The 115,343-nt window shown below is 51.3% G+C and carries 115 protein-coding genes and 3 tRNA genes (1 of these 118 running past the window's edge); 40 read left to right on the top strand and 78 right to left on the bottom strand.

Annotated elements, in window-relative coordinates:
• On the bottom strand, positions 1-1,999 hold a 1,999-nt coding region (locus tag EDM56_RS12925), incomplete at its 3' end, for an Ig-like domain-containing protein (protein WP_246009377.1).
• 460 nt (positions 2,000-2,459) lie between these two features.
• Between EDM56_RS12925 and EDM56_RS12930 the strand changes: the two genes are divergently transcribed.
• Both EDM56_RS12930 and EDM56_RS12935 read left to right on the top strand, forming a co-directional pair.
• Positions 2,460-3,026 carry a phosphatidylglycerophosphatase A family protein gene (locus EDM56_RS12930; RefSeq protein WP_122918343.1) on the top strand — a complete coding sequence of 189 codons (567 nt, stop codon included), beginning with the start codon at positions 2,460-2,462 and terminating at the stop codon, positions 3,024-3,026.
• A 121-nt stretch (positions 3,027-3,147) separates the two neighbouring features.
• Positions 3,148-3,223: transfer RNA gene (locus EDM56_RS12935), tRNA-Val, on the top strand.
• A gap of 126 nt (positions 3,224-3,349) precedes the next feature.
• On the opposite strand, the gene EDM56_RS12940 is transcribed toward EDM56_RS12935, so the two are convergent.
• Positions 3,350-4,936, bottom strand: coding sequence for an alpha/beta hydrolase (locus tag EDM56_RS12940; protein ID WP_122918344.1), 1,587 nt, complete (start codon positions 4,934-4,936; stop codon positions 3,350-3,352).
• Between the two features lie 177 nt (positions 4,937-5,113).
• On the opposite strand from EDM56_RS12940, the gene EDM56_RS12945 reads away from it, so the two are divergent.
• The 4 genes from EDM56_RS12945 (at position 5,114) to EDM56_RS12960 (ending at position 8,530) form a co-directional block, all read left to right on the top strand.
• A complete protein-coding gene (locus tag EDM56_RS12945) occupies positions 5,114-5,374 on the top strand; it encodes a hypothetical protein (RefSeq protein WP_122918345.1) in 261 nt (86 codons plus the stop codon).
• 35 nt (positions 5,375-5,409) lie between these two features.
• On the top strand, positions 5,410-6,099 hold the full coding sequence (locus tag EDM56_RS12950; protein ID WP_122918346.1) for a YidC/Oxa1 family membrane protein insertase: 690 nt from the start codon (positions 5,410-5,412) through the stop codon (positions 6,097-6,099).
• A 124-nt stretch (positions 6,100-6,223) separates the two neighbouring features.
• On the top strand, positions 6,224-7,462 hold the full coding sequence (locus tag EDM56_RS12955; protein WP_122918347.1) for a site-specific DNA-methyltransferase: 1,239 nt from the start codon (positions 6,224-6,226) through the stop codon (positions 7,460-7,462).
• Between the two features lie 177 nt (positions 7,463-7,639).
• Complete coding sequence (locus EDM56_RS12960; protein WP_122918348.1) at positions 7,640-8,530, top strand: NAD-dependent epimerase/dehydratase family protein; 891 nt, start codon at positions 7,640-7,642, stop codon at positions 8,528-8,530.
• On the opposite strand, the gene EDM56_RS12965 is transcribed toward EDM56_RS12960, so the two are convergent.
• The 6 genes from EDM56_RS12965 to EDM56_RS12990 form a co-directional block, all read right to left on the bottom strand.
• The gene (locus EDM56_RS12965; protein ID WP_122918349.1) at positions 8,527-9,399 is read right to left on the bottom strand and encodes an MBL fold metallo-hydrolase; all 873 of its coding nucleotides are present in this window, start codon (positions 9,397-9,399) and stop codon (positions 8,527-8,529) included. The genes EDM56_RS12960 and EDM56_RS12965 overlap by 4 nt on opposite strands.
• Positions 9,400-9,556: 157 nt before the next feature.
• Positions 9,557-11,089 carry an acyl-CoA carboxylase subunit beta gene (locus EDM56_RS12970; protein ID WP_122918350.1) on the bottom strand — a complete coding sequence of 511 codons (1,533 nt, stop codon included), beginning with the start codon at positions 11,087-11,089 and terminating at the stop codon, positions 9,557-9,559.
• Between the two features lie 60 nt (positions 11,090-11,149).
• The gene (locus EDM56_RS12975) at positions 11,150-11,929 is read right to left on the bottom strand and encodes an enoyl-CoA hydratase (protein WP_122918351.1); all 780 of its coding nucleotides are present in this window, start codon (positions 11,927-11,929) and stop codon (positions 11,150-11,152) included.
• A 21-nt stretch (positions 11,930-11,950) separates the two neighbouring features.
• Positions 11,951-12,859 (bottom strand): hydroxymethylglutaryl-CoA lyase, encoded by a 909-nt coding sequence (locus EDM56_RS12980; protein WP_122918352.1) that lies wholly within the window; start codon positions 12,857-12,859, stop codon positions 11,951-11,953.
• Positions 12,860-12,889: 30 nt separating this feature from the next.
• Complete coding sequence (locus EDM56_RS12985) at positions 12,890-13,099, bottom strand: acetyl-CoA carboxylase biotin carboxyl carrier protein subunit (RefSeq protein WP_122918353.1); 210 nt, start codon at positions 13,097-13,099, stop codon at positions 12,890-12,892.
• 220 nt (positions 13,100-13,319) lie between these two features.
• Positions 13,320-14,249, bottom strand: coding sequence for a DMT family transporter (locus tag EDM56_RS12990; protein WP_342772389.1), 930 nt, complete (start codon positions 14,247-14,249; stop codon positions 13,320-13,322).
• A gap of 165 nt (positions 14,250-14,414) precedes the next feature.
• Between EDM56_RS12990 and EDM56_RS12995 the strand changes: the two genes are divergently transcribed.
• Positions 14,415-14,491: transfer RNA gene (locus tag EDM56_RS12995), tRNA-Ile, on the top strand.
• A gap of 25 nt (positions 14,492-14,516) precedes the next feature.
• Positions 14,517-14,592 (top strand) — tRNA-Val (locus tag EDM56_RS13000).
• Positions 14,593-14,724: 132 nt separating this feature from the next.
• On the opposite strand, the gene EDM56_RS13005 is transcribed toward EDM56_RS13000, so the two are convergent.
• The 5 genes from EDM56_RS13005 to EDM56_RS13025 are packed head-to-tail and all read right to left on the bottom strand — an operon-like array spanning position 14,725 to position 17,033.
• A complete protein-coding gene (locus EDM56_RS13005) occupies positions 14,725-15,024 on the bottom strand; it encodes a spore coat protein (RefSeq protein WP_122918354.1) in 300 nt (99 codons plus the stop codon).
• Positions 15,021-15,230 carry a hypothetical protein gene (locus EDM56_RS13010; protein ID WP_122918355.1) on the bottom strand — a complete coding sequence of 70 codons (210 nt, stop codon included), beginning with the start codon at positions 15,228-15,230 and terminating at the stop codon, positions 15,021-15,023. The genes EDM56_RS13005 and EDM56_RS13010 overlap by 4 nt, the downstream gene beginning before the upstream one ends.
• 21 nt (positions 15,231-15,251) lie before the next feature.
• A complete protein-coding gene (locus EDM56_RS13015; RefSeq protein WP_122918356.1) occupies positions 15,252-16,388 on the bottom strand; it encodes a zinc-dependent alcohol dehydrogenase in 1,137 nt (378 codons plus the stop codon).
• 18 nt (positions 16,389-16,406) lie between these two features.
• Complete coding sequence (locus EDM56_RS13020; protein ID WP_122918357.1) at positions 16,407-16,775, bottom strand: spore coat protein; 369 nt, start codon at positions 16,773-16,775, stop codon at positions 16,407-16,409.
• A gap of 12 nt (positions 16,776-16,787) precedes the next feature.
• Positions 16,788-17,033: a spore gernimation protein GerQ gene (locus EDM56_RS13025; protein WP_122918358.1), complete on the bottom strand. Its 246-nt coding sequence runs from the start codon at positions 17,031-17,033 to the stop codon at positions 16,788-16,790.
• Positions 17,034-17,319: 286 nt separating this feature from the next.
• Here EDM56_RS13025 and EDM56_RS13030 point away from each other — a divergent pair, with 286 nt between their 5' ends.
• Both EDM56_RS13030 and shc read left to right on the top strand, forming a co-directional pair.
• Positions 17,320-18,252, top strand: a complete 933-nt coding sequence (locus EDM56_RS13030; RefSeq protein ID WP_122918359.1) for a manganese-dependent inorganic pyrophosphatase — start codon at positions 17,320-17,322, stop codon at positions 18,250-18,252.
• A 191-nt stretch (positions 18,253-18,443) separates the two neighbouring features.
• Entirely contained in the window at positions 18,444-20,300 is a 1,857-nt protein-coding gene (shc, locus tag EDM56_RS13035; RefSeq protein WP_122918360.1) for a squalene--hopene cyclase, read from the top strand.
• Positions 20,301-20,379: 79 nt separating this feature from the next.
• Here the strand turns inward: shc and EDM56_RS13040 are convergent, their stop codons facing one another.
• The 12 genes from EDM56_RS13040 to EDM56_RS13095 all read right to left on the bottom strand — a co-directional run bounded on the left by EDM56_RS13040 (position 20,380) and on the right by EDM56_RS13095 (position 30,870).
• Positions 20,380-21,108, bottom strand: coding sequence for a TasA family protein (locus tag EDM56_RS13040; RefSeq protein ID WP_122918361.1), 729 nt, complete (start codon positions 21,106-21,108; stop codon positions 20,380-20,382).
• 140 nt (positions 21,109-21,248) lie between these two features.
• Positions 21,249-21,986: a TasA family protein gene (locus tag EDM56_RS13045; RefSeq protein ID WP_122918362.1), complete on the bottom strand. Its 738-nt coding sequence runs from the start codon at positions 21,984-21,986 to the stop codon at positions 21,249-21,251.
• A gap of 111 nt (positions 21,987-22,097) precedes the next feature.
• A complete protein-coding gene (gene sipW, locus EDM56_RS13050; protein WP_122918363.1) occupies positions 22,098-22,640 on the bottom strand; it encodes a signal peptidase I SipW in 543 nt (180 codons plus the stop codon).
• A 2-nt stretch (positions 22,641-22,642) separates the two neighbouring features.
• Positions 22,643-23,194 (bottom strand): signal peptidase I, encoded by a 552-nt coding sequence (locus EDM56_RS13055; protein WP_122918364.1) that lies wholly within the window; start codon positions 23,192-23,194, stop codon positions 22,643-22,645.
• A gap of 337 nt (positions 23,195-23,531) precedes the next feature.
• Positions 23,532-24,584 carry a hypothetical protein gene (locus EDM56_RS13060; protein ID WP_122918365.1) on the bottom strand — a complete coding sequence of 351 codons (1,053 nt, stop codon included), beginning with the start codon at positions 24,582-24,584 and terminating at the stop codon, positions 23,532-23,534.
• A 12-nt stretch (positions 24,585-24,596) separates the two neighbouring features.
• Complete coding sequence (locus tag EDM56_RS13065) at positions 24,597-25,220, bottom strand: hypothetical protein (protein WP_122918366.1); 624 nt, start codon at positions 25,218-25,220, stop codon at positions 24,597-24,599.
• Positions 25,221-25,232: 12 nt separating this feature from the next.
• The gene (locus EDM56_RS13070; RefSeq protein ID WP_122918367.1) at positions 25,233-26,510 is read right to left on the bottom strand and encodes a TasA family protein; all 1,278 of its coding nucleotides are present in this window, start codon (positions 26,508-26,510) and stop codon (positions 25,233-25,235) included.
• Positions 26,507-27,028, bottom strand: a complete 522-nt coding sequence (locus EDM56_RS13075) for a signal peptidase I (protein ID WP_183192420.1) — start codon at positions 27,026-27,028, stop codon at positions 26,507-26,509. Before EDM56_RS13075 ends, EDM56_RS13070 begins: the two co-directional genes overlap by 4 nt.
• A 53-nt stretch (positions 27,029-27,081) precedes the next feature.
• Positions 27,082-27,480: a hypothetical protein gene (locus EDM56_RS13080; protein ID WP_122918369.1), complete on the bottom strand. Its 399-nt coding sequence runs from the start codon at positions 27,478-27,480 to the stop codon at positions 27,082-27,084.
• Between the two features lie 6 nt (positions 27,481-27,486).
• Positions 27,487-28,671, bottom strand: a complete 1,185-nt coding sequence (locus tag EDM56_RS13085; protein WP_122918370.1) for an HD-GYP domain-containing protein — start codon at positions 28,669-28,671, stop codon at positions 27,487-27,489.
• Positions 28,668-29,306: a response regulator gene (locus EDM56_RS13090; RefSeq protein WP_122918371.1), complete on the bottom strand. Its 639-nt coding sequence runs from the start codon at positions 29,304-29,306 to the stop codon at positions 28,668-28,670. The genes EDM56_RS13085 and EDM56_RS13090 overlap by 4 nt, the downstream gene beginning before the upstream one ends.
• Positions 29,299-30,870: a sensor histidine kinase gene (locus tag EDM56_RS13095; protein ID WP_183192421.1), complete on the bottom strand. Its 1,572-nt coding sequence runs from the start codon at positions 30,868-30,870 to the stop codon at positions 29,299-29,301. The genes EDM56_RS13090 and EDM56_RS13095 overlap by 8 nt, the downstream gene beginning before the upstream one ends.
• Positions 30,871-31,628: 758 nt before the next feature.
• Here EDM56_RS13095 and EDM56_RS13100 point away from each other — a divergent pair.
• From EDM56_RS13100 to EDM56_RS13115, 4 genes are all read left to right on the top strand, one after another.
• The gene (locus tag EDM56_RS13100; protein ID WP_122918373.1) at positions 31,629-32,138 is read left to right on the top strand and encodes a 2'-5' RNA ligase family protein; all 510 of its coding nucleotides are present in this window, start codon (positions 31,629-31,631) and stop codon (positions 32,136-32,138) included.
• A 6-nt stretch (positions 32,139-32,144) separates the two neighbouring features.
• Complete coding sequence (locus tag EDM56_RS13105) at positions 32,145-32,591, top strand: GNAT family N-acetyltransferase (RefSeq protein WP_122918374.1); 447 nt, start codon at positions 32,145-32,147, stop codon at positions 32,589-32,591.
• A gap of 149 nt (positions 32,592-32,740) precedes the next feature.
• A complete protein-coding gene (locus EDM56_RS13110; protein ID WP_122918375.1) occupies positions 32,741-33,049 on the top strand; it encodes an ArsR/SmtB family transcription factor in 309 nt (102 codons plus the stop codon).
• 18 nt (positions 33,050-33,067) lie between these two features.
• Positions 33,068-34,024 (top strand): cation diffusion facilitator family transporter, encoded by a 957-nt coding sequence (locus EDM56_RS13115; protein WP_122918442.1) that lies wholly within the window; start codon positions 33,068-33,070, stop codon positions 34,022-34,024.
• Positions 34,025-34,275: 251 nt separating this feature from the next.
• Here the strand turns inward: EDM56_RS13115 and EDM56_RS13120 are convergent, their stop codons facing one another.
• Positions 34,276-35,124, bottom strand: coding sequence for a PHP domain-containing protein (locus tag EDM56_RS13120; RefSeq protein ID WP_122918376.1), 849 nt, complete (start codon positions 35,122-35,124; stop codon positions 34,276-34,278).
• A gap of 105 nt (positions 35,125-35,229) precedes the next feature.
• Here EDM56_RS13120 and EDM56_RS13125 point away from each other — a divergent pair, with 105 nt between their 5' ends.
• Complete coding sequence (locus EDM56_RS13125; RefSeq protein ID WP_122918377.1) at positions 35,230-35,577, top strand: hypothetical protein; 348 nt, start codon at positions 35,230-35,232, stop codon at positions 35,575-35,577.
• On the opposite strand, the gene EDM56_RS13130 is transcribed toward EDM56_RS13125, so the two are convergent.
• Entirely contained in the window at positions 35,548-36,462 is a 915-nt protein-coding gene (locus EDM56_RS13130; RefSeq protein ID WP_246009369.1) for an MBL fold metallo-hydrolase, read from the bottom strand. The genes EDM56_RS13125 and EDM56_RS13130 overlap by 30 nt on opposite strands.
• A gap of 290 nt (positions 36,463-36,752) precedes the next feature.
• Here EDM56_RS13130 and EDM56_RS13135 point away from each other — a divergent pair, with 290 nt between their 5' ends.
• The 3 genes from EDM56_RS13135 to abc-f all read left to right on the top strand — a co-directional run bounded on the left by EDM56_RS13135 (position 36,753) and on the right by abc-f (position 42,557).
• A complete protein-coding gene (locus tag EDM56_RS13135) occupies positions 36,753-38,111 on the top strand; it encodes a hemolysin family protein (protein WP_122918378.1) in 1,359 nt (452 codons plus the stop codon).
• A 162-nt stretch (positions 38,112-38,273) separates the two neighbouring features.
• Positions 38,274-40,472, top strand: a complete 2,199-nt coding sequence (locus EDM56_RS13140; protein ID WP_122918379.1) for a UvrD-helicase domain-containing protein — start codon at positions 38,274-38,276, stop codon at positions 40,470-40,472.
• Between the two features lie 435 nt (positions 40,473-40,907).
• Positions 40,908-42,557 (top strand): ribosomal protection-like ABC-F family protein, encoded by a 1,650-nt coding sequence (gene abc-f / locus EDM56_RS13145; protein ID WP_122918380.1) that lies wholly within the window; start codon positions 40,908-40,910, stop codon positions 42,555-42,557.
• A gap of 121 nt (positions 42,558-42,678) precedes the next feature.
• On the opposite strand, the gene fabI is transcribed toward abc-f, so the two are convergent.
• The 3 genes from fabI to EDM56_RS13155 all read right to left on the bottom strand — a co-directional run bounded on the left by fabI (position 42,679) and on the right by EDM56_RS13155 (position 44,470).
• Entirely contained in the window at positions 42,679-43,455 is a 777-nt protein-coding gene (gene fabI / locus EDM56_RS13150; protein ID WP_122918444.1) for an enoyl-ACP reductase FabI, read from the bottom strand.
• 99 nt (positions 43,456-43,554) lie between these two features.
• Positions 43,555-43,677, bottom strand: coding sequence for a hypothetical protein (locus EDM56_RS32085; RefSeq protein ID WP_281274956.1), 123 nt, complete (start codon positions 43,675-43,677; stop codon positions 43,555-43,557).
• A 67-nt stretch (positions 43,678-43,744) separates the two neighbouring features.
• A complete protein-coding gene (locus tag EDM56_RS13155) occupies positions 43,745-44,470 on the bottom strand; it encodes a ZIP family metal transporter (RefSeq protein ID WP_122918381.1) in 726 nt (241 codons plus the stop codon).
• A 163-nt stretch (positions 44,471-44,633) separates the two neighbouring features.
• Between EDM56_RS13155 and EDM56_RS13160 the strand changes: the two genes are divergently transcribed.
• Both EDM56_RS13160 and EDM56_RS13165 read left to right on the top strand, forming a co-directional pair.
• The gene (locus tag EDM56_RS13160) at positions 44,634-45,290 is read left to right on the top strand and encodes a metallophosphoesterase family protein (protein WP_122918382.1); all 657 of its coding nucleotides are present in this window, start codon (positions 44,634-44,636) and stop codon (positions 45,288-45,290) included.
• 117 nt (positions 45,291-45,407) lie between these two features.
• On the top strand, positions 45,408-46,040 hold the full coding sequence (locus tag EDM56_RS13165; protein WP_122918383.1) for a MerR family transcriptional regulator: 633 nt from the start codon (positions 45,408-45,410) through the stop codon (positions 46,038-46,040).
• Between the two features lie 127 nt (positions 46,041-46,167).
• Here the strand turns inward: EDM56_RS13165 and EDM56_RS13170 are convergent, their stop codons facing one another.
• On the bottom strand, positions 46,168-46,875 hold the full coding sequence (locus EDM56_RS13170; RefSeq protein ID WP_122918384.1) for a TerC family protein: 708 nt from the start codon (positions 46,873-46,875) through the stop codon (positions 46,168-46,170).
• A gap of 329 nt (positions 46,876-47,204) precedes the next feature.
• Between EDM56_RS13170 and EDM56_RS13175 the strand changes: the two genes are divergently transcribed.
• Positions 47,205-47,720 carry an ADP-heptose synthase gene (locus tag EDM56_RS13175; protein WP_122918385.1) on the top strand — a complete coding sequence of 172 codons (516 nt, stop codon included), beginning with the start codon at positions 47,205-47,207 and terminating at the stop codon, positions 47,718-47,720.
• 284 nt (positions 47,721-48,004) lie between these two features.
• Here the strand turns inward: EDM56_RS13175 and EDM56_RS13180 are convergent, their stop codons facing one another.
• Positions 48,005-49,249, bottom strand: coding sequence for an MFS transporter (locus tag EDM56_RS13180; RefSeq protein ID WP_122918386.1), 1,245 nt, complete (start codon positions 49,247-49,249; stop codon positions 48,005-48,007).
• A 435-nt stretch (positions 49,250-49,684) separates the two neighbouring features.
• On the opposite strand from EDM56_RS13180, the gene pdxR reads away from it, so the two are divergent.
• The 5 genes from pdxR (at position 49,685) to EDM56_RS13205 (ending at position 54,192) form a co-directional block, all read left to right on the top strand.
• The gene (gene pdxR, locus EDM56_RS13185; protein ID WP_122918387.1) at positions 49,685-51,112 is read left to right on the top strand and encodes a MocR-like pyridoxine biosynthesis transcription factor PdxR; all 1,428 of its coding nucleotides are present in this window, start codon (positions 49,685-49,687) and stop codon (positions 51,110-51,112) included.
• Positions 51,109-51,858, top strand: a complete 750-nt coding sequence (locus EDM56_RS13190) for an AzlC family ABC transporter permease (RefSeq protein WP_246009370.1) — start codon at positions 51,109-51,111, stop codon at positions 51,856-51,858. The genes pdxR and EDM56_RS13190 overlap by 4 nt, the downstream gene beginning before the upstream one ends.
• On the top strand, positions 51,855-52,187 hold the full coding sequence (locus EDM56_RS13195) for an AzlD domain-containing protein (RefSeq protein WP_183192422.1): 333 nt from the start codon (positions 51,855-51,857) through the stop codon (positions 52,185-52,187). Before EDM56_RS13190 ends, EDM56_RS13195 begins: the two co-directional genes overlap by 4 nt.
• 65 nt (positions 52,188-52,252) lie before the next feature.
• A complete protein-coding gene (locus tag EDM56_RS13200) occupies positions 52,253-52,741 on the top strand; it encodes a chemotaxis protein CheW (RefSeq protein ID WP_122918388.1) in 489 nt (162 codons plus the stop codon).
• A gap of 143 nt (positions 52,742-52,884) precedes the next feature.
• The gene (locus tag EDM56_RS13205) at positions 52,885-54,192 is read left to right on the top strand and encodes an NCS2 family permease (protein ID WP_425456309.1); all 1,308 of its coding nucleotides are present in this window, start codon (positions 52,885-52,887) and stop codon (positions 54,190-54,192) included.
• Positions 54,193-54,238: 46 nt separating this feature from the next.
• Here the strand turns inward: EDM56_RS13205 and EDM56_RS13210 are convergent, their stop codons facing one another.
• The 7 genes from EDM56_RS13210 to EDM56_RS13240 all read right to left on the bottom strand — a co-directional run bounded on the left by EDM56_RS13210 (position 54,239) and on the right by EDM56_RS13240 (position 60,608).
• Entirely contained in the window at positions 54,239-54,907 is a 669-nt protein-coding gene (locus EDM56_RS13210; RefSeq protein WP_122918389.1) for a hypothetical protein, read from the bottom strand.
• Between the two features lie 121 nt (positions 54,908-55,028).
• Complete coding sequence (gene thpR / locus EDM56_RS13215; protein WP_122918390.1) at positions 55,029-55,601, bottom strand: RNA 2',3'-cyclic phosphodiesterase; 573 nt, start codon at positions 55,599-55,601, stop codon at positions 55,029-55,031.
• 86 nt (positions 55,602-55,687) lie between these two features.
• Positions 55,688-56,743, bottom strand: a complete 1,056-nt coding sequence (locus tag EDM56_RS13220; protein ID WP_122918391.1) for a hypothetical protein — start codon at positions 56,741-56,743, stop codon at positions 55,688-55,690.
• Positions 56,740-57,543: a 5'/3'-nucleotidase SurE gene (gene surE / locus EDM56_RS13225; RefSeq protein WP_122918392.1), complete on the bottom strand. Its 804-nt coding sequence runs from the start codon at positions 57,541-57,543 to the stop codon at positions 56,740-56,742. Before surE ends, EDM56_RS13220 begins: the two co-directional genes overlap by 4 nt.
• Before the next feature lie 182 nt (positions 57,544-57,725).
• The gene (locus EDM56_RS13230; RefSeq protein WP_122918393.1) at positions 57,726-58,670 is read right to left on the bottom strand and encodes a S8 family peptidase; all 945 of its coding nucleotides are present in this window, start codon (positions 58,668-58,670) and stop codon (positions 57,726-57,728) included.
• 80 nt (positions 58,671-58,750) lie between these two features.
• Positions 58,751-59,173: a tellurite resistance TerB family protein gene (locus EDM56_RS13235; RefSeq protein ID WP_281274957.1), complete on the bottom strand. Its 423-nt coding sequence runs from the start codon at positions 59,171-59,173 to the stop codon at positions 58,751-58,753.
• 115 nt (positions 59,174-59,288) lie between these two features.
• A complete protein-coding gene (locus EDM56_RS13240) occupies positions 59,289-60,608 on the bottom strand; it encodes a hemolysin family protein (protein WP_122918395.1) in 1,320 nt (439 codons plus the stop codon).
• Between the two features lie 478 nt (positions 60,609-61,086).
• Between EDM56_RS13240 and EDM56_RS13245 the strand changes: the two genes are divergently transcribed.
• The 3 genes from EDM56_RS13245 (at position 61,087) to EDM56_RS13255 (ending at position 64,817) form a co-directional block, all read left to right on the top strand.
• Positions 61,087-62,754 carry a DNA repair helicase XPB gene (locus tag EDM56_RS13245; protein ID WP_122918396.1) on the top strand — a complete coding sequence of 556 codons (1,668 nt, stop codon included), beginning with the start codon at positions 61,087-61,089 and terminating at the stop codon, positions 62,752-62,754.
• Positions 62,755-62,806: 52 nt separating this feature from the next.
• Positions 62,807-63,376, top strand: coding sequence for an RNA polymerase sigma factor (locus EDM56_RS13250; RefSeq protein ID WP_122918397.1), 570 nt, complete (start codon positions 62,807-62,809; stop codon positions 63,374-63,376).
• Between the two features lie 112 nt (positions 63,377-63,488).
• Complete coding sequence (locus tag EDM56_RS13255; protein WP_148040387.1) at positions 63,489-64,817, top strand: hypothetical protein; 1,329 nt, start codon at positions 63,489-63,491, stop codon at positions 64,815-64,817.
• A gap of 59 nt (positions 64,818-64,876) precedes the next feature.
• On the opposite strand, the gene EDM56_RS13260 is transcribed toward EDM56_RS13255, so the two are convergent.
• The 3 genes from EDM56_RS13260 to EDM56_RS13270 form a co-directional block, all read right to left on the bottom strand.
• A complete protein-coding gene (locus tag EDM56_RS13260; RefSeq protein ID WP_122918399.1) occupies positions 64,877-66,166 on the bottom strand; it encodes an amidohydrolase in 1,290 nt (429 codons plus the stop codon).
• A gap of 247 nt (positions 66,167-66,413) precedes the next feature.
• On the bottom strand, positions 66,414-67,409 hold the full coding sequence (locus EDM56_RS13265; protein WP_122918400.1) for an ABC transporter permease: 996 nt from the start codon (positions 67,407-67,409) through the stop codon (positions 66,414-66,416).
• Positions 67,409-68,266, bottom strand: coding sequence for an ABC transporter ATP-binding protein (locus EDM56_RS13270; protein ID WP_246009378.1), 858 nt, complete (start codon positions 68,264-68,266; stop codon positions 67,409-67,411). The genes EDM56_RS13265 and EDM56_RS13270 overlap by 1 nt, the downstream gene beginning before the upstream one ends.
• Positions 68,267-68,480: 214 nt before the next feature.
• Here EDM56_RS13270 and EDM56_RS13275 point away from each other — a divergent pair, with 214 nt between their 5' ends.
• Positions 68,481-69,284, top strand: coding sequence for a GDSL-type esterase/lipase family protein (locus tag EDM56_RS13275; protein WP_122918401.1), 804 nt, complete (start codon positions 68,481-68,483; stop codon positions 69,282-69,284).
• Here the strand turns inward: EDM56_RS13275 and EDM56_RS13280 are convergent.
• Positions 69,242-70,468: an MDR family MFS transporter gene (locus EDM56_RS13280; protein WP_122918402.1), complete on the bottom strand. Its 1,227-nt coding sequence runs from the start codon at positions 70,466-70,468 to the stop codon at positions 69,242-69,244. The two genes, EDM56_RS13275 and EDM56_RS13280, sit on opposite strands and share 43 nt — an antisense overlap.
• Before the next feature lie 272 nt (positions 70,469-70,740).
• Between EDM56_RS13280 and EDM56_RS13285 the strand changes: the two genes are divergently transcribed.
• Positions 70,741-71,718, top strand: a complete 978-nt coding sequence (locus EDM56_RS13285) for a ketoacyl-ACP synthase III (RefSeq protein WP_122918403.1) — start codon at positions 70,741-70,743, stop codon at positions 71,716-71,718.
• A gap of 86 nt (positions 71,719-71,804) precedes the next feature.
• Here the strand turns inward: EDM56_RS13285 and EDM56_RS13290 are convergent, their stop codons facing one another.
• Together EDM56_RS13290 and EDM56_RS13295 are read right to left on the bottom strand one after the other, a co-directional pair.
• A complete protein-coding gene (locus tag EDM56_RS13290; protein ID WP_246009372.1) occupies positions 71,805-72,650 on the bottom strand; it encodes a YtnP family quorum-quenching lactonase in 846 nt (281 codons plus the stop codon).
• Between the two features lie 61 nt (positions 72,651-72,711).
• Complete coding sequence (locus EDM56_RS13295) at positions 72,712-73,005, bottom strand: hypothetical protein (RefSeq protein ID WP_122918404.1); 294 nt, start codon at positions 73,003-73,005, stop codon at positions 72,712-72,714.
• Positions 73,006-73,208: 203 nt separating this feature from the next.
• Between EDM56_RS13295 and EDM56_RS13300 the strand changes: the two genes are divergently transcribed.
• On the top strand, positions 73,209-77,480 hold the full coding sequence (locus EDM56_RS13300) for a GGDEF domain-containing protein (protein ID WP_183192423.1): 4,272 nt from the start codon (positions 73,209-73,211) through the stop codon (positions 77,478-77,480).
• 29 nt (positions 77,481-77,509) lie between these two features.
• On the opposite strand, the gene EDM56_RS13305 is transcribed toward EDM56_RS13300, so the two are convergent.
• From EDM56_RS13305 to EDM56_RS13350, 11 genes are all read right to left on the bottom strand, one after another.
• Entirely contained in the window at positions 77,510-78,550 is a 1,041-nt protein-coding gene (locus EDM56_RS13305) for a homoserine dehydrogenase (protein WP_122918406.1), read from the bottom strand.
• Between the two features lie 12 nt (positions 78,551-78,562).
• Entirely contained in the window at positions 78,563-79,030 is a 468-nt protein-coding gene (locus EDM56_RS13310; protein ID WP_122918407.1) for a hypothetical protein, read from the bottom strand.
• Positions 79,031-79,319: 289 nt separating this feature from the next.
• Positions 79,320-79,628 (bottom strand): hypothetical protein, encoded by a 309-nt coding sequence (locus EDM56_RS13315; RefSeq protein WP_122918408.1) that lies wholly within the window; start codon positions 79,626-79,628, stop codon positions 79,320-79,322.
• 505 nt (positions 79,629-80,133) lie between these two features.
• Positions 80,134-81,726: an LCP family protein gene (locus tag EDM56_RS13320; protein WP_246009373.1), complete on the bottom strand. Its 1,593-nt coding sequence runs from the start codon at positions 81,724-81,726 to the stop codon at positions 80,134-80,136.
• Positions 81,727-81,991: 265 nt separating this feature from the next.
• A complete protein-coding gene (locus EDM56_RS13325; RefSeq protein WP_122918409.1) occupies positions 81,992-83,434 on the bottom strand; it encodes an LCP family protein in 1,443 nt (480 codons plus the stop codon).
• A 127-nt stretch (positions 83,435-83,561) separates the two neighbouring features.
• Positions 83,562-83,699, bottom strand: a complete 138-nt coding sequence (locus EDM56_RS31485; RefSeq protein ID WP_183192424.1) for a hypothetical protein — start codon at positions 83,697-83,699, stop codon at positions 83,562-83,564.
• A gap of 104 nt (positions 83,700-83,803) precedes the next feature.
• Entirely contained in the window at positions 83,804-84,598 is a 795-nt protein-coding gene (locus EDM56_RS13330; RefSeq protein ID WP_122918410.1) for a TatD family hydrolase, read from the bottom strand.
• Positions 84,595-85,392, bottom strand: coding sequence for an ABC transporter ATP-binding protein (locus EDM56_RS13335; protein ID WP_246009374.1), 798 nt, complete (start codon positions 85,390-85,392; stop codon positions 84,595-84,597). The genes EDM56_RS13330 and EDM56_RS13335 overlap by 4 nt, the downstream gene beginning before the upstream one ends.
• Positions 85,373-86,152, bottom strand: a complete 780-nt coding sequence (locus EDM56_RS13340) for an ABC transporter permease (protein ID WP_246009375.1) — start codon at positions 86,150-86,152, stop codon at positions 85,373-85,375. Before EDM56_RS13340 ends, EDM56_RS13335 begins: the two co-directional genes overlap by 20 nt.
• On the bottom strand, positions 86,149-86,439 hold the full coding sequence (locus EDM56_RS13345) for a thiamine-binding protein (protein ID WP_122918411.1): 291 nt from the start codon (positions 86,437-86,439) through the stop codon (positions 86,149-86,151). The genes EDM56_RS13340 and EDM56_RS13345 overlap by 4 nt, the downstream gene beginning before the upstream one ends.
• Positions 86,440-86,462: 23 nt before the next feature.
• Positions 86,463-87,494, bottom strand: a complete 1,032-nt coding sequence (locus EDM56_RS13350; protein WP_122918452.1) for an ABC transporter substrate-binding protein — start codon at positions 87,492-87,494, stop codon at positions 86,463-86,465.
• 367 nt (positions 87,495-87,861) lie between these two features.
• Between EDM56_RS13350 and EDM56_RS13355 the strand changes: the two genes are divergently transcribed.
• Entirely contained in the window at positions 87,862-88,959 is a 1,098-nt protein-coding gene (locus EDM56_RS13355; RefSeq protein ID WP_122918412.1) for a YheC/YheD family endospore coat-associated protein, read from the top strand.
• A 242-nt stretch (positions 88,960-89,201) separates the two neighbouring features.
• Positions 89,202-90,104: a C40 family peptidase gene (locus tag EDM56_RS13360; RefSeq protein ID WP_122918413.1), complete on the top strand. Its 903-nt coding sequence runs from the start codon at positions 89,202-89,204 to the stop codon at positions 90,102-90,104.
• Between the two features lie 186 nt (positions 90,105-90,290).
• Here EDM56_RS13360 and EDM56_RS13365 read toward each other — a convergent pair whose 3' ends face one another.
• The 6 genes from EDM56_RS13365 to EDM56_RS13390 form a co-directional block, all read right to left on the bottom strand.
• A complete protein-coding gene (locus tag EDM56_RS13365; protein ID WP_122918414.1) occupies positions 90,291-92,321 on the bottom strand; it encodes an SEC-C metal-binding domain-containing protein in 2,031 nt (676 codons plus the stop codon).
• A gap of 142 nt (positions 92,322-92,463) precedes the next feature.
• Positions 92,464-92,706, bottom strand: coding sequence for a hypothetical protein (locus EDM56_RS13370; RefSeq protein ID WP_246009376.1), 243 nt, complete (start codon positions 92,704-92,706; stop codon positions 92,464-92,466).
• 14 nt (positions 92,707-92,720) lie between these two features.
• Positions 92,721-93,890, bottom strand: coding sequence for a hypothetical protein (locus EDM56_RS13375; protein WP_122918416.1), 1,170 nt, complete (start codon positions 93,888-93,890; stop codon positions 92,721-92,723).
• Between the two features lie 119 nt (positions 93,891-94,009).
• Entirely contained in the window at positions 94,010-94,951 is a 942-nt protein-coding gene (locus EDM56_RS13380) for a 3'-5' exoribonuclease YhaM family protein (protein WP_122918417.1), read from the bottom strand.
• Between the two features lie 12 nt (positions 94,952-94,963).
• Complete coding sequence (locus EDM56_RS13385) at positions 94,964-95,476, bottom strand: YkvA family protein (protein WP_122918418.1); 513 nt, start codon at positions 95,474-95,476, stop codon at positions 94,964-94,966.
• A gap of 24 nt (positions 95,477-95,500) precedes the next feature.
• On the bottom strand, positions 95,501-96,118 hold the full coding sequence (locus EDM56_RS13390) for a DedA family protein (protein WP_122918419.1): 618 nt from the start codon (positions 96,116-96,118) through the stop codon (positions 95,501-95,503).
• A gap of 153 nt (positions 96,119-96,271) precedes the next feature.
• On the opposite strand from EDM56_RS13390, the gene EDM56_RS13395 reads away from it, so the two are divergent.
• Positions 96,272-96,751, top strand: coding sequence for a DUF2062 domain-containing protein (locus tag EDM56_RS13395; RefSeq protein WP_122918420.1), 480 nt, complete (start codon positions 96,272-96,274; stop codon positions 96,749-96,751).
• 84 nt (positions 96,752-96,835) lie between these two features.
• On the opposite strand, the gene EDM56_RS13400 is transcribed toward EDM56_RS13395, so the two are convergent.
• On the bottom strand, positions 96,836-97,054 hold the full coding sequence (locus EDM56_RS13400; protein ID WP_122918421.1) for a hypothetical protein: 219 nt from the start codon (positions 97,052-97,054) through the stop codon (positions 96,836-96,838).
• A 164-nt stretch (positions 97,055-97,218) separates the two neighbouring features.
• Here EDM56_RS13400 and map point away from each other — a divergent pair, with 164 nt between their 5' ends.
• Together map and EDM56_RS13410 are read left to right on the top strand one after the other, a co-directional pair.
• Positions 97,219-97,962, top strand: a complete 744-nt coding sequence (gene map, locus EDM56_RS13405; protein ID WP_122918422.1) for a type I methionyl aminopeptidase — start codon at positions 97,219-97,221, stop codon at positions 97,960-97,962.
• A 23-nt stretch (positions 97,963-97,985) separates the two neighbouring features.
• Positions 97,986-98,447: a DinB family protein gene (locus tag EDM56_RS13410; protein WP_122918423.1), complete on the top strand. Its 462-nt coding sequence runs from the start codon at positions 97,986-97,988 to the stop codon at positions 98,445-98,447.
• A 55-nt stretch (positions 98,448-98,502) separates the two neighbouring features.
• Here the strand turns inward: EDM56_RS13410 and EDM56_RS31490 are convergent, their stop codons facing one another.
• The 9 genes from EDM56_RS31490 to EDM56_RS13450 all read right to left on the bottom strand — a co-directional run bounded on the left by EDM56_RS31490 (position 98,503) and on the right by EDM56_RS13450 (position 105,256).
• On the bottom strand, positions 98,503-98,673 hold the full coding sequence (locus tag EDM56_RS31490) for a hypothetical protein (RefSeq protein WP_183192425.1): 171 nt from the start codon (positions 98,671-98,673) through the stop codon (positions 98,503-98,505).
• Positions 98,674-98,804: 131 nt separating this feature from the next.
• The gene (locus EDM56_RS13415; protein ID WP_122918424.1) at positions 98,805-99,137 is read right to left on the bottom strand and encodes a PspC domain-containing protein; all 333 of its coding nucleotides are present in this window, start codon (positions 99,135-99,137) and stop codon (positions 98,805-98,807) included.
• Positions 99,138-99,397: 260 nt separating this feature from the next.
• Positions 99,398-100,012, bottom strand: coding sequence for a flavin reductase family protein (locus EDM56_RS13420; protein ID WP_122918425.1), 615 nt, complete (start codon positions 100,010-100,012; stop codon positions 99,398-99,400).
• Between the two features lie 27 nt (positions 100,013-100,039).
• On the bottom strand, positions 100,040-101,203 hold the full coding sequence (locus EDM56_RS13425) for a homogentisate 1,2-dioxygenase (protein ID WP_122918426.1): 1,164 nt from the start codon (positions 101,201-101,203) through the stop codon (positions 100,040-100,042).
• 27 nt (positions 101,204-101,230) lie between these two features.
• A complete protein-coding gene (locus tag EDM56_RS13430; RefSeq protein WP_122918427.1) occupies positions 101,231-102,166 on the bottom strand; it encodes a fumarylacetoacetate hydrolase family protein in 936 nt (311 codons plus the stop codon).
• A gap of 53 nt (positions 102,167-102,219) precedes the next feature.
• Positions 102,220-103,101: an RluA family pseudouridine synthase gene (locus EDM56_RS13435; RefSeq protein WP_122918428.1), complete on the bottom strand. Its 882-nt coding sequence runs from the start codon at positions 103,099-103,101 to the stop codon at positions 102,220-102,222.
• 146 nt (positions 103,102-103,247) lie between these two features.
• Complete coding sequence (tpx, locus tag EDM56_RS13440; protein ID WP_122918429.1) at positions 103,248-103,769, bottom strand: thiol peroxidase; 522 nt, start codon at positions 103,767-103,769, stop codon at positions 103,248-103,250.
• Positions 103,770-103,838: 69 nt separating this feature from the next.
• Positions 103,839-104,354, bottom strand: a complete 516-nt coding sequence (locus EDM56_RS13445) for a hypothetical protein (protein WP_122918430.1) — start codon at positions 104,352-104,354, stop codon at positions 103,839-103,841.
• An 86-nt stretch (positions 104,355-104,440) separates the two neighbouring features.
• Positions 104,441-105,256, bottom strand: a complete 816-nt coding sequence (locus tag EDM56_RS13450; protein ID WP_122918431.1) for a lipid II flippase family protein — start codon at positions 105,254-105,256, stop codon at positions 104,441-104,443.
• Positions 105,257-105,503: 247 nt separating this feature from the next.
• On the opposite strand from EDM56_RS13450, the gene pyc reads away from it, so the two are divergent.
• Together pyc and fliD are read left to right on the top strand one after the other, a co-directional pair.
• Positions 105,504-108,950 carry a pyruvate carboxylase gene (pyc, locus tag EDM56_RS13455; RefSeq protein ID WP_122918432.1) on the top strand — a complete coding sequence of 1,149 codons (3,447 nt, stop codon included), beginning with the start codon at positions 105,504-105,506 and terminating at the stop codon, positions 108,948-108,950.
• Positions 108,951-109,103: 153 nt separating this feature from the next.
• Complete coding sequence (gene fliD, locus EDM56_RS13460) at positions 109,104-110,363, top strand: flagellar filament capping protein FliD (RefSeq protein ID WP_122918433.1); 1,260 nt, start codon at positions 109,104-109,106, stop codon at positions 110,361-110,363.
• 52 nt (positions 110,364-110,415) lie between these two features.
• Here the strand turns inward: fliD and ytfJ are convergent, their stop codons facing one another.
• From ytfJ to EDM56_RS13490, 6 genes are all read right to left on the bottom strand, one after another.
• Positions 110,416-110,907, bottom strand: coding sequence for a GerW family sporulation protein (gene ytfJ / locus EDM56_RS13465; protein ID WP_122918434.1), 492 nt, complete (start codon positions 110,905-110,907; stop codon positions 110,416-110,418).
• Between the two features lie 109 nt (positions 110,908-111,016).
• Complete coding sequence (locus tag EDM56_RS13470) at positions 111,017-111,685, bottom strand: DUF2953 domain-containing protein (protein ID WP_122918435.1); 669 nt, start codon at positions 111,683-111,685, stop codon at positions 111,017-111,019.
• A gap of 184 nt (positions 111,686-111,869) precedes the next feature.
• Positions 111,870-112,070: an alpha/beta-type small acid-soluble spore protein gene (locus EDM56_RS13475; RefSeq protein ID WP_122918436.1), complete on the bottom strand. Its 201-nt coding sequence runs from the start codon at positions 112,068-112,070 to the stop codon at positions 111,870-111,872.
• A gap of 69 nt (positions 112,071-112,139) precedes the next feature.
• Complete coding sequence (locus EDM56_RS13480; RefSeq protein WP_122918437.1) at positions 112,140-113,318, bottom strand: MGDG synthase family glycosyltransferase; 1,179 nt, start codon at positions 113,316-113,318, stop codon at positions 112,140-112,142.
• An 18-nt stretch (positions 113,319-113,336) separates the two neighbouring features.
• Positions 113,337-113,897: a YkoP family protein gene (locus EDM56_RS13485; protein ID WP_122918438.1), complete on the bottom strand. Its 561-nt coding sequence runs from the start codon at positions 113,895-113,897 to the stop codon at positions 113,337-113,339.
• A gap of 75 nt (positions 113,898-113,972) precedes the next feature.
• The gene (locus EDM56_RS13490) at positions 113,973-114,632 is read right to left on the bottom strand and encodes a TerC family protein (RefSeq protein ID WP_122918439.1); all 660 of its coding nucleotides are present in this window, start codon (positions 114,630-114,632) and stop codon (positions 113,973-113,975) included.
• Between the two features lie 173 nt (positions 114,633-114,805).
• Here EDM56_RS13490 and EDM56_RS13495 point away from each other — a divergent pair, with 173 nt between their 5' ends.
• Positions 114,806-115,343: the beginning of a sensor histidine kinase gene (locus EDM56_RS13495; protein ID WP_122918440.1), read on the top strand. Its footprint extends 611 nt past the window's final position; 538 of the gene's 1,149 nt are visible here — the first part of the coding sequence; it begins with the start codon at positions 114,806-114,808; its stop codon lies off the right edge, out of view.

Raw genomic sequence — 115,343 nt, forward strand, 5'->3', positions numbered from 1 at the left:
AAGTTCCTGGCGTTGCTGCAATGGTCGCTGCCGCTGCTGCATCATTGAAGTCAATTGCTACGTTTCCTGTGCTTACATTTGCCGTTGCTCCAGTTACTTTAGCTTGCGCTACCGTAACGCTCACATTGGTATCATCAGCATTTTCATGATCCGTAGCTTGACCTGTTAAGGTTACTGTAATGTGGGTTGCATCCACGTAAGTTACTGTGTAATCCATTCCACTTGGCAAGCCCGTTACTGTCACGTCACTTTTCGCTATATCCGCTGCAAATGTACCGTTCGTAGCAGTTACCGTAATCACTCCGGACGTTAAGCTTCCGTCGTTGGCTCCCGCTTCCGTTAAAGTTCCTGGCGTTGCTGCAATGGTCGCTGCTGTAGGCACTGGAACCACAACCGCATCCGCAAACACAATCCCAAAACTACCCGCAGTCAAATTCTCCTTAGCACCTTCAACTTTACCCTTCGCCACCGTCACAGACAAACCGCTCACGCTATTCGCCGCTTCATGCTTCACCGCACGACCAGTAAACGAAATCCCCAGCTGCGTATCACTAATACGGGCAACACTTACGCCCAATCCCGCCGGCAAGTTGCTAACAGTCACATCAGCCGCCGAAATATCGCTCGCAAACTTCCCATTCACCAGCGTCACGACCTGCGTACCTGCCACACTACCATCATTCGCAGATGATTCACTCAATGTAGACGCACTGAGAGAAATCTCCGGTTTTGCCGCTACAACCGTTACTTCAATGTTCGCGCTCACTTTATCAATCGTCGCAGTGATTTTCGCTTTCCCTGCACCTACCGCTTTCACAGAACCATCTTTATCGACAGTCACGACTTTGCTGTCATCCGATTTCCACGTTACTTTTTTGCCTGCGATTTGGTTGCCTTCTTCATCCTTTGCTACTGCGGACAATTTCAGCTCCGCATCATCCGAAGAATTAACCGCCAACTCGGCGTCAGCCGACAGGTTGATCAGCTCGATCTCTTTGACTTGCGCATCTTTTTTCGCGATGGTGAACGCATCAGCAAAAACTTGTTCCTTCTCATAAGTTACCCCGATGACAACCTCTTGCTTTTCTTTCGTCGCCGCGATCTCTTTGAACGTGAACACGGCTGTTTTGGATTCTTTATTCCAGGTAAAGCCGGTCGCACGCAGTGTCGTTGCTTTTTTGCCATTGATTTCGCGGGTCAAGGTGAAATCTTTCAGCTTTGGCTCTGCTTTCGGAGCTGTATTAAACACAGCTGTAATGGAGCCATTAGTAGCGCTCACGGAAGAAACGCCAGGCGCATCCGCTTTAACTGTCACTTTGAACGTCGCTTTGACGTCGCCATAAGATGCGGTGATCGTGGTGGAGCCTTCAGCTACCGCTGTTACTACCCCCGAGCGATCCACGCTAGCGATGGCTTTGTCGGCTGTTTCCCATTTCACGCGCTTGCCGGTGACGACGTTTCCGTCTTCGTCTTTGGCAACAGCCGTGAGCGTCAGTTCAGCATCGGTCTTGGAATCGAGGATCAAAATGGAGTCTGCTGCATTCGCACTGATCTCCAGCTTGTCCACGTCTGCTCCTTTTGCTGCGATGGTGAATGGCTTCGCGCTCAATTTCGAGCCTTGATATTCTGCATTCACGATGACAGTTTGCTTAGCGGATGTCGCGCTGATCGCTTTAAATGTAAAGAATGCGGTTTTTGTTTTCGCATCCCAAACCATGTCCGTCGCTTTCAAAGCGGAAGCGGACTTACCGTTGATTTGGCGGGTGAATTTGAAATCTTCCAATTTTGGAGCTTTTGTCGGAAGTGCAGACAAACCGACAGCAATCGTGCCGTTTCCTGCATCAATGGTTTTGATTGTGACAGCTGCTGCTTGTGCCTTATACGAAACGGTTTGTGATAGTGCACCCACCGGATTTGCAAATGCTTGTGGTGTTACCGAGAGCAGCATGCTTGAGGAGAGCAATACTGTGAAAATCTTTTTTGCGCCTTTACCTTTCATTACCAATTCGATTCACATCCTAATTGTATAGTTCGACTCGACATTGCAAAGTTACACAACGCTGTCGTAGTTTGTCAGTCATCTCGAATCATTCTAGCAAAACGACCATTACAGGATCATTACAATCTTCCTACTACTTTTTATTTACAGCGTACATTCACCCGCAAAAACCAAGGAAATATGAACTACCTAAAAAGGGGTATACGATTTTCAAGCTGTTACAAACCAGGAAGATCGAATCAAACAAAAACGTTCACAAACCGCATAAGAATGCGATTATATGCACATTCCCTAATGAATAAACAGAACCAAATCCACAAGGCTACGGCCCGAATATTTCCCACCTCGTAGTCCCTCTTCACGCTTTCTAAAATCGTCAAAAAGTTGTCGCAATTCATTAGTGGTGTGATACTATATAGAAGCACAACTGCACTCTCGGTGGAAGGGGTTGTCATATACGATGAGCAAACAAGTGCACAGCAGAGAAGTCCGAAAAGCTGCATTGGAGCGGTTGGCCGAGCGCGGGGTAACCGTTCAGGATATTGCCGAAATCGTCTTTTTGATGCAGTCGCCTTACCATCCCCAGCTGACAATGGAACCGTGCATTGCAAGCGTCCATGCTGTTTTGGAGAAAAGGGAAATCCAACATGCCATCCTGGTTGGCGTTGAACTTGATATATTGGCGGAAAAAGGGTTGCTGTCAGAACCGCTGCAATCGATTATCGCCTCGGATGAAGGGCTGTTCGGATGCGACGAAACGCTTGCCATCGGTTCGGTTTTTGGTTATGGCAGCATCGCCGTGACGACATTCGGTCATCTGGACAAGCAAAAAATCGGTATCATCCGCAAGCTCGATAACAAAGCGTCTGGCCGTGTTCATACCTTCCTCGATGACTTGGTGGCAAGCGTGGCAGCGAATGCGTCGAGTCGCATGGCGCACCGCCTCCGCGATGAGCAGGAAGCGGAAATGGACGCTAAGGCACAAGCCCAGCAGACTCTTGATAATACCGATGAGCAAGCCGGATAATTCGATAACCTATAGGCTTTTCTAGCAAAAATGCCAAACTTTTTCGCTACAAGTGAAAAAGTTTGGCATTTCCCTCTTGATTTCTCTCTTAAAATCGTATATAGTAATACTTGTAAGAAATGATCCGGTAGCTCAGTTGGGAGAGCACCATCTTGACAGGGTGGGGGTCGCTGGTTCGAACCCAGTCCGGATCACCATAACAACGATTTCGAAACCTTCGGTCGATGACTCGAGGTTTTTTTATTTTTGTTTATCTCCTTATCCCCATACACACAAAAAAAACAAGCCGTCCACACACGACGTCTTGTTTTTTTGTGTTGCGGCTACAAATCCAATCGCTTCTGCATCAGCCTTTGCTTTGATTCGAGCACATCATCATAGGGCCGCAGCTTCAAAGAAGCCTCAATGAACTGCAGCGCCCGTTTGTAATCGTTATTTCGCTGACAAAAGTCCATCCCCCACTGGGCAAGCGACACGAGTTCGTCCTCCAGCTTCTCGCGATATGCCAGCATCCAGTCACTGTAGAAGCCGGGAATCAGCGTCTCCGGCAGCCGGCTGTAAATCCCCTCGATCAACGCCAAACGGGTGATCTCATCCGTTTCATGCAGCGTGCGCTCAATCTCTTCCCAAAGCAAAATGAGGTCGCATTGGATAATGCCTGTCAACTGGATCAATTCACGATTGATTTGCAGCAATTCGCTATTCTGCTTGGATGCACCGAGCAATTTTTTCAAATGATTCAGCGCCACACGCAAATTGTTTTGGGCTTTATCCAAATCGGCAGTCGGCCAATACAGATCATATAGCTGCTCCCGTGTCACGGATGGATGAAAGACCAGGTACACCAGCAGATCTTTGGCATTGCGCTGATTCCACGCGCCCGTCAACAGCTCCCCGTTCAATTCCACCTGGAAGCCCCGCAATACATTGACGACCAGCTTGTTCGATGATTCAAGCTTATGAATCCCAAGCTGAAACATCTGCAAAAACTCTTCCCGAATCTCTGGCAGCACATCCGGTGCGTTTTCTTTCAGGAATCGACTTTCCCTTGGGTACTGGGTAATGAACAGATCGATCCATTCCGCTACCACGCCTGGCTGATCCATCTGCACGGCGTTAGACGCATTCGGCACGACGCGAAGACGCGAAAATTGAAAAAACAACGTCCCCACCGTATACAGATTTAACGGATAAATCAAATCGAGCTCACCGGATAAAAGCAGTACCGGCAACTCCAACTGCTGAATCTGCTTAAGCAGGGTCGCATTCGTAATTTCTTCCGAGAGCAAATCGATAAATTGGAAATACGTGCCATGGTTCGTTTTTGCATATGATTGGCGAAGCTTATCCAGCTTCTCTTGTGTTAACGGATGGCAGATTTGTTTCGCTAACGCACTTCCAAGCTCTTGCATGTTGCCGTTCACGCAAAAACTTCTGCGATACCGATAAAAATTGTCGATCAGCGATGGCGGGTAATAGAGCGGCGTCGAGATCAAATGCAATGTTTTGACCCGTTTCGGCTGCCTTGTCGCATACTTCATTGCCACGAATCCGCCAAAACCATGACCGATCAAATGAAACTCCTTCACTCCAACCACATCTACCAAAACATCGAGATCGTCACATAACGTCGCAAGCTGGATCTCTTCAGAACCATGACCGCTTCCTCCATGGCCCCGCAGGTCGAATTGCAAAACGTTGTAATGGTAAACCAAAAACGGGGTCAAATCTTCCCAACAGGACATATCCATCCCCATCCCATGAATCAGGACGATAGTCCCACCATTTCCCATCACTTTTATGCTTTCTCTATATTTATAATGGATTTTAATCCCATTTCTTACTAAATACATTACCACTGGTCCACCTTTTATAAGTAATTGGTAATACGTAATAAGTAGTACTACCATACCATAAAATGAAAAGAAAATAAGCAATATTTTACCTATCAAACCAATTTAAACAGCGTGGCGATTACTTGCAATTACTAGACATCATCACTCTTTCGCTACATATATTTCAGTATCTACTCTTTTTGTGGTATCGTTACAGGTAGTTAACTAGACTTCACACAGGAGGTGACGGACGTGGAATTTCCTTTGGACGTGTCCCTCTTGCTGCTTGCACTCGGGCTCTCCGGCTATTTGGTCGCACATTTGTTTTGCGCACACGAAGTGCCCAATCACCTTGCCGCTTGCTGGATTTACCCGGTTCACGAGCGCATGCCGACCATTCCGCTAATCCGGTTCACATCCAGTCCGAAGATGCTGAGGGTCAGACGCAAGCTTCCGTTGCAAAAGGCCAGCCGATCCACCGATGAAGAACGCTCCCTCTTTTGTATGACATAAGATCTACTTTTTTCATACAAGGAGGACAATACCATATGCAAGCATTCGTTCAACCGATCGTGACTCTGCTCGCTTCCCTTTTGACCGCCATTTTCTCCTTTGCGCAAGATTGGGGGATCGCCATCATTCTGCTGACCTTGCTGGTACGCAGTTTGCTTTTTCCGCTTAATTTGCGCAACGCACGCCAGCAGGTACTGCAATCCTTGGTTCAACCCAAGCTCAAGCAACTGCGGGAGGAACATAAGGAAGACCAGGCTAAACTAATGCAGGAAACGATGACGCTCTATAAAACAGCAGGCATCAAGCCGCTTTCCACCATTGCCACGTCTTTTCTGCAAATGCCGATCTTCGTAGCAATGTATGGCTTGTTTTTGTCCCACGGTGCGGCCATGTCTTCTTCCTTGATCCCATGGGTCGTCACATTTGCCCAAAATGACGCATGGCATATTTTACCTACGCTCGCAGCAGGGCTTACCTTCATTACCAGCATGATCCCGCTCACCAGCGAAATGATCACGCAAGCCCCGCTTGGGCAAAGAATCGGCATGTCAATGATCATGGTTGTCGTGTTTATCATGATTCTTTGGAAAGCTCCCGTTGCTCTCGGGCTGTATTGGATGACAGGGTCCTTGTTTGGCCTATTGGAACGCGGCTTCTACCGTACAAGCATAGGCAAAAAACTACTGCTCCGCGGAAAACCGCAGTTGCTCGCCCGTTCGGAATAACCACCTACACATTTACTAAAGCTCCCTTGCCATTGTGAGGGGGGCTTTTTTCATTTTATCATATTTTTCCAAATAAAAATCCGGTATACTAAAATGGCAACAACTTCCATATACGAGGTGAGCTATGGACCCTTTGACGCGCTTGGAACTGATCTGGCCTGGCAAACGTTCCAATCACTCTGCTGCATTTCCCAGACTTACTGCTGACGCTTCTCGCTCCTATCATTCTCCCCATTCGGAACATCGCACGGCATCCTATGACAACCATCTGATTTTCGGCGAGAACTTGCTTGCCTTGCAGTCTCTTAAGGAGCAGTATGAAGAACGTTTCACATGCATTTATATCGATCCCCCCTATAATACCGGACAAGTTTTCGACCAATACGACGACGGGCTTGACCACGGCAGCTGGCTTTCATTTATGAAGGAGAGACTTCATTTGTTTCACCAGCTGCTGAAGGAAGATGGGACACTTTGGATCTCCATCGACGACGATGAGTCCCATTATTTGAAGGTCGTGTGCGATGAAATTTTCGGCCGGCACAATTTCGTCAGCAATATTGTGTGGATCAAGAAATCGTCGCCGTCTAATGATGCGAGATGGATTTCCGATACGCACGACCATATTCTGGTGTATGCCAAGGACAAAACGCTTTGGCGTCCAAACAAGCTGCCGCGCACACAGGAGCAAAATAAAATCTACAAGCACAGCGACGAATATGACGGGGTAGATGCCCAAGGAGTCTTTTATGGACGCGGGCCGTGGTTTCCAGGAGACATGACGGTGAAGACCATCAGTGAAAGCGCGCTGTATCCGATCACCACCCCATCGGGAAGAAAGGTGCGGCCTGCCGCTGGGCGGGCTTGGGTGTACACTGAGGAACGGTTTCGGGAATTGGTGGCGGATCACCGGATCACGTTTGGAAAGAGCGGCAACAACAAGCCCTGCATCAAACGCTTCCTTACAGAAATCGAGGAGAAGGGCGTCGTGCCGCGCTCGGTGTGGCATTATTCCGAGGTCGGCGAAAATCGCAACGCGCGCCAAGAAGTCAAAAAGCTGAATGCGACAAATCCGTTTGCCACCCCTAAACCCGAAAAGCTGATCAAACGGATTTTGGAGATTGCGACCAAGGAAGGCGACTATGTGCTTGATGCATTCGCAGGATCGGGTACGACAGGGGCCGTGGCACACAAAATGAGGCGCAACTGGGTCATGATTGAGCGTGGCGAGCATTGCCATACGCATATTTGGACGCGGATGAAAAAAGTAATCGACGGTGAGGACAACGGTGGAATCACCAAGGAAGTGGCTTGGTCAGGCGGTGGCGGCTTTTCGTATCATGTGGTGAAGGAAACCAACTGACACCGCCTTTCCCAGTTACATCAAGCTTTTGGGTGAATAAAAATAACTTTCCGCCACCTGGCAGAAGGCTTTTCTCTGTCTGACCTTTATGTTTTGAATAAATATCCTTGATAGAACAATTTTTATTTAATAAAATATTTTTAATAGATACATAATTTCAAAGGAGACGATTCGACGATGAGATCTGCTCTTGTTTTGGGAGGTACACAATTTTTTGGCAAGCGTTTGGTTCAGCTGCTGCTCGATGCGGGCGTTGAGGTGACAATCGGGACGCGTGGAAAAACCGCGGATCCATTCGGCGACCGTGTCCAGCGGCTGGTCTTAGACCGAGAAGATGCAGAATCGATGGAGTCGGCCGTCGAAGGTAAAAGCTGGGATGTAATCTATGATCAAACATGCTACTCGCCGCAAGAAGCATTGGATGCGTGTTATCTCTTTTCCGGCAATACAAAGCGGTATATTTTCACGTCGACAATGGCGGTCTATGATGGCGGCACAGCACAAAAAGAGGAGGATTTCTCCCCCTTTTCCTATGCCTATTCTACCGGAAACCGCCGCGAGTATCCGGGCATTGCTGGCTATACCGAAGCGAAGCGTTCGGCGGAAGCAGTCTTGTTCCAAAAAGAGCCATTCCCTGTCGTCGCCGTCCGGTTCCCGCTCGTGATCGGGCCTGACGATTACACCAACCGACTGCGATTCCATGTCGAGCATGTCGTTCGTGAACAACCGATTGGTATCTCGCATCCCGATACCCGAATCGGCTTCATATCTTCTGAAGATGCGAGCCGCTTTTTGTTTTGGCTGGGCACCCAATCGTTCGTCGGTCCGATTAATGCAGGTTACACGGGCGACATCAGCCATCGGGAGCTGCTTGAGCGAATCGGTCACATCGTCGGCAAAGAACCACTCATCATCGAAAAAGCCGAGCCCGAACATCAATCTCCTTATTCCTTCCCATGGTCGTGGTCCTTGGATACGGAGAAAGCCCGCAGCGCCGGTTTTACCTTCGGCGAATTCGATCAAATGCTCGACTCCCTGATCCGCACTTACGCCAAGGATGCTGTCTAGGAGCAGTTTTTCTTCCAACCGCTGATAAAATATTGAACGAGCTGGGCATCATCTTCCCGCAGTGCCCTCCCGATGTTTTCAGGCAAACGCTCCATGATCTCCTCACGCGCGCCGTGGCACTGTTCCGTCAAGAGTGCCACGGCGCGCATTTCGTCCATTTCCTGCCAAAACTGCGCACGCGGCAGCGGTGTTCCATGCGACTCGACATACCATTCCGCTGGATAAGCGGCGATGCGTTCGAGCAATGCCAAAAAGCCCGCCGTCGTATAATTCCGTTCCTTCGTATAAATATCGGGAGCCAGCGCATCGCCAAGAAAGAGCACACGCTCTTGTTCAACATACAGCACAGCAGAATCATACGCATGATCGCCGCCGACATGGTCCATACGGCAGGTGATGCCGCCCAGCTCGATTTCGATCTGGTCTGCAAACGTAATCGTAGGCAGCACAATCGCGATTTCCCCCCTGCTGGCGGGTGGAAATTCTTTTTTGATCATATCCGCACAAAAAGGAATTTCACTGCCCTGCTCGACTCGATGCGCCAATGCTTCATCGCTCCAGTCATAGGGCAAGAGTTTTTGCAGCATCGATTTGGTCTCGTGGTGCGCGATGCTGGGCAGCCCCATTTCCTTCATGCCAAAAACATGATCCCAATGCCAGTGCGTAATCGCGACCAGCTCTGGCCGGGGCCGATCAAGCTTGGCCACTTGCGTAAGAAAAAGCCGGGCATGTGCTGGCGAATTGCCTGCATCCAGCAACAGCGTTCGATCCTTCCCCGAAATCGCCGCAAGGATGGGGCGATCCGTCTCGTGATCGGCTGGCAAATAGGCGACCGAATCGGTCAGATGTTGCAACTGTTGATCGGACATGTCTTTTCATCCTCCTTTGCTCACTCGTCGGTCCACCAAAATCCGTGTTGGAAATACAGTACCATGTTTGCATGACCATTGTAAGAGACAAAACTGTTCGCCCTAGCAAAAAAACGTCCAACCCGCTTACTGGTGTTGGACGTTTCGTGTTACAAGCTTAGACTGGGTACACCGGGTGTTTACGTGTCGAGAACGGCAGGTGCTTGGTGCTATAGGCAGCAAAGCGCTTGATTAGCTCGTCACGCAGCGAATTCGGCTGCACAATGCCGTCAATGACCAGCTCGGAGGCCAGACGGTAAATGTCGATGTCCTGGCGGTACTCCTCGCGTTTTTGCTGGATGAAAGCTGCGCGCTCTTCTTCCGGCAGCTCGGCGATTTTGTTAGCATAGACCGCGTTCACCGCTGCTTCCGGCCCCATAACCGCGATCTGGGCGCCAGGCAACGCCAGGCAGCAATCCGGTTCGAATGCAGGGCCGGCCATCGCATACAACCCTGCGCCATAGGCTTTGCGCACGATGATCGAGATTTTCGGCACAGTCGCTTCCGACATCGCAGAAATCATTTTTGCCCCGTGGCGGATGATGCCTGCGCGCTCGACTTTGGTTCCGATCATGAAACCAGGCACGTCGGCCAGGAACAAAAGCGGGATATGAAACGCATCGCACAGCGTAATAAAGCGGGCAGCCTTATCTGCTGAATCATGGAACAGTACGCCACCTTTGACACGCGGCTGATTGGCGATGATCCCGATCGGGGAACCATCCATACGCGCAAGGCCAGTGACCAACTCGCCTGCAAATAATTTTTTGATTTCAAAGAACGAGCCCTCGTCGACCAAACGCTCAATCAGATCGTGCATATTAAAAGGAACGTTCTGGTTGGCCGGGATCAGCTCCTCGATTGATTTGGCGAATTGCTTTGGTGCAATCGCTTCGCGCACAGGTGGCTTTTCGGCAAAATTGGCCGGGAAGTAGGACAAATAATCGCGAGCCATGGCGATCGCTTCTTCCTCGTTTTTAGCCAACACGTCGCCGCAGCCGGAAACCGAGCAATGCATCCGCGCTCCGCCCATTTCCTCGAGCTCCACTTTTTCGCCAATGACCATCTCCGCCATCCGCGGCGAGCCGAGATACATGGAAGCATTGCCGTCCACCATGATCACGATGTCACAAAAAGCCGGGATATACGCACCGCCCGCAGCCGATGGCCCGAAGAGCAAGCAAATTTGCGGAATCTGTCCGGACAGCTTCACTTGATTGTAAAAAATGCGGCCAGCACCGCGGCGGCCCGGGAACATTTCGATTTGATCGGTAATGCGTGCGCCTGCGGAGTCAACCAGGTACAAAAGCGGAACACGTAATTTTTCTGCTGTTTCTTGAATCCGAATGATTTTCTCCACCGTGCGTGAGCCCCATGATCCGGCTTTGACCGTCGAATCGTTAGCCATGACGCACACCGTCTGTCCGTGAATTTTGCCGATCGCCGTAATTACGCCGTCTGCTGGCAAATCATCCGCCAAATTGTTGGCGAACAAGCCATCCTCCAGCTCGAGGCCGGCATCAAACAACAGGCGAAGACGATCGCGTGCAAACAGTTTGCCCTGCTCCGCATTTTTCTGATGATACTTTTGTCCGCCGCCCTGCTTGATCCGCTCTACTCGTTCCGAAAAGCTGCGTTCATCTGCTTTCATGTGAATCAACCCCTCGTTTTCGCCTCGTATTTATCAACTGCTCACGTTCCGTACCACATTTTATTCGCCGGTATAGCGCGGCGCCCTCTTTTCGCGAAAAGCGAGCAGCCCTTCCTCGCGATCGCGGGTCGGAATCGTCACTTCATAAGCCTTTTGCTCAATCGCAAGCCCGTTGGCTAGGCTCGTTTCCAGCCCCTGATCGATGGCGAACTTGGCTTGCGTCAGTGCGATCGGTGCATTTTGGGCAATGCGACCCGCGAGCTCCTGTGCCCGCTCCATCAGTGCATCCACTGGAACAACATACTCGACCAACCCGATTTGCAGTGCCTCTTCCGCCTCCACTCTTCGCGCGGAAAAAATCAGCTCTTTCGCGCGTCCCGGTCCGATCAATCGCGGCAGCCGCTGTGTACCGCCAGCGCCAGGGATGATGCCGAGCGACGTTTCCGTCAGTGCGAATCTCGCTGCGCTTGAAGCGATCCGAATGTCGCAGGCCAATGCCAGCTCAGTCCCGCCGCCAAATGCGACGCCGTTGACCGCAGCGATTACTGGCTTCGGAAGCGCTTGCAATGCATGTATCGTGTCACGAATCAGCGCGACGGTTTGTCTCACCTGCTGTGGATTCATGCCAGCGCGCTCCTTTAGATCAGCCCCTGCGCAAAACGCTTTTTCGCCTGCACCAGTAACGATAACGGAACGGATTGCTTGATCCCACCGAAGCTCGTCAATTGCGGCCTGCAGCTCTCCCAGCATTTGCACCGATAGCGCATTGGCGGCTTCCGGACGATTGAGCGTAATCGTTGCGACTCCTTCTTGCTTTGCGACAAGTATCAATGATTCCATCTGTACCTCCCGTGCGAATGGCTACGAATTGTTGCCGGAAAGATAAGCCTGCAGATTGCGGCTTGGCAGTTGGCGTCCGATTTTGGCCTGGATAAACGCCGCCGCCTCGAGCAATCGCCCATGGTCGATGCCGGTATGGATGCCCATCCCGTGAAGCATGTACAACAAATCATCTGTCGAAATGTTCCCCGCTGCCCCTGGCGCATACGGGCAACCGCCCAATCCGCCGGTTGAAGCATCGAACGTGGTCATGCCCATTTGCAGCGAAGCGTACACGTTCGCGAGCCCGCTTCCATACGTATCATGGAAATGCATCGCCAGCTGATCGTGCGAAAAACGTTCGAGCAAAATCGCAAGCACGTCTTGAACTTGACGCGGATTGGCAATCCCGGTCGTATCACCAAGGGAAACTTCGCCTACACCCATTTCCAAAAGCGCATCGGTAATGCGGATCACCGATTCTGTCGCTACGTGCCCTTCATACGGGCAGCCAAATACGGTGGAGACGTAGCCGCGAATTTTTTTACCGGCCGCCAGCGCTTCCGTCGCGACTTCCCTTAAAATCGGCAGTGTTTCTTCTATCGTTTTGTTGATGTTTTTCCGGTTGTGCGTCTCACTGGCCGACAGAAACACGGCCACTTCATCGATGTTGGCGGTCAAGGCCCGTTCTAGACCACGTGCATTGGGAACCAGTGCGGAGTAGGTGACGCCCGGCACACGGTCGATGCCTAGCGCGACTTCAACCGCGTCGGCTAATGCAGGTATCCACCTGGGATTGACAAAGGAGGTAATTTCAATGTGAGTGACCCCGCTCTTGGACAGCTGGTTGATCCAAGCGATTTTGTCTTCTGTAGCAATCGTGACCTGTTCATTTTGCAACCCATCGCGCGGCCCGACTTCTTTAATGACGACTGCGGCAGGCTCCTTCATGCGAGAACAACTCCTTTTTCCAAGGTTGCACTACTCTAATTCAACCAGCACTTCTTCCTCATTGGCAAAGTCGCCTTCATTGACATGCACAGCCTTAACAGTTCCCCCCGCTTCAGCTGTGATCGGAATTTCCATTTTCATGGATTCGAGAATCACGACATCTTGTCCGCTCTCCACCGTATCGCCTGGCTTCACCAGTACCTTCCACACGTTTCCTGCCATAATCGCTTTGATCTGCATTGTCCAGCCCTCCTCATGTTTGTACCGATGAAAAATTTTCAACAATACAAAGGTAATGAATGTTCTTCTTTTTTATTATAGTGGAAACAGTTACAAGAATAACAGATGTTAGAAAACCTGGCTACGCCAAGCTTTTTGGCGGAGCCGCGGTTGCACTTATACTGGATAAGAATTTTATAAATTCTTATCTGTATAAACAAAAAAGCAGCACACGGCTGTTTCATTCGCTTCCTTCCAGATTCAATTGGTGCGATCCGATGCTCCGATCTTTGCGTTTCACCGTACCAGTCCAGATCGCCGCCAGAACGAGCAGCATCCCCGCCGCATGAAGCCAGGTGAACGCTTCCTGCAAAAACAACGCGGAAACAACCGCAGCGCTGATCGGCATGACGCCGGTGAACAAACCTGCCGTCGAGGCCGGCACTTTGGCTACCCCCCGGTACCAGAGGACAAACGAGAGAACGCTCGCCGTAATCGCATAGTATACGATCAACAGCCAAGTGGAGGTCGGAATCAAGGTAAGTGAGATTTTCGTCAAATCGTAAATCGCCAGCGGCAAAAACAAGACGAAGCTGATCGTGTTGATCACGGCCGTCATCTGGAACGGTGTGACACGCCCCGATACCCGCTTTGCCAATATCGTAAACAGCGCCTCGCTGATGACTGCGAGGAATACGAGCAAATTGCCGAACAAGCCCGCAAGCGATTGCTGTCCTCCACCGCCTGTGGTCAAGGTGATCAGCGCGATGCCTGCGACCGACAGTACGATCGCACCCAACTGGTTCGCCTTGAGTTTCTCTTTTAATAGAAGAAACGAGAAAAGAGCAATGCACGCAGGCACCGTGCTCGTGATGATCCCCGCTGATGTGGCGCTCGTTTGTTGGACACCGTAGAGCATACAGATTGAAAACAGAAACACACCGAAAAACGCTTGCCAAAACATCGTCTTGCCTTCCTGAAGCCGCCATGCCCCGCGCCATTCCCCTCTTGCCCGCAGGAGCGGCAGCAAGATTAAGAGCGCGATCAAAAAACGCAGCTCCGAAAACAAAAAGACCGGCACATGCTCCACGATTGCTTTACCGACCGGAATGTTGCTCCCGACAAAGGCCATCGATAATGCCAATTGCAAAAAAGCGAACGCCACATCCATCTCCCCGTTCCCTTATTTTCCTACATATGCGCTTCCAATTATATACATATCAGAATATTGCATCAAGTTCTGTTTTTGGTTTTATTAAACATTTTTACTTTTCCTCTTGAAATTGCTGAGAAAATAAGGTATATTTAATTTCGTTGCTGAAAAACTTGTTTTTCGGGGCCCTTAGCTCAGTTGGTTAGAGCGGTCGGCTCATAACCGATTGGTCGTAGGTTCGAGTCCTACAGGGCCCACCATTAACAGTTATTCTTACATAAGTATGATCCGGTAGCTCAGTTGGGAGAGCACCATCTTGACAGGGTGGGGGTCGCTGGTTCGAACCCAGTCCGGATCACCATAGACAAAACGTACAAGCCCTTGATGATCAAGGGCTTTTTTAATTGTTTATTCCACGTATATCAACAGTCCCCGCTACTGGTCGGCAATCCTTACCTTGAGAAAGAGCTTCACTATGTACTCCCGGTTGATGTTACATCACCGGCGCTTTCAGGGCAATATCGATATTTTGCAGATCCAACTGGATTTGTTCGCTCACATTCCACGGGTGATACAACCCCCGCTCCATCACGTACGCCATGATTTGCTCATGGGTGTCAATCGCTTCCTCAAGCTGTTTGGTCAGCGTCGCTTTGACGTCTGGGGAGATGACTTCCGTGACTGCCATTGCATAGTTTCGCACACCGCTTTTTGCCGTGATCAAAAAATCCATCGCAATGACTTGATCGGTCATCATATCCATGCCCGTCATAAATTCAAGAAGAGTGTTCATGAGTTCAGCTCCTGTTGGCCGGCATTGGACAAAATCGCGCCGAGCTCTTGCAGCTGACGCGTCGAGGTTTCTAAGTCTTGCATCATAATTTGCTTAAGTGCCGGGTCCGACACGAGGGCTTGCATCGTCTTGGTCTTCGTCAAGCAAACGGTTTTGAAAGCCGTTATTTCATGCACTTCCAATATTTCGTGCAATGCGTGCTCCATCTTTTTGCTCCTTTCTGACCCTTAGGGTTTCAATACAACTTTTATGCAGTTGTCGGTCTTCGTGTCGAACACCTCGTATCCGCGCTTGGCCTCGCTGAGTGGCAATACGTGCGTAACCACATCGCCCGGATCCACCTTACCGCTTGTGATCATTTCGTACATGTACGGCATGTAGTGAATAACAGGCGCTTGCCCGGAGCGAATGTTGACATTGCGCTGCATGATATCACCGAGAGGAAATCCATTGTATCGTCCGCCATAGACTCCGGTAATTTGAATGGTGCCTCCTTTGCGAACAGCCTGGGATGCAATCACGATGGCGCTCAAAGTACCGCCTTGCAGCTTCAGTCCGCTGGCGAGGAATTCTAGGTCATTCATCTTGCCATCCATCCCCACCGCGTCGATCACGACATCCGCTCCACCCTTCGTGATTTCCTTCAGATAGTTGCCGATGTTCTCCTTTTGCTCAAAATTCACGGTCTCAACGTGGTTTGTCTTTTTCGCGTGCTTCAGGCGATAGTCGACATAGTCGACCGCGATCACCCGTTTTGCCCCTTTCAGCCAGCAAAATTTTTGCGCGAGCAGACCGACGGGACCACAGCCGAGGACAATCACGGTGTCGCCATCCTTTACGCCCGCATTATCGACACTCCAGAAGGCGGTTGTCATCGCATCAGCGATCAAGCACAGCTTTTCATCCGGTTCCTCGCAGCTTTCCGGAATTTTGAAATGGGTAAAATTCGCGAATGGTACGCGCAAAAATTCCGCCTGGCCACCAGGATAGCCCCCTGTCGAACCCGAATAGCCAAAAAATCCGCCCATATCCCCGTTTTGATTGGAATTGTCGCATTGGCTTTCCAGGTGGTTTTTGCAGTAAAAGCATTCGCCGCAGGCGATGTTGAACGGGATGATCACGCGGTCGCCTTTTTTTACTTTGGTTACCCCGGGACCCACTTCTTCCACGATTCCCATCGGCTCATGGCCAATCACATAATTCTCCTGCAGGTTTGGAATCATGCCGTGAATCAGGTGCAGGTCGGACCCGCAGATGGCGGTGGTTGTCAGCTTCACGATCATGTCATCCGGCTTTTCAATTTTCGGATCTGGAACATCTTTCACGGCGACGTTTTTGAGTCCTTGATATGTAACGGCTTTCATGCGGTGTTTCCTCCGTTGTTAGGCTTCATCTGGCGTCCGATCGAACATGCCTTTTCTCGATGTGTCTTCCGGAAACAAATTCATCTTGCCAATCATGACGGTATTATTCGCCGACAGCTGGTCCAATTGGTACTGTTCGCTCAGCTCATAGGGATGGAACCATTTTTTCTTCATCATGAGCTCTGCAATTTCTTGATGGAGCGCAATGGCTTGGCGCAGCTGATTGCGCAATACGGCTCTCGCATCCGGAGACGCGGTCTCCGTTAACGCGACGGCCAGGTTGCGGACGCCTTCTTTTGCGCGAATCAGAAAATCCATGGCAAAGGTCGTATCTGCAAGCTCTGGTACGTGCAGCGAGTTGATCGGGTCCAAGTAGTCGTTATTCATCTGGCATCACCTTCAATTCAGGATGGGCGTGGGGCGGTTTTGCGGCACTTCAGTCTGGAAGGAAGCTTTTGCGTATATTGCTTGCAAATCGGCGATCGCCTGCGTGGATTGGACGACATCTTTTTGCATCAACGCTTTCAAGTCTTGATCAAACACAAGCCCCTGCATCAATTTCGATTTCGCCAGACATAGGGTCTTGAAGTTGAGCGCTTCATGAATTTCTAACGACTCGTGTGCGGCCAGTTCTGTTCGATTCATGCTAGTATCACCTCCTCAATGCGAATATTTTCACCTGAAACCGGCGTGTTCATGCTCCGTGCATGCTCGCAGTTTACATTGCAGCTCCAACTGAAAGCGTCAGGGGCATTTTTTACTTTGCCGAACGACAGTCTTGTATGTCGTTGGATCGATGTTGCTCAGAAAACATTTGAAACTCCTCCTATTGTGGCTATAATTTAATGTGGGTATCGCGGTAGTTCTATGCTATAATTGTATAATTCCTATCGGATAAATCAGAATAAACAATAAAGGGGTAAACAGACAAATGGAAAAAGCGCTTATTTTGGGTCATAAAAATCCGGATACGGACTCGATCTGCTCCGCTCTCGTCTATGCGGATCTGAAAACGAAGCTGGGAGCAAACGTGGAAGCGGTTCGCCTCGGCAGCATCAGCGGGGAAACCCAGTTTGTGCTGGACTATTTCCAAGCGAAAGCGCCACGTCTGGTAGAAACCGTTGCAAACGAAGTGAATGAAGTCATCCTGGTTGACCATAACGAGCGTCAGCAAAGCGTAAGCGATATCGATTCCGTGCGCGTGACAGAAGTCATCGACCACCATCGCATCGCCAACTTTGAAACGAGCAACCCGCTCTACTACCGAGCTGAACCAGTTGGCTGCACGACAACCATCTTAAACAAGCTATACAAAGAAAACGGCGTCGCCGTGACAAAGGAAATCGCTGGCCTGATGATGTCCGCGATCATTTCCGACACGCTTCTGCTGAAATCCCCAACTTGCACACAGCAAGACGTGGATGCTGCTCATGAGCTGGCTGCCATTGCGGGCGTCGACCTGCAAGCATACGGCCTCGAAATGCTGAAAGCAGGCGCAGACCTGAGCGACAAAACCATCGCGGACCTGATTTCCCTGGACGCCAAAGAATTCGCAATGGGCAATGCCAAAGTGGAAATCGCGCAAGTAAACGCTGTTGACCTAAACGATGTGCTGGGTCGCCAAGTTGAGCTGGAAGCGGCGTTAAACGGCATTATCGATGAAAAAGGCTTGGATCTGTTCCTGTTCGTCGTGACCGACATCCTGAACAACGATTCCGTCGGGATTGCGCTCGGACGCGCTGCACACGTAGTAGAAAAAGCGTATAACGTAACGCTCGAAAACAACAAAGCCGTGTTGAAAGGCGTTGTTTCCCGCAAGAAGCAAATCGTTCCAGTCTTGACCGATACGTTCAACCAACAATAAGACCTCAGGTCTCACAAGCTTCGCCACACGTAGTGGCGGAGCTTTTTTGTATATAAAAATGTCAACCCCCAATTTTGTTCCACTCAACTTTTCTTCAACGGGTTTCCTGCTTTGTCGCACCCATCGCGCCAGTGGCAAATACGCTGGTAATAGGCACAGCATTGATCCGTACTTGAAAGGTTGGGCTTTTCGTGAACAACAATGTCGAGCCGGAAATCAGCCGGCTGATCGCTTATTTTCAACAAAACCAGGCAACTGACGGCTCCTGGCGCTTCTGCCTGGAGAACAGCCCGCTCACCGACGCCTATATGATCATTTTACTTCGGACACTGGACGTCCCCGATGAACAGTCGATCGCGCGGCTCGCCGCACGCATCGCATCAATGCAGCAGCCTGATGGATGCTGGCGTTTGTTTCCTGATGAAACAGCTGGTAACCTATCGATAACAGTGGAGTCGTATTATGCCTTGCTTTATGCCGGCTACTACCAAAAAACGGACCCTGCCATGCGAGCTGCTTTTCAGTACATTCGCCAAAACGGAGGACTGTCTAAGACGAGCATGCTGACAAAAGTAATGCTTGCGCTGACCGGCCAATATCCGTGGCCCGCCGCATCACCGCCCATCGAGCTGCTCTTGCTGCCGCGCTTTTCACCAATCAGCTTTTATGATTTCGTTGGTTATGCCCGTGTATATTTAACGCCGATCCTGATTGCCGCCGACCGTAAGGCATCTTTTCCTACTGCGCATACGCCTTCCATGGTCGATCTGTATGTAGACAACGGCACGGATACCGACTCGCTTCTCGGCTTTTTTGACACGATCCGGCAGGGCGTTAAGCAGCTGCCTTTTTTGCCCGCACAGCTTCATGCGCTTGCCTTGCGCAAGGCGGAGCGATTCATGCTTGCGCGAATTGAACCGGACGGAACGCTGTACAGCTATTTCGGAGCAACCTTCCTAATGATTTTCGCCCTGATGGCGCTTGGCTACCGTCGGGACCATCCGGTCATAACCCGCGCTGTAACCGGTTTATACGGCCTGTTTTGCCAAGCGAATGGCCAGCTCATGATGCAAAACAACACGTCAACCGTCTGGGATACCGCTTTAGCCAGCCATGCGCTCTTGAATGCCGGACTGCCGGCAAACGACCCGATGATGCGCAAGAGCGCAGACTATCTGCTTGCACGCCAACAGCAAAAAGCAAGCGACTGGTCCTGGAATAATCCCGGCGTCGCTCCGGGTGGCTGGGGTTTTTCCGATATCAATACGCTCAATCCGGATGTGGATGACACGACTACGAGCTTGCGCGCCATGCGCCGGATGATGCAGGTGGATCGCCGCTACCGATCTGCGTGGGACCGTGGGCTCACCTGGATACTTTCGATGCAAAATGATGATGGCGGCTGGCCAGCATTTGAAAAAAATACGGATAAGGCGATTATGCGCTCCCTCCCGATCGAAGGCGCCGCTGCTGCTGCCACCGACCCTTCCACTGCAGACCTGACGGGACGAACGTTGGAATTTTTGGGCAACGATACTGGCTTTACGCTCGCATCTCCGGCGATCGGGCGGCCTGTTTCGTGGCTTCTCCGGCAGCAGGAGAAAGATGGCTCTTGGTACGGGCGCTGGGGTATTACCTATTTGTACGGGACATGGGCTGCACTCACAGGCATGTGTGCCGTCGGCTTGCCCGCGGATCATCCCGCCGTGCAAAAAGCCGTCGCATGGCTGACGCGTGTGCAAAACGCGGACGGCGGTTGGGGGGAATCGTGCAAAAGCGACGTGTTGAAAACGTATGTTCCGCTTGGCATCAGTACGCTGTCCCAAACCGCTTGGGCCACTGATGCACTCATCGCCGCATCCCCAAAGTCCACTCCTGCCATCGAGCGTGGCATCCGTTTCCTCATCCAATCGGGCACAAAAAGCGACTGGACCACCAACTATCCCACCGGCGCCGGACTGCCCGGCGGCTTTTATTTTCAGTACGACAGCTACCAGAAGATTTGGCCGCTACTTGCTCTGGGGAATTATCGAAACAAATATGCATAAAAGAAACAGCCCTATTTCACACGCAAAAAAGCTCACATCACCTGATGGTGTGCGAGCTTTTTCCAATATCCTTGGAATACTATCGCGGTTTAGGAGCGTCAAGCTGTGAGCCGTTGAACCATTCGATATTTTCTCCGTCGACAAAATTGGTGCCCAAATGCTGTGTCGCGATCAATTGAAAATTGATCTTTTGAAGCGCATCGCCCTGGAACTTGTTGTCAGCGGTATCCTTGAACGTGAGCCGTACCCGAACCGGATCAGCGTCGGCCCATGGAAGTGCAGGCAAGCTGTGGCCGATTGTCGGATCGGTAAGATCACCTGTCGTGACAGCATCCTGATTCAGTTCCTTTAACGTCCCTTTCCAAACGGACTTGTATGGATAAATGTCACCGCCGAATACTTCCACAACAATTTGATCGGCAAATTCATCCGCCGTATTTTTTATTTTTGCTTTCGTGTCCAACTTCGCAAACGTTTCTGAACGTGGATCAGCGCCATCGACAAAATCACCCTCCGTATAGGTCGCTTTCAGGAATACATCCCGAATGGAAAGCGTACCTCCGTTCGTGATTTTGAACAGCTTTTCCACGCTATCGCCCGGCTTCAAGTTGCTGAGTTTGGATGCGAAAAGATTTGTCGCCAGCGTGTCACCGTTCAGCTTTTTCACCTGCAGGTCAATTGTTCCAGCGGCGAATTCAGCTTGAGCAGACTCCGTGTCGGTAAAAGACGCATACGTCCCTCCTCCCACCAGCGAAAGCCCTGCTGCTGCGGCCAAAATTGCCATCGATACCTTTGCTTTAATACTCATTCCCTTTTATCCTCCTCTCCCCGCGCGAGGGGAAATCTTCTATTTTTCTTGTGGGCAAGAATATGCATTATGTATGACGGTTTATTGTGAAGGGAAAGGCTGCCAGGAAACACCCGGCAGCCCCTCTACCTTTTCCCTGCTTACTTATCCGTTTGTGTTGCGTTGCTGTTGTCGATGTTGTCGCCATCGTTAAACTGCTTGCCGCTAAACTGGGACGCAGAGAATTGGAAGTTGATTTGCTTGAGCATGTCGCCTTGGAATTTGTTCCCTGCCTTATCGTTAAAGGTCAGTTTCACCGTTACGCCATCGTCATCGAGTGGGATGGCTGGCAGGCTCTTGTTGTCGGTTTTTTCGGTGATGTCAGGTGTCCACAGCGTTTTCAGCAGGCTCAGTTTGCCTTCCCATACAAGTTTGTTGGCGTTTGGCAGATCACCGCCGTAGACTTGCACCGTAATTTGGTCAGCGAATTCGTCTGCCGTGTTGTTGAACGCGGCCCCTTTGTATTTCGCATCCAGCTTGTTGTAGTTTGGATTGGCTGAGTTCGTGCCATCGATATAGTTAGGCGAATTATCGCTCGCTTTATCCGGATACGTCGCTTGCAATACTACGTCCTTGATGGACAAAGTACCAGCATTGACCAGCTTGAAGGTACGGGAAACGCTATCGCCAGGCTTCAGGTTTTTCAAAGTCGAGGAGAATACATTTGTTCCCATTGTGCCGCCTTGGAGGTTTTTCAGCTCCAGATTCAACGTACCGGCTGCATAGCTGTTTTGCAAATCTTCAGTATCCGTAAAGGCAGCGAATGTTCCTCCGCCAATCAAAGACATACCAAGCGCTGCAGTTGCTACACCCATACCCAATGCTTTTTTCAAACTCACGAATAATTCCTCCTCTAATTTGCCCACTTACGGGCTGTATTTTTATATTTTTGAACCCCTATGATTCAAATTCATAAGGAGTTGCAAACAAGGGATTGAAACGTTTCTTGCTTATTGATTGGCTGTTTTGCTTTCCAGCTGGTTGATCGCTTTGCGGATCGACAGGATGGAGTAGCCGAGCAGGAAGATCCCTGGCACGATCATCAGGATGACGGCCCCTGCTTTGGAGCGGATAAAGTCGAGCAGGTAGCTCAAGTTCGGGATCGTGATGCCGATGTATTCGCCGACCACATTTTCAGACAAGACTGGTGTCGGGTCCGCCTTGGCGTTGTTGTCCCCTTTGGTGACATACGAGACGTTTTTGCCATTTTTCAACACGTCGACGATTCTGTGGGTGATCAGTGTTTTGTCATCCACTTTAAAGGTGATGACGTCGCCTTTTTGGAAGCGGGTCATGTCTCCACCGGGTTTGATTGCGATGATCGAACCTGTCATGAAGGTTGGTTCCATGGAGCCGGAAAGCACGCCCTTCAGCTCAAGGCCGAATAATTTGGGTTCGCCGCCTGACGCTTTCGAAATAATCACCGCTGCGGCGGTCACGATCAGGATGATTGCGAGAAGCCATGTGACAATGGTACTGATCAACTTTTTCATTGTTACTCCTCCTTATGGGCAGTCCGTATGCCTTTGCGCTTCTCTTCCTCGGCCACTGCCAGCTTTTTGATTCGGGCCAAGGTCGAGCCGATCAGGTAGACGCCCGGGATCGCAAGGAACAAAAACATGCCCAGTTTTGATTGCATAAATGTGATGAGGTACCCCATGTAGGGGAGCCAGAAGGACACTTTCCCGACTACCTTGTCGGGCGCGACCGTAACCATGTCGCTTTCCGGGTTGGCGTCACCTTTGGTCACCAGCCGACCGTCTTTGGTATCGACGACGCGGTGGGTTACCGTGTAGCCTGCATCGCTCTTAAAGGTGATGATGTCGCCTTTTTTGATTTCCGGAAACGGTACCGGCTTGACCGCGACGATGCTGCCTGTGGCAAAGGTGGGTGTCATCGAGCCGCTCAAAACGACCATTAGCTCGTATCCCATCAAAACCGATTTGCCCTCCCGCATCTTCCCTACCAGCACCAGACCGTTTAACGCGATCACTAGGATCAGAAGGAGTGTCGTCAGGATTGAGAGCGTTTTGCCTATGTAGCGCACATTCGTTAACCCTCACTTTCCTTTCGGTTCTAGCGGCTGCTTACAGTTACAATGATAGTGTTTTTCGCGCGTTCCAACTTCCTGCGTCAGAGTGAACTTGCCCGAAACGGGAGATGGGTCTCGCTTCCTCCTGCCCTCTCCCAATCGCTCCGACTGAAAACGAATGGTGTCATACCGAGCCATCGCCCACTGTCATACTGAAGGATGACCCTTAGCTCCGCTTGTCTGGCGGCGCACGATGAAAAAAAGCCTAACGATGTCTGCGCATCGTTAGGCTTTTGATGGAAAGATCGACATCCGGCTGTGACGCTGGGCCATTTGCTTGCGATCACCCCGATTATGTCGGTGTAGACTCGGGCGTATCCGGTGTAGGCGTGCCTTCCCCCGGATCGCTTGGCTGACTATCTGACGGCGTGCCCGGGTCGCTCGGCTTGCCATCTGATGGCGGACCTGCACTCGGATCGTTCGGCTGACTATCTGACGGTGGGCCAGTACCCGGATCGCTTGGCTTGCCATCTGATGGTGTACCTGTTCCCGGACCATTCGGCTGACCTTCTGTCGGTGTGCCCGTGCCCGGTTCACTCGGTTGACCGGTGGACGGCGTACCTGTTCCCGGATCGCTCGGTTGACCATTGGATGGCGTGCCTGCCCCCGGTTCACCTGGTTGACCGGTTGGCGGCGTGCCTGCCCCCGGTTCACCTGGCTGGCCAGTCGGCGGCGTGCCTGCCCCCGGTTCACCTGGTTGACCGGTTGGCGGCGTGCCTGCCCCCGGTTCACCTGGTTGACCGGTTGGCGGCGTGCCTGCCCCCGGTTCACCTGGCTGGCCAGTCGGCGGCGTGCCTGGTTCTGGCGCTGGTGGCGGATCGATCACCGTGATTTCTGTGTTCTCCGTGTATTTCACTTTGCAGACCAACGGGATTTGCAAATGATAGAAGCCATCCATCGCCCGCACATGTAGCGTCCCTTTTTCCGTCTCGCTCTGATGTCCATGTGCGTTAAGGGTGATGGTAAATGTGTTGTCATCTGCACCTGCTGCGATACGCACATATGAACATCCTTCTGCTTCTAACTGTTCCGGCTTCAGCAGCAGCCCGGGCCGTTGTGGGGCAAACGCGATCGTCTGCTCCCCTTCCTGGATCGAAAGGTCGCTGTCCTTGGATTCCGTCACGCTTCCATTCGCATGCTTTTCCCGCGTTATGTTGATCGTTTTATGAATGTCCGTCTCCAGCACGATATCAGTCGTGGCAGTCTGGAATACATCGTCGTTTTTGCCAATCGACAGTTCTGTCTGTTTGTTTTTCTCTCCGGTGAAAAAGGAAAGCGTCCCATGTATCGGCACCGAAACAAACAACAGAGACAGCAGCGGAAAGGCAATGATCAGTTTTTTCACACGCCTTCCTCCTCACTCTGCATAAATGGCATCCAGCGTATGCTGCTTCGCCAGAAACCGAATCGTCAGATTGGCTACCGCTCCCTGATACCCCTCACCCACGCCTGTCTGCGGCAAATACACGGTGATCCGATATTCCCGCTGCGCATCCCCGACATGAAACGTATCCTCGGTCGGATTGGCTACCGGCGTATCGCCTGGCGCCAGCGGCTTGAGCCCGGCAAGTGTTCCGTCATAGACTACCTTGTCCCCATGCTCAACCCGAACCATCATCACGCTCTCCAGCTTATTGACCATGGCGAGGTGCGCTTCATCCAAATCGATAGCTGATAAGACTGCGCAAATCTTGAAATCAAAATCGATCGTGCTCGCTCCGTTCGCCAGCGTTACATCCAGCCTGCGCGCGTCTCCGGGAATCATCCGCGACAAATCGACAGACTGATTCCCCCCGGAAATAACGGTCCAATTGTCGTCAAATCGGCTTCCTTGCAAATCCAGAACGCCGGTAATGAATTCATGACCCGTGCTTTTCGCTTCTTGCCACGCCCACGAATAGGTTGACGCTGGGTGGAGCCAGACGCTGACGGTCACGCCCAAAATCAGCAGGCTGCCCATGCATTTCTCAAGCAGTTTCAAGTGTCCCAGCTCCTATTCACCCTTTGGATAATGGTTGTCAGCCAGATAGATGTCCAAATGCTGCAGATGCAAGGCCAGCTTACCGTCTGTTTCAGAAAAACCGGTGATTCCGTCCCCGATCCGCACACCATCGCTTTCAACCGCCACACCACCTACCTTGGCAAAATCGTTACGTGTCACTTGCAGCTCTACATGCTTTTCGTTTTTGACATGGATGGCTTTCTCTGCCTGTTCAAAACGGTTTTGGTCAATGACCACGCCTTGTGCATCCGCACTCATATCGATCGATACGCGATTGTTCAGAAATACATTTTGACTAATCGCCACATCCACGATAGCGCTTCCTTCCCCTTGCTCTTTTGCGCGAACCGCGGTATCGAAATCGCCAGAAAATTCACAATGACTGATGTTCACATGTGAGCCGACTTCAATCGCTGTTTGCGCGCCCGCCATAAACGTAAGACCGTCGACACTGGCAAATTCCAATCGCAAAATCGCATCGCCGGCCCCTCCGTCCGAATACAGCTTCACTTTCCCTTCTTTCCCTTTATCCGCTTGCAGCCGGATGTTTTGACCGAGCTTCAAGTTGGCAGGAAGATGGTACTCCCCCTCGCCCAAAACAAACGTGGTACCCTCCACGGCCTTTGCCAGCAGCTCCAGCGTTTCGCCTAGTCCTTGTCCGGAAAATTGCTCCGGTGTCAACGTCATGACCGGTCCCGACTGCGCAAAATAATCGCTATTAGTAGATTGCGTTGCAAGAAAGCCGAAATCCACCGAGCTTGTCAGTCCCATCACATCGTTGCCAGCGCTTTCCGGCAATGAGACGGTATAGTCAAGCGTCATCTGCGCATCTTTGTCAAAGTTGGAAATGACCACGTTCGCGCGGCTCAAGTTTTTTACTTTTCCGCTGTAGAGCAACGTATCCGATCCTGCCTCGCGTATGTCCACGATCAGCTGATCATAGACCGCGTTCTCCCCGCCATCGCCCGGCACCGCTTGCAGCGCATACTTGACCGCCGAGCTGCTTTTATTGCTCAGAACGAACGCCTTCGTCAATCTCGACCCCGGCATAAAAGCGGTTTCCCCGCTGCCAAAGGTTGCTTCCGCCGCTTTTTCTTCCGACAAATCAATGTGCAGCGTACCCGACGCGAACGTAGCCCCTACCTCTTTCGTATCCGTGAAATACGCGTACGTGCCAAAACTGGAGCTGGCTGCGATCGTTGAGATGACCACAGCACCATACGCAATCCGTTTTAACGGCCACTTCCTTGCTTCTTCCATCCACTTCATGTGAGTTCCCCCATTTTGGTTTGCTTCAGCCTTCTTTTCGAATAAATGCCGCTTGCAATCAATCCCGCGATCATCGAAAGCAGGACGGCCGGTTTTTGCAAAAAGTGATAGATGCTCGCCAAATGCGGAATGACAGCAACCATTCTGCCGACGACACGGTCAGGTGCGGTCCATCCCCCATCCTTCACCACATTGGCATCTCCTTTCGTCTGTAGGTAACCGTTATGTAATCGCTGCACGATGCGGTGCGTAATGACCGATTGATGCGCTTGGTCTTCCCAAAACGTGACGATCTCCCCGGGTCTTGGTTCCGTTGTCCCATAGCGTTCAACAACGATCAGATCGCCCGCTTGAAGCGTCGGCTCCATGCTTCCGGTCAACACGGACAAAAATCGCCATTTCGCCACACCGGGCATATGATCCGCATTCCATTTCGCGCTTGTATAAAAGAGCAGGTTTACTAGTACAAATACAAGAAGCACACCTGAAATGACTTGACGCAGCAACGTTCGCTTCACCCTGCCCGCCCCCTTTCCTTCATTGTAATCATGATCGTGGTTTCTCTCTTCCATCAGGAGAAGGACTTGTCGACGTGGAAAGATGATATTCTCTCATCCTGATGCAGGTGCCCTCTCATACTGAAGGATGAGTCGCCATCCCTCCCTACATCGACAGTAGATGAAAAGGAAAAAGCTCTGCGGCTGTTACGCAGAGCTTTCATCACATGTCGGCTTGTTGTGCCGCACATCATATGCTGTTGAGAGATGTCCGCCTGATTTCTCGGTTTTTTCCGGTTTCGTATCCGTAATATCAAGCCCGCAATAGGGACAAATCCACGTGCCCCACTCACCGCTGCTGAAAGATTGCCGATGACATCCATCGCATCTTTTTGAAAGCATTGCTTGTACCCTCTTTTCTTTTTTCCGAAATATACCAATCGCTCACAAAAAAGGATATCGCATTCCAGCATGATCTTTTATCCACTTTTAAGCGGATGCAGACCTACTTTTGACGGAAGTGACTGCTCGTGGCTGTTGTGTGCACTGCCCATAGAGATCGTCTCGGCGAGTGCCTCGATGACATCTTCCGCAAACGCGGTGCCTTGGGTCAGACGAATTTCGCTCAATGCATCCTGCGCCTCCACCATCCCACGGTAAGACCGCGGAGAAACCAAAGCAATGTAGCATTCGGCGATCCCCAACACTTGTGACAATAGCGGAATCTTGTCCCCGGTCAAACAATGGGGGTACCCTGTGCCATCCACGCGTTCATGATGGAAGCTGAGTGCATCGATAATCCGCCGGTACGCCGGTTCGTCAGGCAAAAACTCCTTTGCGAAAAAGCAATGCTCTTTCACCATTTGGTACTCAAAATCCGTCAATTTTCCCTCTTTGTCGAAAAAATAATCGGGCCATTTGATCCGGCTGACGTAATGGAGCAGAACGATCATCCGCAGCTCCCATTCTTCGACATCGCTGCGCAGGGCACGAAGCATGCTTTTCATCAGCACATGCATTGTCTCGATTTCGTCCCGCGACGTTTGGGTCTTCCTTTCTACGACCGGGACTAACGCATGCACCATACGATACAGCTGCTTCCGCTCTTTTTTAGCCTGCTGCACCTGCACGCTCATTTTCAGTTTTTTCGAGTAGGAAAAAACGAGAAAGGCGAGCAGCATTCCCCCGATCATCAGGGAAGCGCGATACAAAGCCAAAATGACCATCTGCTCTTTCGTCGACACGTCAAGCATCATTCGCAGCTCGCTGAAGACGATGAAGCCATACGCAAAAAAGCACGCGCCGCTCCAGACCAGAAACATCTTTTGGCTTTGGTAAAAGCTGATCACCAGCAGGTAAATCACGAATAACGCCCACATTTCCCGTACGCCAAACGGATTGTTGTAAGCAACCAAGGAAATGAACAGCAAGAAAGAAAAGGCAGCGAACTGGATCGAGTCGATCAGATCAAAAAAATGAGTGCGATGCAGCACATACAAAATCCACAAAATAACGGATGCGGCGAGGCTGACTAAAACGACCGAATACAACACATCTATGGCGTTCATCATCCTCAACGCACCCAACGCAACGGAAAAGACGGTGAGCAAAGTGGCTGCAACGAACATGATCCGCTCCGTAAAGAGAATATACAGACTTCTCATGATGTAGGCACCTTGACATATCCGTTTTTAATCGCAAACAGGACGGCCTGTGAACGGTTCGGTTGACCCGTCTTACGCAAGATGCTGCTCACATGTGTCTTCACGGTTGCTTCGGTGATATACAGCTTCTCCGCAATTTCCTGATTGCTCAAGTTCTCGACGATCAGCTGAAAGATTTCCTGCTCCCGCTCTGTCAGCTCCAACTGTTTTGAATCCTGCTTCCTTTGTTTGCTTATTTTCGGCTGATAGCAGGAGTATCCCATGTACACCATCTCCATGGTACTGAGAATCTGCTCGGGCATGGTATCCTTCATAATATAGCCGTCGATTCCCGCTTCCAACGCCTGATAAATATCTTCGCTTTCGTCAAAAGCGGTCAAAATCATGATTTTCATCTCGGGCAATTGCTCTTTCAGCTTTTTGCAGCTATCAAAAACCGGGTTACCAGGCATCTTCAAATCAGAAACAATCAGATCCGGCGAAAGCAGGAGGGCCTTGTGCATCAATTCATCACCGTTCGCCGCTTCAGAAACCACTTTGTATTTCGGCACGGACTCCAGTATGAGCTTCATCCCTTCGCGCACAATGCGATGATCATCTGCCAGCAGCACGCGAACCTGTTTTTTCTCATCCATTCGTTGTATACCCCCATCTCGGAATAACTGCAACTACCAATGTGCCTTTCGATGCTTCAGAATGGATGGTCACGGTACCGCCCACCCGTTCCACCCGCTCCTTCATTCCGATCAAGCCAAACCGCTCTTTCCGATGCGCCTGCTCCTGAACAGCAAACCCTCGGCCATTATCCCGGACCGTTACCGTCCACTGTACGGCAGTTGCTTCGAGCACGACGTGCAATTCGTCGGCCCTTGCATGCTTGAGCACGTTGTAGACGCTCTCCTCCACGAAGCGATAGATCGCTTCCTCGACCAAGACATTTTCCTTTACCACTCGTCCTCTCGTCACATACTCCAGATGCAGGCTGCTGTTTGCCGTCGTTCGCCCGAGCAATTTGCGAACAGCGTCAAATATATGGCAGGGCTCGTATTCGTCGCGCAAATTAGCGATGACGTCCCGCACTTCCAAATGGCACTCTTTCACCTGCTGCTCCATTCCTTCCATTGCGCTTGCAAGCTCGTCGTTATGGATCGGCTGCATGTTTTGCTTCATCCGAAAGAGCTGCGCAGACAGAAAAAACAGCTGCTGTGCCAGTCCGTCATGCATGTCCTGGGCCAGCTTTTTGCGCAAATAACTGTGCGCTGCTTCATTTGTTTCCACTTTTAGGGAGATGAGCCTGAGATGCAGCTTCACTACACATGACACAACATTCAGAAAAAAGAGATCGGTCCGTGTGAGCGAGCGCTTTTCTTCCAACGGAATAACGATGATTCCGGCCAGACTACCATTTTCCAGCAGCGGATAGTAATAGTAACCATCTTCATGATCACATGTTGGGCTAACCACGCCTGCTTTTTGCAGCGGGAACGCGTTTGTTCTTTGCTGCTCTACCACCTTTGTGCGATAGAGAGCCTTAAGCCATTCACCAGAATGCTCTTGTTCGAGTGAATCATAAAAGAAAACGTGCTGCACTTCCAAAATCCGTATGAGCAATACCTCCACGTGCGCCGCGATGTCAGCCGTTTGGACAACCGCAGGCACGCTCCGTAAAAACCGCAGCAGCAAGAGCGCATTACGGTACTGTTTCAGCAAATAGGACACAACATAGCTGCCGAGCAGGTACAGCGTCACAAAGGTGAAGCCTTGCATGATGATATGAAGCTGTTTGGTCATCGTCTCGTCAAGAATAATCGCGTTGCTCGGATCAGTGGGCACTAACATGGTCGTCAAAAAAAAGAGCAACGCGTAAGCAAGCAGGGGAACTCCCCACATTTGAAACGCGAAAAGGAGCAAGGAGGAATAAGCTTGGTAGACGAGCGGCGACGACCACCCATCGGTCATCACTAGCAAAAATGCGCTGATCAAGCTATCAAAAACAGCCAGCAGGATTTGCTTTTTTTGCGAGACCGGTCGAAAAAGTAAGATGGACACCACGATATTCACAGCGAATAACAAAGACAAAAGCAAAAATAAAAGTGTCGAATCTGGTATTGCCGTTATGTAAAACAGGCAGATCGTCAAGCAGATGAACCAGCGATAGAGTACAAGAAAAATACGAAAATTGCTTACAATTCCTCTCATGTTTGGCAGCACCATTTTCTTCACGAACTGGATAAGGGGTAACTTCCTTTCATGCTACGTGATTCCCCTACTTCCCGCAATAGACTTAAAATGTCGAACCCGATGTCGAAGTGCGACATTCTCCACGCAGCAGCGACCGAATCTTTTTTCCTTTCTACCTCCGTTGCACGCATGTTTTTCCCTCTCTGTTAATCAACTTACAAGAATCATGCCAATGTTCTTCTAGAGAAATCTGAATAAAATCGCCTTTTCTCGTCCTGTTACTCTTTTTTCACCATAGGTTTATCACAAAACTATCATTCTCTTTCGCATGATTTCGCACGAAAAATCCTTCTTTCGCATACTTTCTCATATTGAGAAGAATTTATCAGCAGCACGCACACTGCGAAAAACCTTCTATCGCTAAGCGCTTGCCACTTTTTTGTCCTACTTTTGTTAGTAAGGAACGGAACTGGTCATACTAGAGGGCAGGTGCTGAAGAAAAAAAGCACTCCCACCATAGAGAGTGCTTTTTCGCTCGCTTATTCCGCCCGCCTGATGACCCGAAATAATGTGTACATAATCAGCGACAACGTCAGGAGAACCAAAAAAATGAACGTGATCATAATAGCTAATTTCATCAAAATCCCTCCACTCCGGTTAGTTTTGCCAAAGGGTAACCGGAATATGCGCGAGTGAACTTATAATTATACAAACTCGTATTTATTTGCTAAAATAAAAACCATTCGACAGTGAAACATAACTAAGGAGGGATTTTTTTGAAGTACAGTGTCGTTATTTTTCCTTCTAGTAAAGTTCAAGAATTTGCGAACCAATACCGCAAGCGTTACGATTCAACGTATGCGCTGATCCCACCTTTCATCCGTTTGAAAGAAGCTTTTGAACTCGATGATGCCAAACTGCCTGAGCTGGTGGAGCATTTGCAGCAGGTGGCCGAACATACAGACAGCTTTACTGCCAAGTTCCATCGTTTCAGCACGTTCCATCCGACAAATAACGTGATTTATCTCGGTATCCAAAATAAAGAGGCGTTTGAAGAGCTGCACCATCAAGTGATTGAGTGCTGTTCCAGCCGTCCGGAAACTTACGCTTTCGTACCGCATCTGACAATCGGTCGCGATTTTGCAGATGACGAGCTGAAAGATGTGTATGGCCAATTGACCATGGCGAAAGTGGATCTGGAAACCGAAATCGACCGTTTTCACCTCATTTACCAATTGGAGGACGGTATCTGGAGCGTGTATCAATCCTTCCAGCTGCGCAAGTAACGGATCATGAACATCGGGTATGACATCCGCGTGGCGGAGACAGAGGCTGATCGAGATGCGGCCTTCTTTGTCCGCCGCGCCGTTTTTATTGACGAACAGCAAGTTCCAGAGGAGATCGAGATGGATCAGTTCGACGAGTTCCTTTCACCGACGATCCATTTTGTCGCAACCAAAGGGACACAGCCGGTCGGCGCCGCACGTCTCCGCACCTATGCGGAGGGCATCGGCAAAGTCGAGCGAGTCGCTGTAACCGGGTCTGAGCGCGGGACGGGCCTTGGTCGGGCACTGATGGAAGCGCTGGAGCAAACCGCCCGTGGGCAAGGCTATGAAAAGCTGAAGCTGAACGCGCAATGCCATGCGCAGCGTTTTTATGAAAAACTAGGATATGGGCAAGTCGGCGAGATGTTTGTGGAAGCAGGCATCGATCATGTCGCCATGGAAAAAAAGCTGTAGTGCTATTGATGAAGGCGTTCCCTTTGAGGGGAGCGTCTTTTCTTTTTGTGCGGAAGGAATTGACAAATTCGGTTTGGTTGAATAAACTGTATATGAGCATATGATCATATAGTTTAATAAATACTTTAATGAAAGGCAGGATTTTTATCATGAAACAATCTTCTCATCATTTTTTAACAGCTGAAACAGTCGAAGCTGTCGCGCAAGTGTTTAAAGCGCTGGGTGATCCCACCAGGGTCAAAATCCTGCACCTGCTCTCGCAAGAAGAATGCGCGGTGTCTCATATCGCTGAAGTACTCGAATTGTCGCAATCCGCTGTTTCCCACCAGCTTGCTTATTTGAAAAATTTGCGTCTGGTCAAAGCTAAGCGTCAAGGGAACCAGTTTTTTTATTCCTATGACGACGATCACGTTATCACCCTTTTAAAACAAGCCATTCATCATATCGAACACGAGTAAGGAGGGACTTTCATGCATATGCACGGTCATTCGCACTCCCATCACGGACATGATCACGGTCACGGGCACGCTCATGGACACGCTCATCATGGCCATGACCACGCCCGGGAAGGGAATAAAAAAGGATTGATGCTGGCTCTCATCATCACTGCTGGCATCATGCTGCTTGAATTTTTCGGGGGCCTTTTCACGAACAGCTTGGCGCTGCTCTCCGATTCGGGCCATATGCTTAGCGATGCCAGCTCCTTGGCGCTGAGCATCGTTGCCATCTGGTTTGCCACTCGCCCTGCCTCGCCCGCGAAATCGTATGGGTATTACCGCTTTGAAATTTTGGCTGCCCTATTCAATGGCGTGTCGCTTTTCATCGTGGCAGGCTTCATCATTTGGGAAGCATGGGAACGTTTCTGGAATCCGCCGGTCGTCGCCAGCGGCTCGATGATGATCATCGCATTCGTCGGGCTTGCCGCCAATCTTCTTTCCGCTTGGGCATTGTTACGCAAAGGCGATGTAAAGAACAACGTCAATTTGCGCAGTGCTTACTTGCATGTGATCGGCGATGCACTCGGTTCGGTCGGGGCGATCGCAGCGGGTCTGATCATGTCGGTGTTCGGCTGGTACGTCGCCGATCCGCTCATCAGCGTCATTGTCGCCTTGCTGATCCTAAAAGGAGCTTGGAACGTGATCGCTCACGCCCTACACGTTTTGATGGAAGGGACGCCTGTCACCGTTGACCAAGTAAAAGTGCGCCAAACATTGGAGCAAATCGAGGGGGTTTTGAATGTGCATGACATGCACATTTGGACGATTACGTCCGGGCTTGATTCCTTTAGCTGCCACCTGCTGATCACGGAAGATACCGACGGTCAGGCAGTGCTGCAGACCGCGATCCATCAGCTGGAGGAGACTTTCAACATTGCGCATTGCACGATTCAGGTGGAGAAGCCTGGGTTGAGGCATTCAGAGAGTAGGGTTTGAGCAAAAGGCTGGTTGAGGCTGCTGTGGTGGCATGGGGTTTTTGAAAATAGTTGCGCCACCGCTCTTACAATTCCCTGCGCGGATGTTTTCAAGGTTTGTTGGGATTGTAAAGGCGGTCGCTCCACTATTTTCAAAAACCCTTCGCTGCAGTGGTAATGCTCCGCCAACCTTTTGTTCAGGAGGGAAAAAATAAAAAAAAGAAGAAGAAAAGTCCCTTCGATGCGATGGGACTTTTTCTTCTTTTTGATGATTTAGCGTCCCTTTCTTAGGGATGCGATTTTTCTTAGTTTTTCTACTGCGGTCATTTCTGCTGTTTTGGAGCCGAGCATGGCGTGGTAAGGCTCTTCGCCGCGCCAGCCGTGGAAGTCGGAGCCTCCTGTGAGGATCAGGCCGTACTCTTCGCCGAGTTTGCGGTATCGTTCTTGTGCGGCTTCATCGTGGTCGGGGTGCCAGACTTCGATGCCGTCCAGGCCGTAGACGATCAGCGATTCCACCAGCTCGTCGTCACCGTAGAGGCCTGGATGCGCGAGAACGGCTGCTCCTCCTACCTCGCGGATGAATTTGATCGCTTCCTCCGGCGTCATTCGCTTGGGCGTGGTGTAGGCTGCACCGCCTTTGCCCAAATATTTGTCGAACGCTTCAGCGATGGATTCCACGACTCCCAAGCGGACCAGTTCTTCAGCGATATGCGGACGACCGATATTTTTTTCGACGTCTTGCTTTTGCGCATAAATCGCTTCTAGCGTGATGTCGATGCCAAGTGACCGCAAGCGCTCGACGATCAATTTGTTTCGTTCGTGCCGCGCATCTCGCAGGCGTGCCAGTCGCTCATGCAATTCAGCCGACTCATATGGGATGAAATAGCCCAGCACATGGATGTCTTGTCCACCGGCAACCGAGCTGATCTCGACGCCAGGGATCACCTCGATGCCTTCTTCCTTGCCTGCCTCCACCGCTTCCGCGATGCCAGCGGCCGTGTCATGATCCGTAATTGCTACGGCGGCAAGCCCCTGTTTTTTGGCAAGCCGCACATTTTCCGCCGGCGCGTTCGTGCCGTCAGAAGCGAGCGTATGGGTATGCAAATCTGCCCGTTGACTCACTCTCATTCCTCCTCTGTGATCTCCCGTAATTTATGCATTCGCATGTATGAAAGGGCTTTGCTCCTCATATATATGGGGAAAAATGACGCCTCAAGGGGGATCTGCATGATCTTAAAAAGCAAAACCTTACGCAGCGTCGCGCAGCCATTGAGTTCCATCGACAAACTGTTGCGCCAACAAGGCTTCCGTCCAGCAGCGGGAGAGCACCCGCCTATGTATGATGTGGTCATTTACGATTCCGCGACGAACTGCTCCTATTTTTTGCGAATCCCAACCAATATTTTGCATGATCATCCCCACACTGGCGAGGTGATTGTCAAATTCGGCACACCCTCGCTTGAATCAAAAGCGCTTACAACAATTCCCGATGAAATTCGGCAAGCAGCCGAGCATAAGCTTGCAGAAGTCGCCGATTACTTGGCCTCAACTCAGCCTCGTGCTCGAGAAGCGTAGCTGATTATCCACGAATCGGTAGCTAATCCGCTCTTCCTGCAAAAGTCCGACCAGATAGCCCATGAACGCCGTCCGAAACAACACATAGCCCGAAAGATTATCCAGCTTGATTTCCAATTGATTGCAGATGTGCATCAAGCCTTCTTCCAAGGTAGCCTCCGTCGAATATAACGCTTCGATTCGATCGAGCAGCTCCTTGTGACAGCGAATGTTTGCTTCCAAGACCGCATCCACAGATGTTTCAAAGCTGCCATGTCCGGGCAGATACCCTTCGTAATTCGTTGCCTGCAGTTTGGCTAAGCTGTGCAGCGTTTCGCGGGCATCGACCAGAAATGGCAGCTTGTGTTTTTTTAGCGTTTCCTCGCCGAAGAAACTGTCGGCTGCATAGCAGATCCCTTCAGCCGCAATGCCAATCTGATTGTAGCTGTGACCTGGCAGGGCGAGCAGTTCCAATTCCATCCCATCGATCGTGATCGTCCCTTGCGACGGGAGAATATGGTCCACCCGCGAGCTTTCCGCGAGCAAGAACTTGTTTTTTAGCTCTTTTAACGGTGACGCTCCCATCCCGAGATAAATCGGCTCCAGCAACGGATTGCGGATCATCGCCTCCTCTAGCTCCGGAGCGTAGACGACCGCATCGGGGAACTGTCCGAGCAGATAAGCATTGCCGCCGAAATGATCCGCGTGCGCATGCGTCTGCACAATCGCCACCAGCTTTTGCCCGATTTCGTCCAATCCTTTTTTCAGCTTTTTTGCATTTTGCGTATCAAGTCCGGAATCAATCAGGATCGCACCCGTTTCTCCCAGCAAAATGCCGATATTCACACTTCCGGCAAAAAAACCGGTCCGTTCACCCACCATAATCGGCGCATATATGGCAGCCATTTGAATCCCTCCTCCCTTATTGCTCTACAATACCAAGAAGCATCCCTTCCATCAAATTCCTGACTGCGAAAAAAATCAGCGCTTTTTTGTCGGAATGGTATCAAAGCGGTGATAACATTCGCAGATGTCATATTTTGGAGCGTAATCTCGATTCTTACGATTTCCACTCTTTTGACGATGTGCTGCTCCTATTGGTATACTTAGTAAAATGCTGTGTAACAGCGAGAATCTGATATCACGTATGGAGGTGAATTCTCCTTCCCTCCAAATCATGGGGCAAGGAGAGCTACTTGGACAGTATTCCGATAGGGGAGAGTCTTTTCAATCTGCTGCTGATTCTCTTTTTGGTCTTTATTAACGGCTTCTTTGTAGCAGCAGAATTTGCGCTAGTAAAGGTGCGCCAAACTCGTATTACCCAGCTTGTCAGCGAAGGAAATGTGCGGGCACGCTACGCCAAAGAGGTGACGCAGAAGCTGGACGCTTACCTCTCCGCATCGCAGCTTGGCATCACGCTCGCATCGCTTGGCCTCGGTTGGGTGGGTGAACCTGCGATCGCCAAAGTGGTTGAGCCGCTCCTGCACCAGTTCCACTTGCCAGCGTATCTCATTTCCGCCTTGTCGTTTGCCATCGGCTTCGGGTTCATTACGTTTTTGCACATCGTTTTGGGTGAATTGGCCCCCAAATCATTAGCGATTCAAAAGGCGGAATCCACCTCATTGTGGACTGCAGCACCGCTCATCCTGTTTTATAAAATCAGTTATCCGGCGATCATGCTCTTAAACGGTTCAGCCAACTTCTTTCTGCGCCGTTTGGGATTGGAACCGGCCACTGACCAGGAGTCGGCACATACGGAAGAAGAAATTCGCTTGCTTGTGAACGAAAGCCACAAAAGCGGCCACATTGACCAGGACGAGATGGATCTGGTCGACAATGTGTTTGATTTTTCCGAACGTCTGGCACGAGAAATCATGATTCCTCGTATCGACATGTTTTGCCTGTATGACGACAACACTTTTGAAGAAAACCTGGAGATTATTCGCAGCTCACGCCACTCCCGCTTCCCTGTTGCGCATGAGGATAAAGACCGTCTGATCGGCTTCGTACATGCGTCCGACTTTTATCTCAAAGCGTTGACGGATGGCGATGTGAACCTGAATGAATTCCTCCGCCCGCTCTTGACCGTACCAGAATCCATGGAAATCAGCCATGTGCTGCGCCTGATGCAAAAACGCCGCTCCCAAATCGCGATCGTCATCGACGAGTATGGAGGTACCGCCGGTTTGCTTACGATGGAAGACATTCTGGAGGAGATCGTCGGCGACATCCAGGATGAGTTCGACGAGAATGAGCGCCCGGAAGTGGAAAAATCAAATGATGATGAGCTCTCTGTTTCAGGAAAAACCCTGTTATCTGAGTTGAACGATTATATATCCGTTGACATTCACTCCGATGAAGTGGATACGATCGCCGGGTGGCTGTACAGTCATTTGAACGAGGACATCGCTGTCGGCAAATCGGTTCATTACCGCAACTACGTCTTCACAATCACTGAGCTTGATAGCCACCGGATCACCCGTGTCGGCATCACGCACGTGCCGGAAGAAGGGGACGCAGATAATGAAGACAGCTTGCTCAAACAAGCGCAATAATGAATGGTAACCATACTGATCCGGCTGTTGATGCCTCAAACATCAACAGCCGTTTTTTTCTGCACCGACGAATCAACGCTCTTAAAATCCACGTCAACCCCTTACATTCAGTCATCCATCTGCTAGGATAGATAAGTATGCCATGATTGAGGTGACGACGAGTTGAAAACAGCTCTCCTACATACGAAACAAATTCAGCTGACCGCTGACAACTATGACCAGATCGCCTATTGGCGCCACATGGACAGGCAAGGCAAGCTGCTTTGCCCCCATTGCAGCCAGCCGGTGACGATTGTTGCTGGTATCAGCACCGAGCCGCACTTTGTTCATCGAAAAGAGGCCGCGGCCTGCGAGGCTGATGAGACGATTGCGTTAGCGCTCGCGGAAGTGGCGGCCGCCCAAGTCGCAAACCACGACTATCGCAAGCGACTCGTTCCCCGCAAAATGATTCAACAGCTGGCTCACAAGAGCGAGGAGCCGCTTCATCCTGAGCAGGAGCGCGCGGTCCATTCGACAGAAGGCCCCCTGCTGATCCTGGCCGGCGCTGGGAGCGGCAAAACCCGCGTGATGACTGCTCGCGCCGCCCACTTGATCCAGGAAAAAGGCGTAGATTCCCGCAGCCTGATGATGGTGACCTTTACGACAAAGGCAGCTGAGGAAATGAAGCATCGGCTGCGCGGCCAGCTCTCCCCCGCACAGTTAAACGGATTGATCACCGGGACATTTCACAGCATTTTCTTTAAAATCTTGCTGCATGAACGTCCAGGTGAATGGGACCCGCAGCGCCTCTTGAAACAAGACTGGCTTAAGCTCAAGCTGCTGCGGGAAAGCGGTGTGCTTGCTCAAATGGACCCGCCGGTTACTAGCGAGGCCGAGCTGTCACAAGCGCTCTCGATCATCAGCCGCTGGAAAAATGAATATTTGCTGCCCGAGCATTTGTCAATCCGCCCACTCGATACGGCAGAGGAGCAATCCGCTCTCGCCCTCTATCCGCTTTATGAGGAAGCCAAGCAGCGCGGGCGGTGGTTCGACTTTGACGATATGCTGATCGGCTGCTACCAACTGCTGCGGACGGACGAAACGGTGCGGAACCGATACCAAAGCCGCATTCGCTATCTAATGATCGATGAGTTTCAAGATATCAACCGGGTACAGTACGAGACCGTCAAGCTGTTCGCCGCGCCAGAAAACAACCTGTGTGTCATCGGCGACGACGACCAGTCCATTTACGCGTTCCGCGGCAGCAACCCGCAGTACATTCTTGGTTTTTCTAACGATTTCCCTACGGCGCAAACGATTACGCTGGAAGTCAACTATCGTTCCCGCCCCTCTATCGTCGGACTCGGCTACTCGCTGATCGGTAACAACCAGGCCCGACATGCGAAAAAACTCAAGTCGTTTCACGGTGAGGACGGAGAGAATTATTTGTTTTATCCCGACGATGAGGAGGAGCAAGCCTCCCGCATCGTCGATGAGATCACCCATCAGCTTGCTCACGGTGCGAGTGCAGACCAGATGGCTATCTTGTTCCGCACGCATGAGTCGGCTCGCCCTGTAGTAGAACGGCTGTGGGAAGCCAAAATCCCCTTTGCCTTCACTGGTGAAGAAGAACCGTTTTACCGTAAACAGGCGGTCCGCTGGGGACTCGGCTATTTGCGTCTTGCCAAGAATCCGGATGATGCTGACGCCTTGCGCGACGTTTTACCTACGCTCTACATCGCACAAAGCCAGTGGAATGCGATCCGCAGCCAGGCGATTCTCGACGATGTCCCGCTCGCCCATGTCTTACCGCGGTTGCCTGGGTTGAAGTCGTTTCAAAAAACACAGTTGAAAGCCTTTTTGGCGATTTTGGACGAGGTGCCGAAGCTGACACCGGCACAAGCGCTGGAATTCATTTATGAGGACGGCAAGCTCCGCGACTATGTGAAGAAAAAAAACAAAGAGCGTCCTGAGCAGGAAAGTCAGGCAGCCACCGACGACCTGCAACAGCTGTATGGCGCAGCCAAACGACATGAAACGATCGACAGCTTCCTGCATTTCGTCACCCAGCAGCTCAATCGTGACCGCAGCGGTGCGCGGCAAAATGCCGAGCCGTCCGTACAGGTGATGAGCATCCATCGCGCCAAAGGGCTCGAATTCGACACGGTATTTCTGCTCGATTTGGTCGAGGGGTCCCTCCCCCACGAATACGCGCTGGACGAGCTGCGGCGCGGCAAGCGCGATGCGATCGAGGAAGAGCGTCGGCTCATGTATGTGGCCATCACGCGCGCCAGGCACCAGCTGTTCGTCGGCATTCCCCAAGAGCGCTTTGGCCGAAAGACACGGGTTTCCCGCTTCATTAAGGAAATGGCTGGCTTATAAGGGCTTGCAACATTTCCGATCGTCGTGTATATTGCAAATAGTTTCCAAATCTTTGATGGTACTCAGGAGGTACAGACCCTTGAAAGTTGTTCTCGTTAGCAAAAGACCACAACTTCATAGCGAAAACATGTACCGGGTTCGATCCTGACCATCATTGGTACCGGCATCTTTTGCCGTTTACCTTCATCCAGTAATCAATCCAACAGGCACCGGTATGTCCGGCGCCTGTTTTTTATTTATGGCATGCAGGCGCTGGGTTTTCTGGCGCCTTTTCTTTTGGTTTGCCCAAAAAGGCGTAGGGTTCGCGGCGTCATTTTTTCGTGTGCAAAAAAACGATCCAACCTGCCTTTTTGCGCGCTAAAAACCTAATTCACGAGACGTCTGCCATAGACGTCTTTTTTGTTTAAAAAAACAAGTACCCATGGGGGAATGTGTATGTTACTGCTCGAAGCAACTCAATTGGAAAAAAGCTTTGGCGACAGACAGCTGTTCAAACTCGAGCAGCTGGAGATTCGCCGCCACGACCGGGTTGGCATCGTCGGCCGAAACGGTGTCGGCAAAACCACCCTGCTCCACCTGCTCGCAGGTGAAGAGCCACTTCTGTCCGGAAAAATAAAGCGTTATGCAAAAACCGCTCTCATCCGCCAGTTCGGGCCAGGCGATGCGGCAGAAACATCCGCTCGTCACAAAGCTACCTGGGGCATTACGGATGTTCATGACGGCATGAGCGGCGGGGAGCAGGTGCGCCTCAAAATCGCGCATGCGCTTGAGCAAGGCGCACAGCTCTTGTTCGCCGATGAGCCGACGAGCCATCTCGATATGCAAGGGATCGAGCAGCTGGAAAAAGCGTTGCTCGACTACGACGGCGCGCTCGTACTAATCTCGCATGACCGTTCACTGCTCGACGCCGTCTGTACCCGCATCCTCGAAATTGAGGATGGCGTAATAACCGAATATCAAGGCAATTACAGCCACTATCAAGAACAAAAGGAACATCGGCGCAAACGTGCGCATGATGAATTCGACACTTATCAGCGGGAGTGGAAGCGGCTCAGTCAGGCGATTGTCGAAAAAAGGCAGCGCTCAGCAGGCATGAGTAAAATTCCCAAACGCTTTAGCAGCTCGGAGTCGAGGCTGTATAAGGAAAGCGCCAGCCAGCGAATGGAAAAGGTGGAGAAATCGACGAAAGCATTGGAGACTCGTCTCGCCCGGCTGGAGAAAAAAGAAAAGCCGCGGGAAATTGCTCGCGTCCAGTTTGATACGACCTCTTATCAAGAAGTGCACGCCAAGGCGGCGATCATGCTCGATCAAGTATCCCGACACATGGGCGACCGTACCCTTTTTCACAAGCTTTCCTGTACGATCAAGCCTGGCATGAAAGTGGCGTTAGTCGGCCGCAACGGGGCTGGCAAATCGACACTGCTTTCCATGATCACAGAGGGTGCCCCCGGCATTCAGGTGTCCCAAAGCTGCCAGATCGGTTATTTCGCGCAATCGCTCTCCCTTTTGGACGAAAACCAAACGATTCTCGCAAACGTAGCAGCCACCAGCAGCCAATCGGAAACGTTGATTCGCACCGCTCTCGCCCGCCTGTTGTTTAAGGAGGTTGATGTGCGCAAGTCCGTTCACCTGCTAAGCGGCGGGGAAAAAAGCAAAACAGCGCTCGCCAAGGTGTTTTTAAGCGATGCCAATCTGCTGCTGCTCGACGAACCGACCAATTACCTCGACCTGCTTACACAGGTAGAATTGGAGCAAATGCTCGCCGATTATCCTGGGACGATCGTGTTTGCAACACATGACCGCACTCTTATCAACAAAGTCGCCGACCATGTCCTCGTCTGGGAGGAAAATGGCCCCGTCTTCTATCAAGGCAATTATCAGCAGTATGTGGCGTGGAAGGAAACGCGGAATGACGCGAGAAGCATAGGCGCAGATGATCTGCTGTTATTGCAAACAAAGCAGGGCGAAATCATCGGGCGTCTCAGCATGCCGATCAAGGATCCCGCTCTGAAAGAAGAGTTAGAAATGCAATATCAGGACGTCACGCAAAAACTGCGGACGTTACGCGTCCAAATGGGGAAATAGCCGACCATTAGAAAACCTGGCTACGCCATGCTTTTGGCTTAAGCCGCGGTTGCATCTGTACAAAAAAACTCCCGAATTGCCAGCTTTGGCAGTCGGGAGTTTTCTTATGCTTTCAACTATTTTAATTGCCGACAATGCTGTAACCTGCATCCACATGGATGATTTCGCCCGTGATGCCGCGAGACAGGTGGCTGAATAAGAAGAGTGCGGTATCGCCTACGTCGGACTGATCAATCGTGCGACGGAGCGGTGCTTTTTCCTCGATGTCTTTTAAGATCGTGTTGAAGCCGCTGATCGCTTTTGCGGCGAGCGTGCGAATCGGGCCTGCCGAGATCGCGTTTACCCGGATGTTCTCTTTGCCGAGATCGTTAGCTAAATAGCGGACACTTGCATCGAGTGCCGCTTTGGCGACGCCCATGACGTTATAGTTCGGGATGGCGCGCTCGCCTCCCAGGTATGTAAGCGTCACGATACTGGCCCCTTCTGTCATCAGCGGGCGAGCTTCACGAGCTACCGCTACTAGGGAATAAGCGCTGATGTCCTGTGCCAAATGGTAGCCATCTCGGGACGTATTTACGTACTCGCCCGCCAGCTCTTCCGTTTTGGCAAAGGCGATACAATGCGCCAGGCCATGGATGACACCGACTTTTTCCTTGATTTGTGCAAATGCAGCCGCAATGTCATCATCTTGGGTGACATCGCAATTGATCAGGATTTGCTCCGGCTGATCCAGTGTTTTGGCCAACTCCAGCACATTCTCGCGCAAACGGTCCCCTTGATAGGTAAAAATCAGGTTCGCGCCCGCTTTTGACAGCGATTGAGCGATTCCCCAGGCGATGCTGCGATGATTGGCCACACCCATAACCACAATATTTTTGCCCTGCAACAAGGTATTCATGGTCATCTGACCCCTTTCCTCTCCAACATTCCTCCATTATATACCATTTCGGACATGCTTTCGAGAAGGGATCAGCGACCGAAGGGCAAAATTCTTTCGTCAGGTCGAAGAGGTCCACTCGCCCATGATCGGGTTGAGCGGGGTTCCCTGCAATGGAAATTCAGGCTCTTGCTTCTGCCCTTGTTCGTTTTCCATTTGATTATCTGGTTCTTTTGTGCTCATTGGTGGACACACTCTCCTCTCAAGTTGGATGACTTGCTCCCCTTATAGTGGAAAAAACATTGCGCCGTTATACATGATGATGGTGTACCGCTGGCCCCAGCACGGTCGACAAGAGCATATACAAAAGCACAGCCCCGAAAAAATAAAAGCCCGCTCGCATATTCTTAGCCTGACGAATGTGCGGAATCAGATGGCTCGTCGACACATACAGGAATACACCTGCACTCAATGCCAGCAGTGGATTTGTAATGTTGGCTGTCATGATAAACCGTTCTGTCACTGCAGCTAGAAGCGCTCCCGCAAGCGTCGCCACTCCCAGCAGCACGCTCCCGAGAAAAGCGGTCTGCTTTCGTTGCGTGACGGCGAGAAGCAGCGATGCCATTGTGATGCCTTCCGGAATTTTGTGAAACAACAACGCAACCAAAATCGACATCCCCAACTGTGGACTCACCTGGAATGCCGCGGCGAGCGATACGCCCTCGGAGAAGGCATGGATGACAAAGCCGATCACTGCTCCGTCCGCCTTACCTCGACCGTGACCGGCAAGATCGATCGCAAACAGGAAGAGATAGCCAATCACTACGAACGGCATCAGCGATTGCTGTGTATTACCCGCTACCTGGGGAAGCATGTGAAACAATGTGATCGACAAGAGCAGCCCGGCTCCGATGCTTATCATGGACATAAGCGAATCTTCGGACCAATGTTTCCTGAAAAAAATGAGTAGCCCGCCGATCATGCTGGCAAACGATGCTGCCATCAACAACGGGAATGAAGTGATGATTCCATCCACGGCGATTGCCTGCCTCCCCTTTTTTCTCCCACAAGCGCTTTCCTGCGCGCCCTTATTTCCATTTTACTCACGGAATTCTCGCGATATGTGAAGGTTTCCGCCCAAACCACGGGGAAGTATACCTCATAACGATTTTGTTCCAGAGCCAAAAGGGGTTGACCGCATGAAATACGCTATTTTGTCCGATATCCATGGTAAGCGAAAACATCTCAAACAAGTGCTGAAGGCGATCAAGGCACATGATGTCGATCATATTTTTTGTCTCGGTGATATATGGGAGTGCAAGATAGGGAAATCGCAGGTCAAAGATTTTTTGTTTGCCTTTGCCGATCAAATTGTCGATTACGATCCCAAGCTCGCCAAACGGCTTTCATCCGTCAGCTGTATCGTCGGCAACCAGGAAGAACGGATACGCCATCTTCTGCCCAAGGAGGAAACCGATGAGGAACTCCGTTATTTCCTGACACTTCCCCCTGTGATCGAGCTTACGCACGGTCGCCTGGAGCATGGGCATTTATTCGTCAACGACAAAAACTGGGCGCCCTATCCGAAACGTCTCGACAAACACCTGCTCTTTTTCGGCCATTCCCATTACAGCTCGCTCTACCAACTACAGTGGCAAAACAAACAATGGCAACCGAAAAAGGTGGATATTCAATTCGGCGTGCCGATTGAATTGGACTTGGTTCGCTATTGGGGCATCAACGTAGGCGCGGTTGTAAGCGAGGAACCGGAGTGGCTCCTGTATGAGGAAACCAGCAACACCGTCACGTTTTTCCGCGAAACTGTCTCATCCCCAGAAAATGACAAACCTGCGTAAGCCTGTCCAAATGAGCCGAATCTTCACTAGTTTTTAGAACCTTTGTCGATTCTCTTCTACCGGGAAAATTTGGTGGTATAATGACTCCATACTCGGTCGCTCAAAGGAGAGGATAGAATGGACGTACAAGTCTGGATGGCTTCCAAGGAAGTAGCTGAGCGTTTGGATGTGCATGTTCGCACGTTGCGAAATTGGCTGGAAATGTTTGTGCCTGCCCATGAGAGACAGAAAAACGCGCAGGGCCATTATCTGATCAGCGAGAGCGGCGTGTCGCTTTTAAAAGAAGTAAAAGAACGGAAAGAAGGCGGCAACTCGTCGCTTCGGGACATTCAGAAGGAACTGGTGGAAGAAGGAAAACTCTCGTCGGACATGCTTGCCATGCAGGAAGTGGCGGCAGGGGAACAAATGGTTGTGTTGGGTCAAACGGTTCCCGGTATGGTCGATCTCAACCAGATGGATCAAGCAGTCAGCGAGACGCTCTATCTGTTCAAGCAGGAGCTTTCGCAAATTACGACGGTCAAACAGATGCAATCCACCATTCTACAAAAAATGACCGAAATCGAGGAAATGCAAGAAACGCTCCGGCTGGAGATGCGCCGCGTTTCTTTCGAACTGGATCTCATCCAGCAGAGCCTCACTCGCCGCAAGCATCGACAAGAACGATACCAATCGCGATTCTCGCTCAATCCGTTTCGTTGGTTCAGCCGTTCTGCCACATCAGCTGGCACAACGCACGCAGCGGAATCATAAGGCCACTCGCCCACAAATAAAAACAAGTCCGGAACCCGCTTTCGCGAGTAACCGGACTTTTCTTTATGCGTAAGACGTTTTTTGGAGAGGAACGGCCACGGGCTTGTCCCGCAAACGTTCACGGCTCTTACGCCGTTTCTTCGATTCCGCTAGCCGCGGCTCGTTCCTGGTTCTTTTTTGCATAGCTGTCTCTTTGTCTCTTGCCGAGGATCAGCACCCCTGCGATGACGGCCACTTTAAAGAGGTTGGCTATCCAGCTACCCTCCGGTAAAATCTCGTGCAACGCCTTCTCATTGACGATCATGTCAGCAGCCGCCAATGCCAGGACAGCAGAACCGATGTACAAAATCCATGGAAAACGCTCCATTGCTTTCAAAATCAACTGGCTGCCGAAAATCATCAGCGGCACGCTGATCAACAGGCCAAGCACGATCAAAACCAAATCGCCCTGTGCCGCACCGGCAATGGCGATCACATTGTCCAACCCCATCATGATATCCGCGATGACGATCGTTTTGACCGCTTGAATCAAATTGTCGCTCGAATTGATTTTGCCGCTATCCTCTTCTTCTGCTAGCAGCTTGTAGGAAATCCAGATCAAAATCAACCCGCCGATCAGGTAAAGGAAAGGGATCTTGAGCAAGTATGCCGCTGCCACCGTCGCAATGACGCGCACGATGATCGCAAGGAATGTCCCGGTAAAAATCGCTTTCTTCCGCTGTGCTGCAGGCAGTCTGCGGCTCGCGATGGCGATGACCACCGCGTTGTCCCCGCTCAGGACGATGTTGATCATGATAATCATCGATAAAGCTGAAAAGAACTCTGGTGTAAACATGAACCCCCACTCCTATCTCTATGTTTTGGAAGCAAATAAAAAGACCTTTGCCTATAAATGGGTCACCAAAGACACATCCATAGGCAAAGGTCTTGCTAACAATGTCAGGCATCGCCAACAAAGCCGAGGATGGTTCGCATCCTGTCATGACGACTTTGCTGTTAAAGCTACTCCCCTTTGCAGCTATTCAATTTGCTACGTGACTATCTTACCTCTGTTTTGGGCTGTTGTCAAACCAGCATTTCACACGTTCTTTCATGTTCTTTACAGTTGTCCCGCTTGGCGAACAGGCTGTTTTTTACTATGATGAACATGAGGAGGTTTTTTCAATGACCAAACGTTTCGTCATAGAAGCGGTGATGCTGGCGATTTACGGAGAGCTGCTCAATCCGCTAGAACCCGTAGAATACCTCATCCCTACATCGACGATCCATGAGCTGGACGAATTTCTACATAGCCAGGAGCCCATCATGTACGACAACGAGGAAGAAAAGCATGTTCGTGCCATGATTACCGAAATGCTCCAATTTTTCCGCGATCCATTCAGCAGCAAAAAAATGGAGAAAACGTTGGTTGCACCGTGGTCCACTGTAACCTTTCCGATTCGCCCGAACGTATCGCTAACCGTCGTGAAAGCGGAGGACAACGAAATGTGGGGCGAGTTGTTCGATCCGATTGAAACCGAGCTTTTGCTCACCTCGATGCGCTTCGAAGCACCGCTCATCACCGACCAGGATGATTGGCAGGACCGTATTCTAGAATATTTGCTGCCCGTTCAGTTTTATGACATCGAAGATTTCAACTTCGCCGTGGAGGATGGCATTTCCCGCGATGACCTGATGTAAAAGCAAACAGAGCTCCTCAGCCGTAAGGAAGCTCTGTTTGTTTTTTTGCGGAACGCTTTTTATTTATGGCTTAAAAGCCTAACGCAAATTGATAAGCCAATAGCGCCTTGTTGTAGTCATGAATGGCAAGCTGATACGCTTCGCGGGATTCTTTGGTACCGTCCTTACGCTCGCTTGCTCCGTCTTTTGACGGGGTGCAGTTCAGTCATAGACTGCCGCTGCTTTTATTTTGCCATCGTGCAAGTAAGATCAAATGGAAAAATCGTAAATCGATACCATTGCTTTTAGATAGTCTTCGCTTCCAATCGTGCCTCATCCAAATTCTCTTTGGTCAGTACGGTGATCATCGGAATAAACAAGGCAAGGTTGATCAATGCGCCTCCTAGAAAAACAACAGGTACACTTGCCACTTCGGCAATCATTCCCGCTACGATAGCCCCCAGTGAAAGCGTGCCCCATCCAACCAAGCGATAGGCAGCATAGACGCGTCCGAGCAATTCGTCGGGTATCAAGTTTTGACGGATCGTCGCGACACCAACACTCCACGTCGCCCCTCCAAATCCGCCTAAAAAAATGGCGGCCCCGACTAGCCAAACGTTTGATGTAAGTGCTGGAACTGCCAGCATGACAATCGTACCGACGACATCTATCCCCAATAACCCTCTGCGTCCTAGTATCTTTTGTATCGGCCCTACCATTGCGGCGCCCGCCAAACTCCCCGCAGCCAAGGCAGTCAGCAACATGCTATATCCAAATTCATTTAACTGTAGTGGACCTGGTGCAACTGCATGCAGGACCAATAGAGAAAAGAAGGCACTCCAGCACCCTGACATCACGGCAACCATGATGGCCAGTGTCCGTAAGATCTGATTACTCCAAAGAAACCGGACTCCCTCCGCAATGTCCTTTCGTATTGATGATTTGCTTGTTCTTGCCGCTTTAAAATCTCCTCTCAAAAACAGTAACACAATAATTGTCATAAGGTATGTAAATGAGCCTGACAGCACAGTCATGGAAATACTGATCGAGATGAAAAAACCTGCTAGTGGCCCTCCCACGAACCTGTTCGTGATTGTTTCAACGCTGAATATGCGTGCATTTGCCTGTTCCAATCGATCTCTGGGGACGACGGAAGGGACAAGGGATCCAGAAGCTGTGTCCGAGAATGTCTCACACACACCCAGTACCACTGCAAGGAGATAAAGAACGTAAATGTGCAGCCAACCGCCAGCAGCAGCAAGAAAGAGCGTCATCACTACAGAAACCCGAAACAGGTTTATGAGTGTAATCAATTTCTTTCGATCAACGCGATCCACGATAGCTCCAATCGGTAAAGAAAACAGCAGCCAAGGGAGTGTAGCCATAAAAGAAACGCCTGCAACAAGCGCAGGGGATGAAGTCGTTTTTGCAGCCAAAACCGGCAATAGAAATTTGATGATTCCATCACCCAGGTTAGAAAAGGCCGTAGCTGTCCACAATGTCCAAAAGCCACTCCCCATCCCTCTATTTGCAATAACGCTCTTTGCCATCTTTCACCCTCCAGTTAACTAACAAAATGGAATTCGTTGGTTACATGTTATTACACCAAATGTAACTAGTCAATTAAATTTAGATGGTTACCGATCGCGAAATAAAACCACGTTCTTCCCTATCCCCGACTCTCCATAAATCGCATCATTTGCATCCGACTTGGCCACCCTCAGTACCTATTCCCTATTCGTTGTAGGTAAATATTGAAAAAAACACAGTGAAATTGACCAGCATCGTTACGGGTAATAACGAGATGACAACGGTTTTGGAAAAGGAAGAAAGTCCATCTGGAGCACCTTTACTTCGTTTCTATTCAGGTAAAGACGTTCGTTGCCATCAGACTTGGCTTTTTACCTGCTGATAATTGGCTCTTTTATTTCCACGTGTGCCCCCTTATAGTAAGCTAAATACCGATTACAAAATGAGGCGAAATAATGGGGCGAAAACCGATTTATCAGGAAGTATACAATCAGCTCCGCTATCAAATATTGAGCGGAGAATGGACAATTGGCTCCATGCTTCCGCCAGAACGAAAGCTGTCTAGCCAATTGGGCGTGAGCCGCAATACCGTGGTCAAGGCATTTGACGAGCTGCAAGCGGAGGGCTTCATCGAAAGCCGGATGGGCAGCGGACGCTATGTCGAACCGCTTCCACCGGAACGGAGCCTCGGTCGCATCAACTGGCAGGAAGTGTCCCAGCTGTCCGCTTTACAGACGACACCCTGCAATATGGCTGAAATGTTGAACAAGCCGGTGCTTTCGCCGGAATTGATCAATTTTGCCCACGGCGATGGCGGGAAGCATACGTGGAATTTTTCGCAATTCGCTGAATATGTCAAACGCGCAGCTGAAAAGCCTCATTCCTACTACTTTCATACCATTTCCGGCTATTTACCGCTGCGGGAATGGATCGTCAAGCAGATGGGTGTCTCGCAAATTCATTCACCGGATCAAGTGATGATCACAAGCGGCTCACAAGAAGCTCTCTTTTTCATCGCGACCTTATTAGCCAAGCCTGGCGACACGATCGCAACGGAAATGCCGACCTACTTCGGTTCTCTTCAATTGTTTCAATCACTTGGCTTACGGATTATCCCGCTGCCGATGGACAAAGACGGGATGAAAGTAGATGTGCTCGAGGGCGTGCTGGCCCGGTACCGGCCCAAGTTCGTGTATACGGTTCCCACCTTCCACAACCCGACAGGCGTTACGTTGTCGCTTGCCCGCCGCAAGCGTTTGGTCGCGTTGAGCGAGCAATACCGCATCCCGATCATTGAAGACGACGCTTATCGGCACCTCCACATGGGAAAAGAACCGCCGCCACCGCTCAAATCGTTTGATGATTCCGGCAATATTATCTATGTCAATACGTTCTCCAAAATTTTGTTTCCTGGCTTGCGAATCGGCTGGATTGCGGCGAGTCGCCCCTTCATTCAAATGTGTTCGCGTATGAAAGAGCTGTCGATCACGACGAATACGCTGGGGCAGATTGCGATCGCCGACTTCTTGATGGAGCAAAACATTGAAAAGCATCTCGCGAAAGTTCGGACGATTTACCGCACACAGTCGCAAGCTATGCAAAAGCACCTCGTTCGCATGAAACCGCTGGGCGTACATTTCGAGCCAACGTCAGGCGGCTTTTATTACTGGGTCTCGCTTCCTGAAGGAATGAATGCACGTGAGCTGATGCAGCGCTGCCATCAGCGAGGGCTATCGATCGTGTCCGGAGATATGTTTTTGCTTCGGGAAGCCATCCAGCCATATGTACGCTTGTGTTATTCCCATGAGACGGAGGAGGAAATCGCCAGAGGCATGGAGATTATGGACGAATTGCTGCGGGAAGGAAAGGAGCGAGAAGTATGATGCAGGCAAAACCTGATGTTCCCAACTGGGCCGCATTCCGCGAAGGCGTGGTCGATGCGTTGCCCATGGTGTTTAGCTTTGTGTTATTTGGCGGTATCTTCGGTCTGCTTGCGACCAATACAGGCCTATCCGCTTGGCAAAGCGTCGCCATGTCGCTCGTCGTTTTTGCCGGCTCGGCCCAGTTCACCGCCTTGTCGATGCTTGACGAGCACTCCGGCTTGGTCGCGATCATTTTCGCTACGTTCCTATTGAATTCACGCCACTTACTGATGGGCTTGTCCATGTCCCCCTATTACAAAAGCTATCCAACAAAACACGTGAACATGCTCGCCTTCCTATTTGTCGACGAATCGTACGCGATTACTTTGAATCGTTTTCGGACACATCCAAGCAATATGATGTATGTTTATGGCACCAGTCTTGCTCTCTATGTGACTTGGGTCGGTGGGACCTGGCTTGGCACAGTGGCTGGTCAGTGGCTGCCTGACCCGGCGACACTCGGGCTGGGCTTCAGCTTTTCGGCCATGTTCCTCGCCCTTGTCTACTACCAGCTTTATTCCCCCTTGCGCATTATCACGTTTGTGGCCTGTGGTGGAGCCGCGGTCGTCCTCGCTTTTGTTTTACCCAATGGACTGCATCTTTTGGCAGCCGGGCTACTCGCTTTTGGGATCGGATATTTCCTTGGTCCCAAACAGGAAACCGCGCCATCTGAGGAGAATTTACCAAAAGGAGTTGAATCAGCATGACCCTCTTGGATACAATACTGCTCTACCTCGGCATGGCCGCCGTCACCTATCCTTCCAGACGGCTATTCCTCCGGTTGCCAAGCAAGTATTTTTCCCTCCGACTGCGCAACGGCTTGTCTTTCATTCCGATGGGCATTTTCGCGGCACTCATTTTTCCTTCGCTCTTTCTAAAAGAAGGCCATTTTGCCTGGCAGCCTCTCTACTTATTGGCTGCTGCGGTGTGTATGCTGCTAATGCGGCTTTCCAAAAATGTGTTCGTCAGCTTTGGCGTCAGTCTGGCTCTGGTCGTGCTGGTTTCAACCGGAATCATCCCGTTTCCTTGGAAATAATGGTTTTGCCTTTATGGAAGCGGGAAGAAAAGAAATAGTTCGTCCATACAAAGGAGGGTCCGTTCATGAGCACGCAAGTAAAAAAAGGGGCGGCAGACTGGGAAATGGCAGGCGACTCGCTGCAAACCATTCTGTTTCGAATGGGCGACGAGTTTTACGGATTGCCGATTGAAGCGATTAAAGAAATCATCAAGCCACTGCCTGTGACCCGTTTTCCCCGTTCCCCTCAGTATGTTGAAGGGATTATCGATCTGCGCAACAAAATTTTGCCGATTATCAACCTGCGCAAGCTGTTTGGCCTCGAGTCCATTCCACTCACGGAGGAAAGTCGCTTTATCGACATCCACATGGAAGGCATGCAGGTAGGCATCGTCGTCGATGCAGTGTCGGAGGTCGTGCGCATTCCGGTCTCGCAAGTTGAAGCGGCACCTGCGCTCATTGCCGGCGTGGATGGAAAATATTTATACGGCGTCGCCCGCCTGCAGGATCGTCTAATTCTTTTGCTCGATTTGAATGCAACGCTCGCAAGCATTCAACCTGGTACAGCGCAATAACGCTTCCGGGTCGCCTCGCATTCGCGGCGAATCGAACCTTGCCTTTCCCCTCTCTCTTTTGGTACCATTACAATCAATGGCGGCTCCCCTGGAGCTATGTCATGGGTGGGAGAGGGGCTTTACTTTCGAAAGCAGGTTAAACGTTGCATAAATGGAATCATAAGCTTTTTGATTTAGCCGGACATCAGACAACCTGGCAACGGGAGATGATGGCCGGAACGGTCTCCTTTTTTACGATCGTGTACGTGCTCGCTGTCAATTCGGCGATCTTGGCAGACGCCGGTATTCCGCTCGCAGCAGGGAACATCGCTACGGTTCTGACGGCATTCGCCGGCTGCCTGTTGATGAGCCTTCGCGCAAATGTACCGATCGTGCTCGTTCCCGGGATGGGCATCAATGCGATGTTTGCTTTTACCGCGGTACAAGCCATGGGACTCACGTGGCAGGAAGCATTGGCTGCCGTTTTTGTTTCCGGCATTCTGTTTACGATTTTGTCGTACACCAGCTTAGCGGCAAAAATTGCGGAATCGATCAGCGAGTCGCTGAAGGAAGCCATCACTGTGGGCATCGGTTTGCTCCTCACGTTGATCGGCTTGCAAAAAGGCGGAATCGTTGCGGCCAGCCCGACGACATTCGTGACCTTGGGCAACTTTTCTGATCCGCACGTGCTGTTGACGCTGCTCACACTTTGCATCGCACTCGTATTGTTTGTCCGCAAAGTGCCGGGAGGTTTCCTGATCACCGTCATTGTGGGCACGGTTTTGTCAATTGTGACAGGCCAAACGAATGCTGCGAACACTGCTTCAAGCAGCTTTTCTGCAGCGGATTATGCGTCTGTTTTTGCAGGATTTTCGTTTGCCGGCATGTTAAAACCCGCTTTCTGGATTGCCACCTTCTCGTTCACGCTTGTCGTCGTGTTCGAGAATATAGGACTGATCCATGGTTTTCTCGGCATGCTGGGGAAAGAGGCGAAGTTCTCCAAAGCCCTGCAGGCGAACGCCTTGTCTGTCATGCTGGCAGGCATTTTCGGCAGCAGCCCGACCGTTTCGACGGTAGAGAGCGCCGCTGGCATCGCCGCTGGAGGCAAAACCGGGTTAACCAGTCTGGTCACAGGCTCGCTGTTTTTGGTTTCCCTCCTGTTCCTGCCTTGGATCAAGTGGATTCCAGACAGCGCAATCGCTCCTATTTTGATTATTATCGGCGGGCTGATGGTGCAGAGCATCCAGAAAATCAACCTGCAAGATTTTTCCGAAGGGTTCCCAGCCTTCCTCATTATCGCGCTAATTCCGCTTACGTTCAGCATCGTCGATGGGATCGCCTTTGGCTTTATCGCGTATCCTTTGCTGAAAGTGGCGATGGGAAGAGCTCGTGAGGTAGCTACTCCCCTTTATGTCATCGCAGGTTTGTTTCTGATCAATTTTGCCCTGCATGCGCTTGGCACCGCTCTCTGATGGCGCGAGCCCACCCCCTTTCCTTGTAACAGGAGAGGGGGTGTTTTTATTCCTTCCTACCGCTCGCCAAATACGCGTAGTTGACCCAAACCATCTCCTCGATCCCCAAAATCTCCTTGAACAAATCGACGGAATCGTACAAAACCGACCCACCCGTTTCTTCCTCCACCTCTGTCAGCACGTGGATGTCGAACAAAGAGCGGAGCTGGGCAATCTGCTTGTGCGACAGGAAGCGGCCAAAGCAATGCGGGCGGAACCTCGAGATTCCTTTCAACACTTCGCGTTTGAACGGTTCCGAACGAACCACCTGATCCAAAATCGTTTCATACTCCAGCCGCAGCTGCTCATTCTCCCAAAACTCATCAATTTGTTCCACCTCGGGATGCCGCTTGGTGAACAGGCATTCCGCCAGCTCGATGTCGAGCGAATAACTGATCGTGGCGGATGTCGTCTCCGTTCCGCCGTCAAAAAGTCGGAATCCCCACCCGCTTTCCTCCGAGTCGTGGAACCAGAGCAGCGGGACATAATGGCTCGATAAGCCCAGTAAAAAGCTCATGGTCTCCGCCCGCTCAATGCACTCGTCCTGAAGGAAAAACGCGTTCCAGTCATTGTTGACGCGCTTGTGGAAAAATGGCTGCTTGGCTTTTGGCAGCGTATGTATTACTTTCGGCTCATACTTACGCGGGTATAAGATACCGGTTGTAAACTCACTCATCGAATTCACACCGCTTTCTATCGCAGATTGGAAACTACCTACTATGTACCCGAACCAGCTGCTTGGAAAACCAGGTTGTTTATTTGCTCTTTCATTATTTTTATTCCAGACCAGCTTGGTTTTATGAATCGAGAAGCTTTTGGAATCGGCTGGTGTGGATGACGGTATGCACCGCCCCCTCCGGACGCAGCTCAGAGCGGAACAGATGAACCTCACGCGCTTGCCAGCGTGCAGGCGGCATCTCTAACAGGCGCTCATCCCATTCGAGCAAAGGAAGCACGGGCACATGCGGTCCACGGGCCAGCGTGATGTGCGGATGGTACGGACGACGATCATAATGCAGTCCCTCGTGCAAATCAAATCGTTTGCCCAACAAGAGATGCAGCTGTGAAAGCACCTTGCGCTGGCCATTTAAGCCCAACCAGAGCACGCGCGGTTTTTCGGCGCGAGGGAAAGCCCCGAATGAGCCGAGGACTAGGGTAAAAGGTTCGATGATGGAGCTGACCAGATCCATGTCTTTACAAATGAGCGGGATCAGCGAGTCCTCTACATCGCCGAGAAAATGAAGTGTCAAATGCAGGTTGGCTAGCGGCTGCCACCGGTCAGCACCGATTTCTCCCTTCAGCTTATCTTGAATACGGGTGATGGATTGGATCGCGGTATCAGGCAGCTGCAAGGCAACGAATAAACGCATGCGGACATCCTCCCAGTGAATAAGAAATAGGCCCAATCAATTCGATGGGCCGCATGTGTTTTCATTGTGTTCTATTTATATCCATTTTATGTATGCAAATACGGTTCACCTTCGATGCCTTGCCGCTTGGCAATGGCAGATAGTCGATCCGTAAACGAGTCATCCAATTCGAGATGGTACAGCTTGCCACGTTCATAGCGCAAAATTGGATATGCGCCACAGGCAAGCGGAGAAGCATCCACGGTTTCCACATAAGTGGGCAGCGCATAAAGGAAGCGGGCGAACGGATTGGTTTCATCCTCTTTGGTATGCACCACTTCAAAAAGCGGATACAGCATCGGCGTGACGAACAGCCACAGCACGCCTTGCTGCTCTCCCGCCCAAATCGTGAACGCGGATTCGCGAACCTCGCTGCGTGAATGTCTGCGCATCACCAGCACCGCCTGCTGCACCGTATGCATCAGGCGAGCCTGCGCGTCTTCCTCGCCTTCCTCTCGCACCCATTTGGCATAATCGAACAAGTAAGCAGTCCCTGCCTGCTCAAACACGTCCTCTGCGAGATCGCCAGCGGCAATCGAGATCAGCCCTTCTTCCTTCACCTCATCGACACTGGTCGGCTGCATCTCGTGCTCATTGGGCTCATCGTCGTATAAATAGCGGATCAGTTCGAGAACATGAGCCTGTTCAGCACCGGAAAAATTGCACGTCTCCGAAAAAATATGGGTGATTTCGCCGTCCGCAAAAGACAGATAGTGAATCGCCAATTCAGGCTGTTCGATCATGCTCAGCGCCATGTAGCGCTCATCGTCCTTTTTGATATCGAGCTTCAACGGGAAGCCGAGCGGTTCTTGCGGATCGGCTAGGGTCCAAATCACTGCCAAAAGTGCACCCTTGTATGCTTTGAACTCTACTGAAACCGCATCCCGTGTAGCATCGGAAAATGCATCGATGCTTTCGAACACGAGAAACAGCTCGACATCGCCTTCGCTGTTCACCCGGGCAAAATACGGGAGCCCTTCATCACGGACATGGTGGTACAAGTCAGAAAAGGCAGACGGTTCAAGGACTTCCCCCATCGTGAGGGAAGATGGCGACGCAAGCGTCGGGTCTGGCGAAAAAACAGGGCGAAACGACTCACTCACTCCCCGTTCTCCCCTTTGCCAAGCCCCTTGATCGATGGCCAGCTGGCAATGTCAGCAAGCAGCGTGCGATCCGTCGCATCGATGTGGACTGGAGTGACCGTCACATACCCCTGCTTCATTAACCAGTAATCCTCATCTGTATCCGTTATGACCTGATCCGGATATTCGCGCTGGAGCCAATAACCGCCTTCTTGGTGATGGTATACATCGGCATAATGGTGCAGCGAAAGTGAGGCGGGGCGAACTCCCTTGATGTCGGCAAGCGGTAGATGCGGCACATTCACGTTCCAGAACACATCAGCAGGCAATGAGCGCAGGCGTGCCTTCTCCGCCAATTCCGCCAGAATCGGGCTGACGATTTCTTTCGCTTGGCCATAATCCTCCCCATGGAAAAAGTTGTCGTACGACAGCGCCACCGCCGGCACCCCTAGAATCACCGCCTCGCGCGCCGCGCTGCATGTCCCAGAGTAGTAAATGTCCCGTCCCAAATTGTTGCCGACATTGATGCCGGAAAACACGATGTCCGGCTTCTCTTCCCCATATAACAAAAAGTAGGCGGCCTTGACGCAGTCAGCCGGATTCCCATTAACAGCCCACGCTTTTACCGGAAGTCCATAAAACTCATGTTCCTTAGGCGCAAGCGCCTCCCGATACGTAATGCCGTGGCCGACCCCACTTTTTTCCTCTTGGGGTGCTACTACATGAATCTCCGCATCCGGGATGGCGAGCAACGCTTCAGCAAGCACACGGATTCCTTGGGCATTGATCCCATCATCATTCGTAACCAAAATTCGCAACATCCACTATTCCCTCCTCGTACGCTTGCGGTCAGTGACTATCAATCGGATGGCCAATTCCCGTTCACACATGATCACCGCCATGCGGACTGGAAAGGGCTTCCGAACGAAGTTTTTTTTACTGTAGCATTCTTGGAGAAAAAAAACCACCGCTCACGGTGGTTTCGTCTAGGACTGCTGTGCAATTACGCCCGCTTGCGCTGCCTGCCGCTAAGCTGGAGCGCTTGCAGGCCGGAAACATGGGCAGCGGCCATCGAGGTGCCATCCAATACGCGGTATCCTTTATTCAGCCAAGTGGATTTGATTGCAACACCAGGAGCGTACGTCCTGACTTTGCGTCCGCGCGAGCTGAATTCAGCCAACCGGCCTTGCTGATCAATTGCCCCGACTGCGATCACATTCCGGTATGCTGCAGGGTACTCGACCACACCGCCGTTGTTCCCAGCCGAAGCGACCATGATAATGCCTGCACGAGCCGCCTGATCGATGACATGCCGCATGACAGGGGAATCATCGCTCGTGCCAAAGCTCATGTTGATGATGTGCATCTTGTTTTCGATTGCCCAGCTGATACCCTCGGCAATATCGGCAACTTCCGCCGCCCCTTCTCCATTAAATGCGTGAAGATCGTATAACTCAACGCCGGGAGCGACCCCGACGATTCCTTTGTTGTTCATCACAGCTGCAATGGTACCTGCCACATGCGTGCCGTGCCCGTTTGTTTGGGACGATGGCCCCGCAAGCGACACGCCACCTTTCACTTGCCCTTGCAAGTCAGGATGCTTGCGTGAAATGCCAGTATCAAGCACGCCCACGCGGATCCCCTCGCCCTTTGTCCGTTCCCAGAGCGCGGGTGCCCCTATGTTTTCCACTCCCCATGGTATGGCATCAGTCTCGGCTTGACTTTTCGAGACAGCCGGCGCATGAAGCTTCACTGTGATATTGTCCGACACCATAAATTTGACTTTTCCCAATTGCTTTGTCAGCGATTCAACATATTCCTCCGGCAAAACAATCGAGCGCAGTGCTTCCAAATGGCGCAGCCCGAAAATGATGGCCTGCTCCTTGGCAAGACACTCTGTGCAATGATGATAGCTTTGCTGTGACAAAAGTGTGAGAATCTTATGCACCTGTTTACCCCTCCGACAAAGGAAATCCCTTTTTTGTTCATCGTATGAGCATGACAGGAGCTGAGAACCGGTCGATTCGCCTATTCTCCCACAATTTGTTGCCAACGCTCGCGCCACACGATGCCATCGGCAATCCAGCTTTCCACTTGCTCTTGCTTGTCAGCCGGAATTCCGAGGAGCACGGCGATGCGACGAATTTCGCATTGCTCAGCGACGGAGAGCTTGCGGTCAATCAAAGCGATATGGTACAGCTGCCGTATCACAGTTAGTTTGGATGTCAAGTCAAGCGGAAGCATCTCCTCGACAATTTCTTCCGGCGATTTTGGATGGTCCAAATCGTCCATCAATACTTGCCGTTCGCGCAAGTTAAAATGTTCGTTATTGACCATCTGCGAAATGCTTGTCATCTCTTTCATACCCATATATCCATCCGCATGACCGACGCAAATCATTAAACGGATTGAAGCAAATAGTAATTGTTTATCTTTAATTAATGTTGGCAATCTGTATCACTCTCACTTTTTTATTCCTTTTACTAATTATACGATCAAAAAAGAAAACGGTTGCAAAAAATTGTGTCAGACTACAAAACCCTTCCCCGGTAATTGCAGGGAAGGGTTAATTTTCCACAATTGGAGCCGGTAGCTTGCGGATCAGCACACGGGTAATGCGATAATGGTCAACCTCGGTGACCTCGAATTCGTACCCATCCTTTTGAACAACATCGCCGACGACCGGAGAATGATCAATCTGCATATAAATCCACCCTGCTAGCGTGTCCACCTCGGACGATTCCAGGGTAATCTCGAGAAAATCGTTAACCTCTTCCAACAGCATGCGGCCATCGAGCGAAAGATCGTCATTCGTCCGTTCGATTTCCGGACGCTCGTCATCGAATTCGTCCTGGATGTCTCCAACGATTTCCTCCATTATATCTTCAAGCGTCACCAGACCTGCCGTCCCGCCGTATTCATCGATCAAAATGGCCAATTGGCCGCGCTGTTTTTGCAGCATCGTCAACAAGGTGCTGATCGAGATCGTTTCCGGTACACTGAGAACGGGACGCATGATGTTTTCCAGGTCCTCGCTCCTGTCCTGCAAGACAGAGGTCAACAAGTCTTTGATGTGCAGGACACCTTTCACATGGTCCTTATCGCCGTCGACCACTGGATAACGGGTGAAGCGGCCGTTTCTCACTAGCTCGACATTGTCCAGAAACTGGTCACGCAAGTTCAGAACAGTCATATCAGTTCGCGGCACCATGATTTCGCGCGCCATCGTCTCGGAAAAATCAAAGATATTATCCACCAGCATCAATTCCGTTTGATCGATATAGCCACTTTTATGGCTTTCGTTGACCAGAATCCGGATCTCTTCCTCTGTATGGGCCGCTACCTGCACTTGCGTCGAAATGCCGAACAGCCTCAAGATCAGATTGGCCGACCAGTTGAGAAATGCGATGAACGGGTACATGATGCGATAAAACCATTGGATCGGGCGCGCCACATGCAAGGAGACCCACTCCGACCGTTGAATTGCAAGCGACTTGGGGGCAAGCTCGCCCATCACAATGTGCAGGAAGGTAATAATCGCAAACCCGATGATCCCGGAAATCGTCGTCATCCACGGCTCGCCGACACCAAAATAATGGAAAAGTGGTTCAAGCAGATGGGCGATCGCCGGTTCACCCAGCCACCCAAGCCCGAGAGAAGCGAGAGTGATGCCCAACTGGGTCGCAGATAAATATGCGTCCAAATGGTGGATCAGCCGCTCCACATGCCGAGCCTTTGCATTCCCCTCGGCAATCAGCTGTGTAATGCGGGACTCGCGCACTTTGACCACAGCGAATTCGGTTGCCACAAAAAAACCATTCAAAAACACCAGAATAAGCACGAACGCGAGCCGCAGCAAAACGCTGCCTAAGCCATCCTCGATCATCACACAGCTTCCCCCTCTCTCTGCTCGTATGTAGGGGTAGTTTGTCCGATCTGGGGCCGCTTTATCGCAACAGGAAAAGCCCTGCGACGCTCCTTTTCAGACCGCGCAGGACTATGGCTTTTTGCTATTGAATTCGGATCAGACGACCTTCCATTCAGCGAATCACTATGTGCAAGACCTTACGCAGGAAAACTCCTTTCTTGTTGTTGGAAATCAATCACGCTTCAGTGCTTTCTCACCAACGACCACACAGGTGCTGTCCGGCTGCCCTCCCTTTCCAAAAGATCCAGCGATTGAATCGCTGTAGGTACATAGTACAAAATTTTCTGAATCTTGTAAATCATTTTCTTAAAATAGGCTTCATATTTTTACAACAGCTTGTTCCTTTTATTGGCCTTGTTTTTTCGGGCGTTTTTTTGTCCTTTGGTTCATGATTATGGTACGATATGACTAGTAAATCAATGAGGTGAACGAACGCATGGCGCACCACCCTCATCTTCCACTCATCGTGCAAAGCGATCGAACGGTTCTGGCTGAAGTGCAGAATCCGCTATTCGCCGAGGCGACCCGATCGATTGCGCGATTTGCCGAGCTGGAAAAAAGCCCGGATTACATCCATACCTACAAAATCACGCCACTTTCTCTCTGGAATGCAGCAGCCAGCGGAATGACGGCCGACCATATTTTGGACGTGCTCTACTCCTACAGCAAATTCGATGTGCCGCTTTCATTAGTCGCAGAGATTGGCGAGCAAATGAAGCGCTATGGCCTGATCCGGCTGGAAAAGCATGAGGAAGCGTTGCTGTTGAAAAGCGATGATGACCACGTATTGCCACAACTGTTCCGTTATCCTTCGCTTGCACGTTATGTGGAGGCCGAGCTGTCCGATTGTTGTTACCGGATCGCTACAGCTGCACGCGGGGAAATCAAGCAGGAGCTGATTCGACTCGGTTATCCTGTGGTTGATTTGGCTGGCTATGCCGCCGGGGACAGTCTACCTTTTCAATTAAAGCCTGTGAGCGCAAAGGGACCGTTTCAACTGCGCCCGTATCAAGCGGAAGCGATTGAAAGCTTCTATGCGGGCGGTACCGTTTATGGCGGAAGCGGCGTGCTTGTGCTACCGTGCGGTGCAGGCAAAACCATCATCGGCATCGGCACGATCTGCAAGCTGCAGACGGCCACGCTAATTTTGACGACCAATACAACATCGGTCCGCCAGTGGATTGCCGAGCTGCGCGATAAGACCAACCTCGATCCGGAACTGATCGGCGAATATACCGGTGAGAGGAAAGAAGTCAAGCCGATTACGGTGGCTACGTACCAGATGCTGACGTATCGCAGCCGAGAGGACCAAGAGTTCCCGCACATGAACCTGTTTACCGGCGACCACTTCGGACTGGTGGTTTACGACGAGGTTCATCTGTTGCCCGCGCCTGTTTTTCGCATGACGGCTGGTATTCAGACAAAACGACGTCTCGGCCTGACTGCTACGCTTGTTCGCGAAGACGGTCGGGAGTCGGACGTCTTTTCGCTCGTCGGCCCGAAAAAATATGACATGCCTTGGCGGGAGCTGGAAGCGCAAGGCCATATCGCCCAAGCTGTTTGCAAGGAGGTGCGCGTCCCGATGCCTCCGCAGACGCGCGAAGCATATGCCTTCGCCTCGGCTCAGCAAAAGTCACGGATCGCTGCTGAAAATCCATACAAGCTAGAATGGTTAAAGAAATTGGTGCGTAACCATGCCCATGATCGTATACTCGTTATTGGGCAATATCTGGATCAGCTGGAGCAGGCAGCAGAAGCGCTCCAGGCCCCGCTCATCACCGGAAAAGTGAAGGAAACGGCGCGCGAAGAGCTTTATAGCGATTTTAAGGAAGGAAAGCTCCAAGTGCTGGTCGTTTCCAAGGTGGCAAATTTCGCCATCGATCTTCCGGATGCAAATGTTGCCATTCAACTTTCCGGCACATTCGGTTCCAGGCAGGAGGAGGCGCAAAGGCTGGGGCGTATTTTGCGGCCAAAAGAGGCGCAGAATCAAGCCCATTTCTATACAGTGGTGACGAGAGATTCGCGAGACCAAGATTTTGCGAGGCAGCGCCAGCTGTTTCTCGTAGAGCAAGGCTACCAATACGAAATTTTTGAAGCAGATTGAAACGTTCCAAAAACTATCACGTCAGATAAAGGGAAGGGAGGCTGGCAGGTCGATGCAAACCGATAGCGACATTATCCAACGGATTTTGCAAGGCGATACTGAAGCTTACCGGGAAATCATTCAGCGCTATCAGCACATGATTTTCGTGTTTATCTATAAAATGGTAAACAATCATTCCGATGCGGAGGATCTTACGCAGGAAGTGTTCGTGAAGGCGTATGAAAAACTATCTTCCTATCGCGGCGACAGCCAATTTTCCACGTGGCTGCACACATTGGCCCGGAACCGAACGATTGATTTCATACGGCGCCGCAAATTCCACGATTCCGATGACCAGCTAGCCTACGTGCCGTCGCAGGTGCGGCACGAATCGCCACAGGAATCGCTCATGGTAAAAGAACGCATTCGTGAGATCGAATCGGCTTTCGGCAAATTGTCCGAGTCTTACCGCGAAGTCATCGTGCTGCGTTGCACGCATGAGTATCCATTCGACAAAATTGCTTCACTCCTCGGAGTGGCAGAATCAACGGCCCGCGTCCGCTACCTTCGTGCTCGCCAAGAACTTGCGAAACTACTACAACATACGGAAGGAGGGCTCGTTCATGAATTGCCAGGAATTTAGGAGCAAGTGGGAACATTCCATAGATGACGCTGTATATGAGCACATAGAAACGTGCGAGGATTGCCTCAACTGGATCGAAACATCCACAAGTGCATTAGAGGAGGCGATGTTCTTGAAAGAGTATCCCGCTCCCTCCGCCCAGCTCGAAGACCGGATTATGCAAGCCATTTACCAAACATCCGGCACCAATAACGTGCCGCTTTCAGCGACCGTTTTGCCTGCCGCCGGAGACATTCAGGTGCAAAAGCCGAACAAACGACGTTTTTTCGTCCCTACATGGGTAGCCGCCGCTGGTGTGGTCGTCGCTGTCGGCTTGATCGGTGCCCCGTTTCTGACCGGAAATCAAAGCGAGCAGTTTGCCGAGGTTGCTTCCTCTCCACCATCCGAGAGCCAAACCCAGGGCGGAACAACAGCGAATGAAGCTGCCCAGCCTAAGTCTGCACAGCCATTGATGGCCCCGACCACAACAGCAAATAACGCGCAAGCCGAGCAGCCTGCCGCCGCAGCAGACCAGCTAGCGCAGGCATCGACCGAAACGGAAGCTGCATCGGCTAACAAAACGGCAGCACAGGCAAAAACAGGGGCAGGCGGAGATGTCAATGCAGCAAACGCGAAAAAAGTGGTGCCACTTCTGACTGAGCAGGCAGCTGGTCTAAAAGTGCCTGCCGCAGAATCAAAAATCGCAGCTGCGCCTAAAACCGCTGCCTCGGCCTCCACACAGGCATCAAATGCGCATGCGGCATTGACTGCACGGAGCAAAACGCCGCCAACGATGGCCAACAAACAAGATGCGACGCCACCAACGGCTGCTGATACCACTGCGCCAGCGATCGCAGATAGCAAGCACGCCATCGCATCGATCCAAGGAGAGAACGGTAACACAGTGGCTGCGTTTGTCGGACCGCAATTACCAGAGAAGCAACCCGATTCGACACTGGCAGAAGCGGGAGAGTTAACGGCGAAGCAGGCGCTGGGTCCTGAAAACCCCATCACGCTTTCGACCTTCAACGACGTCGAAACAGCTGTACAAGCATCGGATCTGCCTGTACCTACGTTGGCAAAGCTGCCTCCAGACTATACTTTGAATATGTTGACGGTGCAGTACGAGTCGCAGACGAGCAAGCACGTCACCAACATTCAAACGATCTATCAGCTGGCAAACAGTGGCAAACGGATTACGATCGACACGACGCTGCAGCAAGGAAAACGCAGCTTGTCCGTTCCCGGGGAATTCAGCAACACTCAGGTATTCCAGATCGACGGGGAGCAGGCAATCGGCGTCACCTTCAAGGACAGTGCGGAGCCATCCGCCAACAAGAGCGCGGTCTACTACCAAGCGGTGAAAGGCGGACATTCCCTTTACATCGTTGTAACCGCCGACGGCATCCCGCTCAATGACTTGATGGAAATGACCAAGCAAATCACCTGGAAAACGAAATAACCGACTGCCTGAAAAAAAGCGACGAGCCTGGAATCCAGAGCTCCTCGCTTTTTTTGTGCTCAAATGCCCTCAACGATCCGTTTTGCTCGCACCGCCACCTGCTTCAGCAGCTCCTCTTCATCAATGGTGGTCAACTGCCGATTGCGCATGAGTACCTTACCGTTGACGATCGTCGTGTCGACGTCAGACCCGTTAACGCCGTATGCGAGCAGCGACTCGAGATTGTGGAGCGGCTGCAAATGCGGCTTGTTTAGATCGACGAGAATGAGGTCGGCTTTTTTCCCTACCGCAAGCGTCCCCACTTGATGATCGATGTTCAACGCTTTCGCGCTGCCGACAGTGGCCATGCGCAAGACTTGACGAGCCGGAAGCACTGTCGGATCGCCACACTCCAGCTTTTGCAGCCACGTTGCTGCCTTGATTTCCTCAAACATATCGATGGTAGTGGCGCTGCCAGAGCCGTCCGTGCCCATCCCGACCGTGATCCCTTGCTCCTGCATCTGCCTCACAGGCGCGATTCCGCAGCCCAGCTTTGCATTGCTGACCGGATTATGCGAGACGCCGCCACGCATTCCTTTCAACAGACGAATGTCCTTGAGGTTCAAATGAACGCTGTGCGCAAGCAGGACGTGCAGCCGTTCGAACAGGCCGACATCATACAAATATTCCGTAGGCGTCCGGTTGTATGCCGCTCGGATTTTCATCACTTCTTCCGTCGTTTCGGCCAGGTGGACGTGGATCGGCTTGTTCATCTCCTCGGCCAGTTTTACAACATGCCGAAACGGTTCAGGCGGGCATGTGTAAGGGGCATGCGGGCCGAACATCGTAGTGATCCGCCCGTCTGCTTTCCCGTCCCACCGCTCAATCAAATCAAGGGCTTCGGCGAGTCGCCTTCCCCCGTCGTCTTCCAAGAACACCAGCCCTCTCGTCAAAGAAGCCCGCATCCCTACCTCAGTCACAGCTTGGGCGATTTCGTCCATATGAATATACATATCGGCAAATGCGGTCGTCCCTGATTTGATCATCTCCGCCATGGAGAGCTTGGCTCCCCAGTAAATGTCTTCCGGTGTCATCCGTGCCTCAGCAGGCAGCATCTTCTGCTCCAGCCACTCCATCAGCTTGAGGTCATCCGAAAAACCCTTCAGCAAGCTCATCGGCGTATGCTGATGCGCATTGATCAGGCCAGGCAACGCCACCATGCCACTCCCTTGGATCACGATGTCAGCCGGTTCGTCGATAGATGCTACGATCCGTTTGATTTCATCGTTTTCAATCAGGATGTCTCCTTTGACCGCCGGACCTTCCCCTTCCATGGTGAGAATCCAGACGTCTTTGATTACCGTTTTCATCAAAACACTCCTCCCAGTTCCCGTCTACTAGGAGCATAACGGATCACGCGACGTGAAGGTCAACCCGTCCTTATTTATGGAAAAACCGGATAAACGCCCCGGTACTCTCTGCTGCCGCCATGCTTTTTCACCTACCGTACAAAGTTTGCAAGCTTTAGACTTTAACGCTGCGTCAATGTTTAACAGCAACTTCAAGAAATGAAAAAGCGAGTTATGGCACTTTTCATGCCACAACTCGCTTGCTTGTTTACGACGTCACATCCCGTTTGATAAAAAAGGTATAGGCGACAATCAGCGCGCCCGTGCCCCAAATGCCCAGCACGGTCAAGGAAAAAGGCAGTGTCATGCCTTTGATCGGCGGCAACGTGCCTGCAAGATAATCGGTAATTTCCAAATTGACGTTGAACAAATACTTCGCAGACTCCCACGATGCAGCCATCTGCGTCAAAATCGTCCCGCTGATGAGGGCTGCCATCATGATGCCCATGCCCGCAGCCGCACTACGGACCAAGACCGACACCATTAAGGTGATGCATCCGACCACAATGCAGACGAACCAGGCCAGTCCGTACTGCATCAGCAAGTAATACCATTGGGGAACCATGAATACGCTGGAGGTGTCCAAATCCCCACCGACGACCTGAAATCCGGTCAACACCGGCATGTCCCATCCTTTGTAGCCAAAAACCACGCCTGACATCAGATAAGACATAAACAGGCTCAACACGACTGTGAGCGAAATGAACAGCAGCAGCGTCAACAATTTGCTGGTCAAGATTTTCCACCGCCGGATCGGCCGGGTCAGCAACAGCTTGATCGTCCCCTCGCTATGCTCCGACGAGACGATGTCCACCGCGAGCACGACGATGATCATCGGTAAAAACAGTGATACAGCCTGGTCCATGAAGCCTCTTGCAAAGGTCGGTCCACCGGGCGCATTCGGATCGATATCGTGATCCAAATAATACTGAAGCTGCGTAATTTTGATTTTGATAAAGTCGCGCCACTCGTCGGGCAGTCGGCTGGAACCAAGCCGGTTTTGCATGTCGGTTATCTGTTGGCCGAGCAGCACATGCCAATCCTTAGTTCCGAGCCGCTCCTCCGCCGTAACAGAGGAGCGGTATTGCGCATAGGTAAAAATCGGGATGAGAATCGCCAGAATCAGCACGACGACGAGGAAGCGACGCCGGCGCAGCAGCTTCAGCGTTTCATTATGTACAAGCCCTACCATGCCTTGCCCCATTACTCCACCCCTCCTGCCGTCAATGTCAGGAACAGGTCTTCAAGCGTCACCGTGCGCGTTGCGATGCCTTGCACCTCGATGCCGGCCTCGACGAGCACCCTGTTCGCATCGCTAATCCGTTCCGTGTCCATCTGGCATTTCACTTTCTCCGGCGTCGCCACCCATGCCTCCCTGACGTAAGGCAGCTTCTGCAACCGCTCGACCGCTTCCTTGACCCGCTCGGCAGCAAACGTCCACTCCACCTGATCCGCATATTGCTCCATCAAGCTTTTGACCAAGCCGACCGAAATGACTCGCCCATTGTTGATAATGGCCACCCGGTCACACATCATTTCGATCTCGGATAGCAGATGACTGGAAATAAATACGGCCAAATTCTCCTCTTCCGCCAGCCTGCGGATGAATTGTCTGAGCTCGCGAATTCCGGCCGGGTCCAGCCCATTTGTCGGCTCGTCGAGAATCAAGAGGCGCGGGCGGTGCAGGAGGGCCTGTGCGATGCCCAGCCGCTGACGCATCCCCAGCGAATACGTTTTGACTTTGTCATCGATGGCGCGCGTCAAATCGACGAACTCGATAATCTCCTCGATTCGTGCCTGAGACACGTTGCCGCTCATTCGCGCGAACGTTTCCAGATTTTCGCGTCCGGTCATGAACTTGTACAGCTCCGGATTTTCAACGATGCAGCCTACTTGTGCGATCGCTTGCGGAAACTGTTTTTTCAGGTCATACCCGCCGATGCGGATTTCCCCGCAATCCGAGTCAGCCAGTCCCACTAGCATGCGGATCGTCGTGGTTTTTCCGGCGCCATTGGGCCCAAGGAAGCCGAACACTTCACCGGCCACCACATCAAATGTCATATCATGAATGATCGTCTTGCCGCCAATCGCTTTTTTCAGACGGCTTACCGACAGAACGGTTTCTGCCAAGTTGTTCAACACCTTTCCCTGCTGCTTGCGCCACGCAGCCTGACTTTGCCTCGCAGAATATGGTACACTACCGAAGGTGAGAAGCTTTTCCTCATTATACCACTCCAATACCTTGAGTACACTTTGCGTTCGGAGGTGGCGCCACATGCGCACAAGCGGACAATTTCTCTGGCGTTTCACAGGGGCGCTTGCCCTGCTTTCCTTTCTCGTTTTGGCCGCGGGCTTTGCTTTTGCCCTGAATCCACAAATGGCTGCTCCAGGCAACGTGACTCCAGCTGCTCCCGGAGCAAACGGCACGACGACACCCGCTGCTCCACCAGTAATACCATCAGGCAAACTGAACATCGTAACGCTCGGCGACTCGCTCACGCGCGGCGTCGGCGACGCCAACGGCCAAGGCTATGTCGGGCTAGTTCGAGATGCGCTCGCCAAAAAAACGGGCCAAGCTCCGATGCTGACCAATTTCGCGATCAGCGGTCAGCAGTCGAATGCCTTGCTGGAGCAGCTCGAGCTAACACAGGTGCGCGCCTTGCTGCCCCAGGCCAATCTGATTTTATTCACGATTGGCGGCAACGATCTGTTTCAACAAAGCGGCGAGCTCGATGTGCTGGATGAAAAAAAATTGGCCCAAGCGCGAGAATCGCTTGCAGCCAATTTCAAAAGCATCGTCACGAAAATTCGTATGTTGAATCCGAATGCGACGGTTGTCTACCTTTCGCTCTACAATCCGTTCGGCAACACCCAAGCCGCAAAAGAAACGATCCGCCCCGTGTTGGATTGGAATGCGGAAGCCGAACGGATTGCCGCAAGTTTTCCCAATGTGCTGGTCGTCCCGACCTATGACTTGTTCGTCAAAAAGGAAGCGAACTACCTGTACACAGACCATTTCCATCCGAACGCCAAGGGCTATGCCCGCATGGCGGAGCGAGTCGTTCGGGCGCTCGAGTGAGCCTTGCGCTGGCCCATCCAGTAAAACAGGTTGCTTGCCGTCGATACGCACGCACAGGTAATAAACAGAGGGGCTCCGCCATACTGCGCGAGCAAAATGCCCCCCAGCCACGGGCCGAGAAACGATCCCAGGTTGCTGAAGCTTTTCGCGCCAAAATACGTGCCTCGCATATGCTCAGGCGCCAATCCGTCGATAAAGACGTCACCGGCCGTATAGGTGAGAATTTCTCCAATCGTAAAGACAACCATTGAAATGATGAAAACAGCCCAGTTGGTGGCAAAGGCATAGCCGATATCCCCCAACGCATAGGCGACATTGCCAGCGATGATCGAGGTCAGCGCTGGCCTTTTTTCCATCCAGCGGGTAAACGGATGCTGCAGCGTCACGACAGCGATCGCATTCACGCTCATCAACACCGCAAACAGCGCTGCACCATTCGGCATCGACATCTCCGTGAATTTGGACAATGTGCTCGACATTTGCGAATATCCGAAAGCACCAAGCGTCCCTCCCAAGATAAACAGGCGAAACGCCGCGTCCCCACTGATCACGTTCCATGCTTTCTTGAATGTGATCGGATCTTTTTTCTGCCCTTCGATCTGTTTGATGCCGAAATGGTTCAACAATCGCTGGAGCGAAAACGCGTAAAGCAGATAAATGATTGCGGTGACCGTGAACGGCAGCGCCGATGCCTTCATCGCCAAGAGCGTGCCGATCAACGGCCCTACTGCGACACCTACGTTGATCGCGGTATAGCGCAGGGAAAAGACGCGGAAACGCTTCTCAGGAGCCGTCACGTCCGCCATCAAAGCCTGGGAGACGGGTTCATAGAATGAGCGGCAAAGTCCGCCTAGCAAATTGAGCAGGAAGAAAAATAGTACGCCTTTTCCATATGCGAAACCGAGAAAGACGAATGCCCACACATAGAGTGCCCCTAGCATGACTCGCCGGCGTCCAATCATGTCGGAGAGTGCTCCCCCCACAAATCCGCCGATCATCCCCGCCAATGAACCCGCCCCGATGATCAGACCGATCATCCCGAGGCTCATGTCGGTGTTTTTTGATAGGTAAATAAACAAAAACGGCATGCTCATCGAGCTGGCTGCCCGAACAAAAATCGTCCCGATCACCAAGGAGTGGACAATCGGGTGAAACTCTTTGACAAACGACTTTAGCCTATCCATGCTACACCTCACAAGTACATGCAACGAATTAGAAAACCTGGCTGCGCCATGCTTTTGGCTTAAGCCGCGGTTGCACTTATACTGGATAAGAATTTTATAAATTCTTATCTGTATGAAAAAGTATTTTCCGAGAAAAATATATTTTCCCAATTGTAGTACGATTGTAGTACCAGGACTGGAAAAATGCAATTCCTCTTTTCAACGACAGCAAATTGTGTTATTTTAGTACCAGGTACTAATACTAGATAATAAAACGAACGGAGGTTTTTTCCATGCAATCACTGGCACGCATTACCGCAATCGGCTCCCACGTCCCTGCCGGCGTGATAACCAATGACGACCTGGCCGCGCTTGTGGACACCAATGATGAATGGATCGTCCAACGCACGGGTATTCGCGAGCGCCGAATCGCCCGACCTGAGGAATTCACCAGCCATTTGGCTATCGCGGCAGTTGCTGACTTGGCGCAGCGATACAACAAAGATTTGACTGACGTCGACATGATTTTGGTTTGCACCACGACACCTGACTACGCTTTTCCCTCCGTCGCCAGCATGGTGCAGGCCCATTTTGATATGAAGCATGCCGGGGCGCTTGATTTGAATGCGACCTGCGCGGGATTCGTTTACGGGCTGCAGGTCGCCAACGGCCTGATCACTTCGGGCATGCATCGCAAAATCCTCGTCATCGGGGGAGAAACACTGTCCAAAACGACCAATTATGAGGATCGCTCAACCTGCATTTTGTTCGGTGACGGCGCAGGTGCTCTGCTCATTGAGCATGACGGTGATCACGGCGGGTTCCTTGCTTCGATCAACAAGGCGGACGGAGCAGGCGGTAAACACGTCTACCGGACCGGACTTTCTACCACAATGGGCGATTTTCCAATGGAGGGTAATGGCAAAATTGTGCAAAACGGCCGTGAGGTATACAAATGGGCGGTGAGCACCGTGCCCGCCGGGATGAATGAAGTCGTCGATCAAGCAGGCGTTTCCCTTGATGCGGTGGACTGGTTCATTCCGCATAGCGCTAATATGCGGATCGTGGAGTCGATCTGCGAGCGCACCGGCTTCCCTGTGGAAAAAACGCTGACCAGCATGGAATATTTCGGCAACACCTCTTCGGCAAGCATCCCGCTCGCACTCGACCTTGGCGTGAAGCAAAACAAAGTACAGCCAGGCGATCTGATACTGCTGTACGGTTTTGGCAGCGGGCTGGTGCAAGCGGGTAGCCTGATTCGCTGGCAGTAAGCGTTCCCTGCGGTGTTTTGGCGTTTCCCCTACACAATCGAAAAAAGGCGCTGCCTAGCAAACTAGCAGCGCCTTTTCTCCATCTTCTATTTCTCTTCCACAACGATCTTCTCTACAATCTGCCCCTGCTCGTCCCACTTGAGCGCGCGATAGACGGCATCATGGTAAAAGCTGAACCAAGCGTTATCCGCGATCCCTTCCTTGATCAACTGCTCCTTGGCAAAAATGGAATCCATCGGATAATCGTCATAGGCCATTACCCACAGCGGATTTTGGTGTGCATGCGTTGGCAAAAGATCAGCCAGATGCAGCAAAAGCTCGCCGCCGCTCTCCATGCGGATAACCGCATGACCGTTGCTGTGTCCTCCGGTATGGGTCATCCGTATCCCGGGAATGATGTCCGTCTCCTTCCCGTATGTGATCACCTGACTCTCAATCGGACGCCAATTGTCCTCCCAATACGTATTGCGGGAGCGAATGTTCGGATTTCTCATCTCTTCCCACTCGATTTCCTGCACGTAAATCGCAGCATTGGCAAAGGTCGAGTACAGCTTGCCGTCACTGATCGAGACAAGGCCGTTCGCATGGTCGTAATGCATATGGGTCATCAGTACGATATCGATGTCATCTGTCGTAAGTCCCAGCGCTGCCAACGATTCGCTCACATTGGACTGTTGGACGACGCCGAAGTTGCGCATTTGCTTTTCGGTCAACCGATCTCGACCCAGCCCCGATTCAATCAGCATGCGTTTTCCCGCTGCCTCAACCAAAATCGGATCGGCTCGCAGCGGAATCTGGTTCAGATCGTTATTGGGGTATCGTTTGCTCCAGAGCGGTTTTGGTACGACACCGAACATCGCTCCCCCATCAAGCTGTGAAACGCCTCCGTCAAGCCAAGTCAGCTGGAACTCTCCCACTTGCAATCGATTCAATTGCCAACATCCTTCCTATCCATGAAGTTCGAAAAAAAAAAACACCCCGCAGGGCGCATGTTCACTTTTCCGTGATCATCACATGGTGAGCACAAGCAGCGACCTCTAGTAAAATATCGCTTGAAACCGCTTGCACTGTCAACTGTGTTTCCGTTTTCCGATGGATGAGTCTGAATTGGGCCAACTTTTCAGAGCCTTTGTACAAGCAAACCAATGTATGAACTGGATCAGCGCTGCCTCCAGCGATTAATGTAAGTCCGGGTGACAAGGAAAAGGTCCAATCTCCCAAACTAATCTTTTGTCCCTTCGCATATAAAAACTGACGCTTCCCGAGCAAAATGCCATTTTCGCTCATCATGTGCCACCTTCCGATCATCCAAAATAATTCGACGTGTTTTTATTTTGCAATGAATTTGCAGGAAAGGGAAGGGCTTCGACAAAACTTCTAATAACATGACAGAAATTAATCTGAAACGAAAGAGCTAGATACTTTTCTCAATTATTCATTTATATTAAGATTTACTTAGTATGAATTTATTTTTAAAACGGAGTGACAACATGGAAGAAACGGTCAACCTTCCTCAACGTTTATGCATGACGCTCGATCATCAGCCTGACCAATCCCTGATGACGATTCACGCGCCGGCATGGACCTATTTTTCCAAGAGCCGAATCGAGGAACGACTCCAAGGATGGAGCGCCCTTGCTGTTGGCGATGCGTTTCGGGTGCCTGTTGGGCAGCATTGGAAGAACGGGGATCTAATCGTTTCTCTGCCATCATTGCCTGAAGGATTTCTTCCGCTACCGCAGTTGACTTGGGAAGACTTCTGTATCGATTCGGTACAGACCATACTCAGAAAGATTGGCCAAGCGATGCAACAACTGCATGCCAATAATTTTTATATGGGAATGGTGCCGCTGGATTTGCTCTATGTTCATCCAATTTCACTTGAAGTGAAAATCGATATCCAGCCATTTCCAACCGCTCACCCGTTTGCGCATTTTATTTTGCCTGACTTTCCGCAGCCGTTAGTATCACGGTATGCGCGTTTTCCGGAATTTTCAGCAGTGGCAGATTTTTACGCATTCGGTCAGCTTGTTCACTGGTTCCTAAGCGGTACTTTCGCTCACGAGGCAGGTTTGAACGAACGGGAAGCCGCTGTGCTCCCCCCGCAACTCGCACGTCCCCTCGCCACCCTGTTGAAAACGCCGGAACGTTTCCATTCCCTGGCCGAAATTTGCAATCATTTGCAAATCAATATGAAACCGTTTCCTTTAGATGCACCTGCCACAGGACGCCACTCTGCCCTCCTCCATCCGATCAGCTCGCCGATTATGCCCAAAGAGCAAGCCAAGCTGCGCAAGTTTTTGCGGCAACCGTCCAAACGCTTTCTCGGTCTGTTTTGTGAGGATGTGGCCCTGCGTCATGACATTTACTTTCAGCATTTGACGGAAGTGACGGATCGCCATTTTTGGTTTGTGGTCAAATGCAAGCACTTACCGTTTTCTACCTTGCACGAGGTCATCTCGCGCTCGCTACATATAACAGCCGACATTCTCCCGTCGGCTCGCCCGAAACTGCAGCAGCTGGCACATCATTTCAGCCGCATCATCAATCAGCATCACGAGGGATTTCGCATCTACGCCGCCCTTGCCGATTGGGTGAACAGCTTTTTGCGTGAGATTTTACCGATCATCTCAAATCGAGCCATTTATTACGTATTGGAAGATTGCGAGCTGTTCGATGAGGAATCACAAAAAGTATTTGTTCACTTTTGGCAAAAGTATGGCAGTAAACTGACGGGTTTGCACATTTTGTTCAGCGGAAAACATAGACCGAGCCTCATTTCAGCCAGGATGATTACCTCACTGTCAGTCGGAGAAAAGACGCAGTCGCTCTATGAGCATCTTTTACTCTCACAACTCGGAAAAGCGGAGCCATCGCTTCTGGCAACACTGTCGGAAATGTTGGCCGCAGCAAAAGCGGACTTCCACCATTGCCCTCTTCTGCTAAGCGAATGGGTTCGGCAAGGCCACCTGCAATTCGGGACGGATGGCTGGTTATTGACACCGCAGGCTACGAGTGGAGATTGGCCGCAAGCAGTGCGCCCTATCATCACGAAGCGGCTGGCGAAACTGTCTGAAATGGAAAACAAGCTGCTCCGATTCATCGCCTGCTTACCGCAGCCGGTCCGGATTCAAGAGCTGCTTTCGGCTAATAAGGTGGAGACCTGTGGGTTGTCCACGGCACTCATTCGGCTTTCCCGCTTTGGGCTGCTCACCGTCTACAGCGAGAATCACATCTATCTCCACGCTGACATCGCCCAGCAGGTGTGGGAGGAGCGCGAAGATCTCGAGCGGCAGAGGTACCGGCAAAAGGCGCTGGAGATGCTGTACAGGGCGTATCCTGCCTCTCTGCCACCGCTGATTGAGCTAGCGCGGCAATCCTGCAACGAACGATTGCTCTATTTTTTTCTAATCAAGTATTACCGCCAAACCCGGTTCCTTTTGTCACTACAGGATCGTCTCAAGCTTCTGAATGAATTGCGTGCACTGCAATTGTGGCTGCAGCGGAACAAGATCAATTGCTGGGACCGCCAGCTGTACATGGTCTTCCTCAGCCTCAATCAGTTCACCGAAGCAGAGCAGACCGCGTTGCGCCTTTTCCAGCGCACTGGTGATGATTACGACCGCTTTTCATGGATGCGTGTCCAGCTGTTTTTGAACCAGGTGGACTTGCAGCAATTGAAGCACGAGCTGAGTCAATATGTGCAGAATCGGTCCAAACCGTTGCTTGAACGCTCACGCGCCGCCGACTTGCTCTTGTATACGGATTCGTTTTCTCCGCTTGGCCGAGAAGAAGCGCAGGCCATCGACATGTTTTACCGCAATGAATTTTACCCGCGGCGCAATGAGTTGTCGGTGCGCATTTTCGCTGAGTTTTCGATCATCTACACGATCATGCTATTTCAATATTTTCCGGAGCAGGAAGCATGGGCGTCGGCTCTCTTGAACAAGCTGGAATCCTTGCTGCAGACGTCACAGCACATCGACCTGTTGATCAATCTGTTCAACTGCTATATTTTCCACAGCAATGTCCACCTCTCCCGCACCTATAATCAGAGGCAGCTGGAAACCTCACGGCGGTACGGATACACGACCAAGGAGCAGCTAAGCTGCATCAATGGCATGGAGCTTTCCGTTTTTCACGGCGATTTGGCCGGGTTCCGCTACCATTTGGCACAGCTGCAGCAGACCGGCAATGTCAAGCGTTGGGACTTGCAAGAGCAGCTGCTGATGCACCAGCTTTTATACGCCTGCGAGTGGGAAGACTGGAGGACGTTTGCAGAAATCACGAGCCAACTGGCGCGCAAGCAGCTGACGGATTTCAGTCAGCAGCAGCAAGCGCTGTATGAGAGCTACGCTGCCTACCGCAGGCGACAGCCCTTACCTGAACCGTTCAAATGGCCGCTGCAAAACGAATTTTCGCTGTTTCAGGACGGGCTTTACCTCGCGGATACGGGAGAGATCGCGATGGCGCTGTACGCCTTCAAACAAAGCATCGCCATGAATGGGTACCGGCTGCAAAGCGGTTGGGCCTACCGCGAGCTCATCAGCCTCATGATTGCGCACGATTCCCCCGATACGGAATTGTGGCTCAACCGCTTTGAGGAGTTTATCTTGAACTATGGGTACCAGCTATTTTGGCCCGATTTGTACCGCGCGAATGCCGCCTGGTCGCTGAAGCGGGAAAACGCCCAGCGCGCCATGCTCTATTTGCGCAGGGCGATCAACGGCTATCAATTGATCGAAAAGACCGGCTTGCAGGTTCAACTCGGTCACGAACTGAAGCGGATCGTCAATCCGGCGCTTCCCGAGACCGTGCAAAAATGGGGCAATGACCCGATGCTTGCACAGCTGATCACAGAGCGCGAGCAATTCCTTCATCAATCACTCGACTTGTCTGTGATCATTCAGCTGAGCCAGCAAGTCACCAAATCGTTGGAGCTCTCCTCCACCATCCAGCGGCTGGTGCACGCGCTGTTCGAGTATTTTCCGATCCAACGCCTGTCCATATGCTATCGCCTGAACTATCGGACCGAGACGGATACATATTCCGCGTCCGGACTAATCGATGACGATGAGCTGTTCCGCTTCCAGATCGCAAAACGCAAGCTCGCCTGTCGTCGATATACGCTGTACCAGCGCGATCAGCAAGCGATTACACTTGAGGCATATACGGCCAAGATCGACGGCAATGAGCTGTCCCACATGGAGCAGTTTCTCTCCTTCATCAAGCCGCATATCGCCAATACGCTCTTGTATACCGAGATGATGATTGACGATTTGACCGGTTTTTACCAGCGTCGTTATTTTATCGAGCGGCTGACGCAAGAGTTCGGGGTCGCCAAGCTGTATGGCCTGGACTTGTCCCTGATCATGATCGATCTGGACAACTTTCGCCGCGTCAACGAGTACGGTCATCAGGAAGGGGATAAGGTGTTAAAGGAAATCGCGGCCCTAGTGCGCAGCTTGCTCCGGAAAAATGACATCCCCGGACGGTATGGCGGTGAGGAAATGCTTTTGATCCTGCCTAAGACGGATGGCAAGGTCGCCTTGAAGCTGGCGCGCGAAATCCGCCAGGTCATCGAGGAATCATTCGCATTCGGGCGCCCGTACGTGGTGACCGCCAGCATTGGGGTCTCCTCCCTCGAAACATGCAACGCCGCATCAGTCGATGAGCTGATCCGGCTTGCCGACGATGCCGAAATCAGTGCCAAAACAACGGGAAAAAACAAAGTGGTCGCCGCTTGGCAATCCACGGAATAACGCGATTCAATAAAAAACCCCCTGACCATTCAGGGGGTTTTGTGCATCATCAAAATATGCTCCAGGTCTTTGCATGCGGCTGCTGCCGCTGCGCGAGGGTCCGATTTTCCGCCGATTACAAGCAGCTCGCCCATTACGTCGGTCTCGACCATAACGGCTTTTGTCGCGCCATTCACCTGTGCGAAGCTGTGCTCAGCCGGATATAGACGGGGCTTGACGCTTGCGCAGATCCCGTGTGCTGTCCGGCATATTTCCCCGGTCAGCTTGGGGACGAGGTTTTGCTCGCGCCACTGTAGCATTTGCTCCACTGTGATCCCGGTGATCCCTTCTCGTTCAATCTGCTCAAGCCGAAGCCCGGCATCAAAGAGTGCGTTTGCCAAGATCACCAGTTTGCAAGCTGTATCCCAACCTTCCAGATCAAAGCGGGGATCCGGCTCCGCGATACCGCGACGCTTGGCCTCAGCCACCGCTTCCTCAAAGGGCACGTTGTCCTGGTACATCTTGCTTAAAATGAAGTTGGTCGTGCCGGTGAAAATGCCGACGAATCGACTCACCTCGCAACCGGCCAAATTGTACTCGGCCAAATCGATGGTGGGCAACGCCGCTGCAGTTGCCCCGCTGATTTTAAGCATAACCTGATGTTCCTCGGCCAGCCTTTTCAACCCCGGATAATCGAAGACAAGCGCCCCTTTGGAAATCGAGATCACATGCATGCTGCACCGGAGCGCTGTCGTGATGTACTCGTACGCCGGACCACCTGTGACGAAATCAGTCGGTCCTGCTTCGATCACCACGTCGGCCCCAGAGCCCTGTAAAAATGCTGTGCCTGTATGTGCCTCCGATGCTTCCGGCGACGCTTGCAAGCCGCCTGAAGCCGCCGTGAGGGCTGCAAGCTGCTCGCCTGGCAAGCCCGCTTGGTGATACAGACCTTTTTTTGAGCCGCAGACCCCGACAATGCGCACGTCCGCCTGATAGCGCTGCAGATAGCGCTCTCTACGCTTCCCGATCAGCTCCGCCACATGCCAGCCCACTCGACCAAAGCCCGTGATGACGATATTCCACTGTTTCACCTTGTAGCCCTCCTACAGAAGCAGCAGTTTGCCCGTATCGGCCGCCCACTTGCCGAGCAGCTTTTGATATTGGGCCTGCTCCTCGTCGGACGACATTTCCACGATGAAATGAAACGCCAATACCGCCAACTTTTCAACCGCTTTGCCTGGCTCCAAGTACCGCGTCTTTTCCACGAGCGTCATTTCAGCCACGATCTGCTGGCCCGCAGCCAAAAGCTTCTGCGGATCGCGCTTCTCCTTTTGGCAATCGTATGACACTTCAACTTCTACTTCATACAAGCCTTTTTCCAAAGGAAAGACATGGATCGTCGCCGTCGGCTTCCCTGCCTGGATCGCATCCTCATTTTCCGCGAACATCAACTCCACCTCATGCGTCTCTTCTTCCGCAATCAGCGATTGCTCCGTACGCATGAGCACCTCCACAATGTCACCGTGCTCACTGAGCTGCTGCTCCAGATGACCGATCAATTGCTCCAACATCGTCATCCCCTCCTTCTTCCATCATGCTTCATCACATTCCATAAGTATAATTAGAAAACTTGGCTGCGCCAAGTTTAATTGGCGCGGCCTTAGTTGCGCTTATACTGGAGCGGGTGCGTTTTAGCTTCCGCTCTGTATTAGAAAACTTGGCTGCGCCAAGTTTAATTGGCGTGGCCTTAGTTGCGCTTATACTGGAGCGGGTGCGTTTTAGCTTCCGCTCTGTATTAGAAAACTTGGCTGCGCCAAGTGGCGCGGCCTTCCCCCATCCCCAAAAAGAAAACCCCTCCGCTCAGGAGGGGGTTACATTATCGAAATTTTTGGACTGCAGAAACTCACTCAGCCATGCACGCCGTACATCTTTGTTCGGACAATACCCTAGCAAATAACTGTCACCATGCATATATTTTTCCTTGATCCATTCTTTGTGCTTGCGAAAGAATGCATGTTGGAAATCAAGCGGCATTTGTTGATACTCTTCAATTGCGGAAGGATTTTGGAGGAAAAACTCCTCGTCATACACCGTTTCTTCAGCGGGTTGACGACTGCACAAGTAAAAAAACAACACCACTAAAACTGAATTAATAATAAATTGTGTCATTCTTCAATCCCTCCCAAGTCCCTATGTCCGATAGCCGAACTCGAAAATGAATGCGCTTACACTATATATTATCGAAAGCATCCATTTCGTTCGACTTATTCGTATATTATTATCTTACCATGATTTTTGTGTTTGCAAACCTGAAACTTTCTGAAAATGGCGGCATTAGCAAAACTGGCTCCGCGCCTTCTGCGGAGCCTAGTTGCGCTTATCCTGGAGCGGGATTGTTTAAGATTCCGCTCTGGATTAGCAAAACTGGCTCCGCGCCTTCTGCGGAGCCTAGTTGCGCTTATCCTGGAGCGGGATTGTTTAAGATTCCGCTCTGGATTAGCAAAACTGGCTCCGCGCCTTCTGCGGAGCCTAGTTGCGCTTATCCTGGAGCGGGATCGTTTAAGATTCCGCACTGGATTAGCAAAACTGGCTCCGCCGCATTTTCTGAGCCTTAGTTGCTTTTCCCACCAAAAAGAAAAACATCACCCGATCAGGTGATGTTTGCGTCATTCGCTTATGATTTTCCCGTTTTATTGGACTTGTTTTCAGCTGGCGGTTGTGCGTTTCCTGTCTCGGTAGAGGTTCCTGTTTGCGGAACCATATCTGGTGGTGGTGTCGACTGCGACTGAGGCGATGTCTGCTGTTGCGATTGTGTCTGTGGTTGTGTCTGTGGTTGTGTCTGTGGTTGTGTCTGTGGTTGTGTCTGCGGTTGTTGTGTTTGCGGCTGCTGCATATCGGCAGGCGGCTGTTGATCCGTCGGCTGCTGATTCCCTTGTACGGTGCCGGTTCCTTGCGGATGCACCGGCACAGCAGGATCGGGCGTTGTTTGCCCACCCTGCTGCTCTGGCGTTACCATGTCGGCCGGCGGCGTCTCCTGCTTCGCTTCCTCAGAAGGCTCGTGCTTTGTTTGTTTAGCCGACGCTGTTTTTTGCACCGGCTTTTTTTTCGTTACCGTTCTCGTAGTCGTCGCTACATCGTCATCCGATCCGTTTGAGATGATCGAATTGTTTAGCTTGCCGACATCTTCCGGCTTGATGCCCATCTCGGTTTGCAGTGTCGTGCGGATGTTGTTCATCGTATCTTTCGGTAAGAACGTATACCCCGAATTACCACTCCAGAACGCATCGTTTTCCAGGCTCGTGATGGAGCTCGCATCGATTCCTTTGAAATCGTAGACGATTCCTTTGATCTTGTCAGGCGGCAGGTCGGTATGAATATGTTTTCCGGCGATATCGATTACATTGAAAATTTTGGTTACTCCGTCAAGAGAAATCATCTTGTTCACGATAGCTTTGATGACTTCCTGCTGTCTGCGGTTGCGGTCAAAGTCATTGGAAAAATATTTGGTCCCGCGGTTGTCATGACGATGTCGGACATAGCCAAGGGCTTGCTCGCCATTGAGCAGCTGTTGACCCGGGTTCAAGTTGATATGGGTGTCATCGGTTGGGTCATCGTAAATGAGTTTGCGATCCACATTCACGTCTACCCCGCCCACTTCGTCGACGACTGCCTTGAAGCCATCGAAATCGACAGAAACATAATACTGGAGCGGAATCCCAAAAACCTCGCTCAGCGTTTGCTTCGCTAATGTAATCCCGTTCACGACAGGCGTCTGGCCATTTCGCTCAGCTTCGCGTTTTTCCGCTTCACCGTTGGCGTAGACGGAATTGATTTTGTGATAATCGCGATAGCCAGGGATTTTGATGCGCGTATCACGCGGAATCGAAAGCATCGTGACTTTTTTATTGACTGGATTAATGACCGCCACCATCATGACGTCGGTATTCATCGAGCCTGTCTCTTTTCGGGTGTCACTGCCTAAAATCAACAGGGAGATCGGTTCATTGGCGTGGTACTCTTTGCTCAAGTTAGGGTCAACCGTCTGCACCCCGTCTTCCGTTTGGGTCGAGCTCGCCGTCTTCAGCGCATTGTCCACTTTCCAATATACCGCACCTGCTGCTCCTCCGCCCACCAATAGCAGGAAGAGAAAAAGTATGGTAAAAAATCGTTTCCAATTCCGTTTCTTTTTTACCGGCTTCGCCTTGGTAGTCCGCTGGGGCGTCCTCCCGGGGTCCGGCATCCGGGTTCTTGCTGCCGAATCTCGCATATGTAATCAGACTCCTTAGTTACGTAATGCACTACCAAAATCATATGTGGTCCATGGCGCCGTTTGCACAATCGACAAAAAAAACGATTTCACGTATCACGTGATTGGCACTGTTAAACGAAGATATTGCGAAACAGACCTTTCCAAGCAAAAGTCTTCTAGTATTCTATCACAGGAATGTCTGGTTTTGTAGAAAAAAAATCCCTCTCCCCGTGTCATCTGACGCGAGAAGAGAGATTTTTCATCGTGAATTGTCGTTTTTCACTTAGCCTTGATTGGGTGTATCCGCATAATCTGCAGGTGGTGCAGCTGGTGTTGCCGGGTCTGTCGACGGCGTCTGTGGCGCATAATCTGCCGGGGGTTGCTCTTGACCAGCTGGTTGCTCCTGGTTCGGTGTCCCGCCGTTCATATCGGATGGCGGCTGTTCCTTGCCAGTATTCGTCGATGGCGTAGACGGTTTGGTAGAAGGCTTTTTCGTCGGCTGCGCTGGTTGCTCTTCCACAGTCGGCTGTTTGACTTCGGGTTTTGTGGTTGTGGTTTGCGTCTGCTTCGGAGGCGTAACGACCGATCGCGTTTTTTCATTTGCACCCAGCGAAACGGAGTCGTTCAGCTGACCGAGCGTTTCCGGTTTGATATTCATCTCCGTCTGCAGCGCGGTCCGGATGCTCGCAAGCTTGTCGTTCGGGAAGAACGTGTAGTTCATGTTCGGCCCCCCAACCCAATAGGCCCCGTTTTCCAACGAGTTGATGGCGCTGGAATTGACTCCGGCAAAATCTTTGAGCACCCCTTTGATTTTGTCAGGGGGCATGTCTGTCCGCAAGTGATCGCCGGCAATCTTCATAATATCGAGAATTTTGGTCATACCGTCAATCGTCGTCATCTTATCCACAATCGCATGAATGACTTCCTGCTGTCTGCGATTGCGGTCAAAGTCGCTCGATTCATACTTGGAGCCGCGGTTGTCATGACGATGGCGCACGTAGTCGAGCGCTTTGTCGCCGTTCAGCACTTGCAGCCCCGGGCTCAAATTGATATGCGTGCCATCCGTCGGGTCATCATAGACCAGCTTGCGGTCGACATTCACTTGTACACCGCCTAGCTCGTCGATAATGGCCTGAAATCCTTTGAAGTCCACTTCCGCATAATATTGAATCGGAATGCCTAACACGTCCTCAAACGTGCTTTTCAGCAACGTGATCCCGTTCTCCGTCGGCTTCTGTCCTTTTTGCTCCGCGCGCTTCTTTTGGTTTTCGCCAAGCGCATAGACGGAATTGATCTTCTCATACCCGCTCGTGCCCGCCAGCTTGATACGCGTGTCACGCGGAATGGACAGCATTGTCACTTTTTTGTTCACTGGATTGATCGTGGCCAGCATCATCACGTCGGTATTTAGGCCACCGCCGTTTTTCCGCGTGTCACGACCGATAATCAACATCGAAATAGACTTATCCGGTTCATAGACCGTGCTAAGGCCTGGCTTAACCGTGGCTACCCCGTCATTTGGCGTAGGCTGACTCACATCTTCCACGAGCTGGCTGAACTGCCAATAGAGTGCGCCCGCTGCCGCACCACCGCTTACGACAAGCAACAAAAGCAGCAGCAGAAGGTTTTGCTTCCATCCGCGTCTTCTCCTCGGTTTTACCTTACGGGGCTCTTTTTGAGCATTTTTGTTGTTTGGCAGCCGTGCCGGCTTCGCCGCTTCTCCCATATGTATCAGTCTCCTTTATCTGGTTGTTAATTTCGACAAAAAAAGAAAAATTCCCCCTTCTTCGTGTATTTGACGAAGAAAGAGGAATTTTGTTACAGCAGTGGATACACCTTTCGGGTGAACCTCGTTATTGCAGCCCTTTTGGCGCTTGGCTAAAGCCTTGCACAGGTCCGTCTTTTTTTGGCTGCTGCGAACGGTGCGCATCGCCGCCTTGACGGACATGGCTCTCTTGCTTGCCGTTGATGTCATTTGACTTTTTTTCCATAGCAAATCGCCTCCTTTGCCGCAAACTTGCTTTAGTTTGTGATGAAAGAAGGCGGGTTATCCAGTCGGGCGGACAATTTATGCCGCTTTTAGGAGATGGAGCAATTACTCCTTGATTCGGTAAAACGCGCACGTATTGGCATATACGCGTTCTGCTATCTGTTCATTCGCCAAGCCTTTCAGCTCAGCCAGCTTCGCCACCACGTCAGCGATCATGGCCGGATGAGTCATCTTTCCAGCAAACGGACCTTCAAACGGCCATGGCCCATCCGTTTCGACCATCAACTGCGAAAGTGGATAGAGGCTCGCCAGCTCTTGGATGTCCGGTTCATACAGCACATCCGGCGTTAGCGAAATATAGTACCCATTGCGGATCATGCGCTCTGTCGTTTCCACCGGACCTTTGTACCAGTGAAAATGTGCGCGATTCACCCTGTGCTTTTCCAGCATGTCGCATGCGATGGCGGCGTCATCGTAGACGGCGTGCAAAACGATCGGTTTATCCAGCTCTTTGGCCAACCGGATGAATGTATCCAACAGCTCAATATAGGGTTCGAGCACAAAAGCTTTCCCCTTCTCTTCCATCTCCTGCCGCAAATAATACGGCAGCCCAACCTCGCCGACCGCGACCATTTCCGCCGCGTGTTCCCGAATCCATGCCACGAGCTGCTCCTGCTCGTGCGGTGTCGGTACAGCCTGCTCAGGATGATACCCATATGCCGGAAAAACAAGCGTTGGGTGCTGCTTCGCAAGTGCGCTCGTCCGCTTGGCAGAGGCGAGATCCATTGAGACGGCGATCATACCGCTAACGCCAGCACGAGAGCAATCACGCAACATCTGCTCCTGTTCCGCTGGCTCATACTTTTCCAAGTGAATATGCGCGTCAATACCTACCTTCATTTTGCCTCACCTACCTCAAGCGCATGTTCCACACTGTTTCGCTTCAATGACTCATACAATTCTTGTCGCAGCAGCTGGAATTCCTTCGCATGCATGATCTCCTCCCGGCGCGGACGGGCAAAAGGCACCTTCAGCTCTTGCAGGACGCGCGTCGGCTTGTTTGACAGGACATACACCCGATCCGCCAGATACAGCGCTTCCTCGATGCTGTGTGTGACGAACAGGACGGACCGCTTGTTCGCTTCCCACAATTCCAGGAGCCAATTTTGCATGTCTTGCCGCGTCAGCGCATCGAGCGCACCGAACGGCTCATCGAGGCACATCAGCTCCTGGGGAGACAGGAGAGCACGCGCAAACGAGGCACGCTGCTGCATCCCGCCGGAGAGCACGTGCGGATACTGCTGCTCATAGCCTGCAAGCCCCACTCGATCAAGCCACTCCCGGGCCAGCTTAAGCGACTCTCCTTTCGGGTAGCCCGCGACTTCCCTCGCCAAAATGACGTTTTCTTCAATCGTACGCCACGGCATCAGGGCCGGCTGCTGCGGCATGTAGCTGATCAATCCTTTCGTCCCCGTCACATCACTGCCATCCTGCACGATTCGGCCAGAGGTTGGCGCCAAGAGACCGCCAATCAAATGAAACAAGGTGCTTTTCCCACTGCCGGAAGGGCCGAGTATCGCGACGAATTCGCCCACACCTACGGTCAAACTGATGCCGTCCAGCACTTTCGTCTCTTTTTTGCCATTCCGAAAGCTTTTCACGATATCTTGTAACTCAAGCTTGATTTCGGACACGCGCGCCCCTCCCTTTGATCAGCCATTTTTCCAATAGAAGCACGGCGGCGAACATCACCAGGCTGAGCGCAAAAATGACCATCAGCGCGACGAAAATCCGATCCGTACGAAACGACGATTTGGCAAACAGCATGTAATAGCCGATTCCTTTGTCGGTGCCGAGCCATTCCGCGATAACCGCCCCCATGACGCTGTATGCCGCTGTAATTTTCAGTCCGGCGAAAAAATAAGGGAGCGCGTTCGGAAGCTCTAGCTTGAAAAACAGCTGACGCCGGTTGGCACCGATCATTTTCATGTAGTTGTACATAGACGGGTCAGTCTGGGCAAAGCCATCGAGCGTGGCAATGACAACAGGGAAAAAGCAAGCGAGCAAAATCACGATCATCTTGGGCAAAAGTCCATAGCCGAACCAAATCATCAACAGCGGTGCCAAGGCGATGATCGGAATGTTTTGGGTCAGGATCAAAAGCGGATAAAACCCGCGTTTAAACCCGGGGATCAGGTGCAGGATGCACGCGATGACCAGACCCGCGGTCCCGCTTAGCAAAAAGCCTGCGAGTGCGATTTGGGACGTCGCCCATGTGTGCATGCCGAGGCGCGGCAGCTCCGATAAGGCTTCGCGCAAAATGTCTGCCGGGGAAGGCAGCAGCCACTTCTCGATACCAAACAAGCTGACAGAAATCTGCCAGCCCAGAATGAAAAGGAAGACCACCAAAAGTGGTGGCCAACTCGTTTGAAGCCATTTCATACCGCTTTTCATCGGTATTTTTCCGTTAATTTGTCCATCGAGGCACCCGATGGCTTGAATAAGATTTTAACCTGTGAAATGACGCTGGGGCTCCCCATCTCCAGCATCGCTTCATTCATCCGTTTCACGATGTCCAAGAGTTCGTCCAGATCACCCTCCATCGTCGTTTCCAACGGATTGACCACATATTTAACTTTGGACTGATCGATGATCTCGATGGCCCGGTCAACATACGGGATGACATCCTCGTTGTCTTTCGTTCTCGGCAAAATTTGAATGCTGACAAGTGCATTTGCCATTATTTCATCACTCCTGCTCGCTTTTATTCAGGAAGGAACTGATTCGTAAACGCCTTATCCGCATCGAGCTGCTTCTCCAAAAGCTTGTGATCAAGCATCCAGCCCGCATAGTTTTCCCATACTGCTTTTTTCTGCTCGCCCCAACGTGGTGCATCGTCCTTGTAACGTGGCGACAGCCATTTTTGGCTCGCATGCACGAGATTTTTGTCCAAGTCAGGCGCTGCTTTGCAGAGGATATCCGCCGCTTCGTCCGGTTTGTCGATCGCAAACTGATAGCCTTTGGATACTGCAGCCATGAATTTTTTGACCACATCAGGCTTCTCTTGAATCATTTTTTCATTGGTAACAAGAACAGGGGTATAGTAGTCCAGTTTTTCCGAGTAATCTTTCAAATAGATCATGTTCATCGGCTCTTTACGTTGCTCCGCCTCAATTCCGGTCCAGCCGTAGTAAATCCAGGCGAAATCGATGTCGCGTTTGACCGCCGTGAAGTAATCCGCGTCACCGATGTTGACGATTTTGACTTTGCTCGCATCCGCTTGCTGGCCTTGCATCAATGACTCGATCATAGCGTTTTCTGCAGGCGAGCCCCAACCGCCGTACGTTTTGCCTTCGAAATCTTTCGGCGTTTTAATGTTTTTGGCGACAGGCGATGCGAACCCGGACGTATTGTGCTGGATCACAGCCGCGATGGAAACGAGCGGCACACCTTGAATGCGGGCCTGGGTGACGCCTTCCTGATAGCTCACACCAAATTCTGCGTTACCCGCGCCAACCATCTGATCCGATCCAGTCTGCCCCGGCTGGATGATTTGTACATTGAGTCCTTGCTCTTTGAAAAAGCCCTTTTCCTGTGCGACATACAACCCGGTATGGTTGGTGTTAGGCGTCCAATCCAGCACCACTTTGATGTCAATCGGCTTGCCCGTCTCTTGTGCAGGCTGACCGGCAGCTGCCTGATTGCCCGACGCAGGCGGCTGTGCGCCTTGTGAGCATCCTGCAAGGGCCAAGAACGTGCCCAACAGTGCAAACGTTAGTTTTGCTTTGATTCTCATGGTTTTGTGTTCCACTCCTCTGGTTGAAAATGAAAATAAAAACGCCCCCTGATCCAGGGAGCGCTCAATATCCATGCGAAAGTACCTGTTCGCCGCTTCTCGCGGACGGAACGTTTCCTACGCTGGCATTACCCAGATCAGGTATAAGGGTCAGTATCTTGAAGGGATACACTCTCAGCCGGCCAATTCCAGCACCCCATGGCATCTATTAGGTTTCGGCTACATTATAGCACAACCGGTCGGTTTGTCTATACGTAAGTGACACTCAGCCGCAAATCCGCATAAAAAGGCGATCATACCGGCTCACCTTCCTTGTACTAGGCTACATATACTGTCACCAGAATCCCGCTAGGAGGTAATCTGTTGCATGACGAGACCAACCATCGGCATACTGACATGGCGCGGCGAAGGAAGCCGGTTCGCTGAACCCGGCTATTTTCGCCGTTTAGTTCAGGAAGGCTCGCATTTGGGCGCGAATGTATTCCTCTTCTCCCATAAAGATGTATCCTTGGCGCAACGCAAAATCAGAGGCTATGTCCCCGGTGCAAGCGGCGGCTGGGTTAGCAAAATCTTCCCCTGGCCTGATGTTGTCATCGACCGCTGCCGGAAAGGTTCGCCGGAGTACAGGGAGCTACGTAAGAAAAAAAATCTGTTCCTTTACGCCAATCATACGTACACGAATAAAGCGACAGCGACAAAAATCTTTTTGAAAGAAAAAAGCTTGCTGAAATGGATGCCAGACACGGTTGACTATTCGCCCACAAACCTGCGCGACATGCTTGGCAAATACAAGCTGCTTTACATCAAGCCGGGCAATGGCACGGGCGGCCGCAGCATTTTGCAGCTGCGGCATGCAAAAGATGGCTATCATCTTCTCGGGCGTGATCTTTCACTCGTTCGGCGTAAGGCGCATTTGAAGAGCGAATCGGCATTGGTCAGCTGGTTGAACCGCTGGGTCAAAAACCAGCAGATTCGCAACGGAAATTTCATGGTCCAGCAAGGCTTGCAGCTCGCCCTCGTCCCGGGTCGCGTCGCCGATACCCGCTTATTGATTCAAAAGGATGAGACGGGCACATGGTCCGTGACAGGGCTCGGCGTCCGCGTCGGTCCAAAAGACAGCTCCACCTCCAATTTGCATGGCGGAGGAAAAGCCGTTCCGTTCCAAACCTTTTTCAAAGAGCGGTTCGGCGAGCAAAAGACAGCTGCGATCCTCGCTGAATGCCACGAGCTCGCTCATGCAGTCGTTGATGTGATCGAGCAGCATTTTGGCAGCATGATGGAATTCGGCCTGGACATTGGCGTCGATGTAAATGGAAGAGTGTGGCTGATTGAAGTGAACCCCAAACCAGGGCGCGACATTTTCAAGGAGATGGGGCAGACTGCCTTGTTTCGCCAATCCATCCAGCGCCCGCTGCAATATGCCATGCATCTTCTCGATCAGCAAAAAGCCCAGAAAGCCCTGTGATTCAGGGCTTTTTCTCATTTTATTCTCATTTTCTCCTCATCATATTCTCATTTACATATAGGAAAATAGACCCTAACGAAAAGAAATCTCGTTACCGATAGTTAGAAATCTCTCCTTTTTTAGGTCCATCTGCTCAAAATGCCCATAGGAAAATTTTGCAGGGTTATGTATCAGGATACATTGCTTTAACATGGAAATGTACCCAGTTAACTGGGGCGACAACAACACGAGGAGGAACAACAATGACAAAAAAAGATTGGCTGAAAAAATCTACATTGGCTGTCATGCTGAGCACATCCCTGTTGGTGTTCGCTGATGGTGGACAAGCCTTCGCTGCGCAAGCGAGTGCGAGCGATGTAGCGAACGATGCCTACGATTTGCTGGGCAAACCATATAAAAGCAGTGCAAACGGGCCAAGCTCCTTTGACTCGGCGGGATTCATTACATATGTCATGAAAGAAAGCGGCATAAAGTTGGATGATTCGCTCAAATCGTTGACGACTGCAGGAAAAAGCGTAGCTAAGACTGACATCAAGCAAGGCGATATCCTGTTCTTCAAGAACGATTCCTATGCAGGTATCTACGTTGGTAACGACAAGTTCCTGTACGCTTCCAAAGGCCAAGGGAAAGTTGTTGAACAAAAGCTTTCCAAAGTGAAAAGCGATTTGACCAAAGTTCGCCGTATTCTGGATACGACTACCGGCACCACTAAGCCAGAAACTTCTCAAAATTGGGAAAAAGTTGCCCAAAGCGTCATCAAAGCTGGTGAAAAGTACATGGGCACACCATACCAGTATGCTTCCAGCCGTTCTGACAAATCTACGATGGACTGCTCCGAATTCGTAATGTGGGCCTATAAAGAAGGCGCGAACATCGATCTGGGTAAAGGCGGCGCTCGCTCCGAGTACAAGAAAACAAAAGAGATTTCCCGCAGCCAACTGCGTCCTGGCGATCTCGTCTTCTTCTCGACCAGAGCAACTATGAAATATGACGCAAACGATATCAACCGTATCGGTCACGTCGGCATTTATGTTGGCGATAACAAAGTACTTCATACATATGGTGAAGGCGGCGTAAAATACAGCTCCATGAAAAGCGGTTGGTGGAACGAGCACTTTGTCAGAGCAGGTCGTGTCATCAACTAACGAATCGTACCATCGCATGAAGGATTTAATACATTGGCTCCCCAAGTTTTTTGGCGGAGCCTTTTGTGATATCACGGCGCCGACAAGCCTTTGTTACACTTCTTATACTCACATAGAAAGCCCTCAGACACCGAATTCCGGTGCACTGAGGGCTTTTAACTTTTATGCTATTGCGTGGTAGGGCAACTATGCCAGCACGGTTATGTCAGCACCTAGAAGTTTGGAAACAACCGGCGGATACAGCTCCGGTGTGCCGTACAAATACCAAACTCCGTCCGCTGCTTGTCCAATCACGGCAAACAGCGACCAGTTGGCTGCGAGCGTATCTTCCACTGCGCTCTCGAGCTTGAGAACCAGCTCAGCGCCACTTTTTTGCTTAACGCTCCATCCAGATGCCTGCTTCGCTGAAACGACCCAAACATTCTCTGCGACCTTGCTCGGCTTACGAGCGGCATCGTATAGATTGCCCAACGCTTCTTTTTGCAGCAGTTGGCGCATCCGGAACGCTTCCGGCAATGTCTCCTTCAGCTCCGACAGCAGCGTTTGCATTGCAACGGAGAGAATGGTCTGGTACCGCTTATCCAGCCATTTGAAGAACGCGGTTAAGACGGAAAGCAGATTGGCTGCAAACGTTTTGGAAATGGTCTCCGATCGCTTCACGCAATCGTGCGTGAGGAAATAGGCCATTTCCTCCGGACGCAGCTGCGCCCAATCAAAACGCGGTCCGAATGCGCTACGCACAAAGGTGCGGAACAAATTCATGACCTCATCGTATTTTTTTACAGTTGCTTCAGACTTGCCTTCCGTCATATCGCGCACAAAATCTGCGATATCGCCAAGCAGCTGCGGCTGTACCGTATAAACACTTTCCGGCAGCCCTTCGATCAGCGGGCGGCTAAGCAAGTTTTCGATGTTCAACGTCGAATTCGGAAGCGCTAGGCGTGGTCGGAGCATATCCAAGCGCATATAGCGGCCTGCTCCTTGGCCTACCTGATTTTCCTTCTCCATCTGAGTCACGACTAGCTCCAACTGCTGTTTGAACTCGCCATGCTCTGATGCAGCGACCAGAATCGGTTCCATGCCGCCCAATTCAGGCTGCTCCGAGGTCAGCCACTTTTCGGCAAAGTACGTCTGAACAGCCCACTGAAGCAGTTTAGGTGGAAGCGCAGGCTCACTAGTGATGAAGATGGTGCCTTTGCTTAAGCGCGCATTGGTCGAGGTCAGCACTTGAATCGGCTGCTCTTCTACAAGCTCACTGCAGTACAGTGCATCGGCGATCTCATCTGCTTGAGGCGCAAATGCCTCGATGACGAGCACCTCTTCTTGCAGATGCAATTCACCCGCAACTTCATGCAGCTCCAAAAGCGCGTTGCCGAGTGAATGCAGCAAAAACTCCTGTTTCGCTGTTGTATACACCCACAGCTCATCAGCCACATCTTGTTTTTTCAGCGTAAATGACGGATTCGCCTCCAGGCGCTCCCGAATTTCACTGCGCGAAAACGGCTGCTTGTACGTGCGGCGCAAAAGCCCTGTTGCCTGTCGCTCCGTCTCTGTCGAACCGGATTGCAAAACAAAACGGTACAGGTCAGGCGCTGTAAGGCCACCCGAATTTTGAGCCAAATCGATTAACGCTGGTTGCAGCTGGGCTGGCAAAAACATGCTGCCCGAGAACAGCAACTCCCGCTGTCCAAGTGACAGCAAGCGGCCTGCTATAATCTGCCCGGGTTGTGGGGTGACACCTTTGACGTCGACGACTTCACGGCGTCCCTCCCCAAGCAGCTCGCGAACGGTTACATGATCATCATGAATCTCCTCAAGTACGTAAAGCGCGAACGAGAGGTTACGGAAGCCTTCTTGCAGCTCCGCTTCCATTTTCCGGCCATCTTGGGCCAAAAATTGATCCAGCAAGCTGCCCCCGACTGGTTTGCGATCAAACACAAACCAGTTGTAGAAGTGTGCAGCCCATTCCGGCGAAAGCAGCGTTTCTTCCGGCAAGCCCACTTCTTGTGCGATTTGCGCCCGCGCTTGCGCTACATCCGCATCCGTCGCTTGTACGCCTACGAATCTGCGCAGCTTTTCGATCCACATGGTGTATTCCTTGCGCAAGCGCTGTTCACGCAAACTCCGCAATTCATCAATGGGCGTGACGACACCACAACATTTTTTGTATTTTTTTCCGCTTCCGCACGGACAAAGCTCATTTCTACCGACTGACATGGGGGATGGTTCTACTCCTTTCGTCACGAAACACTCACGCATGGTGACAGTAAAAGTCCACACGTGAAAAAAACGACTTCGACTTATGTTCCCAGTTTTCCCCGATTCATCGAAATTCGCTCATCATCTGGGCAAATTTTTGTTAGAATCGTTGGGAATCGTGGGTAATTCCAGCATCCGCCAATGGCTCGTAATGCGAAACAAAGGCTTCCAGCTGCTGGATCATTCTTTCAATACGCTGTTTTTCCGCAATTTGGCTCGAGATAGCGGATAATTGGTTGGTTGAAAACAGGCGGATAACCTCTTCATCCATAAACGCAAGGCGTCCCCGATAGTCCTGGATGATCTGTCGTAACAGAACAAACCGCTCTTCTAACCGGATCATTGCCTCAAGCTGACTCATTGTCCGATAGCGGCCAGCACCTGTTGGATTCCTTGGACGAGCTGCTCGTTTTTCCATTTTTCCTGCATCAGCTCTTCGATTGCCTGCATGTTGCTTTGTTGGAAGTTGTTCACAACCTCTTGACCCATATCGTCGTTGCGCGTTTCCAGAAGAGCTACCGCTTGTTTCAACAACTCGTCAACCTCATGCAGTACTGGTTTTGTCAATGTCGTGTTCATTCCCAATTCCTCCTTGGCCTCAATCGTTATAGTTGATGCATTGTTACCTTCATTGGTCGATTCTTCTGTTTCATTTGTTTCTTCTGTTTCATTAGTTTCTTCTGCTGCTTCTGTTACTTCCGTTGATTCTGTTACTTCCGGCATCTGTGCCTCGTTCTGTTCATCTGTGGCTTCCTCTTGCGGCGCGTCTGTTTCCGTTGCTTCCACTGTATGTGCGGCTTCAACAGCTACAGGAGCATCGGCAGCAGCTGCTTCAACCGGCTCGACCGGATTGTCCGCGATCTCTGCTTCAACTGCGAGCGTCGCCGCCGCTTCCGCCTGATGCTCATCACCAGTCGTCTCTTCCGCCTGGTTTTGTATGTACACCACTTCGCCTTCCACTTGGAACCTGTCGTCCATTTCCGGAAGAAAAACGTATTCTTTCGCGTTTAAGCCAAGGTACACTTCGAGGACATGGCCATAGGATCGCAAAGCCAGCTGCTGAAACTTCCGCTCGACAGCAAACGTATACAGCAAGTCGTTGGCCAGCTTCCATTCGACCAAGTACCAGCGCGGGTCCCCTTCATATTGTACAAATCGAGGATCTCGCTCCAGTTCCAGCATTCGAGAGACTTGATTCCAGGAAAAGCTGGTTCTTTTTCGCAGCTCGGGTATGATCTGATCCAAGCTCCTCGGTAAATGTGTCTCACGCATAAATCGGTAAGCCAAATCGAACACCTGATGTGGCGCGTATGTCAATTCCAATATCGCTTCGCTGCGCCCAATGCGAACCGGTCCGGCTGGATGCGCGAGCACCTCTTGGAGCATAGATTCTGCTGGGGTAACAACATCGGCATCCCGCAGTGTTTGGTCGAGTCGCTCTAAGAATTCATTTCTTGGAAGTGAACGCTCCCCGGGCCGGAACACTTTCTTGATGAAACTGGCGGATGTATAGGTTGGCCGTTTCATGAACATTCTCCTCCATTCTCCCAGTACTCTTCCAATGTAAGTTGGAATAAGGTAGGTATTCTACAAAAATAGAAAATTTCCTACCTACGATCTATGATGTTAGATGAGTTTTTCTGCGATTAATACCCACGCCACACACGGCGGCGAAGCACGGGTGCATAATCCCATTCTTCTTCCATCTGCGTCAAGGTTTGCCCAAGCGCATTCATTTTGCTGTCGATCTGATCCAGGTAGTGGAACAGAACAGCTGTTGGCGTTTTGCCGGAAACCGCGCTGCCGTATCCAAGATCAACGTCGCCGTGATGGCTCAAGATGCAATGCTTCAAATGCAAAATCTCCGAATCTTGGGGCGAAATCCCAAGCGCCCGGCACGCGTCGCTGACCAATTCCACCCCCATGACGAGATGGCCGATCAGTTGGCCAGGCGTGGAGTATTCAGGCGCGATGGCATCGGACAGCTCGTACAGCTTCCCGATATCGTGCAGGATGCATGTCGCGTACAAGCTGTCGCGGTCGACTTGTGGATAAAGCGGCAAAATCCGGTCTGCCAGCGTTAGCAAGGAAACGATGTGCTCCATCAGCCCGCTGTAATAGTTATGGTGCATTTTCACGCCAGCTGGAAAGCTTCTAAGGCGGTCTTGCAGATCAGGTTCACCGAGCAAATGCTCAATCACTTGTCGCAGCGTCTGGCTTTTCAGCTTGCCGACATATCCTTGCAACGATGCCCACAGCTCGTCTTGCGGCACCGGCGAAGCTTGCACGAGCGACTCATGCCCGACCTCGTCTGACGCGGACGCGAGGCGAATGCGCTGGATGACCAACTGCTTTTTGCCTCGATACATCTGAACGGTTGCGTCGATTTTGACGATGGCCTTCACCTGGATGATCTCTTTGAGCTCCTCGGTTACATCCCACACTTTTGCCGGCAAGGTGCCGGACTGATCCGCTAGCTCCAGGTTAAAATACTCCTTCTGGTTGCTTGCCGTCGCCAGCTCTCTTTGTTTGACCAGACAAAACGTGATGACGCGTTCTCCCTCCGCATAATCGTTCAATTGTTTCAAGATGGATTCCCCTCACTTCTTTTTCGCCTTGGAGAAAAGCAGCTCTTTCAACTTGGTTACCATATTTTTTCCTACCAGCTCATCCGCTGTTTTCACAACGCTCGAAATGACGTCCAGCAGGTTTTGTTTGCCATTCCAATGCTCAAGCACAATGGTTTGATCCACATCGAGCAAAATTTTCCGCAACGCGTACACCGCGAACACGACATCATCGACCATTCCCAATGGACCTGCCACCAGTTCTGGAATCAGATCGATCGGCGAGATGAAATAGGTGACCGCCAAGCCGACGATCGCTTTTGATTCCAGCGGAACCCGCTTGTCCACCATCAATCGAGCAAGGAGCACGAACAGGTCAGGTGCAAGTAGAAGAACTTGCGAAATTTGATCGTTGACGCCTTTCTCTTTGATGAATCGTTCCATTTTTGCACGCAATTTATCGTAGAATCGCTGGTGCTCTTCCGGCAACTTGATTGGCACCAATTCAGTCGTTTCGCGTTTCACCAAGCTGTTCATTTCGTCCATCGTGAACACATCCTTTTCCCTGCGTTATTTACCCTTCTTTTTGCGGTAAAACGAAAAAGCAACGATACCTACCAGGACCACAATGAAAAAGATCGCCAAATTCCGTGAAATCAGATCAAATAGCTGCTCCCATCGCTCACCTAGCTGCCAGCCAAGCGTCACGAACAAGACGCACCAAACCAACCCACCCAAGTAGGTGTACACGATAAACGTTACAAAAGAGAGCTGTGTGATCCCTGCAAAATAAGCAGTGAATTGTCTGACGCCCGGAATGAAGTACCCGAGAGGCAGCGCCCATTTGCCTACACGATTAAACCAGCTTTCCGTCTTTTTGTAAACGGTATAGCCCAAACCAAGGCGTTTGCCGTATTTCTCGATCACCGGATAGCCGACCTTCCTGCCGATCCAATAGGCGATTGTCATGGCGCTGATCGACCCCAAATAGCAAACGAGCATGGTCAGCCAGTAGTCGAGCTCTCCTGTCGACACGAGAAACCCGGAGAATACGAGCAATGTCTCTTCAGGCATCGGCATGCCGAGGATGCCGAGGAAAAACAGTAAATAAAGCGCGATATAGCCATAATCGGCGATATATTCGCTAAATACTTGAATCGCTTCTTGCAAACCCCTCACCACACCCATGCCGCAAAATGTACACACTCTCTAGTATTATGCCAAATCTTTGGCTGAAAGCAAATTTGGTCGGTCGAAAATAGTCGTGCGAAATTGGCGCTGTCGATTTGTTTCAGGTATAATAAGGAGAATCTGACCACGCTAAATGAGGGAAATGTGTGCATGTGGAGAAAATTATATCGCAAATTTAAATTCGAATATTACAAATTGATGCGAATGAAAGGAGCCGCATCAATCGTTGCCAGAGGATTCGCTCTTGGCATTGCGATTGAATTCATTACCTTACCCACCATCGGTTTAGTGTTCCTGCTGCTGTATCCGTTGAATGTCCTGTTCCGCGGAAGTTTCTCGGCAGCCCTGATCGGCTTTGTCATTGGAAAGCTGGTTCTGCCCATCTTCATGATTCCAAATATGAAGCTCGGCAGCTACATTCTCGGTCAATCCGCATCAAATCATGTCGATCACGGCGGAGCGGGCTTCTGGGCTTTTATTGCCTGGATGAAAAAGTACGGGCTTGCCTATTTTACCGGCAGCGCTGTGATGGGCATTTTTGCAGCGATCGTCAGTTATTTTTTGGTCTATGCAGGGCTTCAGCTGTACCGGAAAAGGAAAGCTCGCCGTCGTTCCGCTTCGGTAGGATAACCGGACAAAAAATACGTAAAAAGGACCACTCAGCAATGAATGGTCCTTCTTGTGTGCAGGTATGCCCACTAGCTGGCGGTATTGTTAAAAAGCGCCTTGCTCGCGGAGCGCCTCCATGATCTCGCTAACAGTCTGATCGCGTTCCAGCAAAGACATCACGACATCGACCTGTTCATGTGACAGTCCGTTTGCCCACAGGCTTTCACGCAGCAGCACGGGGTTGTTGCGGCGGAAATTCGCTTGCAGGGTGCGCAGCACGCGTTTCTCAAAACTTTTCTCCAAACGCAGTTCGGTTGTAGACATCACGTAACACCTCTTTTCATTCACTCGTTAATGGCACTTCGCAAAAAAAGCGAAATAGGCGAATACCCTTTATTATCTTATAAAATGAACCAAGAATCAATGTCGGCCTTTCAAACATATGCTAACAAAATGAAAGCCGTGGAACCAGGAAGGAGCTATTTACCATGATTGTTATCAAATCAGAAACCGAAATCGCGAAAATGAGGGAAGCGGGCAAAATTTTGGCTGCCTGCCACCAAGAAATTCGCCATATGATTCGTCCTGGCGTCACCAGCTGGGAAATCGACCAGTTCGTCGAGAGCTTTTTGCAAAAGCACGGCGCCACCCCGGAACAGAAAGGCTATCATGGCTATCCATACGCAACCTGCGCGTCTGTCAATGATGTCATTTGTCATGGCTTCCCGAAAAAGGAGCCGCTCAAGGACGGCGATATCGTAACGATCGACATGGTCGTGAACAAAGACGGCTGGCTGGCTGACTCCGCTTGGTCCTATGCATGCGGCACCGTCAGCGAAGAAGCGCGTCGTCTGCTCGACCTCACTCATAAAGCGCTGTTCATCGGAATCGAGCAAGCCGTCGATGGCAACCGCATCGGCGACATTTCTCATGCGATCCAAAAGTTCGCCGAAGCCAATGGCTTGGCGGTCGTCCGCGATTTCACTGGACACGGCATCGGGCAAAGCATGCACGAGGACCCGTACGTTCCGCATTTCGGGCCAGCCGGAAAAGGCGCTCGCCTGAAAGAAGGAATGGTCATCACGATCGAACCGATGTTGAATCTCGGCACCTATCATGCCAAAATTGATGATGACGGTTGGACTGCTCGGACGCGCGACGGCGCCCTCTCCGCACAGTATGAACATACGATCGCGATTACGTCAAACGGCCCGCTCATTTTGACCGATTAATAAAGAGAGATTGGTGATTGCTTATGATGGAGGAGATTTTGCAGCGATATGAAACGAGTATCGCATGGGCCAATGCAACGAGACAAATCACCGATGAACAATGGCTTTCACCGATGCAGGATGGCAAATGGAGCATTGCCGAAACTGTGTCCCACCTGAACGCATGGGATCATTTCATCCTGGACGTTCGCCTGCCCCATATCGCACCGGGCAAGCAGCTCCCTTCCGTTCCCGTCGATGTGGAAAAAATGAATGGCGATGCAGCGCGTTATGCACGCTCCGGCGTCAAACGCGATGAATTGCTCGACCAGTGGGTGGACGTTCGTTCCCGACTGCTTGACAAGCTCCGCACGCATAGCGAGGAGTCTTTCGTAGCTCCTTATTACATCGGGGAAAAAGAAATGACGCTCGCCCGCTACATCGAAGGGATGATCGATCACGATATGCATCACCGCAAGCAGATGGACGCATTCCTTGGACGATAATGCGAAGAAAAAAGCAGTAAGCCTCAACATGACGGCTTACTGCTTCTTTGTTTAATTAACGAACCTTTTTCATCGTGACACTGCCCATCATCTCTTCCAGCGCCTGCACGTCTTTCTCCAATTCGCGGATATCATCCTCGATCAGCTGCATAAGGCGTTGCTTCTCACGCAAAACTTTGCGAGTTTGCTCAAGACGATGATTCATGTCGAACACACCGAGATACACTTGTTGTTCCCTCCCTATGTAACATGCTACAACTACGTTACATGTTATGCAGGAAGTTCCAATTGTTTACACTTTCCATTAGAAAACTTGGTTCCGCGTTTTTTTTGCGGAGCCTTAGTTGCACGTAACCTTTACAACCCCTTGTACTTCGCCAGCTCCGCACGCAGCCGGTAAATCTCCTGCTGCATCGCACGCTTTTCCAGCTGCTCCATTTCTTTATCAATGTTCGCATAAGGATTATGGCTGTATTCGCCTCCGAACTCGCTCATCGGATTCACCCATGTCGGCTCTTTCGGCACGATCATCGCCATCGCCAAATAAATCAGGATTGGGATTCCGGTAAAGATTGTCAATACGATCACACCCAGACGAACCAGTGTGGAATCGATCCGCAAAAACTGCGCCACCCCTCCACATACCCCAAACAATTTCTTGTCATGCCCCGAACGATAGAGTCGATTCATCTCACATTCACCTTTCTTTGTTCCTGTACTTGAACTGTTCGTTTCTCTACTACTAGGATAGCAAACGGACCTTTTGGCCATAACTGTCCATGGAGGGATTTCGCCTCCGTCCCGAGGCGGAGATCCTTGTTCACAAGCCACCTTCGACGCTTTAACGCTTTTACGTGCATTTCTTTTCTGCTACAATAAAGAAAAGCTTCTTTCCAGAAGTCTGTAAAAAAAAGACCGCGCAGGTGGCAGCCTGCAACGGTCAAGCAATCTTATTTTGGTTGGTAAAGAGGGCGCGGGCGGTCAAACAGCTCACCGAGAGTGGCATAAGAGTGGCCCGCCAGTCTGCTTACAGGCGCGAACTGCTTGGCATCGATTTTGCCGTCGTAATAAAGTTCATCGGCGACATGCACGTGAACAACCTCGGCGATGATCAAATCCGATGTAGCCGGTTCGCCGAGCGGCATGACCTGGTGCAGCCGGCATTCGAAATGAAGCCTGGCCTCGGCCAAGCGTGGTGCCTTCACCTGTGCAGACGGCTGTTTCGTCAGCCCGATTTCGTCCACTTCACTTACGTCCGGCGGATAGTCTGCCGAACTCTGATTCGCAGCATCCACGTTGTGGCAATCCACCATATTGATGACGAATTCTTTCGTTTCCAAAATATTGCGCGCTGTATCCTTCCAAGCACCGCCTGGCTTCCGAATAACTGCTATTGAAACCATCATTGGTTCGATGCAGGCGACATTAAAATAGCTGAATGGCGCCGCGTTGACGACTCCGTCTTCACTGACCGATGTGATCCAAGCGATCGGTCTTGGCAAAACGCTGCCAATCAGCAGCTTGTATTTTTCTTGGCGGTTAATTTCGCTCGTGTTGATTTCCACGCGCTGTTCCTCCTATTTCCTCAGCCTTTACGATTCTGTCGGCAACCAGCTTGACATATACCCCTGATCCTCGATCGCCAGCGCTTGCTTGGTGACATGGAGCGGATGGAACGTGTCGAGCATGACAGCCAATTCCTTCGTTTCTGTTTTCCCGATGCTCGCCTCAATTTTGCCTGGATGCGGCCCGTGTGGAATGCCCATCGGGTGCAACGTGATGGATCCTTCATATACGCCTTTGCGGCTCATGAAATTACCATCAACATAGTACAGCACTTCATCGCTCTCCACATTGCTGTGGAAATATGGCGCAGGGATAGATTGCGGGTGGTAATCATACATCCGCGGAACAAACGAGCAAATGACGAAATTCGGTCCAGCAAACGTCTGGTGCACAGGCGGCGGCTGGTGAATGCGCCCGGTGATCGGCTCAAAATCGTGGATGCTGAGCGCGTACGGGTACAGGTAGCCATCCCAGCCCACCACATCGAGCGGATGGAAATCAAACTGATAGCTGTAAATCACATCGCTCCGCTTGACTCGCACTTCGTACTCGCCTGTCTCGACATGTGTATCCAGCCGCTCCGGCACGCGTATATCTCGTTCACAAAACGGTGAATGTTCCAACAATTGACCATGCTCGTTCCGATACCGCTTCGGTGGAACAATTTCATTCGAAGCTTCGATTACCAAAAAGCGGCTTTTCTCGTCTGCCGGGACGATGCGGTATGTGGTACCGATCGGGATCACCAAATAGTCGCCGGGTCGGTACGTAATCGTTCCGAAAACGGTCTGCAGCTCGCCTTCGCCTTGGTGCACGAATAGCACTTCATCCCCATCGGCATTACGGTAAAAATAATCCATTGGCTCGGTCGGGATGCAGACGCCCATCACGACATCACTGTTGCCCAGCAAATAGTGCCGGCCTGTAACCGGATCACCGCCTGCGGGCAAATCGAAACTCAGAAAATGCTGGTGCTTTAGATGTTCTTGCGTCACATACTCAATCGTCCGGTCCGCGAATTTTTTCGTCGCGCGCACCTGTGTCGGTGGATTATGATGGTACAAAATCGACTGGACGCCAGAGAACCCTTTCGTTCCCATCACCTGCTCGCGGTACAAGGTTCCGTCAGGCTTAAAAAAGGTTACGTGCCGCTTGTGCGGCACTTCGCCCATGCGTTGATAAAATGGCATGCATTCTCCCTCTTTCCGTTCCCCTTCTCATTTGGCAATTATCGTATTGCGCAAGATCCCGAGGCGTTCCACTTCCAGCTCGACGATATCTCCCGGCTTGAGCCAATCATAGCGCTCCGTGCCCAGCTCCAGTATGCAGCCGGTTCCGACCGTGCCAGAGCCCAGCACATCGCCAGGATGCAGCATGCAGTCGGCGGAAGCGTGCGCCACCAATTGGGCGAACGTATAATGAATGTCGCCAAACGATCCGCGCGAATACTCTTTGCCATTCACCCTCGCGATCATCGGCAGATTGAACCTGCTTCCTGCCGCAGATACTGTTCGCACATCTTCCAATTCGTCCAGCGTCACCAAATACGGCCCCATCGACGTGGCAAAGTCCTTGCCTTTTGCCGGACCAAGACCGACCTTCACTTCTTCGCGCTGCAAATCGCGGGCGCTCCAATCGTTAAGGATGCAAAAGCCAGCGATATGCTCCTCTGCATCTTCAACCACAATGTCCATGCCGCCCTTGCCAATCACGCAGGCGATCTCCAGCTCGTAGTCGAGCCATTCAGTCGCTTTCGGCTTGACGACAGGCTCTTCCGGCCCGAGAAAAGCAGAGGCGTTAGAAAAATAAAAGACCGGAAACTGATACCACTCGGGAACCATATCCAGCCCCCGTCGGGCACGCGCCGTTTTGACATGCGCTTCGAATGCGTAAAAATCGCGGAAGCTGTTCGGACGAGTGAGCGGCGATCCCAGGCGCACCTGTTCAAGCGACAGTGGTTCATACTCATGGCAATCGAGGGAAAGCGCTTGCAAGGCAGGCTGCCATACAGCCCAATTTTGCAGCAGCTCCAGCACGGTGGACGGTGCATCGGGCATTGCCCAATTGATATCGATCACCGCCTGGTCCACCAAAAGCCCTGCGCGCCATGGCATCGCATCATTATCAATTGGTCTGTAGGAGACAAGCTTCACCTGTATCACCTCCTTTAGTTTGTGAAAGCACTTTTAGCATAACCGAAATGGTTTCATTTTTCCAGTAGTCTCATGTCGTTCGGCAGCGGCTCTTCGAAGCATAGGAGCTCTTTGCTCCGCGGATGGGCGAATTCCAGCCGCCATGCATGCAGCGCCTGCCGGTCGATCAACTCGCGCTTTCCACCGTACAGGTCATCGCCTACCAATGGATGCCCAAGGTAGCGCATGTGCACGCGGATTTGATGGGTACGTCCCGTATCCAGACGGAGTTCCACCCATGTGTACCCATCCTCCCGCTTGAGGACGCGATAATGCGTTCGAGCGGGCTGTCCATCGGCTCTCACCGTTCGCTCGATGATCGAATGATCAGCCAGTCCGATCGGCGCATCAATCGTCCCTTCCTCCTGCTCGACCATGCCGTGCACAGCCGCAACATACGTACGCAATATCGTACGATCTTTCTGCATCCGCGAACACTGCTCATGCGCCCATTGATTTTTGGCGATGATCATGAGGCCTGATGTGTCTTTATCAAGACGGTTGACAGGGCGGAATTTGCGCTCCTCGCCGTTTGCCAGCCAATAGGCGATGACACCGTTTGCCAGCGTGCCATCCTCATGCGTGCGCGTGGGGTGTACGACGAGCCCTGCCGGCTTTGCGACGATCAGCAAATCTTCATCCTCAAAGCGTACCTCGATCGGCATCGCCTGCGGCTCGATTGTCTCCGCCGTCTCCTCCTGGATCATGACGATCACTTCATCATCCGCTTTCAGGACATGATTGACGTACACATCACTGCCATTGACCAAAATGCGTCCCTCATGCTTAGCACGGATCAACAACCGACGGGACACCCCGTATTCCTGCTGCAGGACGTCCCGCACCGTCTTTCCTTGCTGCCGCTCACACGCGGTAAAACTCAACACCTTCTCCATGCCATCCTCCGCAACGTCTATCTTCTATTCCGCTAGTATAGTAGAAAGCATGGGTTTTGTTCAATGCACGCGATTACGCCCCATCAAAATGAAAACTACCGCCAAAGCTCCGTAGAGCTTGTGACGGTAGTTTACGTGGAAGCTGATTATTTTGCTGCTTTCGCTGCTTCAATCGCCGCTTCATAGTTAGGATGTTGGCCCACAGCTGGTACGTATTCAACGTACACCACTTTATCAGTAGCATCCACTACGAAAACCGCACGGCTCAGGAGACGCAATTCTTTGATCGCTACGCCATAAGCAGTACCGAAGGAAAGATCGCGGTGGTCGGACAGTGTTTCGACTTTGTCGATGCCAGCTGCGCCGCACCAGCGTTTTTGTGCGAATGGCAGGTCTACGGAGATTGTCAGGATCGATACGCCTTCCAGTTGAGCTGCTTCTTCATTGAAACGACGAGTTTGTTGATCGCATACGCCTGTATCCAGGGATGGAACAACGGAGATGACACGCACAGTTCCTTTGGAATCGTCAAGTGTAACAGGATTCAGGGCATTGCCCAATACAGTGAAATTCGGCGCTTTGTCGCCTACTTTGATTTCTGGTCCGATCAGTGTTACAGGTTGGTCTTTAAAGGTAACAACGCCTGTGCGTTCTACTTGAGTTGTCATTATAGACAACCTCCTTTGCAAGAATGATATGTACGTTTAACATCATAACGCATCTTTGTTAATTTTACACTATCCTAACTGTGAAAAAGCAACTTCTTTTATTTCTTTTATTTCGTGCTCATAATCCCAATCGCACTGCTCGTTGAGCTCATGGCAGCGCATCAGGGCATGGTACAGTGCGAATTCAAAGCTGACCTGCTCCAGATCGTAAGAGACAGACAAGCTTTCCGGCTTCATCGTATTGACGATTTCGATATGATAGTGATGCCGGTCCCCCTCGTGCTTCGTCGGAACCAGATATCCCATCCGCGATAACACCGAGAACGTATCGAATACGCCTTCATCGTCAAAATCATAGCTATCCTCTGATCCGGCCAAGAGATCATACAAATCTTCCAACTCAAGCCGCTCCAGGTGATCCGGAGCGGGAATGGACAGCACCGCGCCATCCTCATGCACGAAATAGACATGCTTGCGATAGTGAAAAATGAGTTCATCCTCAGGCACTTCATCCGTATAAAGCCAGTTCGTAATCGGAATCAACAGCCGCCATATGCGGGCGGGTTCAACATCGAGCAGTTCCACGACGCACGCCTCCTCTCATTCCCAGTTTGCACTAGAGAGATGCGCGCTATACAAACGCCGCTACCGCCTATGACGAGCTGCTGGCATCAACCGAAAAATCCGTGCTTGCTGACCCAGACGATCCATGAGATAAACTTAGCGAATGGCCATAGCAAAAGCTGCGCGATGAACGTACCGAGCAGTCGTCCCAGTCCCAGCTGGAAGATCGACGCCTTCAAGTCGCGAAGCGGTCGTTTTTCCATTACGACGTCATCGAGCAGCTTGGCGCTGATCGGATCGACGAAGATGACCAAAAGAATCGTCCCAACCCCATTGATTACGGATGCCAGCATGCTTGCCTGCAGCCGGTCGTTGGGCATCATGGCACCTGCGAACAGGGCTGAAAGATTGGCGATGGAGTAGAAGGAAAATATCGCGGCATTCAGGACGAAAAAGGTATAGCCCAGCTTGACCGTGCGGATTTGGCGCAGGTTCGAGCGAATCGCCGGCAGCCAAAACTGCGACGGGAGCCTTAGCAAAATCCGAAGAATCCCCTCTGACATGATAATGCGCGGAAAACTCCCGTGCTCGTCGAGCTTGTAGGTCCCGATCTCCAGCACGCGGGCAACCGTTGGCACAAACATCATGCCAAGCAAAATTCCGCCGCTCATCGAAAGCAGCACATAATGAAGCTTTACATCCAGCCCGTCCACATTATGGCTGTTGATCGCCTCTTCCACGACCGAGGCGAGAAAAAACAGCTGAAGCATAACCGCAAAGCGAGAAAATACGACCAAAATATTGAACAATGAGGTGGAGGTGCCGATCCGACCTGTCCGCGCTCCTGATAGGCGAGCTGAATAGGAGACGGTCTCGATCATGCTGATTAGTGTCGTAACCACCAAAACGATGACAAGTTTCACACTTTCTTCCCCTTTTCCAAAACAAGCGGCGCTTATCCTTTATCGCCACTCCTGCATAATACCTTTTCTATCATGGGGCAAGCAACCGAAAGAATCAACTTTTGGCTAAAAAAACAATTATTCTGAGCAATTTTCGTATTACCGGCAAAACAATTCTGAAAATTGGTAGTGTGAATGTAACTGGAATTATGTATATTGATAATTGTAATACCGTTTTTCAAGATAGATGAAGTAGGGGGAGAGAAAAGTGGAACAGAGAAAAATTAACCGTCTGCTTGTTGCCAACCGCGGAGAAATCGCAATTCGCATTTTCCGCGCTGCCAACGAGTTAGGCATCCGTACTGTCGCAATTTACTCCGAACAGGACAACGTCGCGTCGCACCGTTTCAAAGCAGATGAGTCGTACCTTGTCGGCGCCGGCAAAGGTCCGATCGAGGCTTATCTCGACATTGAAAGTATCATCGAAATCGCCAAGCGCAACGATATCGATGCCATTCACCCTGGTTACGGATTTTTGGCGGAAAATGCTGAGTTCGCCCGACGCTGCCGGGAGGAAAACATTCTCTTTGTCGGCCCTTCTTCTGAACTGATTGAAAAATTCGGCGATAAAGTCGAAGCTCGCAAGCTCGCTATGCAGGCAGGGATTCCGATCATTCCCGGCACCGAGCGGCCGATCGAAACGCTGCAGGAAGCACTCTTGTTCGCCAACGAATTCGGGTATCCGATCATCATCAAAGGCGTTTCCGGCGGCGGCGGACGCGGCATGCGCATCGTGCGCAGCCAGGACGAATTGCAAGAAGCGATCGACCGCGCACGGTCGGAGGCACGCTCCTCCTTTGGCAGCGCTGCCGTCTATCTCGAGCGCTATTTAGAAAAACCAAAGCATATTGAGGTACAAATTATCGGTGACGAGGTCGGCAACATCGTCCATCTGTATGAGCGCGATTGCTCCATTCAGCGCCGCCATCAAAAGGTCGTTGAGGTCGCGCCAAGCGTCGGCGTAAGCGACAAGCTGCGTGATGCTATTTGCCAGGCCGCCCTTACCTTGATGAAAACCGCAGGCTACACCAATGCGGGTACCGTCGAATTTTTGCTGACGCCAGACAACAACTTTTATTTCATTGAAGTGAATCCACGCATCCAGGTTGAACATACTATCACCGAATTGATCACCGGCATCGACATCGTTCAGACGCAAATTCGCGTAGCAGAAGGTCACTCCCTGCACAGTCCGGTCATCGGCATTCCGGCGCAGGCCCAAATCAAGCATACCGGCTACGCCATCCAGTGCCGCGTCACGACGGAAGATCCGGAAAACGGATTCGTTCCTGATACGGGCAGACTGCTCGCGTATCGCTCCGGCGGTGGCTTTGGCGTCCGCTTGGACAGCGGTAACGGATATGCAGGCGCGACCATTACGCCTTTTTACGATTCCTTATTAGTGAAAATTTCCACATATGCGACAACTTTTGATCAAACCGCCCGCAAAATGCTGCGTACGCTTCGTGAATTCCGTATTCGCGGGGTTAAAACGAACTTGCCGTTCTTAGAGAACGTCGTCACGCATACTGACTTTTTGAGCGGCCAATACGATACTTCCTTTATCGATACAAAGCCGGAGCTGTTCCGCTTCCCAGGCAGCCAGGACCGCGGCACAAAGCTGCTCAATTACATCGGCAACACGTTGGTGAACGGTTTCCCCGATTTGCCAAAAGGCGAGAAAAAACCGCATTTTGAATTCCCGCGCATTCCGAAAACACCGTTTTCGCTACCTTACCCCGATGGCACCAAGCAAATCCTCGATCGCGAAGGTGCAGACGGGTTGGTTCGCTGGATCAAGGAGCAAAACAAGGTGCTCGTCACCGACACAACGTTCCGCGATGCTCATCAATCGCTGTTTGCAACCCGCGTTCGTAGCTACGATCTTGTAGCCGTAGCAGAAGCGACCGGCAAGCTCGGAGCCGATTTATTCTCGCTGGAAATGTGGGGCGGCGCAACCTTTGACACCTCGATGCGCTTTTTGCGGGAGTCGCCGTGGGATCGCCTCCAAATTCTGCGCCAGCGTATCCCGAACGTGCTGTTCCAAATGCTATTGCGCGGAGCCAATGCGGTCGGCTATACCAACTATCCGGACAATGTGATCAAGTCGTTCGTCAAAGCGTCTGCGGAAAATGGAATCGATGTGTTCCGTATTTTCGACAGCTTGAACTGGCTGCCGGGCATGCAAACCGCCATTGAAGCGGTGCGCGAAACGGGCAAGATCGCCGAGGCTGCCATTTGTTATACCGGTGACATTCTCGATCCGAACCGTACTAAGTACAACCTCAGCTACTACGTGAATTTGGCCAAAGAGCTGGAAAAAGCCGGCGCGCACATTCTCGCCATCAAGGATATGGCGGGCCTCTTGAAGCCTTATGCAGCGTATGAGCTGATTTCGGCGCTTAAGCAAGAGATCGGTATTCCGATCCATTTGCATACGCACGACACATCTGGCAATGGCGGAGCGATGCTCCTCAAAGCTGTCGAGGCTGGCGTCGACATCGTGGACGCGTGCGTCAGCTCCGTTTCCGGCCTGACCTCGCAGCCCAGCTTAAATGGACTGATCTCCGCTTTGGATCGCACGCCTCGCGATACTGGACTTTCGCTGGCGAATTTCAACAAGCTGTCCGACTACTGGGATGACGTGCGACCATTGTACCAAGGCTTTGAGAGCGGCTTGAAAACAAGCAATACAGAAGTGTACGTACACGAAATGCCGGGCGGCCAATATACCAACCTGCACCAGCAGGCCAAAGCAGTCGGGTTGGAAGGAAGATGGGACGAGGTTAAGGCGATGTACGCCACCGTCAACCACATGTTTGGCGACATCGTCAAAGTCACGCCTTCCTCCAAAGTGGTCGGCGACATGGCCTTGTTTATGGTCCAAAACAATCTTACAGAAACGACCATCTTTGAAAAAGGTACGCGTCTCGACTTCCCGGATTCCGTCATCCAGTTTTTCCAGGGATACTTGGGACAGCCGCCTGGTGGATTCCCAAAACAGCTTCAAGAGCTGATTTTAAAAGGGCGCGATTACTTCACTACTCGCCCGGGCGAACTGCTCGCTCCGATCGATTTCATTGCAGTTAAAGAAGAGCTGGCAGCGAAAATCAGCCGTGAGCCGTCCGAGCTCGACGTGCTCTCCTACATCATGTATCCGCAAGTCTTTTTGCAGTACGATGCCAGCTTGAAGGAATACGGGGACCTCTCCTTCCTGGAGACAGCCACCTTCTTCTATGGATTGCGACCAGGCGAAGAAACAGCCGTCAGCATCGAGCGCGGGAAAACACTGATCATCAAGCTGATCGCGATCGGGACTCTGAACCCGGACGGCAGCCGCATCGTGTACTTTGAACTGAACGGTCAGCCACGGGAAATCAAAGTGCGCGATCAAGCCGCACAAGTCACGGTGAAAAGCCGCTTGAAGGCCGACCACAAAAACCCGCACCACCTCGGTGCCACCATGCCGGGTAAAGTTTTGCAGGTGCTGGTGCAGCCAGGTGACAAAGTCAAACGTGGCGAGCACATTTTGGTCAGCGAAGCGATGAAAATGGAAACGACGCTGCAGGCGCCTCTTGATGGCAAAGTGACCGCCGTTCACGTCAAGGCCGGCGATACGATTGAAGCTTCCGACCTGTTGATTGAAATTGAGTAAATACCCATCATACAAAAGGCCGATGCGTTGTTCCATAACGCTCGGCCTTTTGGCTTGTTTTTGTCGGTTTTCGCTTGAGCAGCCATCATAAATCAGGTATAATTTTTCCAGAATATTCATGAACGGTATATCGAGTAAAGGAGGGATGAATAGATGCTCCCGATTCAATCGCTCGTCCGGTCTCAGCCGATCCAACGCTATACGTTTCAGATGCTGCAAGCATCTTTGCGCAGTCCGACGTTCCCACAAACGAGTTACTCTACACAGGGGTTGGCAGTCAAAGAGGCCGAATGGAAGCAAACGACAGCCCGTTTTGCCGCAGAGCTATATCAGGAAGCGGACTCACTTGGCACGACAGCAGCTCTCCTTCAGCAAAAAAATCAAACCAGCCTGTTGAATCAGCGAAAGGCCATTTCTTCCGATGCCGCGAAAGTGTCTGCACAGGCGATGAAGGGCGCTCTCGACACGAGCCATACGGTTGAGGTCACCTCGCTTGCCAAAGCTCAGGTCAACCAAAGTCTTGCGCTCGCGGCACAAGAGAGAAGCGACGTGCAAACCGGCATGAACCAGTTCACCTTGACTGTAGGCGGCAAGCCACATCTGATTTCGGTGGTCGCTTCTGCCAGCGATTCGAATGCGCAAAGCTTGAACCGTATCGCAAAAGCGATCAATACAGAGCGAGCCGGTGTAAAGGCTAGCGTGCGGACCGATAGCCGAACGGGTGCGTCCCAGCTCATCTTGACGACAAACAAGCCAGGGACCGATCAATCGTTTTCGCTTGCGGACGTTATCGGCAATGCAATCGCGGCAACCGATCTGAACCATACGGCAACCGCTGCCGAAGATGCACGCTATAAGCTTGATGGAGACTCATTCACAGCCGGAAGCAACACCGTCCCAATCGAAGGTGGCAAAATCGAGCTGACTTTTTCGCAGACGACCGAGTCTCCAGTATCAGTGACCATCAGCTCCGACCGCGACGCCATCGTGAAGCAAACCAGCCAGTTGTTGGATGCGTACAACCGATTCCATGATAAACTGGAATCCCACGCCCCCGCTTTTACTTTTGAACTGACACAAACATGGGACCGGCTGACCCGTTCCATCCAGCCACAGCTCTCACGAATCGGTATTATCCGCAATCAGGACGGGACCTTTGCCCTAAATGAAGACACCCTTCGCACAGCGATGAAGGAACGATACCAAACGGTGGAACAGATGGTTGGTCAAGAAAGCGGGCTTGCCGCCACTATTAAAAAGCAAGTGGACCGGCTGCGCCAGGCGCCGTTGGTAGCACTCACGCGGCCCTATCCATTTGCCGATTCCACAAATCCATACACCGCTTACTCACTCCCCGCCCTCTTCTTACAGCAAGCAGCGAAAACCGGACTTTTTTACAATCAGGCTTTTTAAGAAAAAGGAATAAGAAAAAGGTATGCTCCATTTAGCGGGCATACCTTTTCGCTTAACTGCGATCGATCAATTCATCCAAATCGTGTTCATTTACCTCTGTAACAATGCGGTGTGTTGTCACATTGGTGGTCTTCGTTACATCCGGATTATTTTTCGTGAACATGCCTTGGATACGATCGACAATTGTCGGAACCGAATCGAGGATGCGGTCATACAAATGGGTTTGGCTTTCCAATGGAATGGAACGAACCCCTTGTTTGCCTACGACGAGAAATGCCACAGGCGTAATCGAAACGCCACCACCACTCCCTCCACCAAACGGATAGCTCGTATCTCCATGCCCATGATCGCCAGGTCCATGGTGACGATGGTATTCGAATTCGCTCCCTCCGGCTGCAAAACCGAATCCTACTTTGGAAATCGGCAAAATGACGCTGCCGTCTGGCGTTTCCACCGGATCGCCGATGATGGTATTCACATCAATCATCTGCTTCAAGTTTTCCATTGCTGTTTTCATCATGCCTTGAATCGGATGGTCGTTCATGTTCTTCTTCCTCCCTTTAGCACTCGAATGTCATCCACCAGCTATGTCTGTTAGTATCGTTATCTTCCCCGTAAACTCGATGTCGTATGTACCCAACTTTAGCAGCCCCTCATGACCGAAAGGGAGTGAGGAACAAAATTTTCCAATCACGTTTTTTGCGCAATTTAACAAGGAGCTTGAATCCCGCTACGAAGACATGGTACAGCCGAAAATGCAAAATGCAGCGAAATTGCGTCTGCACCACCTGATCATTCCAAACGGGCTGTACACTCAGCTTCGGTATGCTCCGCAAGAGAACGTACTGAGAGATAACAGTAATGATGCTGCTCTTAATCCCCCAGGCAAGCCCTGTCAACGAACCTGTCGCCCCTGCGTCTCCCAACCCGAGCCGGGTATGCCATTCGAACTTGTCACAGCGTATCTGCTTTAGAAATTGCTTGAAAAGCGGTTGGAAATCACGAATGTCATGCAGCAAAACCTGGTAGTTTTCGTACCAGCGCTTCACTTTTGGGGGGGTGAGCTTCTTTTTATCCTCATTGAATGACTGTTCTCCCGCCTTTTCTACATGGGCGGAAAGCTCCACCCCATCATCTCCGTTTACCATTTTCAACAGAGGTATCTCGTATTTGTAGTAAAACAGCTTGCGCCACGCTGTGATCTCCATGACGAGATGATCATTTTCACCGACACGGCCATATGTCAAAAAGATGCGCAGTGTGGTCAAGCAGAGCAGTACCACGATCAGCACAATCACGCCAATAATCACCAAAGCTAACAAAAAAATCCCCCCTCGACTGTAGTATGAGTCGAATGAAGGGATTTTATCTTACCGCAGCGGAAGTTCCAGATACGATTTAATATCCGTTTCGTGTTATGCAGTCGTTTGGACAGACTCAAGGCATAATTTCTGCCATACAGCAAGAGACCTCCCCAAGGGGGAGGCCTCTCATCCAAGTATGCGGTTAGCGGGACAGTTGGGATTCAGCGAAGCTTACCAAACGTTTGGTAATTTCACCACCAACCGAACCGTTTTGACGGGAAGTTGTATCCGCGCCAAGTTGAACGCCGAACTCGGAAGCGATCTCATACTTCAATTGATCCAGAGCTTGGTTCGCTTGAGGTACAAGCAGGTTGTTGCTGTTACCGCTGTTGTTGTTAGCCATTGTATTTTCACCTCCTCGCTGTTTGTAGGTTTAATATGTGTGCAGGCATGTTTATTCATGCACAGTGAATTATGGCGAAATGTTTCCAGCTTGACTATAATATGTATCGATTTTACGCCCCTCCATCGTTTTCAGCCATTTCGCGATCTGCGTTGCGGAATCTTGAAGATTGTACCGTTCCATCCGCTCCATCACCATGCGATGATCAGGGTCATCCTGCTGCAGTCGCATAACAATGCTTGCGGCCTCCCCTCCTGTGTCCGCCTGCCAGGCAAGCCCCTGTTCGATGAGAAAGCGGCAGTTTTGCTTCTCTTGGCCCGGGAGTGGCTGATACAAAATCAAGGGCGTTCGCATCGCCAGCGCTTCTGAGCACGTCAGGCCCCCCGCCTTGGTGATCACCGCATCAGCAGCGCCCAACCACCTCCACATTTCCTGCACATAGCCGAACACATGCAGCTGATGGAGAGCATGCTGTGTGCGGGCGAAACGCTGCGTAAGTCGCCGCAATAGAGGTTCGTTTTTCCCCGTAACCGCAACAATGGTAAGCGGATCTCGCATGCTCCACAAGCACTCCACCAGCTCCACCATATCGCCATACCCGTCCGCCCCGCCGCAGATGAGGACCATGAATTGGTCAGCCGCGATTCCGACCTGCTTTTTCCAATCCTTTTTGTTACGCTGCTGGTTCCCTTGGAACGATTGGCGTAACGGAATTCCATACGCCTTCACCCGATTGGGCTCGATACCACCCTGCCCGCTCATTTGTTCGGCCAGTTTGGGGTGGGCAACGTTATAAAAATCAATGCCGTGATGGAGCCAATACGGATGAACGTGAAAATCGGTCAAAATGCCGATGAGCCAAAAAGGCTTGCTCGCCCTTTTCCTGGCTTCTACCAAAGCGCTGAGGCAATAGGCATGCGTGCTTATCACGGCGTCTGGTTTTTGCTGTTCGATAACTCGCTCCAAAAGCCGCTTGCCCAATACTTTGGCAAGCGGCTTTTGCAAAGCTCTGCTTATGGCCGACACATTCCGATTGTACAGATGATCCCACAACGCGGGAAAATGCGCCAAGCTGGTGTAATAGCTGGAGCGCGACAGCTCCCTCAGCATGGGGCTCGCGATGCCAAGCCCTCCAATCAGCCGAACTTCGCACGAATGGGCAAGCAACGCTTCCTGCAGGGCGATCGCCGCCATGTAGTGTCCGCTCCCGGCCCATTCTTCTGTCACAATCAGCACATTTTTGTCCATCCACAGATCAACTCCTCGTTAGGAAGACGGCAAGTATCGGCGCAGGAGCTCTTCTTTGGACATGTAAACCCGGCTGAGCGTTGTGCGCTGGTTGTAATTCTTCATCCGATTCCAGCCGTTCCGGTGTATAAAGAGCAGCAAAAATTTTAAGTACCAGTGCTTGTAGCGGAAAAACCAGTTCGTTGGCACGTCTGCAATCGAGAAGCCGAGATGCTGAACACCTTTGTTGAGCGTCGTCGTCCCTACGATCCCTTTAATCTCATTTGCCTGCGGCAGCGCAGCGAGATACTCGGCAAGCTGAGGCATGGAATTGGCGACCAGCCGGCGAAGCAAGAGCACCAGTTTTAAGTCGTCCTCGATTCCTTTGCACTCACAGGCAAAGCGATAATTATGGATGTGTAAGCGGAGGATTAAGTCACCCGCGCAAATTTGCCGATTATCTGAGGTCGTTAGTGTCTCCCCGCGATAGCGCAGCAGAACAATTCGAAAAATGTTTCGTCCCTTTTCGACATATCGCAGCCGGGTGCAGCGCTGATACACGGCATCCCAGATTCCCCAAATCACCAATGAACCCGACATTACAATCTGCCCTTTCCGTTCATTTCAGCCAGTGCTGCCAGCTTGCTTTAGTATTTCCCAAAATTGTCTCCAGGCTCATTCGGATTTTGTTTTTTTGACCCTGCCGATGATAAAGACAAGCCCTGCCACCAATGCGGGCAGTGCCGCTTGATTGAAAATAAATGGGTTGGTCAGCCGCCAGACATACGGGTCTTCCAGGCACATTTCCACTGCCGTATAAGCCAAAATGGCTGCCCCGATCGCCACCAATATCGGAAAACGCCCCATTAGTCGTGCAACGACTGCACTTCCCCACATCAACAGTGGAATGCTGATCCCCAGTCCAAGGAGCACCAGGCCAAAGTCACCACCCGCAGCTCCCCCTACCGCCAGCACATTGTCCAGACTCATGATAAAATCGGCCAAAATGATGGTCTTCACAGCTTGGCCCACCGTGCCACCTTGCAAGACCTCCGTGGTCTCCGCTTCCGTTTCGAATAGCAATTTCAGCGCAATCCAAAGCAGCAGTGCCCCTGCCACCGCTTTTACCAGCGGGATGTCGAGCATCCATGTAATCATGCCGGTAAAGAGGACGCGCAGCAAAATCGCTCCCAACGTCCCAAGCCATATGGCCCGCTTCCGATCCTCCTTTTTTAATCCTCGGCATGCCATGCCAATCACCACAGCATTGTCGCCTGACAATACCAGATCAATCAAGAGAATTTGCAAGAACCCTGTCCAGAATTGCCCGTCCATCGGAAACCCCCATGCTAACATCTTCCTTTCTACTCTATGCGGTGAGGAGGGGGTACATGTCCATTGCCGACTTTTCATCAACTACCACGGCGGAATGGTCAAGAAGACGCAGGAAGAAAGTTTCTTGCAAATATTCCCAAAATCTATTAGCCTTAATTTGGGGTGATTTATTAATGCTAGTATCCATGTCGCTTCCACTCGAAGAGCTTTCACACAGGATTGGGTTTCTTGCCACGACAGTTACAAAGAACTGGTTCGCATCTTTGCGTGAAAATGAGCTTCCTTACGGTGAAATTTCGGTAGACGTTGCCAATCATTTTACCCATTTACTGGCGCGTTCCTTACTTGCTGATACGGAAACCGAGTTTCACCAGCATGCCCGGGAGAGCAGTCGGTTGTTCTGGTCAGAGCGTTTCCCCCTTTCAACTATCGTTCGCATCTATCAATGTTACCGCTATGCGTTTTGGCACGTTGTCCGCCCTCTTCTTCCTGGAGCATGTCTTAGCCAGGAAACGCACCTTTTTGTAGAATCCCACTTAACGAAAACCATGGATGACGCGATTGCACATTCGATCCACTTTTACGAAGAAACAATGAAACGGCATAGGGAGTATCAAGAAGAGCTAATCACGGAATTGCATCATGACAAATTAACGATCTTGGGGAAAATGGCAGCGAACATGGCCCATGAGCTGCGCAATCCGTTATGTG

It is taken from the genome of Brevibacillus fluminis (genome assembly GCF_003710825.1).
In the GTDB taxonomy this organism is placed as follows: domain Bacteria; phylum Bacillota; class Bacilli; order Brevibacillales; family Brevibacillaceae; genus Brevibacillus_D; species Brevibacillus_D fluminis.

Excerpts from the sequence above, each read along its gene's own strand:
- EDM56_RS12930 (WP_122918343.1), top strand. The coding sequence starts at position 2,460 with ATGAGCAAACAAGTGCACAGCAGAGAAGTCCGAAAAGCTGCATTGGAG.
- EDM56_RS12940 (WP_122918344.1), bottom strand. The coding sequence starts at position 4,936 with ATGGTAGTACTACTTATTACGTATTACCAATTACTTATAAAAGGTGGA.
- EDM56_RS12950 (WP_122918346.1), top strand. The coding sequence starts at position 5,410 with ATGCAAGCATTCGTTCAACCGATCGTGACTCTGCTCGCTTCCCTTTTG.
- EDM56_RS12955 (WP_122918347.1), top strand. The coding sequence starts at position 6,224 with ATGGACCCTTTGACGCGCTTGGAACTGATCTGGCCTGGCAAACGTTCC.
- EDM56_RS12960 (WP_122918348.1), top strand. The coding sequence starts at position 7,640 with ATGAGATCTGCTCTTGTTTTGGGAGGTACACAATTTTTTGGCAAGCGT.
- EDM56_RS12965 (WP_122918349.1), bottom strand. The coding sequence starts at position 9,399 with ATGTCCGATCAACAGTTGCAACATCTGACCGATTCGGTCGCCTATTTG.
- EDM56_RS12970 (WP_122918350.1), bottom strand. The coding sequence starts at position 11,089 with ATGAAAGCAGATGAACGCAGCTTTTCGGAACGAGTAGAGCGGATCAAG.
- EDM56_RS12975 (WP_122918351.1), bottom strand. The coding sequence starts at position 11,929 with ATGGAATCATTGATACTTGTCGCAAAGCAAGAAGGAGTCGCAACGATT.
- EDM56_RS12980 (WP_122918352.1), bottom strand. The coding sequence starts at position 12,859 with ATGAAGGAGCCTGCCGCAGTCGTCATTAAAGAAGTCGGGCCGCGCGAT.
- EDM56_RS12985 (WP_122918353.1), bottom strand. The coding sequence starts at position 13,099 with ATGCAGATCAAAGCGATTATGGCAGGAAACGTGTGGAAGGTACTGGTG.
- EDM56_RS12990 (WP_342772389.1), bottom strand. The coding sequence starts at position 14,249 with ATGGATGTGGCGTTCGCTTTTTTGCAATTGGCATTATCGATGGCCTTT.
- EDM56_RS13005 (WP_122918354.1), bottom strand. The coding sequence starts at position 15,024 with ATGAACACTCTTCTTGAATTTATGACGGGCATGGATATGATGACCGAT.
- EDM56_RS13010 (WP_122918355.1), bottom strand. The coding sequence starts at position 15,230 with ATGGAGCACGCATTGCACGAAATATTGGAAGTGCATGAAATAACGGCT.
- EDM56_RS13015 (WP_122918356.1), bottom strand. The coding sequence starts at position 16,388 with ATGAAAGCCGTTACATATCAAGGACTCAAAAACGTCGCCGTGAAAGAT.
- EDM56_RS13020 (WP_122918357.1), bottom strand. The coding sequence starts at position 16,775 with ATGAATAACGACTACTTGGACCCGATCAACTCGCTGCACGTACCAGAG.
- EDM56_RS13025 (WP_122918358.1), bottom strand. The coding sequence starts at position 17,033 with ATGAATCGAACAGAACTGGCCGCACACGAGTCGTTAGAAATTCATGAA.
- EDM56_RS13030 (WP_122918359.1), top strand. The coding sequence starts at position 17,320 with ATGGAAAAAGCGCTTATTTTGGGTCATAAAAATCCGGATACGGACTCG.
- EDM56_RS13040 (WP_122918361.1), bottom strand. The coding sequence starts at position 21,108 with ATGAGTATTAAAGCAAAGGTATCGATGGCAATTTTGGCCGCAGCAGCA.
- sipW (WP_122918363.1), bottom strand. The coding sequence starts at position 22,640 with ATGAAAAAGTTGATCAGTACCATTGTCACATGGCTTCTCGCAATCATC.
- EDM56_RS13070 (WP_122918367.1), bottom strand. The coding sequence starts at position 26,510 with ATGAAGTGGATGGAAGAAGCAAGGAAGTGGCCGTTAAAACGGATTGCG.
- EDM56_RS13080 (WP_122918369.1), bottom strand. The coding sequence starts at position 27,480 with ATGCTGGAATGCGATATCCTTTTTTGTGAGCGATTGGTATATTTCGGA.
- EDM56_RS13085 (WP_122918370.1), bottom strand. The coding sequence starts at position 28,671 with ATGAGAAGTCTGTATATTCTCTTTACGGAGCGGATCATGTTCGTTGCA.
- EDM56_RS13090 (WP_122918371.1), bottom strand. The coding sequence starts at position 29,306 with ATGGATGAGAAAAAACAGGTTCGCGTGCTGCTGGCAGATGATCATCGC.
- EDM56_RS13095 (WP_183192421.1), bottom strand. The coding sequence starts at position 30,870 with ATGAGAGGAATTGTAAGCAATTTTCGTATTTTTCTTGTACTCTATCGC.
- EDM56_RS13105 (WP_122918374.1), top strand. The coding sequence starts at position 32,145 with ATGAACATCGGGTATGACATCCGCGTGGCGGAGACAGAGGCTGATCGA.
- EDM56_RS13110 (WP_122918375.1), top strand. The coding sequence starts at position 32,741 with ATGAAACAATCTTCTCATCATTTTTTAACAGCTGAAACAGTCGAAGCT.
- EDM56_RS13115 (WP_122918442.1), top strand. The coding sequence starts at position 33,068 with ATGCACGGTCATTCGCACTCCCATCACGGACATGATCACGGTCACGGG.
- EDM56_RS13125 (WP_122918377.1), top strand. The coding sequence starts at position 35,230 with ATGATCTTAAAAAGCAAAACCTTACGCAGCGTCGCGCAGCCATTGAGT.
- EDM56_RS13130 (WP_246009369.1), bottom strand. The coding sequence starts at position 36,462 with ATGGCTGCCATATATGCGCCGATTATGGTGGGTGAACGGACCGGTTTT.
- abc-f (WP_122918380.1), top strand. The coding sequence starts at position 40,908 with ATGTTACTGCTCGAAGCAACTCAATTGGAAAAAAGCTTTGGCGACAGA.
- fabI (WP_122918444.1), bottom strand. The coding sequence starts at position 43,455 with ATGAATACCTTGTTGCAGGGCAAAAATATTGTGGTTATGGGTGTGGCC.
- EDM56_RS32085 (WP_281274956.1), bottom strand. The coding sequence starts at position 43,677 with ATGAGCACAAAAGAACCAGATAATCAAATGGAAAACGAACAAGGGCAG.
- EDM56_RS13160 (WP_122918382.1), top strand. The coding sequence starts at position 44,634 with ATGAAATACGCTATTTTGTCCGATATCCATGGTAAGCGAAAACATCTC.
- EDM56_RS13165 (WP_122918383.1), top strand. The coding sequence starts at position 45,408 with ATGGACGTACAAGTCTGGATGGCTTCCAAGGAAGTAGCTGAGCGTTTG.
- EDM56_RS13170 (WP_122918384.1), bottom strand. The coding sequence starts at position 46,875 with ATGTTTACACCAGAGTTCTTTTCAGCTTTATCGATGATTATCATGATC.
- EDM56_RS13175 (WP_122918385.1), top strand. The coding sequence starts at position 47,205 with ATGACCAAACGTTTCGTCATAGAAGCGGTGATGCTGGCGATTTACGGA.
- EDM56_RS13180 (WP_122918386.1), bottom strand. The coding sequence starts at position 49,249 with ATGGCAAAGAGCGTTATTGCAAATAGAGGGATGGGGAGTGGCTTTTGG.
- pdxR (WP_122918387.1), top strand. The coding sequence starts at position 49,685 with ATGGGGCGAAAACCGATTTATCAGGAAGTATACAATCAGCTCCGCTAT.
- EDM56_RS13190 (WP_246009370.1), top strand. The coding sequence starts at position 51,109 with ATGATGCAGGCAAAACCTGATGTTCCCAACTGGGCCGCATTCCGCGAA.
- EDM56_RS13195 (WP_183192422.1), top strand. The coding sequence starts at position 51,855 with ATGACCCTCTTGGATACAATACTGCTCTACCTCGGCATGGCCGCCGTC.
- EDM56_RS13200 (WP_122918388.1), top strand. The coding sequence starts at position 52,253 with ATGAGCACGCAAGTAAAAAAAGGGGCGGCAGACTGGGAAATGGCAGGC.
- EDM56_RS13210 (WP_122918389.1), bottom strand. The coding sequence starts at position 54,907 with ATGAGTGAGTTTACAACCGGTATCTTATACCCGCGTAAGTATGAGCCG.
- thpR (WP_122918390.1), bottom strand. The coding sequence starts at position 55,601 with ATGCGTTTATTCGTTGCCTTGCAGCTGCCTGATACCGCGATCCAATCC.
- surE (WP_122918392.1), bottom strand. The coding sequence starts at position 57,543 with ATGTTGCGAATTTTGGTTACGAATGATGATGGGATCAATGCCCAAGGA.
- EDM56_RS13240 (WP_122918395.1), bottom strand. The coding sequence starts at position 60,608 with ATGATCGAGGATGGCTTAGGCAGCGTTTTGCTGCGGCTCGCGTTCGTG.
- EDM56_RS13245 (WP_122918396.1), top strand. The coding sequence starts at position 61,087 with ATGGCGCACCACCCTCATCTTCCACTCATCGTGCAAAGCGATCGAACG.
- EDM56_RS13250 (WP_122918397.1), top strand. The coding sequence starts at position 62,807 with ATGCAAACCGATAGCGACATTATCCAACGGATTTTGCAAGGCGATACT.
- EDM56_RS13260 (WP_122918399.1), bottom strand. The coding sequence starts at position 66,166 with ATGAAAACGGTAATCAAAGACGTCTGGATTCTCACCATGGAAGGGGAA.
- EDM56_RS13265 (WP_122918400.1), bottom strand. The coding sequence starts at position 67,409 with ATGGGGCAAGGCATGGTAGGGCTTGTACATAATGAAACGCTGAAGCTG.
- EDM56_RS13270 (WP_246009378.1), bottom strand. The coding sequence starts at position 68,266 with ATGACATTTGATGTGGTGGCCGGTGAAGTGTTCGGCTTCCTTGGGCCC.
- EDM56_RS13275 (WP_122918401.1), top strand. The coding sequence starts at position 68,481 with ATGCGCACAAGCGGACAATTTCTCTGGCGTTTCACAGGGGCGCTTGCC.
- EDM56_RS13280 (WP_122918402.1), bottom strand. The coding sequence starts at position 70,468 with ATGGATAGGCTAAAGTCGTTTGTCAAAGAGTTTCACCCGATTGTCCAC.
- EDM56_RS13285 (WP_122918403.1), top strand. The coding sequence starts at position 70,741 with ATGCAATCACTGGCACGCATTACCGCAATCGGCTCCCACGTCCCTGCC.
- EDM56_RS13295 (WP_122918404.1), bottom strand. The coding sequence starts at position 73,005 with ATGAGCGAAAATGGCATTTTGCTCGGGAAGCGTCAGTTTTTATATGCG.
- EDM56_RS13300 (WP_183192423.1), top strand. The coding sequence starts at position 73,209 with ATGGAAGAAACGGTCAACCTTCCTCAACGTTTATGCATGACGCTCGAT.
- EDM56_RS13310 (WP_122918407.1), bottom strand. The coding sequence starts at position 79,030 with ATGTTGGAGCAATTGATCGGTCATCTGGAGCAGCAGCTCAGTGAGCAC.
- EDM56_RS13315 (WP_122918408.1), bottom strand. The coding sequence starts at position 79,628 with ATGACACAATTTATTATTAATTCAGTTTTAGTGGTGTTGTTTTTTTAC.
- EDM56_RS13320 (WP_246009373.1), bottom strand. The coding sequence starts at position 81,726 with ATGCGAGATTCGGCAGCAAGAACCCGGATGCCGGACCCCGGGAGGACG.
- EDM56_RS13325 (WP_122918409.1), bottom strand. The coding sequence starts at position 83,434 with ATGGGAGAAGCGGCGAAGCCGGCACGGCTGCCAAACAACAAAAATGCT.
- EDM56_RS31485 (WP_183192424.1), bottom strand. The coding sequence starts at position 83,699 with ATGGAAAAAAAGTCAAATGACATCAACGGCAAGCAAGAGAGCCATGTC.
- EDM56_RS13330 (WP_122918410.1), bottom strand. The coding sequence starts at position 84,598 with ATGAAGGTAGGTATTGACGCGCATATTCACTTGGAAAAGTATGAGCCA.
- EDM56_RS13340 (WP_246009375.1), bottom strand. The coding sequence starts at position 86,152 with ATGAAAAGCGGTATGAAATGGCTTCAAACGAGTTGGCCACCACTTTTG.
- EDM56_RS13345 (WP_122918411.1), bottom strand. The coding sequence starts at position 86,439 with ATGGCAAATGCACTTGTCAGCATTCAAATTTTGCCGAGAACGAAAGAC.
- EDM56_RS13350 (WP_122918452.1), bottom strand. The coding sequence starts at position 87,494 with ATGAGAATCAAAGCAAAACTAACGTTTGCACTGTTGGGCACGTTCTTG.
- EDM56_RS13355 (WP_122918412.1), top strand. The coding sequence starts at position 87,862 with ATGACGAGACCAACCATCGGCATACTGACATGGCGCGGCGAAGGAAGC.
- EDM56_RS13360 (WP_122918413.1), top strand. The coding sequence starts at position 89,202 with ATGACAAAAAAAGATTGGCTGAAAAAATCTACATTGGCTGTCATGCTG.
- EDM56_RS13365 (WP_122918414.1), bottom strand. The coding sequence starts at position 92,321 with ATGTCAGTCGGTAGAAATGAGCTTTGTCCGTGCGGAAGCGGAAAAAAA.
- EDM56_RS13370 (WP_246009376.1), bottom strand. The coding sequence starts at position 92,706 with ATGATCCGGTTAGAAGAGCGGTTTGTTCTGTTACGACAGATCATCCAG.
- EDM56_RS13375 (WP_122918416.1), bottom strand. The coding sequence starts at position 93,890 with ATGAAACGGCCAACCTATACATCCGCCAGTTTCATCAAGAAAGTGTTC.
- EDM56_RS13385 (WP_122918418.1), bottom strand. The coding sequence starts at position 95,476 with ATGGACGAAATGAACAGCTTGGTGAAACGCGAAACGACTGAATTGGTG.
- EDM56_RS13390 (WP_122918419.1), bottom strand. The coding sequence starts at position 96,118 with ATGGGTGTGGTGAGGGGTTTGCAAGAAGCGATTCAAGTATTTAGCGAA.
- EDM56_RS13395 (WP_122918420.1), top strand. The coding sequence starts at position 96,272 with ATGTGGAGAAAATTATATCGCAAATTTAAATTCGAATATTACAAATTG.
- EDM56_RS13400 (WP_122918421.1), bottom strand. The coding sequence starts at position 97,054 with ATGTCTACAACCGAACTGCGTTTGGAGAAAAGTTTTGAGAAACGCGTG.
- map (WP_122918422.1), top strand. The coding sequence starts at position 97,219 with ATGATTGTTATCAAATCAGAAACCGAAATCGCGAAAATGAGGGAAGCG.
- EDM56_RS13410 (WP_122918423.1), top strand. The coding sequence starts at position 97,986 with ATGATGGAGGAGATTTTGCAGCGATATGAAACGAGTATCGCATGGGCC.
- EDM56_RS13415 (WP_122918424.1), bottom strand. The coding sequence starts at position 99,137 with ATGAATCGACTCTATCGTTCGGGGCATGACAAGAAATTGTTTGGGGTA.
- EDM56_RS13425 (WP_122918426.1), bottom strand. The coding sequence starts at position 101,203 with ATGCCATTTTATCAACGCATGGGCGAAGTGCCGCACAAGCGGCACGTA.
- EDM56_RS13435 (WP_122918428.1), bottom strand. The coding sequence starts at position 103,101 with ATGGAGAAGGTGTTGAGTTTTACCGCGTGTGAGCGGCAGCAAGGAAAG.
- tpx (WP_122918429.1), bottom strand. The coding sequence starts at position 103,769 with ATGACAACTCAAGTAGAACGCACAGGCGTTGTTACCTTTAAAGACCAA.
- fliD (WP_122918433.1), top strand. The coding sequence starts at position 109,104 with ATGCTCCCGATTCAATCGCTCGTCCGGTCTCAGCCGATCCAACGCTAT.
- ytfJ (WP_122918434.1), bottom strand. The coding sequence starts at position 110,907 with ATGAACGACCATCCGATTCAAGGCATGATGAAAACAGCAATGGAAAAC.
- EDM56_RS13475 (WP_122918436.1), bottom strand. The coding sequence starts at position 112,070 with ATGGCTAACAACAACAGCGGTAACAGCAACAACCTGCTTGTACCTCAA.
- EDM56_RS13480 (WP_122918437.1), bottom strand. The coding sequence starts at position 113,318 with ATGGACAAAAATGTGCTGATTGTGACAGAAGAATGGGCCGGGAGCGGA.
- EDM56_RS13485 (WP_122918438.1), bottom strand. The coding sequence starts at position 113,897 with ATGTCGGGTTCATTGGTGATTTGGGGAATCTGGGATGCCGTGTATCAG.
- EDM56_RS13490 (WP_122918439.1), bottom strand. The coding sequence starts at position 114,632 with ATGGACGGGCAATTCTGGACAGGGTTCTTGCAAATTCTCTTGATTGAT.